The 110,985-nt window shown below is 68.9% G+C and carries 107 protein-coding genes and 1 pseudogene (2 of these 108 cut by a window edge); 47 read left to right on the top strand and 61 right to left on the bottom strand.

All coding sequences use genetic code 11. From position 1 onward, the window contains the following. From AC07Q9_RS28570 to AC07Q9_RS28530, 9 genes are all read right to left on the bottom strand, one after another. Window positions 1-516, bottom strand: partial view of a hypothetical protein gene (locus AC07Q9_RS28570; RefSeq protein WP_495312621.1) — the 5' portion only. It extends 147 nt beyond the left edge of the window; the window shows 516 of its 663 coding nt (coding positions 1-516); its start codon is at window positions 514-516; its stop codon lies off the left edge, out of view. Between the two features lie 166 nt (window positions 517-682). Continuing rightward, window positions 683-1,264 carry a DUF4303 domain-containing protein gene (locus AC07Q9_RS28565; protein ID WP_495312620.1) on the bottom strand — a complete coding sequence of 194 codons (582 nt, stop codon included), beginning with the start codon at window positions 1,262-1,264 and terminating at the stop codon, window positions 683-685. Window positions 1,265-1,430: 166 nt separating this feature from the next. Beyond that, complete coding sequence (locus tag AC07Q9_RS28560) at window positions 1,431-1,877, bottom strand: DUF6386 family protein (protein WP_495312619.1); 447 nt, start codon at window positions 1,875-1,877, stop codon at window positions 1,431-1,433. Window positions 1,878-1,910: 33 nt separating this feature from the next. After that, window positions 1,911-2,252, bottom strand: a complete 342-nt coding sequence (locus AC07Q9_RS28555; RefSeq protein ID WP_495312618.1) for a hypothetical protein — start codon at window positions 2,250-2,252, stop codon at window positions 1,911-1,913. 41 nt (window positions 2,253-2,293) lie between these two features. Then, complete coding sequence (locus AC07Q9_RS28550; RefSeq protein WP_495312617.1) at window positions 2,294-2,626, bottom strand: peptidyl-tRNA hydrolase; 333 nt, start codon at window positions 2,624-2,626, stop codon at window positions 2,294-2,296. Window positions 2,627-3,158: 532 nt separating this feature from the next. Continuing rightward, on the bottom strand, window positions 3,159-3,443 hold the full coding sequence (locus AC07Q9_RS28545) for a hypothetical protein (protein ID WP_495312616.1): 285 nt from the start codon (window positions 3,441-3,443) through the stop codon (window positions 3,159-3,161). Between the two features lie 90 nt (window positions 3,444-3,533). Then, entirely contained in the window at window positions 3,534-4,010 is a 477-nt protein-coding gene (locus tag AC07Q9_RS28540) for an Imm30 family immunity protein (RefSeq protein WP_495312615.1), read from the bottom strand. A 388-nt stretch (window positions 4,011-4,398) separates the two neighbouring features. Continuing rightward, complete coding sequence (locus tag AC07Q9_RS28535; RefSeq protein WP_007836623.1) at window positions 4,399-4,986, bottom strand: suppressor of fused domain protein; 588 nt, start codon at window positions 4,984-4,986, stop codon at window positions 4,399-4,401. 63 nt (window positions 4,987-5,049) lie between these two features. Beyond that, window positions 5,050-5,313, bottom strand: a complete 264-nt coding sequence (locus AC07Q9_RS28530) for a hypothetical protein (protein WP_495312614.1) — start codon at window positions 5,311-5,313, stop codon at window positions 5,050-5,052. 1,134 nt (window positions 5,314-6,447) lie between these two features. On the opposite strand from AC07Q9_RS28530, the gene AC07Q9_RS28525 reads away from it, so the two are divergent. From AC07Q9_RS28525 to AC07Q9_RS28480, 10 genes are all read left to right on the top strand, one after another. After that, window positions 6,448-7,467: a LacI family DNA-binding transcriptional regulator gene (locus tag AC07Q9_RS28525; RefSeq protein ID WP_495312613.1), complete on the top strand. Its 1,020-nt coding sequence runs from the start codon at window positions 6,448-6,450 to the stop codon at window positions 7,465-7,467. Window positions 7,468-7,495: 28 nt separating this feature from the next. Continuing rightward, window positions 7,496-8,509: an ABC transporter substrate-binding protein gene (locus tag AC07Q9_RS28520; RefSeq protein WP_495312612.1), complete on the top strand. Its 1,014-nt coding sequence runs from the start codon at window positions 7,496-7,498 to the stop codon at window positions 8,507-8,509. A gap of 16 nt (window positions 8,510-8,525) precedes the next feature. Then, complete coding sequence (locus tag AC07Q9_RS28515) at window positions 8,526-9,359, top strand: ABC transporter permease (RefSeq protein WP_495312611.1); 834 nt, start codon at window positions 8,526-8,528, stop codon at window positions 9,357-9,359. Further along, complete coding sequence (locus AC07Q9_RS28510) at window positions 9,359-10,159, top strand: ABC transporter permease (RefSeq protein WP_062480906.1); 801 nt, start codon at window positions 9,359-9,361, stop codon at window positions 10,157-10,159. Before AC07Q9_RS28515 ends, AC07Q9_RS28510 begins: the two co-directional genes overlap by 1 nt. Then, complete coding sequence (locus AC07Q9_RS28505; RefSeq protein ID WP_139703304.1) at window positions 10,149-11,222, top strand: ABC transporter ATP-binding protein; 1,074 nt, start codon at window positions 10,149-10,151, stop codon at window positions 11,220-11,222. The genes AC07Q9_RS28510 and AC07Q9_RS28505 overlap by 11 nt, the downstream gene beginning before the upstream one ends. Further along, the gene (locus AC07Q9_RS28500) at window positions 11,219-12,076 is read left to right on the top strand and encodes a phosphodiesterase (protein WP_495312610.1); all 858 of its coding nucleotides are present in this window, start codon (window positions 11,219-11,221) and stop codon (window positions 12,074-12,076) included. The genes AC07Q9_RS28505 and AC07Q9_RS28500 overlap by 4 nt, the downstream gene beginning before the upstream one ends. Before the next feature lie 73 nt (window positions 12,077-12,149). Next, a complete protein-coding gene (locus AC07Q9_RS28495; RefSeq protein ID WP_489057835.1) occupies window positions 12,150-13,811 on the top strand; it encodes a Na/Pi cotransporter family protein in 1,662 nt (553 codons plus the stop codon). A 349-nt stretch (window positions 13,812-14,160) separates the two neighbouring features. Then, window positions 14,161-14,817: a nuclease-related domain-containing protein gene (locus AC07Q9_RS28490; RefSeq protein ID WP_495312609.1), complete on the top strand. Its 657-nt coding sequence runs from the start codon at window positions 14,161-14,163 to the stop codon at window positions 14,815-14,817. Window positions 14,818-14,892: 75 nt separating this feature from the next. Next, complete coding sequence (bamA, locus tag AC07Q9_RS28485) at window positions 14,893-17,298, top strand: outer membrane protein assembly factor BamA (protein WP_495312608.1); 2,406 nt, start codon at window positions 14,893-14,895, stop codon at window positions 17,296-17,298. Window positions 17,299-17,315: 17 nt separating this feature from the next. Then, on the top strand, window positions 17,316-17,999 hold the full coding sequence (locus AC07Q9_RS28480) for a response regulator (protein ID WP_495312607.1): 684 nt from the start codon (window positions 17,316-17,318) through the stop codon (window positions 17,997-17,999). Here the strand turns inward: AC07Q9_RS28480 and AC07Q9_RS28475 are convergent. From AC07Q9_RS28475 to AC07Q9_RS28465, 3 genes are read right to left on the bottom strand one after another with little or no spacing between them, the layout of a single operon-like run. Then, entirely contained in the window at window positions 17,974-18,249 is a 276-nt protein-coding gene (locus AC07Q9_RS28475) for a hypothetical protein (protein WP_495312606.1), read from the bottom strand. The genes AC07Q9_RS28480 and AC07Q9_RS28475 overlap by 26 nt on opposite strands. Window positions 18,250-18,261: 12 nt before the next feature. After that, complete coding sequence (locus tag AC07Q9_RS28470) at window positions 18,262-19,062, bottom strand: dioxygenase family protein (RefSeq protein WP_495312605.1); 801 nt, start codon at window positions 19,060-19,062, stop codon at window positions 18,262-18,264. Further along, window positions 19,052-19,312, bottom strand: a complete 261-nt coding sequence (locus AC07Q9_RS28465; protein ID WP_495312604.1) for a hypothetical protein — start codon at window positions 19,310-19,312, stop codon at window positions 19,052-19,054. Before AC07Q9_RS28465 ends, AC07Q9_RS28470 begins: the two co-directional genes overlap by 11 nt. A 166-nt stretch (window positions 19,313-19,478) precedes the next feature. On the opposite strand from AC07Q9_RS28465, the gene AC07Q9_RS28460 reads away from it, so the two are divergent. Next, window positions 19,479-21,068, top strand: coding sequence for an ATP-binding protein (locus AC07Q9_RS28460; protein ID WP_495312603.1), 1,590 nt, complete (start codon window positions 19,479-19,481; stop codon window positions 21,066-21,068). Next, window positions 21,065-21,760 carry a response regulator gene (locus AC07Q9_RS28455; RefSeq protein WP_495312602.1) on the top strand — a complete coding sequence of 232 codons (696 nt, stop codon included), beginning with the start codon at window positions 21,065-21,067 and terminating at the stop codon, window positions 21,758-21,760. Before AC07Q9_RS28460 ends, AC07Q9_RS28455 begins: the two co-directional genes overlap by 4 nt. A gap of 28 nt (window positions 21,761-21,788) precedes the next feature. On the opposite strand, the gene AC07Q9_RS28450 is transcribed toward AC07Q9_RS28455, so the two are convergent. Together AC07Q9_RS28450 and AC07Q9_RS28445 are read right to left on the bottom strand one after the other, a co-directional pair. Next, window positions 21,789-22,469, bottom strand: coding sequence for a TetR family transcriptional regulator C-terminal domain-containing protein (locus AC07Q9_RS28450; protein WP_489057824.1), 681 nt, complete (start codon window positions 22,467-22,469; stop codon window positions 21,789-21,791). Between the two features lie 2 nt (window positions 22,470-22,471). Beyond that, window positions 22,472-23,914: an aminotransferase-like domain-containing protein gene (locus AC07Q9_RS28445; RefSeq protein ID WP_495312601.1), complete on the bottom strand. Its 1,443-nt coding sequence runs from the start codon at window positions 23,912-23,914 to the stop codon at window positions 22,472-22,474. 252 nt (window positions 23,915-24,166) lie between these two features. Here AC07Q9_RS28445 and AC07Q9_RS28440 point away from each other — a divergent pair, with 252 nt between their 5' ends. The 5 genes from AC07Q9_RS28440 (at window position 24,167) to AC07Q9_RS28420 (ending at window position 31,265) form a co-directional block, all read left to right on the top strand. Further along, the gene (locus AC07Q9_RS28440) at window positions 24,167-25,537 is read left to right on the top strand and encodes an NAD(P)-dependent oxidoreductase (RefSeq protein ID WP_495312600.1); all 1,371 of its coding nucleotides are present in this window, start codon (window positions 24,167-24,169) and stop codon (window positions 25,535-25,537) included. A 70-nt stretch (window positions 25,538-25,607) separates the two neighbouring features. Then, window positions 25,608-26,918, top strand: coding sequence for an NAD-dependent dihydropyrimidine dehydrogenase subunit PreA (gene preA / locus AC07Q9_RS28435; RefSeq protein WP_495312599.1), 1,311 nt, complete (start codon window positions 25,608-25,610; stop codon window positions 26,916-26,918). 100 nt (window positions 26,919-27,018) lie between these two features. Further along, window positions 27,019-28,524, top strand: coding sequence for an NCS1 family nucleobase:cation symporter-1 (locus AC07Q9_RS28430; RefSeq protein WP_495312598.1), 1,506 nt, complete (start codon window positions 27,019-27,021; stop codon window positions 28,522-28,524). A gap of 26 nt (window positions 28,525-28,550) precedes the next feature. Further along, on the top strand, window positions 28,551-29,990 hold the full coding sequence (gene hydA, locus AC07Q9_RS28425; protein WP_495312597.1) for a dihydropyrimidinase: 1,440 nt from the start codon (window positions 28,551-28,553) through the stop codon (window positions 29,988-29,990). Window positions 29,991-30,008: 18 nt separating this feature from the next. After that, the gene (locus AC07Q9_RS28420) at window positions 30,009-31,265 is read left to right on the top strand and encodes a Zn-dependent hydrolase (RefSeq protein ID WP_495312596.1); all 1,257 of its coding nucleotides are present in this window, start codon (window positions 30,009-30,011) and stop codon (window positions 31,263-31,265) included. A 22-nt stretch (window positions 31,266-31,287) separates the two neighbouring features. Here the strand turns inward: AC07Q9_RS28420 and AC07Q9_RS28415 are convergent, their stop codons facing one another. The 4 genes from AC07Q9_RS28415 to ycaC all read right to left on the bottom strand — a co-directional run bounded on the left by AC07Q9_RS28415 (window position 31,288) and on the right by ycaC (window position 34,616). After that, the gene (locus AC07Q9_RS28415) at window positions 31,288-32,505 is read right to left on the bottom strand and encodes an acyl-CoA dehydrogenase family protein (RefSeq protein WP_492681784.1); all 1,218 of its coding nucleotides are present in this window, start codon (window positions 32,503-32,505) and stop codon (window positions 31,288-31,290) included. 97 nt (window positions 32,506-32,602) lie between these two features. Further along, a complete protein-coding gene (locus AC07Q9_RS28410; protein WP_492681786.1) occupies window positions 32,603-33,199 on the bottom strand; it encodes an NADPH-dependent FMN reductase in 597 nt (198 codons plus the stop codon). Window positions 33,200-33,292: 93 nt separating this feature from the next. Beyond that, entirely contained in the window at window positions 33,293-33,982 is a 690-nt protein-coding gene (locus tag AC07Q9_RS28405; RefSeq protein ID WP_492681788.1) for an isochorismatase family protein, read from the bottom strand. Between the two features lie 7 nt (window positions 33,983-33,989). Continuing rightward, window positions 33,990-34,616, bottom strand: a complete 627-nt coding sequence (gene ycaC, locus AC07Q9_RS28400; protein WP_062479957.1) for an isochorismate family cysteine hydrolase YcaC — start codon at window positions 34,614-34,616, stop codon at window positions 33,990-33,992. A 244-nt stretch (window positions 34,617-34,860) separates the two neighbouring features. Between ycaC and AC07Q9_RS28395 the strand changes: the two genes are divergently transcribed. The 4 genes from AC07Q9_RS28395 (at window position 34,861) to AC07Q9_RS28380 (ending at window position 37,204) form a co-directional block, all read left to right on the top strand. Continuing rightward, complete coding sequence (locus AC07Q9_RS28395) at window positions 34,861-35,196, top strand: hypothetical protein (protein WP_492681790.1); 336 nt, start codon at window positions 34,861-34,863, stop codon at window positions 35,194-35,196. Between the two features lie 178 nt (window positions 35,197-35,374). Beyond that, entirely contained in the window at window positions 35,375-36,073 is a 699-nt protein-coding gene (locus AC07Q9_RS28390) for a Bax inhibitor-1/YccA family protein (RefSeq protein ID WP_492681792.1), read from the top strand. 37 nt (window positions 36,074-36,110) lie between these two features. Next, the gene (locus tag AC07Q9_RS28385; RefSeq protein ID WP_492681794.1) at window positions 36,111-36,656 is read left to right on the top strand and encodes an Rrf2 family transcriptional regulator; all 546 of its coding nucleotides are present in this window, start codon (window positions 36,111-36,113) and stop codon (window positions 36,654-36,656) included. A 101-nt stretch (window positions 36,657-36,757) separates the two neighbouring features. Continuing rightward, window positions 36,758-37,204, top strand: coding sequence for a universal stress protein (locus AC07Q9_RS28380; protein WP_062479963.1), 447 nt, complete (start codon window positions 36,758-36,760; stop codon window positions 37,202-37,204). Between the two features lie 38 nt (window positions 37,205-37,242). Here the strand turns inward: AC07Q9_RS28380 and AC07Q9_RS28375 are convergent, their stop codons facing one another. From AC07Q9_RS28375 to AC07Q9_RS28360, 4 genes and pseudogenes are all read right to left on the bottom strand, one after another. Continuing rightward, window positions 37,243-37,671: a hypothetical protein gene (locus AC07Q9_RS28375; RefSeq protein ID WP_492681796.1), complete on the bottom strand. Its 429-nt coding sequence runs from the start codon at window positions 37,669-37,671 to the stop codon at window positions 37,243-37,245. A gap of 42 nt (window positions 37,672-37,713) precedes the next feature. Beyond that, entirely contained in the window at window positions 37,714-38,211 is a 498-nt protein-coding gene (locus tag AC07Q9_RS28370) for a GNAT family N-acetyltransferase (protein WP_495312624.1), read from the bottom strand. A gap of 24 nt (window positions 38,212-38,235) precedes the next feature. Then, a pseudogene (locus AC07Q9_RS28365) lies at window positions 38,236-38,799 on the bottom strand (HD domain-containing protein); the annotation flags it as partial. 64 nt (window positions 38,800-38,863) lie between these two features. After that, on the bottom strand, window positions 38,864-39,451 hold the full coding sequence (locus AC07Q9_RS28360) for a hemerythrin domain-containing protein (RefSeq protein WP_495312595.1): 588 nt from the start codon (window positions 39,449-39,451) through the stop codon (window positions 38,864-38,866). Window positions 39,452-39,601: 150 nt separating this feature from the next. Between AC07Q9_RS28360 and AC07Q9_RS28355 the strand changes: the two genes are divergently transcribed. Next, window positions 39,602-40,114 carry a universal stress protein gene (locus tag AC07Q9_RS28355; protein ID WP_495312594.1) on the top strand — a complete coding sequence of 171 codons (513 nt, stop codon included), beginning with the start codon at window positions 39,602-39,604 and terminating at the stop codon, window positions 40,112-40,114. Window positions 40,115-40,181: 67 nt separating this feature from the next. On the opposite strand, the gene AC07Q9_RS28350 is transcribed toward AC07Q9_RS28355, so the two are convergent. Next, window positions 40,182-41,366, bottom strand: a complete 1,185-nt coding sequence (locus tag AC07Q9_RS28350; RefSeq protein ID WP_489057813.1) for a DesA family fatty acid desaturase — start codon at window positions 41,364-41,366, stop codon at window positions 40,182-40,184. A 181-nt stretch (window positions 41,367-41,547) separates the two neighbouring features. Between AC07Q9_RS28350 and AC07Q9_RS28345 the strand changes: the two genes are divergently transcribed. After that, window positions 41,548-42,273 (top strand): winged helix-turn-helix domain-containing protein, encoded by a 726-nt coding sequence (locus AC07Q9_RS28345; protein WP_070062099.1) that lies wholly within the window; start codon window positions 41,548-41,550, stop codon window positions 42,271-42,273. Then, the gene (locus AC07Q9_RS28340) at window positions 42,266-44,377 is read left to right on the top strand and encodes a PAS domain S-box protein (protein ID WP_495312593.1); all 2,112 of its coding nucleotides are present in this window, start codon (window positions 42,266-42,268) and stop codon (window positions 44,375-44,377) included. The genes AC07Q9_RS28345 and AC07Q9_RS28340 overlap by 8 nt, the downstream gene beginning before the upstream one ends. A gap of 13 nt (window positions 44,378-44,390) precedes the next feature. On the opposite strand, the gene AC07Q9_RS28335 is transcribed toward AC07Q9_RS28340, so the two are convergent. Next, window positions 44,391-45,149, bottom strand: a complete 759-nt coding sequence (locus AC07Q9_RS28335) for a Crp/Fnr family transcriptional regulator (RefSeq protein ID WP_495312592.1) — start codon at window positions 45,147-45,149, stop codon at window positions 44,391-44,393. Window positions 45,150-45,375: 226 nt separating this feature from the next. Between AC07Q9_RS28335 and AC07Q9_RS28330 the strand changes: the two genes are divergently transcribed. Beyond that, window positions 45,376-45,858 (top strand): Rossmann-fold NAD(P)-binding domain-containing protein, encoded by a 483-nt coding sequence (locus AC07Q9_RS28330; protein ID WP_495261143.1) that lies wholly within the window; start codon window positions 45,376-45,378, stop codon window positions 45,856-45,858. A gap of 12 nt (window positions 45,859-45,870) precedes the next feature. Here the strand turns inward: AC07Q9_RS28330 and AC07Q9_RS28325 are convergent, their stop codons facing one another. From AC07Q9_RS28325 to AC07Q9_RS28265, 13 genes are all read right to left on the bottom strand, one after another. Then, window positions 45,871-46,572: a sulfite exporter TauE/SafE family protein gene (locus tag AC07Q9_RS28325; protein WP_495312591.1), complete on the bottom strand. Its 702-nt coding sequence runs from the start codon at window positions 46,570-46,572 to the stop codon at window positions 45,871-45,873. Window positions 46,573-46,576: 4 nt separating this feature from the next. After that, complete coding sequence (gene hemN, locus AC07Q9_RS28320; RefSeq protein WP_492681808.1) at window positions 46,577-47,983, bottom strand: oxygen-independent coproporphyrinogen III oxidase; 1,407 nt, start codon at window positions 47,981-47,983, stop codon at window positions 46,577-46,579. Beyond that, complete coding sequence (locus AC07Q9_RS28315) at window positions 47,980-48,222, bottom strand: hypothetical protein (RefSeq protein ID WP_062481687.1); 243 nt, start codon at window positions 48,220-48,222, stop codon at window positions 47,980-47,982. Before AC07Q9_RS28315 ends, hemN begins: the two co-directional genes overlap by 4 nt. Continuing rightward, the gene (locus tag AC07Q9_RS28310) at window positions 48,219-48,509 is read right to left on the bottom strand and encodes a FixH family protein (protein ID WP_492681810.1); all 291 of its coding nucleotides are present in this window, start codon (window positions 48,507-48,509) and stop codon (window positions 48,219-48,221) included. The genes AC07Q9_RS28315 and AC07Q9_RS28310 overlap by 4 nt, the downstream gene beginning before the upstream one ends. Window positions 48,510-48,520: 11 nt before the next feature. Beyond that, window positions 48,521-49,948 (bottom strand): cytochrome c oxidase accessory protein CcoG, encoded by a 1,428-nt coding sequence (gene ccoG, locus AC07Q9_RS28305; protein WP_495273894.1) that lies wholly within the window; start codon window positions 49,946-49,948, stop codon window positions 48,521-48,523. After that, a complete protein-coding gene (gene ccoP / locus AC07Q9_RS28300) occupies window positions 49,945-50,859 on the bottom strand; it encodes a cytochrome-c oxidase, cbb3-type subunit III (protein ID WP_495312590.1) in 915 nt (304 codons plus the stop codon). The genes ccoG and ccoP overlap by 4 nt, the downstream gene beginning before the upstream one ends. A 13-nt stretch (window positions 50,860-50,872) precedes the next feature. Further along, the gene (locus AC07Q9_RS28295) at window positions 50,873-51,013 is read right to left on the bottom strand and encodes a cbb3-type cytochrome oxidase subunit 3 (protein ID WP_062481697.1); all 141 of its coding nucleotides are present in this window, start codon (window positions 51,011-51,013) and stop codon (window positions 50,873-50,875) included. Between the two features lie 23 nt (window positions 51,014-51,036). Beyond that, on the bottom strand, window positions 51,037-51,681 hold the full coding sequence (ccoO, locus tag AC07Q9_RS28290; protein WP_062481700.1) for a cytochrome-c oxidase, cbb3-type subunit II: 645 nt from the start codon (window positions 51,679-51,681) through the stop codon (window positions 51,037-51,039). Window positions 51,682-51,699: 18 nt separating this feature from the next. Further along, window positions 51,700-53,142 (bottom strand): cytochrome-c oxidase, cbb3-type subunit I, encoded by a 1,443-nt coding sequence (gene ccoN / locus AC07Q9_RS28285; RefSeq protein WP_495312589.1) that lies wholly within the window; start codon window positions 53,140-53,142, stop codon window positions 51,700-51,702. An 87-nt stretch (window positions 53,143-53,229) separates the two neighbouring features. Next, entirely contained in the window at window positions 53,230-53,367 is a 138-nt protein-coding gene (gene ccoS / locus AC07Q9_RS28280; RefSeq protein ID WP_062481719.1) for a cbb3-type cytochrome oxidase assembly protein CcoS, read from the bottom strand. Further along, window positions 53,367-55,697 (bottom strand): heavy metal translocating P-type ATPase, encoded by a 2,331-nt coding sequence (locus AC07Q9_RS28275; RefSeq protein WP_495312588.1) that lies wholly within the window; start codon window positions 55,695-55,697, stop codon window positions 53,367-53,369. Before AC07Q9_RS28275 ends, ccoS begins: the two co-directional genes overlap by 1 nt. Window positions 55,698-55,779: 82 nt before the next feature. Further along, window positions 55,780-56,001: a DUF1059 domain-containing protein gene (locus AC07Q9_RS28270; protein ID WP_495275143.1), complete on the bottom strand. Its 222-nt coding sequence runs from the start codon at window positions 55,999-56,001 to the stop codon at window positions 55,780-55,782. Between the two features lie 20 nt (window positions 56,002-56,021). Continuing rightward, window positions 56,022-57,083, bottom strand: coding sequence for a class I SAM-dependent methyltransferase (locus tag AC07Q9_RS28265; RefSeq protein ID WP_495312587.1), 1,062 nt, complete (start codon window positions 57,081-57,083; stop codon window positions 56,022-56,024). Between the two features lie 143 nt (window positions 57,084-57,226). Here AC07Q9_RS28265 and AC07Q9_RS28260 point away from each other — a divergent pair, with 143 nt between their 5' ends. Further along, a complete protein-coding gene (locus AC07Q9_RS28260) occupies window positions 57,227-57,694 on the top strand; it encodes a response regulator transcription factor (protein WP_495312586.1) in 468 nt (155 codons plus the stop codon). Between the two features lie 24 nt (window positions 57,695-57,718). On the opposite strand, the gene AC07Q9_RS28255 is transcribed toward AC07Q9_RS28260, so the two are convergent. The 11 genes from AC07Q9_RS28255 to AC07Q9_RS28205 form a co-directional block, all read right to left on the bottom strand. Next, entirely contained in the window at window positions 57,719-58,375 is a 657-nt protein-coding gene (locus tag AC07Q9_RS28255) for an energy transducer TonB (protein ID WP_495312585.1), read from the bottom strand. After that, window positions 58,372-58,809: an ExbD/TolR family protein gene (locus tag AC07Q9_RS28250; protein WP_495312584.1), complete on the bottom strand. Its 438-nt coding sequence runs from the start codon at window positions 58,807-58,809 to the stop codon at window positions 58,372-58,374. The genes AC07Q9_RS28255 and AC07Q9_RS28250 overlap by 4 nt, the downstream gene beginning before the upstream one ends. A 17-nt stretch (window positions 58,810-58,826) precedes the next feature. Further along, window positions 58,827-59,255 (bottom strand): ExbD/TolR family protein, encoded by a 429-nt coding sequence (locus AC07Q9_RS28245; RefSeq protein WP_495312583.1) that lies wholly within the window; start codon window positions 59,253-59,255, stop codon window positions 58,827-58,829. A 28-nt stretch (window positions 59,256-59,283) separates the two neighbouring features. After that, window positions 59,284-60,150: a MotA/TolQ/ExbB proton channel family protein gene (locus AC07Q9_RS28240; RefSeq protein WP_495312582.1), complete on the bottom strand. Its 867-nt coding sequence runs from the start codon at window positions 60,148-60,150 to the stop codon at window positions 59,284-59,286. A gap of 43 nt (window positions 60,151-60,193) precedes the next feature. Then, window positions 60,194-61,345: an alanine racemase gene (locus AC07Q9_RS28235; protein WP_495312581.1), complete on the bottom strand. Its 1,152-nt coding sequence runs from the start codon at window positions 61,343-61,345 to the stop codon at window positions 60,194-60,196. After that, window positions 61,342-63,708, bottom strand: a complete 2,367-nt coding sequence (locus AC07Q9_RS28230) for an alpha/beta fold hydrolase (protein WP_495312580.1) — start codon at window positions 63,706-63,708, stop codon at window positions 61,342-61,344. The genes AC07Q9_RS28235 and AC07Q9_RS28230 overlap by 4 nt, the downstream gene beginning before the upstream one ends. Then, entirely contained in the window at window positions 63,705-65,378 is a 1,674-nt protein-coding gene (locus AC07Q9_RS28225; RefSeq protein ID WP_495312579.1) for a serine hydrolase domain-containing protein, read from the bottom strand. Before AC07Q9_RS28225 ends, AC07Q9_RS28230 begins: the two co-directional genes overlap by 4 nt. Window positions 65,379-65,428: 50 nt before the next feature. After that, window positions 65,429-66,820: an MFS transporter gene (locus AC07Q9_RS28220; protein ID WP_495312578.1), complete on the bottom strand. Its 1,392-nt coding sequence runs from the start codon at window positions 66,818-66,820 to the stop codon at window positions 65,429-65,431. A gap of 1 nt (window position 66,821) precedes the next feature. Beyond that, entirely contained in the window at window positions 66,822-69,317 is a 2,496-nt protein-coding gene (locus AC07Q9_RS28215; protein ID WP_495312577.1) for a TonB-dependent receptor, read from the bottom strand. A 71-nt stretch (window positions 69,318-69,388) separates the two neighbouring features. Continuing rightward, a complete protein-coding gene (locus AC07Q9_RS28210; protein ID WP_495312576.1) occupies window positions 69,389-70,387 on the bottom strand; it encodes a FecR family protein in 999 nt (332 codons plus the stop codon). After that, window positions 70,384-70,956 (bottom strand): RNA polymerase sigma factor, encoded by a 573-nt coding sequence (locus AC07Q9_RS28205; RefSeq protein WP_495312575.1) that lies wholly within the window; start codon window positions 70,954-70,956, stop codon window positions 70,384-70,386. Before AC07Q9_RS28205 ends, AC07Q9_RS28210 begins: the two co-directional genes overlap by 4 nt. A 271-nt stretch (window positions 70,957-71,227) precedes the next feature. On the opposite strand from AC07Q9_RS28205, the gene AC07Q9_RS28200 reads away from it, so the two are divergent. The 3 genes from AC07Q9_RS28200 to AC07Q9_RS28190 all read left to right on the top strand — a co-directional run bounded on the left by AC07Q9_RS28200 (window position 71,228) and on the right by AC07Q9_RS28190 (window position 76,485). Next, window positions 71,228-71,620 (top strand): STN domain-containing protein, encoded by a 393-nt coding sequence (locus AC07Q9_RS28200; RefSeq protein ID WP_495312574.1) that lies wholly within the window; start codon window positions 71,228-71,230, stop codon window positions 71,618-71,620. 194 nt (window positions 71,621-71,814) lie between these two features. After that, window positions 71,815-74,538 carry a sensor domain-containing diguanylate cyclase gene (locus AC07Q9_RS28195; RefSeq protein ID WP_495312573.1) on the top strand — a complete coding sequence of 908 codons (2,724 nt, stop codon included), beginning with the start codon at window positions 71,815-71,817 and terminating at the stop codon, window positions 74,536-74,538. 48 nt (window positions 74,539-74,586) lie between these two features. Then, window positions 74,587-76,485 carry a GspE/PulE family protein gene (locus AC07Q9_RS28190; RefSeq protein ID WP_495312572.1) on the top strand — a complete coding sequence of 633 codons (1,899 nt, stop codon included), beginning with the start codon at window positions 74,587-74,589 and terminating at the stop codon, window positions 76,483-76,485. 13 nt (window positions 76,486-76,498) lie between these two features. On the opposite strand, the gene AC07Q9_RS28185 is transcribed toward AC07Q9_RS28190, so the two are convergent. Next, window positions 76,499-77,188 (bottom strand): EAL domain-containing protein, encoded by a 690-nt coding sequence (locus AC07Q9_RS28185; protein WP_489057786.1) that lies wholly within the window; start codon window positions 77,186-77,188, stop codon window positions 76,499-76,501. 396 nt (window positions 77,189-77,584) lie between these two features. Here AC07Q9_RS28185 and AC07Q9_RS28180 point away from each other — a divergent pair, with 396 nt between their 5' ends. From AC07Q9_RS28180 to AC07Q9_RS28165, 4 genes are read left to right on the top strand one after another with little or no spacing between them, the layout of a single operon-like run. Then, window positions 77,585-78,109: a Csu type fimbrial protein gene (locus AC07Q9_RS28180; protein ID WP_495312571.1), complete on the top strand. Its 525-nt coding sequence runs from the start codon at window positions 77,585-77,587 to the stop codon at window positions 78,107-78,109. Between the two features lie 5 nt (window positions 78,110-78,114). Then, the gene (locus tag AC07Q9_RS28175) at window positions 78,115-78,891 is read left to right on the top strand and encodes a fimbrial biogenesis chaperone (protein ID WP_495312570.1); all 777 of its coding nucleotides are present in this window, start codon (window positions 78,115-78,117) and stop codon (window positions 78,889-78,891) included. Next, window positions 78,869-81,214 carry a fimbria/pilus outer membrane usher protein gene (locus AC07Q9_RS28170; protein ID WP_495312569.1) on the top strand — a complete coding sequence of 782 codons (2,346 nt, stop codon included), beginning with the start codon at window positions 78,869-78,871 and terminating at the stop codon, window positions 81,212-81,214. The genes AC07Q9_RS28175 and AC07Q9_RS28170 overlap by 23 nt, the downstream gene beginning before the upstream one ends. Continuing rightward, a complete protein-coding gene (locus tag AC07Q9_RS28165; RefSeq protein WP_495312568.1) occupies window positions 81,184-81,705 on the top strand; it encodes a Csu type fimbrial protein in 522 nt (173 codons plus the stop codon). Before AC07Q9_RS28170 ends, AC07Q9_RS28165 begins: the two co-directional genes overlap by 31 nt. A gap of 4 nt (window positions 81,706-81,709) precedes the next feature. Here the strand turns inward: AC07Q9_RS28165 and AC07Q9_RS28160 are convergent, their stop codons facing one another. The 4 genes from AC07Q9_RS28160 to AC07Q9_RS28145 form a co-directional block, all read right to left on the bottom strand. After that, the gene (locus AC07Q9_RS28160; protein ID WP_495301969.1) at window positions 81,710-82,687 is read right to left on the bottom strand and encodes an NAD(P)H-dependent flavin oxidoreductase; all 978 of its coding nucleotides are present in this window, start codon (window positions 82,685-82,687) and stop codon (window positions 81,710-81,712) included. 43 nt (window positions 82,688-82,730) lie between these two features. Further along, the gene (locus AC07Q9_RS28155; RefSeq protein WP_095948777.1) at window positions 82,731-83,336 is read right to left on the bottom strand and encodes a TetR/AcrR family transcriptional regulator; all 606 of its coding nucleotides are present in this window, start codon (window positions 83,334-83,336) and stop codon (window positions 82,731-82,733) included. Window positions 83,337-83,465: 129 nt separating this feature from the next. Next, the gene (locus tag AC07Q9_RS28150) at window positions 83,466-84,620 is read right to left on the bottom strand and encodes an aromatic ring-hydroxylating oxygenase subunit alpha (protein ID WP_495312567.1); all 1,155 of its coding nucleotides are present in this window, start codon (window positions 84,618-84,620) and stop codon (window positions 83,466-83,468) included. A 105-nt stretch (window positions 84,621-84,725) separates the two neighbouring features. Beyond that, complete coding sequence (locus AC07Q9_RS28145; RefSeq protein WP_495312566.1) at window positions 84,726-85,784, bottom strand: beta-keto acid cleavage family enzyme; 1,059 nt, start codon at window positions 85,782-85,784, stop codon at window positions 84,726-84,728. Between the two features lie 238 nt (window positions 85,785-86,022). On the opposite strand from AC07Q9_RS28145, the gene AC07Q9_RS28140 reads away from it, so the two are divergent. Both AC07Q9_RS28140 and AC07Q9_RS28135 read left to right on the top strand, forming a co-directional pair. Continuing rightward, a complete protein-coding gene (locus tag AC07Q9_RS28140; RefSeq protein WP_495312565.1) occupies window positions 86,023-87,003 on the top strand; it encodes a Bug family tripartite tricarboxylate transporter substrate binding protein in 981 nt (326 codons plus the stop codon). Between the two features lie 25 nt (window positions 87,004-87,028). Continuing rightward, the gene (locus AC07Q9_RS28135; protein ID WP_062477242.1) at window positions 87,029-88,069 is read left to right on the top strand and encodes an AraC family transcriptional regulator; all 1,041 of its coding nucleotides are present in this window, start codon (window positions 87,029-87,031) and stop codon (window positions 88,067-88,069) included. 80 nt (window positions 88,070-88,149) lie between these two features. On the opposite strand, the gene AC07Q9_RS28130 is transcribed toward AC07Q9_RS28135, so the two are convergent. The 3 genes from AC07Q9_RS28130 to AC07Q9_RS28120 are packed head-to-tail and all read right to left on the bottom strand — an operon-like array spanning window position 88,150 to window position 91,090. After that, window positions 88,150-89,208, bottom strand: coding sequence for a beta-keto acid cleavage family enzyme (locus AC07Q9_RS28130; protein WP_495312564.1), 1,059 nt, complete (start codon window positions 89,206-89,208; stop codon window positions 88,150-88,152). 36 nt (window positions 89,209-89,244) lie between these two features. Further along, window positions 89,245-90,087, bottom strand: a complete 843-nt coding sequence (locus AC07Q9_RS28125) for a TauD/TfdA dioxygenase family protein (protein WP_495312563.1) — start codon at window positions 90,085-90,087, stop codon at window positions 89,245-89,247. A 31-nt stretch (window positions 90,088-90,118) separates the two neighbouring features. After that, window positions 90,119-91,090: a Bug family tripartite tricarboxylate transporter substrate binding protein gene (locus AC07Q9_RS28120; RefSeq protein WP_495312562.1), complete on the bottom strand. Its 972-nt coding sequence runs from the start codon at window positions 91,088-91,090 to the stop codon at window positions 90,119-90,121. 197 nt (window positions 91,091-91,287) lie between these two features. Here AC07Q9_RS28120 and AC07Q9_RS28115 point away from each other — a divergent pair, with 197 nt between their 5' ends. The 12 genes from AC07Q9_RS28115 (at window position 91,288) to AC07Q9_RS28060 (ending at window position 104,994) form a co-directional block, all read left to right on the top strand. Then, window positions 91,288-92,259: a quinone oxidoreductase family protein gene (locus tag AC07Q9_RS28115; protein WP_159275478.1), complete on the top strand. Its 972-nt coding sequence runs from the start codon at window positions 91,288-91,290 to the stop codon at window positions 92,257-92,259. Between the two features lie 23 nt (window positions 92,260-92,282). After that, window positions 92,283-93,314, top strand: coding sequence for an AraC family transcriptional regulator (locus AC07Q9_RS28110; RefSeq protein ID WP_495312561.1), 1,032 nt, complete (start codon window positions 92,283-92,285; stop codon window positions 93,312-93,314). A 46-nt stretch (window positions 93,315-93,360) separates the two neighbouring features. Continuing rightward, window positions 93,361-96,063: a winged helix-turn-helix domain-containing protein gene (locus AC07Q9_RS28105; RefSeq protein WP_495312560.1), complete on the top strand. Its 2,703-nt coding sequence runs from the start codon at window positions 93,361-93,363 to the stop codon at window positions 96,061-96,063. Between the two features lie 159 nt (window positions 96,064-96,222). Further along, on the top strand, window positions 96,223-97,131 hold the full coding sequence (locus AC07Q9_RS28100) for a TauD/TfdA dioxygenase family protein (RefSeq protein WP_159273045.1): 909 nt from the start codon (window positions 96,223-96,225) through the stop codon (window positions 97,129-97,131). 58 nt (window positions 97,132-97,189) lie between these two features. Further along, entirely contained in the window at window positions 97,190-98,248 is a 1,059-nt protein-coding gene (locus AC07Q9_RS28095) for a beta-keto acid cleavage family enzyme (protein WP_062482971.1), read from the top strand. 41 nt (window positions 98,249-98,289) lie between these two features. Then, entirely contained in the window at window positions 98,290-99,273 is a 984-nt protein-coding gene (locus AC07Q9_RS28090; protein WP_495312559.1) for a tripartite tricarboxylate transporter substrate binding protein, read from the top strand. Window positions 99,274-99,287: 14 nt separating this feature from the next. Next, the gene (locus AC07Q9_RS28085) at window positions 99,288-99,845 is read left to right on the top strand and encodes an RBBP9/YdeN family alpha/beta hydrolase (protein ID WP_495312558.1); all 558 of its coding nucleotides are present in this window, start codon (window positions 99,288-99,290) and stop codon (window positions 99,843-99,845) included. Window positions 99,846-99,888: 43 nt separating this feature from the next. Continuing rightward, complete coding sequence (locus AC07Q9_RS28080; protein WP_495312557.1) at window positions 99,889-100,860, top strand: quinone oxidoreductase family protein; 972 nt, start codon at window positions 99,889-99,891, stop codon at window positions 100,858-100,860. 7 nt (window positions 100,861-100,867) lie between these two features. Next, entirely contained in the window at window positions 100,868-101,878 is a 1,011-nt protein-coding gene (locus AC07Q9_RS28075; RefSeq protein WP_495312556.1) for a YeiH family protein, read from the top strand. Between the two features lie 58 nt (window positions 101,879-101,936). Continuing rightward, a complete protein-coding gene (locus AC07Q9_RS28070; protein ID WP_495312555.1) occupies window positions 101,937-103,178 on the top strand; it encodes a porin in 1,242 nt (413 codons plus the stop codon). A gap of 59 nt (window positions 103,179-103,237) precedes the next feature. Continuing rightward, complete coding sequence (locus AC07Q9_RS28065) at window positions 103,238-103,798, top strand: hypothetical protein (RefSeq protein WP_095746625.1); 561 nt, start codon at window positions 103,238-103,240, stop codon at window positions 103,796-103,798. Further along, window positions 103,795-104,994 (top strand): PrsW family intramembrane metalloprotease, encoded by a 1,200-nt coding sequence (locus AC07Q9_RS28060; protein ID WP_495312554.1) that lies wholly within the window; start codon window positions 103,795-103,797, stop codon window positions 104,992-104,994. Before AC07Q9_RS28065 ends, AC07Q9_RS28060 begins: the two co-directional genes overlap by 4 nt. A 13-nt stretch (window positions 104,995-105,007) precedes the next feature. Here AC07Q9_RS28060 and AC07Q9_RS28055 read toward each other — a convergent pair whose 3' ends face one another. The 5 genes from AC07Q9_RS28055 to AC07Q9_RS28035 all read right to left on the bottom strand — a co-directional run. Further along, on the bottom strand, window positions 105,008-105,685 hold the full coding sequence (locus AC07Q9_RS28055; RefSeq protein WP_495312553.1) for a peptidoglycan DD-metalloendopeptidase family protein: 678 nt from the start codon (window positions 105,683-105,685) through the stop codon (window positions 105,008-105,010). Between the two features lie 175 nt (window positions 105,686-105,860). Further along, entirely contained in the window at window positions 105,861-106,310 is a 450-nt protein-coding gene (phaP, locus tag AC07Q9_RS28050) for a TIGR01841 family phasin (protein WP_495301988.1), read from the bottom strand. A 45-nt stretch (window positions 106,311-106,355) separates the two neighbouring features. Next, window positions 106,356-107,696: an MFS transporter gene (locus AC07Q9_RS28045; protein ID WP_495312552.1), complete on the bottom strand. Its 1,341-nt coding sequence runs from the start codon at window positions 107,694-107,696 to the stop codon at window positions 106,356-106,358. A 48-nt stretch (window positions 107,697-107,744) separates the two neighbouring features. Beyond that, complete coding sequence (locus AC07Q9_RS28040) at window positions 107,745-109,361, bottom strand: wax ester/triacylglycerol synthase family O-acyltransferase (protein WP_495312551.1); 1,617 nt, start codon at window positions 109,359-109,361, stop codon at window positions 107,745-107,747. Window positions 109,362-109,413: 52 nt separating this feature from the next. Beyond that, window positions 109,414-110,985, bottom strand: partial view of a long-chain-fatty-acid--CoA ligase gene (locus tag AC07Q9_RS28035; protein ID WP_495312550.1) — the 3' portion only. 141 nt of this gene lie beyond the right edge of the window; only the last 1,572 of its 1,713 coding nucleotides appear in the window; its start codon lies off the right edge, out of view; its stop codon occupies window positions 109,414-109,416.

Below are 110,985 nucleotides of genomic sequence, written 5' to 3'. Positions count from 1 at the left end.
GACTGGCGACATATTTGTTGGAGTGCTCTGGGTTGCTAGATTGATAAGTGCTGAATCATCCGGCATCGCCTTTTCACCGGGAGGTGAAGGAGGTACTCTAACTTTACTTACGCTTCTTAATGCCTCATCGAAGGTCAGGCCACGATCCAAGGACTGGGGTGGTTGCAGATAGTAGTAGAGGCGCGGCTGTTCCTCCGTGTTGCTCGGAATCCAGAGTCCTCCAATATATACGCGAAACCTACCATCTGCCTCGGCCAATACTGAAGGCACTTTGCCTCCATAAAAAGAGCCGACAGAATTTCTCTTCTCCAGGTAGTAGCTACCAGCAAGCAGAGCCGTATCTCTTTGGATCCCAAATCCAGGGGAGTATTTATAGGGTATGGGTGTTCTTATGATGAACGCGACTTTTTCATCATCGATGTTTTCGAGATCATTAAGTATGTGCCCTGCACAACCCGAAAGAAGTGCGATAGACGTCAAAGCTAGCATGCGGAGCGTGGTGATTTTATTTTTCATTTCACACTTACTCTTGAAAACGAGGTTCTGCAGTTCGGGTGAACTTTTAGTTGTCGTGGGATTGAACGTTCACCTAGGGATGTGGGCGCAAAGGATCCATGAGTCGGTCGACCTCACCGAAAAGCGTTCACGACGCCGCAGCCTCGGTTACAGGGATGCCGCCCTCTTATATATCTATGTATTTCCTACCCATTAAATTAAAAGCCTTTAACGCCTCTTTGTGCCATTCCGGCGAATTAACTAGTTCAGAAACGCTTTCCATCATCCGCAGTTCATTTGGACTTGGGTCGCCAAATTGAAGGCCAAAAAATGGATCTCCTATAAATTTTTTGCTCGAAAAATCCGAATCAGATTTCAATTTGAAAAAGGCATCGGATATCGAGTCAATCAAGCAATCCGTGGATATTTTTGTTAGATCTGCTGTCTTGGCATTGGGGTCGATAACCACGTCTTCAAAAACACCTTCGTACAAGGTGTTGTAAAAATCATCAACCAAATTGTTGGAATCTTTGAACAACTCGAACCCATAGTTGACGAACGGCCATTCTGTTGCGCTCAGCTTGCTAATAATTTTTTTCGCATCCGAGGTTGCCAAATTTTCGTTCTTCTTGTTTAGCGCCTCGAGGGTTGAAAAAGCCACGCCAAAGCTCGTACAGCCCGATGCACAATAAAGAGAGAATGAATAAATTGATGCATCGCAAATGCTGGCGGGAAGGCTGGCGATGACTTCTTTGCAGGAGCGGATCAAGCTTGTAGCGAGGCTCCTCTTGAATTCACATATGTACATGGGCGCGACTCCGTTGGATGTTTCGATCTACGTGCGAACGAACGCCTCATCGCGCTCTACCAGCCTGACCAGATCGAAAATTTCTGTTCGTTCCTCGATGACCGGCTTTGGCCGTCTGCCGTCGCGCTCACGTGCCCAGCCGAACTAGGTCGCCGAAAGAATTTGAGGCATCAAGGTCCGTCGCCGTCAATGAAACGGTGACCGCGCTACCTCGCTGCCGTGCACGGACCAAGTACGAGCCCGGCTCGGCATCGAAGAACACGTTTCCATATTCCGCTTCCGGCTCCAGACCAGCGGAGCTCATCATTTCGCCGGCGCCAAAAAAGAACCGCCCGCTGGTGTTCCGCACGACCAACTCCACGTCTGCGTCCGCTAGTTCTTCGTATGGCGCGACCTCGAGCTCATAGCACCCGTCGGCGCTGACGTTCATGAACGCAGCGTTCGCCCGGTTGACCTCAAGGAGTTCTTCCTGAGGCAATGACCACCAATCGGCATCTTCGTTGAGCCGGTGCCGCATGCACTCCGGGTCGAAAAGGACGATGGTGGCGGTGTTGGTTGTTACGGTTGTGAGCATCGCTCAATGTCTGGTGTTGGCCGAATGAAGACTTCATGCTTCTCGCGTCACGCCAGCAGTCGTAAATCCCCAGCGGAGCAAACCGCCCGGATGCTCGCACGCAAAGCTGACTTTGATCTTGTCATGGACAGGTTTTGCGTCGAATCCGCTAGCGCGGCACTGATCTCGAGGAAGAAGTTCAAGGCGATCTGACCATCGCTGGGCATGGTCTTCCCAAAGCACAGCCCACGGATGACTCACCGCCTCAAAAGACAACGCGGGAATCCTCTGGCTTGCTTCGGCTTCGACTGGAATTATGGAGAGCTGTCCATCCCGCCAATGAAGGCTGAGATCACATCCGTTGAAGTTCAAATTCAGCAATTCTTCAAGCGTCATCTACTCTCCTTCATCCAAGGACCGCTCTTGGCCGCCCCCTGTCATTCAGGCACAGCCGGAGGCAATGGGGCCTCCTTGTAGAGCCGAAGGAATTTGAACATCTTTGGCCATTCATCCCGAGGCTTGAAGACAATCGCCACCTCCCGATTCTCAAGTGCAGATTCAGTCAAGACCAGATGATCTGCGACCTGTTTGGCATTTTCAAACTCTTTGGCATTCGCCTTACAGACAGCCTTGAAAAAAGGGCCTGAAAGCCATTTCTGTATTTCCGGCTCGTTCTGAAACTTGAGATAGCCTGCCAAGGATGCATGAGCCACGGCGACCATAGCGAAGCCTAGCGGGATGTCGTCTCGGACAAGGATGTACATCTTCATCTGTCTATTCACGCTGCAAGCGTAGCGCTCCTCAGGCTGGGGTTAGAACTCCGTTGCAATCAGCCGCGACACTTCATGACCGGTTCTGGCCGACTGAAGCCGCAAAGGTGCTCAGAGCGTTGGACCAGACGCGGCGAGAAACGACACCAGAAAGCAGTGGCTCAGCTACGGTTGATCTCAACGGCAATGGCATTCGCGAGGGCCATCCTTAGAGCCTGTCATTGTCCTTGGATACACAAGAGCCATCACACCCTCCTTGCCTTGAGTAGCACAAGAATCATGGCATCGCTGCGCAGGTGAGCCGAACCACTTGTCCCCATAGAGGGTGAAAAGTACGCCAGCTAAGCCAAATGTGACGACGACGAGAGCCGCAACCAAATCACGTGGCATGCCGCGCTTCTTTCTCTGGTGCTTTTGCAATCAACTGCTCCAGTATCAGTGCCACCGCCTTCAACGACTGTTCCTGGCCGAATTTTGCCCGACGCGGTGAACGCCCGGTTCTGGCCGCGTCCTGCCTTTGAGAGAAAAAAAGCTAACGCAGTTTTCGGAAGTCTGAGTTGTAGATCGCCCATGCAGTCGCACGGCCCTCGGATTTCTCGCCACTCTCAAATGCTTCGTACATGCGCTGCAAATTTCCGTTGACTTCTTCTGCCAGCTCCCGGTCCCGCGTCAATCGCGGGTAAATGTATGACCATAGCTCTTTGAGGTCTGTCATATTGGTTTCGTATGTCCACCCGCACGACTCATCGTATTTGTCCGGCGCACGGCTTGCCGCCAGAGCAATAGCTCCTGCGAAGTCTTTCAGCTTTTCACTCAATGACATCAGATCCTCTTCGATCTTTCAGAAACTGAAAACTTGATACCACGCTGGCGCAGTGGAAGACCGCTTTTGGCCGACAACCGTCTGTCATGCAGTTTGCGCCGCGAGCATGACAGCAGTGGTTTGGGCCAAAAACGTTGGGCTTCGTTCGTTGATGCGCTCGCACAACCACAACGAAGCTTGCTTCGTCGGCGAATCGGCCTCACGAAGCTTTCGAACAAGCGCAGTTCGGGCAGACGCACTGTTCAGAACACGCATTAGCACTATCGAAGCCCACTTGGGAGCTCTCGCTCTCATGTCAGACAGGACCTGAAGAAGCTCTGCGACGTATTCAGCGTCGGTGAACGCCTCTGCCACATGGATGAGCGAGAACATGGCCTCGTCATAGTCGGCCTCGTCATCCAGTAATAGAAGCAGCGGACCAATATAGGCAGCAGTGGGACGGGCAACGAGGTCTGCCAGCGCTCGGTCAAGCGCTTGAACCGCGCCGGCACCGCGCATTGCAGCAGCACTCCGAACCTCGCGAATCGTGGCGTCAACTTCAGCAGCGCCAGTCATGTTCATTGCGCTCGATCATGGATATGAGTCCTCGATTTTGGATGGGTCCGCTGAAACCAAATGGTCGCGTCGGGGCGAATTCTGCCTCGCCGTCGACTGTCCGGTCTTGGCCGACGGCGGCTGCTCAGCCGGGGCCTTCCAGCTTGGCCGGAGACCTTGGGCCGCTTCCTCGCGAACCCGTGCGAGGGACGATTCCGAACTCATCTCCGCCTCGATTTCACCGATGCAGCCCCAGCAGTCCCCGCCGCAATCCAAGGACAGCGGGTCATCCTCTCGACCGAGCTCACGACCACAAATCCGGCAGTTCATTTGATGAATCGTGACACAAGGTTAAGCGACTGGTTTTGGCCGGCTTGTGCCGGCGGTCACACTCCTCTGGTGGGGCGCCCCTAGTTCAAGCCTCGATTCTTCCATCTCTGTTCCAGTCCAGCACGTCCGTTTGGCTGTCCTCCCACACGGTCTGCAGTCTTTCGTAGCCATAGCTTGAAACAATGCGGCGTTCGGATTCGGAAATTGGGACCGCCAGCAGAGGATGGATGAGGAACTCGCCGACTGTAGCCTTGGTCATACGTGAGTCAGTCCACTGATACGGCGGGATGAAAAGCACATGGGGCAACGTCGTCTCTGGTAGGTAGAAGGTCACCATCTCCTCAAACACGACACCCGGCGACGGCCGCCACTTGTTCTTGAGAACATAGAAGGCGATGGTCGCCAACACGTTTGCGTCGTGCTGAGCGCGACCACGATGGTCCAACAATATCTCTGTACGCAGCTCCTTGTCAGCAATCGCGCTGATATTTACATCCATCAGCCCAACGGTCGACAGCAGCGTTCCTTCTGTGTCGGTGCTGTTGAAGATGAGAATTGAGTGACCCTTGGTGTCGTCGTGATAGTTCGTCACGGACCACTGTCCAGCGGTCGAATCCTGCAGATGGGAGACCCATGCTTTGTAGCGGGATGGTGGGGCAACGTCATTGGTCAAGCTAACTGCTCCAGCGGTTGAATGACGAGAGTGAAAGACCGGTTGTGGCCGATAGAGGTCTACTCAACGAGACTCGAGAATCGCCGCGAGCCTGCGAAGCTCCGCGACAAGATATGGAACGTCTTGGCGTGCGCTGGCGATGAATGCGATGTCGTGATCTGATGCGCCACCCAGGTCCATTGAGCCATCGGCAGTAATGATGCAGCTTGAACCGCTGGTGTGATTTTCACCTTCGATTGATGCGACCCAAGGTCCTCGAGAGGTGGCCTCTACCCGCATCGCGATGAGATCGACTCGTCGTTCGTCTAACCATTGCCGGTTGCTCATTTTCTATGTCCTCGTAGCACCCGATTGCTGGCACATTCGCCTTGGCGAGGGGTTGAATTTCCGCAACCGGGTGATTTTCACTTGCAGAACCAATGTCCGGTCCTGGCCGACTGTAGCCGGTCGCGCCGCCGTCGTGAACGGGCCCACAGCAGTTGTTGAGGCCGGTTCCGCCTGACGGTCGAGGCTCCGCCCTGCACAGTCTTGCAAACGGTCAGGCGTAAACCTGTCGCAACGGCGGCTCTGACCGGCGCATTGAAGCGCTCGGCGCACTAGGCAATCGTTGCAAAGCGAGCAGCCGCTGTTCGGATGCCCGCAGTTAGGCGCGAGCGGCCTCCGTCTGAAAGCAAGTAATCACCCGGTTGTGATGCGTCTCGCAATATCCCAGATATTGCCCGCACGACTATGCGTGGTACGGATCTGCCGGAGATTGCCTCGCAGCCTCCGCGTCGACACCATCAGGTCCAGCCCGAGCCTAGCCGCGATAGGGAGCGAAGCGGACTGCTAGGTGTAGCTTGCTCACCTAGCCGGGGCACGTTGTAGAGGCATGCCGCTGCGCATATTTGTGGCCATAGCGCGTGCGCTCGCAAGAGCCTCTACGTCCGATTGAACAGCACGGTCGAACGACTTGGCGATGAACTCGCGGCGGGCACGGGAATCCCCAGCCCAGCGTTGAGCTGGGGTGGTGGGGCGCATTCTTGTAGCCATCCCAGTATTTTCCCCTTGTTTGTACGCGCAGATCTTCCTAGCTTGAGTTTTATCGGTCAGCGATCATCACTTCCGCCTGGCGTCGAAGAGCGGCGGCACCAGATGGCTCGGGATCTGAAGATCAAGATTCACACCTACGACTATCTGGTTGAGTCGGTGATCAGGTGCGCGTCGAGCAAGCCAGTAGCACGCCAGCTTGAATGGTCTGAGGCGCTCCCCGTCGCGCTGGCTCGACCAATCGGTAACGATATTCAGTCTTTTAAGCTGTTGATTCCATTGGCTTTTTGCATCAGCTAGACGAGTCCGTTGGGCCGCGTGCTGCGCCCGCGGCCCCGGGGTTCTCCCCACTTCCCTGCCCTGTCATCGCGAAGTCATACTGCGCCGGTCCAATGTAATCGATTACATGAACCCCACCACGGACCCCGCACGATGAGCATCCAAGCAGTAGCCGCCCAGGCCGGGGTCTCCGTGGCCACGGTCTCGCGCGCCTTCAATTTCCCCGACAAGGTGACCCCGGCCACGCGCGAACTGGTGGAGCGCGTGGCGCGCGAACTCAACTACCTGCCCAACGCCAGCGCCCGCACCCTGCGCACCCAGCGCAGCCGCACGCTCGGCGTGGTGCTGCCCACGCTGCTGAACCCAACGTTTGCCGAATGCCTGCAGGGCATCGCGCGCGCGGCCGTCGCGGGCGGCTACGCGATCCTGCCGGTCACCACCGGCTACCGGCTCGACGAGGAAGAGCGCGCCGTCCAGCTGCTGCTGGCGGGCAACGTCGACGGGCTGATCCTCGTGGTGTCGAACCCGTCCACCTCGGCCGCGCTGCAGCGCCTGCGGGCCGCCGCCGTGCCCTACGTGCTGGCCTACAACCGGCATGCCGACCACCCCTGCGTGTCGGTCGACAGCGAAGGCGCGGTGGCCGATGCGGTCACGCGCCTCGTGCTGCTGGGCCACCGGCGCATCGCGATGGTCAGCGGCACGCTGGCCGCCTCGGACCGCGCGCAGCAGCGCTACCGCGGCTACCAGCGCGGCATGGCCGAAGCCGGCCTTGCGGCGCCGCCGCTGGTCGAAGTGCCCTTCGTGGAAACCGCCGTCGATGCGCTGTGCGCGGAGCTGCGCCCGCGCAGCCGCCCCACGGCGCTGGTCTGCTCGAACGACCTGCTCGCCATCCGCAGCATCCGCGCCGCGCACTTGAGTGGCCTGGCCGTGCCCGACGACCTCAGCGTGGTCGGCTTCGACGGCATTGCGCTCGGCGAAGACCTCACGCCCGCGCTCACCACCATCGCGCAGCCCAACAGCGACATCGGCCGCCACAGCGTCGAGCTGCTGGCGCAGGCGATCGCCGGCGGCCGCGCGCTGCAGGCCGACGCGAGCCTGCTGCTGCCCCATGCCTTCCGAGACGGCGAGTCGTGCGCAAGTGCGCGCGAAGACAACGACGCCGCACTGTCCTGACCTCACCACCCCTCCCAGGAGTTTTTCCATGTCCCTGCGCTTTCACCGCCTCGCCCGCCTCGGCGTGCTGGCCGCCGCCCTCGTCGCCGCCAGCGGCGCCATGGCCCAGACCGCCATTTGCTACAACTGCCCGACCGAATGGGCCGACTGGGGCACCCAGCTCAAGGCCATCAAGGCCAGGACCGGCATCACCGTGCCGGCCGACAACAAGAACTCGGGCCAGTCGCTCGCGCAGCTGGTCGCCGAAAAGGCCAGCCCCGTGGCCGACGTCACCTACCTCGGCGTGACCTTCGCCGTGCAGGCCGCCAAAGACGGCGTGGTCGAGCCCTACAAGCCGGCCGCCTGGAAAGACATTCCCGACGGCCTGAAGGACCCGGCCGGCAACTGGTTCACCATCCACTCGGGCACGCTCGGCTTCATGGTCAACGTCGACGCGCTCAAGGGCAAGCCGGTGCCCAAGTCGTGGGCCGACCTGCTCAAGCCCGAGTACAAGGGCCTCATCGGCTATCTCGACCCCGCCTCGGCCTTCGTGGGCTACGTGGGCGCCGTGGCCGTGAACCAGGCGCGCGGCGGCACGCTCGACAACTTCAAGCCGGCCATCGACTACTTCAAGGCGCTGCAGAAGAACGAGCCCATCGTGCCCAAGCAGACCTCGTACGCGCGCGTGCTGTCGGGCGAGATCGCGATCCTGCTCGACTACGACTTCAACGCCTACCGCGCCAAGTACAAGGACAAGGCCAACGTCGCCTTCGTCATCCCCAGCGAAGGCACGCTGGCCGTGCCCTACGTGATGAGCCTGGTCGCCAAGGCGCCGCACGCGGCCGATGCCAAGAAGGTGCTCGACTTCACGCTGTCCGACGAAGGCCAGGCGATCTGGGCCAAGGCCTACCTGCGCCCGGTGCGCGCCAGCGCCATGCCCAAGGAGATCGAGGCGCAGTTCCTGCCCGCCAGCGACTACGCGCGCGCCAAGACCGTCGACTACGCCCGCATGGCCGACGCGCAGCGTGGCTTCTCCGACCAGTACCTGAAGGAAGTGCGCTGACCCGGCGCCGCGCGCGATGACACGCAGCACCACATCCTCCAACGCCTGGAACCCGCGCTGGCGACTGCTGGCCTGCGTCGCGCCGGCGGCCGTCTTCTTCGCGGCCTTCTGGCTGCTGCCGGTGGTGCGCCTGCTCGCGCTGCCGGCCGACAAGGGCGCCGCCACCTACTTCGCGGTGCTGACCGATGCGCGCTACCTGCACAGCATGGCCAACACCGTCGCGCTGTCGGTGGCGGTGACGCTGGCCACGCTGGTGCTGGGCGCGGCGGTGGGCATCTACCTCGCGCGCCATGCCTTTCCCGGCAAGCGCATGCTGCTGTCGCTGCTCACGCTGCCGCTGTCGTTCCCGGGCGTGATCATCGGCTTCTTCGTGATCCTGCTCGGCGGGCGCCAGGGCGTGGTGGCCGACCTGAGCGACGCGCTGGTCGGCGAGCGCATCACCTTCGCCTACGGCCTGCTCGGCCTCTTTTTGGCGTACCTGTATTTCTCGCTGCCGCGCGCCATCGCCACCTACGCCGCGGCGGCCGAGTCGATGAACACGCAGCTCGAAGAAGCGGCGCGTTCGCTCGGCGCCTCCAGGCTGCGCGTGGCGCGCGACGTGTGGATGCCCGAGCTCGCGCCCACCACGCTGGCCTGCGGCGCCATCCTGTTCGCCACCTCGATGGGCGCCTTCGGCACGGCCTTCACGCTGGCCAGCAAGTTCGAGGTGATCCCCATCACCATCTACAACGAGTTCACCAACTACGCCAACTTCGCGCTCGCCGCGTCGCTGTCGATCTCGCTGGGTGTCGTGACCTGGCTGGTGCTCTTCGTGGCGCGCCGCTTCGGCGCCAACCCGGTCGCCCGATGATGAAGACCCCTTCGCAACCCCGCGCCCCTTTCCTGCTCGCCATCACGGTGATCGTGAGCCTCTTCATGATCGCGCCGATGCTGCTGTCGGTGATGGCCGGCCTCGTCAACAACTACAGCGCGGGCCTCAAGAGCGGCCTCACGCTGCGCTGGCTCGGCGAGGTGTGGGAGAACTACGGCGGCACCGTCGGCTGGTCGCTCGCGCTGGCCGTGGCCTGCGTCGTGTGCACCGTGCTGATCGGCGTGCCCTGCGCCTACACGCTGGCGCGCAGCCGCTCGCGCGCGGCGCGCATCTTCGAAGAACTGCTGACCTTGCCGGTCGCGGTGCCGGGCCTGGCGACGGCGCTCGCGCTCATCCTCGCCTACGGCCAGCTCACGGCCTTCCGCCAGAGCTTCGCCTTCATCCTCGTGGGCCACATCGTCTTCACGCTGCCCTTCATGGTGCGCACCGTGAGCTCGGCCTTCCAGCGCGACGACCTGCTCGCGCTCGAAGAGGCCGCGCGCTCGCTGGGCGCGAACTTCCGCCAGCGCTTCATGGGCATCCTCGTGCCGGCGGTGTTCCCGGCCATCGTGGCCGGCAGCCTGATGGTGTTCACGCTGTCGGTGGGCGAGTTCAACCTCACCTGGATGCTGCACACGCCGCTCACGCGCACGCTGCCCGTGGGCCTGGCCGACAGCTACGCCTCGATGCGCATCGAGATCGGATCGGCCTACACGCTGGTCTTTTTCGCAGTGATCCTTCCCGTGCTGTGGGGCCTGCAGTACCTTGCCAACCTGATGCAGAAACGCCATGGAACTTGAACGCATCCCCGTCGATATCTCGAACTGCGCAAAGACGTACGCCGACGGCACGCGCGGCCTGCAGCCCACCAACCTCAAGGTGGAAGCCGGCGAAGTGCTCGCGCTGCTCGGCCCCTCGGGCTGCGGCAAGACCACGCTGCTGCGCCTCATCGCGGGACTCGAAGCGCCCGACGACGGCAGCCGCATCGTCTTCGGCGACCAGGACGTCACGCAGCGCCCGGTCGAGCACCGCGGCGTGGGCATGGTGTTCCAGAGCTACGCGCTCTTTCCGCAGATGACGGTGGCGGCCAACATCGGCTACGGCCTGCGCATCCGCGGCGTGTCGCCCGAGGAAGAGAAACGTGCCGTGGGCGAGCTGGTCGACCTCGTGCGCCTGGGCGGCCTGGAGAACAAGCGCCCCGCCGAACTCTCGGGCGGCCAGCGCCAGCGCGTGGCCCTGGCGCGCGCCGTGGCCGTGCGCCCGCGCGTGCTGCTGCTCGACGAGCCGCTGGCCGCGCTCGACGCCAAGCTCAAGGAATCGCTGCGCGACGAACTCGCCGAGCTGCTGCGCCGCCTGCACATCACGGCCATCCACGTCACGCACGACCAGCAGGAAGCACTGGCCATCGCCGACCGGCTCGCGGTGATGCGCGCCGGGCGCATCGTGCAGGTCGGGCGCGGCGAAGACCTGTACCGCGCGCCCGCGCACCCCTTCGTGGCCGAGTTCCTGGGCCGGGTCAACCGGCTGGAGCGCGCGCCCGACGCCATCGCGCAGGGCGTTGTCCGACTCGGAGGATCGTCGCTGCCCTGCCCCGCGCCCTGGCAGCAGCATGCGACGCTGCTGGTGCGGCCCGAAGACATCGAGGTCGGCGCGCCCCCGCCCGGCGAGGCGCCCGGCTGGGGCCGCGCCACGGTCGAACGCCGCACCTTCCTCGGCGACCGCGTGCAGCTGCACCTGCGCCTGCAGGACCAGCCCGTGCTGGTGGCTGACGTGGGGCGCGACAACCCCTTCGGACCGGGCGACGCGGTGGGCCTGCGCATCCCGGCCGACCGCCTGATGACCTCGCAGGAAACCCGCGCATGACCACGACCACGACCCCCAACACCTTCCTGGTCCAGCTGACCGACCTGCACATCCGCGAGCCCGGCCGGCTGGCCTACGGCCGCATCGACACCGCGCCGTACCTCGCGCGCGCCGTGCAGTCGGTGCTCGCGCTGCGCCAGCCGCCCGACGCGGTGGTGATCACCGGCGACCTGACCGACTTCGGCCGCGCCGCCGAGTACGACCACCTGGCCGCCCTGCTCGCGCCGCTGACGATGCCCGTCTACCTGCTGCCCGGCAACCACGACGACCGCGACCAGCTGCGCCGCAGCTTTCCGGGCCACGCCTACCTGGGCACGGGCGCCGACACGCACGGCTTCGTGCAGTACTCGGTACGCGTGGGCGACCTGCGGCTGCTCACGCTCGACACCTGCGTGCCCGGCGCCAGCCACGGCACGCTGTGCGACAAGCGCCTGGCCTGGCTCGAAGCCCAGCTCGACGCCTGCCGCCACGAGCCCGTGGTGGTCGCCATGCACCACCCGCCCTTCGAGACGCTGATCGGCCACATGGACGAGATCGGCCTGCTCGAGGGCGCCGACGCGCTCGAAGCCCTGCTGCGCCGCTACACGAACGTGGAGCGCGTGATCTGCGGCCACCTGCACCGCGCCATCGACGTGCGCTTCGGCGGCACCATCGCCTCGACCTCGCCAGCGCAGGCGCACCAGGTCTGCCTCGACCTGGCGCCCGACGCCGCCTCGGCCTGGACGCTGGAGCCGCCCGCCTTCCGCGTGCACGCCTGGTCCGCGGCCGGGCGCCGGCTCGTCACCCACCTGGCGGCCTCTGGCAGCTTCGAAGGCCCTTATCCTTTCCACGACAACGGAGCCCTGATCGACTGAAGCGTCTACTTGTGGAAAATGGGGCTGAAACGAATCAAAACGAAAACAAGAGAAAGGTCAGACCCCGCCTTCCATGAAGCACCTTCTGAATCTGCTTGCGGCCGTCGCCCTGCTGGTGTGGGGCACGCACCTCGTGCGCACCGGCGTGCTGCGCGTCTTCGGCGCCAACCTGCGCAAGATCCTCGTGCAGAGCATGCGCAACCGCTTCACGGCCGCGCTCTCGGGCATCGGCGTCACGGCGCTCGTGCAGTCGAGCACGGCCACCTCGCTCATGACCTCCTCCTTCGTGGGGCAGGGCCTGGTCACGCTGCCGGCCGCGCTGGCGGTGATGCGGGGCGCCGACGTGGGCACGGCGCTGATCTCGGTGCTGTTCTCGGCCGACCTCTCGTGGCTCTCGCCGATGTTCATCTTCGTGGGCGTGGTGCTGTTCATCACGCGCTCGGCCACCGTGGCGGGGCGCGTGGGGCGGGTGCTGATCGGGCTGGGGCTGATGCTGCTGGCGCTGCAGCTGGTGGTGGCGGCCACCGAGCCGCTGTTCTCGTCGCCGGCCGTGCGGGCGCTGCTGGCGTCCATCACCAGCGATGTGCTGCTGGAGATCACCCTCGGTGCCGCGCTTGCCATCGTGGCGTACTCGAGCCTGGCGGTGGTGCTGCTGGTGGCGGCCATGGCGAGCTCGAACGTGGTGCCGCTCGACGTGGCGCTGGGCCTGGTGCTCGGCGCCAACCTGGGCAGCGGCCTGCTGGCCGTGCTGACCACCGCGCGCTCGGCCGTGTCGGTGCGGCAGGTGACGGTGGGCAACCTGCTGTTCAAGGCGCTGGGCGTGGCGCTGGTCACACCGTTCGTGGGGCTGTGGGTGCGCTACGTGCAGCCGCAGCTGCCGAACCAGACGCACGGCGTGGTGCTGTTCCACCTGGCGTTCAACATCGTGATCAGCGTCGGCTTCATCGGTCTCACGCAGTGGGTCGCCAAGCTGGTGACGCGCATGCTGCCCGTGCCGCCGCAGCCCGTGGGCACGAGCCGGCCGCACCACCTCGATCCTTCGGCGCTGTCGACGCCTTCTCTCGCTATTTCTAACGCGGCGCGCGAGGCGCTGCACCAGGCGGACATCGTGGAGACGATGCTGATCGGCACGCTCGATGTGATCCGCAACAACGACCTGCGGCTGGCGCAGGAGCTGCGGCAACTCGATGACACGGTGGACGAGCTGTACTCGGCGATCAAGTACTACATGACGCGCATCTCGCGCGAGGCGCTGGGCGAAGAGGAAAGCCGGCGCTGGACGGACATCATCAGCTTCACGATCAACATGGAGCAGATCGGGGACATCATCGAGCGGGTGATCATTGATATCGAGGACAAGAAGATCAAGCCGCAGCGCAACTTTTCAGCGGCGGGGATGGCGGAGATTGTGGAGCTGCATGAGCGGTTGATTGCGAATCTGCGGTTGAGCATGAGTGTGTTCTTGAACGGCAATGTTCGTGACGCGCAGAAGCTGCTTGAAGAGAAGGCGCGGTTTCGGGATCTGGAGCGGGCCTACGCCACTACCCATCTGGATCGGTTGTCGGATCGGACTACTTTGAGCATCGAGACGAGTTCTCTGCACATTGATCTGATCAGTGATTTGAAGCGGATCAATTCGCATATCTGTTCGATTGCTTATCCGATTCTTGAATCTGCCGGGGCCTTGGCGCCGAGCCGGCTTCGTGAATCTCGGCTCGGGAAAATCGAAGGCTGATCGTTTTGTTTCCCGAGGCCGGGTCTCGCCCCGGCGGGCGACTCACTTTCTTTTGCTTCGCCAAAAGAAAGTAAGCAAAGAAAAGGCGACCCTGCTGTCTGCGTCCCTCCGCTTCGCTGCGGGCAACCTGCGGTGCTCACGTTTCGCGGGGTCTCGCCCAAACTCGCTTCGCTCAAACAAGGGCGAGCCCTGATCCGCGAAACGCTGCGCTCCTCAGCGCATACAGAAGGGCTTTGGATACCGGGCGGGCCATCGCTTCGCTCGGCCTGTGAAGGCAGACGGGCTCTGCCTTGTTTACCAGAAGTCTCCTAAAAGGCCGGCAATGCTCGGGGCTCCGAAGGAGTTCGACATGACCATTGTTCTGCCGCAAAGCGCGGTCGCCGCGTCGCTCGGGGTGCAGCAGCTCGCCACCGCGTTCAGTCCGGCGTTTTCGCATCTGCGCATTCTTCGCAACCTCATCATTCCGATGCCCTCCGGTTACGCGGTGCCCACGGCGCGCATCGATGCGGTGATCGTGTGCGAGACGGGCGTCTACCTGTTCGAGATCAAGGCTTGGCGCAATGCGTTCGTCTACCGCAAGAAATCCGACGAGGCGCCGCCGCGCTGGTTTCTGCGGCTGCATGGCTGCACGCGAGCACGTGAGGTGAAGGACCCGGCCTGGCAAGGCGGGCGCAAGACGACGCAGTTGCGCAGCCTGCTGCCGGACGACCTGCGGCTGCAGTACTTCGTGCTGCTGCCGTGCGAAGGCGTGGAGCTGGAGGGCGTGATGCCGGCTGCGGTGATCACGCAGCAGGACCTGCCGTACATCGCACGCCTGGTGCGCAACAACGGGCGCACGGCGCGCACGTACCCGCTGCTGGACGCACAGGCGGTCGATCGGACGGTGCAGCGGCTGCTGGAGATCCAGGGCGATCTGTCGCTGGAGACGCATGCGCAGAACTGCCGCGAACGCATCGAACGGCCCGCGGTGGCGTGGCCGGCGGTGAACGCGATGGGGTTGCAGTAACGACTGCTCACCAACCGGCCCTGCGCGCGGGAGGGCGTCCCACATTCCTCCGACATTGGTGAAGACCATGCGGTGATGACGATTCCTCCCAAGTCTCTCGCGGCCCTTGCCGCGCTGTGCCTCGCGATGGCGGCCTGCCCGGCACAGGCCGCCGACCCGTTCACCGTGCAGGACATCCGCCTCGAAGGCCTGCAGCGCGTCGAAGCGGGCACGGTGTTCGCAACCCTCGGCCTGAAGGCCGGCGACACGTACAGCGACGACCGCGGCAGTGCGGCGATCCGCGCGCTGTTCGAACTGGGGCTCTTCAAGGACGTCCGCATCGACGTGAACGGCCAGGTGCTCGTGGTCATCGTCGAGGAGCGCCCCACCGTGGCCGATGTCGACTTCGCGGGCACCAAGGAGTTCGACAAGGCGGCGCTGCAGAAGGCGCTGCGCGACATCGGGCTGGCCGAAGGGCGGCCGTACGACAAGGCGCTGACCGACCGCGCGGAGCAGGAGCTCAAGCGCCAGTACATCGGCCGCAGCCTCTACAACGCGCAGGTGGTCACCACGGTCACGCCGCTGGAGCGCAACCGCGTCAACCTCACGTTCAGCGTGACGGAGGGCGAGCCGGCGCGCATCACGCGGGTGCGCGTGGTGGGCCAGCAGGCTTTCGACGAACGCACGCTGCTCGACCTGTTCGACCAGGACAGCGGCGGCTGGCTGGCCTGGTACACGAAGTCGAACCAGTACGCGCGCGCCAAGTTCGACGCCGACCTGGAAACGCTGCGTTCGTTCTACCTGACGCGCGGCTACCTCGAGTTCCGCATCGAGTCGACGCAGGTCGCGATCTCGCCCGACCGGCAGACGCTGGAGCTCACGGTGAACATCAGCGAGGGCGAGAAGTTCGCGGTGGCCGGCGTGAAGCTGGCGGGCAACTACCTGGGGCGCGAGGACGAGTTCAAGTCGCTCGTCACCGTGCGCCCCGGCGCGCCCTACAACGGCGAGGACGTGGCGGCCACCACCAAGGCCTTCGCCGACCACTTCGGCACCTTCGGCTACGCCTTCGCGCGTGTGAAGGCCGAGCCCGAGATCGACCGCGCCCGGCGCCGCGTGGTGATGGTGCTGAACGCCGAGCCGGGGCGGCGCGCCTATGTGCGGCGGCTGAACATCGGTGGCAATGCGCGCACGCGCGACGAGGTGATCCGGCGCGAGTTCCGCCAGTACGAAGGCGCCTGGTACGACGGCACGAAGATCAAGCTGTCGCGCGACCGCGTCGACCGGCTGGGCTTCTTCACCGACGTGAACGTCGAGACCACCGAAGTGCCGGGCAGCAACGACCAGGTCGACCTGAACGTCACCGTGGCCGAGAAGCCCACGGGCTCACTGCAGCTGGGCGCGGGCTACTCGTCGACCGACAAGATCTCGCTGAGCTTCGGCATCACGCAGGAGAACGTGTTCGGCTCGGGCAACTACCTGGGGCTGCAGGTCAACACCAGCTCGTACAACCGCTCGGTGTCGCTCACGGCCACCGACCCGTACTTCACGAAGGACGGCATCTCGCGCACCTTCAACCTGTTCCACACCACCACGCGGCCCTACTACGAGGCCGACGGCAACTACAAGCTGGCGAGCGACGGCGGCTCGGTGCGCTTCGGGCTGCCGGTGAACGAGCTGGACACGGTGTACCTGGGCATCGGCGTGGAGCGTTACTCGTTCACGCCGGGCACCAACGGTTCGTACACGCTGGTCAACGGCTCGTATGTCTACACGGCCACGCCGCAGGCCTACCTCGACTACTTCCAGTGCACCGGCACCGCGCCGAGCGTGGTGTGCGCGGGCAGGAACGTGGTGGGCATCCCGGCCACCGTGGGCTGGTCGCGCGACGACCGCGACAGCGCGCTGGTGCCCACGCGCGGGCGCCTGCAAAGCGCCAACCTCGAGCTGGGCGTGGGCAGCGCGCTGCGCTACCTGAAGACCAACTACCAGTACCAGCAGTACGTGCCGCTGTCCAGGCAGTACACGCTGGCCTTCAACGGCCAGCTCGGCTATGCGAAGGCGCTGGGCGGCAGCAGCTTCCCGATCTTCAAGAACTTCTATGCGGGCGGGCTGGGCTCGATCCGCGGCTTCGAGCAGAACTCGCTGGGCCCGACCGACGCGGTCACCGGCGGTTCGCTGGGCGGCACGCGCAAGGCGATCTTCAACATGGAGCTGACCACGCCCTTCCCCGGCGCGGGCAACGACAAGTCGCTGCGGCTTTACACCTTCTTCGATGCGGGCAATGTGTTCGCCGAACGCACGGCCAGCATGACCGACGCGCAATGGAAGGCGCAGAACCGCCTGCGCGCGTCGGCCGGCCTGGGCATCAGCTGGATCTCGCCGCTGGGGCCGCTGCGCCTAGCGTACGCGGTGCCGATCGTCTACCAGAAGGAGGACACGGCCAACGGCATCGCGGCCGACCGCACGCAGCGCTTCCAGTTCCAGATCGGCACGTCCTTCTGAACCGGCCCGCACGCGCCATGAGCCGCATCCTGCTGGTGGAAGACGGACGCGACATCGCGTCGCTGCTGCTGGGCCCGCTGCAACGCGCGGGCCACGAGGTGGAGCAGCTGGGCGATGGCGCCGCCGCGCTCGATCGCATCCTGCACGCGCCACCGGCGCTCACGCTGCTCGACGTGGTGCTGCCGCGCATCGACGGGCTGCAGGTGATCGCGCAGGTGCGCGCACGCAGCGACCACCCGATCATCGTGCTGACGGCGCGTGTGCACGAGGCCGACCGGCTGCGCGGCTTCGACCTGGGCGCCGACGACTATGTCTGCAAGCCCTTCTCGCCGCGCGAGGTGGTGGCGCGCGTGCACACGGTGCTGCGCCGGCGCGCGCCGCCCGCCCCGAACGTGGGCATGGCCTCGCCGGCCGTGGCCTTCGACAGCGCGCTGGGCCATGCCTGGCTGGAGGGGCGGGCCCTGGCGCTCACGCGCCGCGAGCTGCTGTTGCTGCGCGCGCTGTCGCGCGAACCGGGGCGTGTGTTCACGCGCGCCAGGCTGCTCGAAGCGGCCTTTCCCGAGGCGCTCGACGTGAACGAGCGCGCGGTCGACGGGCACATCAAGAACCTGCGGCGCAAGCTCGCGGCCGTGTCGCCTTCGCACGGCTGGATTCGCTCGGTCTACGGCGTGGGGTTCAGCTTCGCGCAGCGGCCGGGCTGAGGGCGGGCCCGGCCTTGCACGGGCCGTGGCCGCGCGATGTGCGGCTTTCACTGCGCCTTTGCATGATCGGCGCCAGCGTCGACAGGCTGGCATTGCGCACTGCCGCCTGCCGCGCCTCCATGCAGGCGCCGCGTGCCGCGACGCTGATGCCCAGCGCCAGGCTGCACAAGGCCAGGCCGCCCGCGCAGGTGTGGGCCAGTGCGCGCAACGTGGCGCGCCCATCGGCTGGCGCAACGAACGGGAGCGGCATGCGCAGCACCGATCAGCCTTCGGTGCGCGGCGGCACCAGCGCGCGGATGCGGGCGATGCCTTCGAGCGTGCGCGGCCGCATCGGCCGCAAGCCGCCCGCTGGCATGGGCCCCTTGCCGGGCGGCGGCGGGCGCTCGGACACCGGGCGCGCGGCGGGATCGACCACCAGCGTGAGCAGCGCGACGTAGCGCCGGCCCTCCTCGCGCACCGCGCCCAGCACCGTGTCGCCGGCCCGCAGCGCGATGCCGTCGGCGCTGTTGAGCGTGTCGCGCAACCGCGCGCGCTGGTAGCTGGAGACCTGCGTGTAGAGGAACTCGCTGAGCGCATCGGGCAGGAAGAACTGCGTCGTGAGCACGGCGCGCTCGCGGTGGTGCACCTTGACGTGGATGTGCGTGGTGCGCCCCGCGTACCAGCCCGGGTAGAGCGTGGCGAACACGGCCTGGCCGTCGCGGTCGGTGCGCTGGCTGCCGCGCAGGAAGGCCTGGCCTTCGAAGCCGCGCGCGCGGTCGTCGCCCTGCCCGCCGAAGCCCGAGTAGTTGCCCTGCGCGTCGCAGTGCCAAAGGTCGGTGCGCAGGCCGCGCAGCGGCCGCCCGGCGGCATCAAGCACGCGCAGGCGCACGTCGAGCGGCACGCCCTCGCGGCCGTCGGTCAGGTCGGTGCGGAAGTTCGCGAGGTCCAGGTAGTACGGGCCCTCGGTGGTCTGGGCGGTCAGCGGGAGCTTCTGCGCTGCTGCAGCCTCGGGGGCGGATGCGGCCAGGCCCGCCGCGCCGATCACGGCCAGCAGGCCCCGGCGCCCGATCGCTTCACCGGCCATGGGCAGCCTCCTTCCTGGCAGGCGCTCGCACGCCCGAGGCCCGCGCCTCGGCCCAGACCACGAGCAGCGTCCACGCATGCGCGACGACCCAGAACAACGCGGCCAGCAGGAACAGCAGCAGGTCGGTGTCGGCGTCGCCCGGGGGCGTGGAGGGCGGCGCGGCATGCCCCGGCGAGGCCCAGGCGAGCGCGGCGGCGGCCAGTGCGCGGAAGGCGAAAGGGGGAGAGGCGCGGTGCGTGTCCGATGTCATGCCGGGCATCGTGCGATCCGAATCGGGAGAAATGTGGGAGAGGCACGCAAGGACGCGTCTCCCAGATTCCTCCCCAATCGGGCGCCATGATCGGCGGCTTGCCCATGCCATCCCCGCCCCCGAAACGCATGCCGCAGAATGCGGCCATGCCCCCGCCGCCGAGCCCATGCCGCGCCTGACCCTCTCCCGCAAGATCTTCCTGGCCCTGGCCGCCCTGCTGATCGTGCTGCTGCTGAGCTTCGTGGGCTTCTCGATCGTCGCGCTGCAGCGGGGCCTGGGCGCCTACGTGGCCGAGATCGAGATCCGCCGCATGGACTGGCTCTCGCAGCTCCTGCTGAAGCACTACACCGCCAACGGCGACTGGAAGAAACTGCGCGACAACGACGACGCCTGGCACCGCCTGCAGCTGGGCCAGTCGGCGATGGTGATCGACGGCGCCGCCACGCCCGACGACCGGCGGCTGCCGCCCTGGTACGAGCGCCGCATGCCTGGCACGCCCGGTGACGGCACGCCGCAGGCAGAGTCCTCCTCCGGCATCTCGCCCACCGCCTCGCCCCCACCCACGCCGCCGCAGCTCGACCTGCTGCCCCGCCGCTTCCTGATGCCGCCCCCGGGCTTCTTTCCCGGCCTGGCCGGCCCGCCCGACTCGATCTTCCGCCGCCTCGCCGTGCTCGACGCGCACGGCGCGCTCGTGGTCGGCGCGACCATCGACCCGGAGAACGCCGCGCGCCGACCGATCCGCCACGGGCGCACCGTCGTCGGCTACCTCGCACTCGCGCCGATGCAGGGCCTGGAGAGCGAGGCCGACCGCGCCTTTCTCGCGCGGCAGTCCGGCGTGATCGCGCTCACCGGGCTGTGCGGCCTGGCCTTTGCGCTCGTGCTGTCGTGGCTATTGGCGCGCCGCTGGTTCCAGCCGATCGACGCGCTCACGCAGGCCGCACAAGATGTGGCGCGCGGGCGGCTCTCGACGCGCGTGGCGGTCCACGGCTCGGACGAGCTTGCGCTGCTGGGCAAGACCTTCAACGACATGGCGCAGCGCCTGGACACGGCCGAGGCCTCGCGCCGCGCCTGGCTGGCCGATGCGGCGCACGAACTGCGCACGCCGCTGGCCGCCATGCGCGCGGAGATCGAGGCGCTGCAGGACGGCGTGCGCAGCTTCGACGAACGCACCGCGCTGCGCATGCACCGGCAGGTGATCCGCCTCGGCCAGCTGGTCGACGACCTGCGCAGCAGCATGCGCGAGCCCCAGAGCGACCTGCTGAAGGCGCCGGTGTACCCGCTGTCGCTGCTGAAGGAGGCGCTCGACCACACGCGCGACCGCTTCGCGCAGCGCGGCATCGCGCTCGACCGCGACGCCCTCGACCGCATCGCCGCCTCGGCCCAGCCGGTGATCGATGGCGACGCGCACCGGCTGCACCAGGTCTTCATGAACCTGCTGGAGAACACGCTGGCCTACACCGACGCCGGCGGCCAGCTGCGCATCGGCGTGAGCGTCGAAGGCGCATGGACCGGCCATTGCCTCACGCTGGTGTTCGACGACAGCGCACCGGGCGTGCCCGAGGAAGAGATTCCGCGCCTCTTCGACCGCCTGTTCCGCGGCGAGACCTCGCGCAGCCGCGCGCTGGGCGGCTCCGGCCTGGGCCTGTCGATCTGCCGCGCGACCATCGAGGCGCACGGCGGCAGCATCGAGGCAGCGCCCTCGCCACTGGGCGGCCTGCGCATGACGATCACCCTTCCGCTGGCGGCTTCCGCATGACACGCATCGTGATCGTCGAAGACGAACTCGACATCGCCTCCGTGGTGCAAGACTACCTGCGCCACGCCGGCTACGACACCGAGCATTTCGCCGACGGGCAGAGCGCGCTCGAACGCATCGTCGCCGCGCCGCCCGACCTCACGCTGCTCGACATCATGCTGCCGCGCCTCGATGGCATCGAGGTGCTGCGCCGCGCGCGCGAGCACACGGCGCACCCGATCATCATGCTCACCGCGCGCATCGAGGAGGTCGACCGCCTGCTCGGCCTGGAGCTGGGCGCCGACGACTACGTGTGCAAGCCCTTCTCGCCGCGCGAGCTGGTGGCGCGCGTGCGCGCCGTGCTGCGCCGCACCGCGCCGGCCGTGGCCGTGGCGGCACCGGGCGATGCCCCGGGCCTCGTGCTCGACGACGTGCACTGGCGCGCCTCGCTCGACGGCACGCCGCTGAACCTCACGCGCCGCGAGTTCGGGCTGCTGCAGGTGCTGTCACGGCACCCGGGCCGCATCTTCTCGCGCGCCCGTCTGCTGGAGCTGGCCTACGACGACACGGTGGACGTGACCGAGCGCGCCATCGACAGCCACGTGAAGAACCTGCGCCGCAAGCTCGGCGCGGTGACGCCCGCGCACGACTGGATCCGCTCGGTGTACGGCGTCGGCTTCGCGTGGGAAGCGCCGGCCGACGCGGCGCATTGAACGCCCTGGCCGTTGGTGGAAGCGGCGCTCAGCCGTTCCACGGCGGGCTCGCCACCACCGCCGACGTCGCGGGCCGCGACAGGCCCAGCGCCCCTTCCAGCATCCGCATGATCGTCTCGCGCGCCTGGTCGAAGTCTTCCGGCTCCAGCGCCTGCTTGCCGAGCAGCATCCGCATCTGCCAGGCGAAGTCGGCGTAGGTCTGGGTCATGGCCCAGAGCGTGAAGAGCAGGTGCGGCACCGGCAGCGGGTCGATGTCGCCGCCCGCCATCCAGCGTTGCAGCACGGCCGCCTCGGCGCGAAAGGCGGGCACCAGCTTGGCCTGGATGTCGTCGGCGCACTGCGGGGCCTGCGAAATGATTTCCTGCGCGAACAGGCGCGAGCCCGAAGGGTGGTCGTAGGAAAACTTGAGCTTCTGCGTGACGTAGCGCTCCAGCGCCGCGTGCGGATCGAGGTCCGCATCGGCGAGGCTGTTCAGGTTCGACAGCCACGAATCGAGCACGTCGTTGAAGACGCGCCGGTACAGCGCCTTCTTCGAGGGGAAGTAATACAGCAGGCTCTGCTTGGACACGCCCGCATCGGCCGCGATGTCATCGACTGACACGCCGCCATAGCCGTGCAGCGCAAAGCGCTCCTGTGCGACGGCGAGGATGGCGCTCTCGAGGTTCTGGCGGCGCGCCTGGCGCTTCACCGCGGGGGGACGTGGCGCCATGCTCATGGGTGCCTGATCCGCGCCAGGAAGCGCACCAGCCGCTCGTCGCCACACTGCGTGACGTTGAACCGGAACCACGCGAAGGGCTGCGGCGTGGTGCAGAAGTCGGCGGCGGCGGTGAGCGGCAGGCCCTGCTTGCGGGCCTCCTGCAGCACCGCATCGCTCGACGGCCGCGGCTCGCTGCCGACCGGCCAGCCGGCGCAGAGAAACGGCCCGCCATCGGGCACGCACAGTGCCTGCAGGCCCGCGCCGGTCAGCAGCGACAGGGTGCGCTCGCCAGCGATCTTCAAGGACGTGTTGAGCCGCTGCAGGAAGCGCGCGTGGCCGGCATCGGCCAGCACTTCGCAGGCCACGCGTTCTTCGAACTCGCTCGGCCCGAGCGTGGTGTGCAGGCAGCGCAGCGTGGGGTCGTCGGTCCAGCGTTGCGGCAGCAGCACATGCGCGAGCCGCAGGCGGGCCGAGAGCGTCGCCGAGACGCTGCCGACCTGGGCCACGCGCTGCAGGCCGTCCATGGCCGCCAGGCTGGGCGCCTGCAGCGGCGAGAGCCCGCGCCAGGCGTCCAGTTCGATGACGCGCAGGTCGTGCCGCTCGGCGGCCTGCAGCGCCTGGTGCGCGCCCTGCGGCGTCATGCACACGCCCAGCGGATTGGACACGGCCGTCGACACGAACAGCAGCCGGCGCCGGCCCTCCACGGGCAGCAAGGCGGCCTGCTCGTCGAGTGCGGCGATGTCGAGGCAGCCGCCGCGCCGCGGCACTTCCAGCGTGCGCCGGCCCAGCGTGTGGATCAGCCGGCGCAGCTGGCGCGACGCGGGCGACTCGATCAGCACCGCATCGCCGGGCGCGGTCCACGCCTGCAACAGGCACATCGCGGCGCCGAGGCTGCCGGCGGCGGTCATCACCTGCTGGGCACCGAGTGCGGGCAGCTCGGTGCGATGGCGTGCGGCGATGCGTTCGCGCAGCCGCGCCAGCCCGAGCCCGGGCCGGGCGCCGTCGTCCCATTCGGGGGTCGCCCGGGCCACGCGGCGCATGGCCTCGCGCACCAGTTCGTCGCCACGGTACTCGGCCGGTGGCGGCCTGTCGGGGTCCGCATGCGCCTCGGCCGTGGGCGCTGCCGCAACGTCCGGCGCGGGCGCCGGACGGTGCAGCACGTAGTAGCCGCTGCCCGGCCGCGAGGCCAGCACCGAGCGCGCGCGCAAGGCGCTGTACGACTCGGTGACGGTGAAGGTGCTGATGCCCAGCTTGCCGGCCAGCGCGCGCACCGAAGGCATCTTGGTGCCGGGCGCCAGGCGCCCGTCGATGACGCGCAACTCGACCCCCACCACGAGGCGCTGCGCCAGCCCGAGGCCGGGCGCGGCTTCGTCCATGTCGCCCATCAGGCCCTGCATCCAACCGGCACCGGCCTGCGCCGGCTGGCGCAGCGCCGATGCGTTGCTTGAACTCTGCATCACCGGGTCTCCTTCGACACACATGGGGCCCGCCTGGACAGGGTTTGCCCTTGGGAACTGTGCTGGGCAGTGCACCAAACAGCATGGTCGGCAGCGGCAAACACTTTCTCGTGCGCCGCGCCAACTGTGTATGGGCGGCACCCCTCGTTTGCTGAATCATCGCGACATTCGACCACTTGGTCAAACTTCATGAGGGCTCGATCTCTCATGTCGCACACGGTTACCCCACCACGACCTGGAGCTTGAAAGCCCATGAGCAGCACGATGAATCCCGTCGCGCCCAGCGCGCACATTGCCTCCGATGTGCGCGCCGGCCGTCTCGACCCCGCGCAGTACGCCAAGAACTTCTGCGACGCCCACCCACCGCTGAACGTGGTGCAGGCCAACATCGAAGCCGAGCGTTGCTACTACTGCTTCGACGCGCCCTGCCAGACGGCCTGCCCCACGGGCATCGACATCCCGACCTTCATCCGCCGCATCGCCGACGGCAACCTGCGCGGCGCCGCGCGCACCATCCTCGAAGAGAACCCGCTGGGCGGCATGTGCGCCCGCGTGTGCCCGACCGAGGTGCTGTGCGAGCAGGCCTGCGTGCGCAACAGCAACGAGAGCAAGCCGGTCGAGATTGGCCTGCTGCAGCGCCACGCGACCGATGCCTTCTTCGACGCGCCCGGCGCACCGCTGTTCGTGCGCGCCGCCGACACCGGCAAGCGCGTGGCCGTCGTCGGCGCGGGCCCGGCCGGCCTGGCCTGCGCGCACCGCCTCGCGGTGCTGGGCCACCAGGTGACGCTGTTCGATGCGCGCCCCAAGCTCGGCGGCCTGAACGAATACGGACTGGCCAGCTACAAGACAGTGAACGACTTCGCCCAACGCGAGATCGAGTGGCTGCTGTCGGTGGGCGGCATCGAGGTGCGCAACAACCAGGCGCTGGGCCGCGAGCTGCACCTCGATGCACTCGCCAGCGAATACGACGCGGTGTTCCTCGGCCTGGGCCTGGCGGGCGTGAACACGCTGGGTCTGGGCGAACAGACCGGCGTGCGCGATGCGGTGGACTTCATCGCCGAACTGCGCCAGGCCGCCTCGCCGGCCGACGTGGCCATCGGCCGCCACGTGGTGGTGATCGGCGGCGGCATGACCGCCGTGGATGCGGCCGTGCAGTCGCGCAAGCTCGGCGCGGAAGACGTGAGCATCGTCTACCGGCGCGGCGCCGAGGCCATGGGCGCCTCGGTCGACGAGCAGAGCTGGGCCAAGGAGAACGGCGTGCGCATCATCCACTGGGCCGCGCCCAAGGCCCTGCGCGCCAAGGGCGGCGTGCTGCGCGGCATCGACTTCGCGCGCACCGCGCTGGTCGACGGCAAGCTGGTCGAGACCGGCGAAGCGCTCGCACTGCAGGCCGACATGGTGCTGTGCGCCATCGGCCAGAGCTTTGTCGCGACGGCGCTGGAAGACAGCGGCGTGCAGCTGCAGGGCGGGCGCATCAGCACCGATGCCGAGTGCCGCAGCTCGCGCCCGAAGGTCTGGGCCGGCGGCGACGCGCGCTTCGGCGGGCGCGACCTCACGGTCGAAGCGGTGGAAGACGGCAAGCAGGCCGCGCTGTCCATCGACCGCCACCTGCGCGCCGCGTGAAGCGACCGCACAGACGTTCCTCTCCCCTCATTCCATCCGTGCGCGCCTTGCCGCGACAGGAGCAATTCACATGGCAGACCTGAGCACCGACTTCGTGGGCATCCGCAGCCCCAACCCTTTCTGGCTGGCCTCGGCACCGCCGACCGACAAGGAGATCAACGTGGTCCGCGCCTTCGAGGCCGGCTGGGGCGGCGTGGTCTGGAAGACTGTGGGCGAAGACCCGAACGTGGTCAACGTGCACGGCCCGCGCTATGCCGTGTCGTACGCAGCCGACCGCCGCGTGACGGGCTTCAACAACATCGAGCTGATCTCCGACCGGCCGCTGCGCACCAACCTGGAAGAGATGACGCGCGTCAAGCGCAACTGGCCCGACCGTGCGCTGGTGGCCTCGATCATGGTGCCGTGCACCGAAGAGGCCTGGAAGAACATCCTGCCCATGGTCGAAGACACGGGCTGCGACGGCATCGAGCTGAACTTCGGCTGCCCGCACGGCATGAGCGAGCGCGGCATGGGCGCGGCCGTGGGCCAGGTGCCCGAGTACATCCAGATGGTGGCCGAGTGGTGCAAGCACTACTCGAAGCTGCCGGTGATCGTGAAACTCACGCCCAACGTGGCCGACATCCGGCCCGCCGCGCGCGCCGCCAAGAAAGGCGGCGCCGATGCGGTGAGCCTCATCAACACCATCAACTCGATCATGGGCGTGGACCTGGACGCGATGGCGATGTTTCCGCACACCGACGGCAAGGGCTCGCACGGCGGCTACTGCGGCCCCGGCGCCAAGCCGATCGCGCTGCACATGGTGGCCGAGATCGCGCGCGACCCGCAGACCGCCGGCCTGCCGATCTCGGGCATCGGCGGTGTCTCGACCTGGCGCGATGCGGCCGAGTTCATCGCGCTGGGCAGCGGCTCGGTGCAGGTGTGCACCGCCGCCATGGTCTACGGCTTCAAGATCGTGCAGGACCTGTGCGACGGCCTCTCCAACTTCATGGACCAGAAGGGCTACGCCAACCTGGAACAGCTGCGCGGCCGTGCGGTCGGCAGCATCACCGACTGGCAGCAGCTCAACCTGAACCACGTCGACAAGGCCGTGATCCACCAGGACCTGTGCATCCAGTGCGGCCGCTGTCACGTGGTGTGCGAAGACACCTCGCACCAGGCCATCAGCGCCACCAAGGACGGCATGCGCTTCTTCGAGGTGAAGGAAGAAGAGTGCGTCGGCTGCAACCTGTGCGTGTCGATCTGCCCGGTGCCCGGCGCGCTGTCGATGCGCACGCTGAAGGCCGGCGAGACGGACGCGCGCACCGGCCACCCGGTGGTCGGCCACTACGCCAACTGGACCACGCACCCCAACAACCCGATGCGCACCGGCAGCCCTGCCTGAGCGCATGCATGAATGACGAAGCCCGGCGCAGACCGGGCGGCGGCAGGAGGGGAACGACAACACGGCAAAAAACACGACACACGTGCAGGAGACAACCCACATGACGACCCCACAGCACAGCGGCGCACCCGCCGCAAACCTCTGGAACGAGGACCTGGCGCCCACCACGCTGGCACAGCGAACGTGGCGCTGGTACCACTTCGCCGCGCTCTGGGTGGGCATGGTGATGTGCATCCCCGCCTACATGCTGGCGGCCAGCCTGATCGAAGGCGGCATGTCGTGGGGGCAGGCGGTGCTGACCGTGTTCCTGGGCAACGCCATCGTGCTGGTGCCGATGCTGCTCATCGGCCACGCCGGCGCAAAGTACGGCATTCCCTACGCGGTGATGGCGCGTGCCTCGTTCGGCACGCGCGGAGCGCGGCTGCCTGCCCTGCTGCGCGCCATCGTGGCCTGCGGCTGGTACGGCATCCAGACCTGGTTCGGCGGCCAGATGATCTACACGCTGGTCGGCGTGCTCATGGGCCAGCCGCTGGGCGGTGACAAGCTGCCGATGCTCGGCATCAACGGCGCGCAGCTCGTGTGCTTCCTGATCTTCTGGGCCATTCAGCTGTACTTCGTGGTGCACGGCATCGAGTCGATCCGCCGGCTCGAAACCTACACCGCGCCGCTGAAGATCATCGTGTGCGTCGCCCTGCTCTACTGGGCCGTGCAGCGCGCGGGCGGCCTGGGCCCGATCTTCGACCAGCCGTCGCAGTTCGAGGCCGGCGGCAAGAAGGCCGGCATGTTCTGGGCCGTGTTCTGGCCTTCGCTCACGGCCATGGTGGGCTTCTGGGCCACGCTGGCGCTGAACATTCCCGACTTCACGCGCTTCTCGCGCTCGCAGCGCGACCAGGTGGTGGGCCAGGTGATCGGCCTGCCCGCGCCGATGGGCCTGCTCGCGATGATGGCCGTGATGGTCACCTCGGCCACCGTCGTCATCTACGGCAAGGCGCTGTGGGACCCGGTGGACCTGGCCAGCCGCATGACCGGCGCCGCGGTGCTCATTGCGCTCATCATCCTGCTGATCGACACGGTGAGCGTGAACCTGGCGGCCAACCTGGTGGGCCCGGCCTACGACTTCTCTGCCCTCAACCCGAAGAAGATCTCGTACCGCACGGGCGGCTACATCACGGCCGGCATCGCCATCGTGATGATGCCGTGGAAGGTGCTGGAGACCACGCAGGGCTACATCTTCACCTGGCTCATCGGCTACTCGGCGCTGCTCGGGCCGGTGGCCGGCATCCTGATTGCCGACTACTACCTGATTCGCCGCAAGGAGCTGGACGTCGATGCGCTCTACCGCGAGACCGGCGCCTACAGCTACGGCAACGGCTGGAACATGGCGGCCATCGTCGCCTTCATCGTCGGCGTGCTGCCGAACATCCCCGGCTTCCTCAACGCCGCCTTTCCGTCGGCCGTGCCGTCGATGCCCGAGTTCTTCAAGACGATCTACACCTACGCCTGGTTCGTCGGCGTGGTGCTGTCGGCCGTCGTCTACATGGGGCTGATGAAGGCGCGCGCGCCGCAGCTTCAGGGCCTGGCCCCGCCCCTCAAGAACCCCAGCTGAAGCAAGAAAGAAAAGGAACCCACGCCATGACCGTTCTCATTCGCGGTGGCACGGTGGTCAACGCCGATGCCGAGCACCGTGCCGACGTGCTCTGCCAGGGGGACAAGATCCTCCAGGTCGGCACCGACCTGCAGGTGCCGGCTGGCGCCGAGGTGATCGATGCCGGCGGCGCCTACGTGATGCCCGGCGGCATCGACCCGCACACCCACATGCAGCTGCCCTTCATGGGCACGGTGGCGGCCGACGACTTCTTCAGCGGCACGGCGGCGAGCCTGGCCGGCGGCACCACCAGCATCATCGACTTCGTGATTCCCGACCCGCAGCAATCGCTGATGGACGCCTTTCGCATGTGGCGCGGCTGGGCCGAAAAGTCCGCCGGCGACTACAGCTTTCACGTGGCCGTGACCTGGTGGAACGACAGCGTGCACAAGGACATGGGCACGCTGGTGCACGAGCACGGCGTGAACAGCTTCAAGCACTTCATGGCCTACAAGAACGCGATCATGGCCGACGACGAGATCCTGGTGAAGAGCTTCCAGCGTTCGCTGGAACTCGGCGCCATGCCGACGGTGCACGCGGAAAACGGCGAGCTGGTCGCGATGCTGCAGCAGCAACTGCTGGCACAGGGCATTCGCGGCCCCGAAGGCCATCCACTGTCGCGTCCGCCGATGGTCGAGGCCGAGGCGGCCAACCGCGCCATCGCCATCGCCGACGTGCTGGGCGTGCCGATCTACGTGGTGCACGTGTCGTGCGGCGAAGCGCTGGAGGCCATCACCCGTGCCCGCGCGCGCGGCCAGCGCGTGTACGGCGAAGTGCTGGCCGGCCACCTCGTGGTCGACGAGAGCGCCTACCGCGACCCCGACTTCGCGCGCGCCGCCGCCCACGTGATGAGCCCGCCCTTCCGCTCGCGCGAGAACCAGGCCATGCTGTGGCGCGGCCTGCAGGGCGGCAACCTGCACACCACGGCCACCGACCACTGCACCTTCTGCGCCGAGCAGAAGGCGGCCGGCCGCGACGACTTCACGAAGATTCCCAACGGCTGCGGTGGCGTCGAAGAGCGCATGGCCGTGCTGTGGGATGCGGGCGTCAACGCGGGCCGCCTCACGCCCTCGGAGTTCGTGCGCGTCACCTCGACCAACGCGGCGCAGCTGTTCAACCTGTACCCGCGCAAGGGCGTGATCCAGGCCGGTGCCGACGCCGACATCGTGGTGTGGGACCCGAAGGCGACCAAGACGCTGTCGGTGAAGACGCAGCATTCGAAGAGCGACTTCAACATCTTCGAGGGCCGCGAAGTGACGGGCGTGCCGAAGCACACGGTGAGCGCCGGCCGCTGGGTCTGGCGCGACGGCGACCTTCGCGCCGAGCCGGGCACTGGCCGCTACCTCAAGCGCCCGCCCTTCGCGCCGATGTTCACCGCGCTCGAACGTTTCAAGCAGCAGCACGCGCCCACGGCCGTGGCGCGCTGAACCCCCAAGGAGTCATACATGAATGCAGCAGTGGACACGCAGGTGCTGACGATCAACGGCGAGCGTCTGTGGAACTCGCTGATGGAACTGGCACGCATCGGCGCCACCCCCAAGGGCGGCGTCAAGCGGCTGGCGCTGACCGACCTCGACAAGCAGGGCCGCGACCTCGTGGTGTCGTGGGGCAAGGCGGCGGGCCTGAGCATCACGGTCGACAAGATCGGCAACGTCTTCATGCGCCGCGAAGGCCGCAACCCCGCGCTGCCGCCCATCGTGTCGGGCAGCCACATCGACACCCAGCCCACCGGCGGCAAGTTCGATGGCAACTACGGCGTGCTGTCGGCACTGGAAGTGGTGCGCACGCTGAACGACCAGGGCATTCGCACCGAGGCGCCCATCGAAGTCGCGTTCTGGACCAACGAGGAAGGCTCGCGCTTCGTGCCGGTGATGATGGGCTCGGGCGTGTTCTGCGGCGCCTTCAGCCTGGAACACGCCTATGCGGCCAAGGACACCGAAGGCAAGACGGTGCAAGAGGAGCTGGAACGCATCGGCTACATCGGCGACCAGGCGCCGGGCGACCACCCCATCGGGGCCTACTTCGAAGCGCACATCGAGCAGGGGCCTGTGCTGGAAGATGCGGACAAGGTCATCGGCGTGGTGCCGGCGGTGCTCGGCCTCTCGTGGTACGACTGCGTCGTCACCGGCATGGAGGCGCATGCGGGCCCTACGCCGATGCACCTGCGTCGCGACGCGCTGCAGGTGGCGACGCGGATCATGCAGGAGGTGGTGGCCATCGGGCTGCGCTACCCGCCCTACGGGCGCGGCACGGTCGGCATGGTGCAGGTGCACCCGAACAGCCGCAACGTGATTCCGGGCGAGGTGAAGTTCTCGGTCGACCTGCGCAACGTGAGCGGCGAATTGCTCGACCGCATGCACGGCGAGATCCTCGCCTGCGTCGATCGCACGGGGCGCGAAACCGGGTTGGGCGTGACGATCGAGCGCGTGTCGTACTTTCCGCCCTGCCCGTTTCACCCCGATTGCGTGGACGCGGTGCGCCGCGCGACCGAAAGGCTTGGCTACTCGACCATGGATGTGGTCTCGGGCGCGGGCCACGACGCGATCTATGCCGCGCGGCTCGCACCGGCCGGCATGATCTTCGTGCCCTGCAAGGACGGCATCAGCCACAACGAGATCGAGGACGCGCAGCCCGACCACCTGACGGCCGGCTGCAACGTGCTGCTGCATGCCATGCTGGAGCGCGCGAAACGCGTCGACTGACGCGCTCGCGGCGGCGTTGCCGCTACTGGTACGCCGCCAGCTCCTGCTTCGCGATCGCGTTGCGGTGCACTTCGTCGGGGCCGTCGGCCACGCGCAGGTGGCGTTCGTAGGCGTAGAAGTGCGTGAGCAGCGTGTCCTGGCTCAGGCCCATGGCGCCGAAGGCCTGCATGGCCCAGTCGATCACCTTCACGCAGTTGTTCGGCGTGAGCACCTTGATCATCGCGATCTCTTTCGCCGCGACCTTGTTGCCCACGGTGTCCATGCGGTAGGCGGCGTTGAGCACCATCCAGCGCGACTGCTCGATCAGCATACGCGACTCGGCAATGCGCTCGCGCCACACGCCCTGTTCCGACAGCGGCTTGTGGAAGGCCACGCGCGACACGAGGCGCTGGCACATCAGCTCCAGCGCGGCCTCGGCCATGCCGATGGCGCGCATGCAGTGGTGGATGCGTCCGGGGCCGAGGCGGCCTTGCGCGATCTCGAAGCCGCGGCCCTCGCCCAGCAGGATGTTCTCGACCGGCACGCGCACGTTGTCGAACACGATCTCGGGGTGGCCGAAGGGCGGGTCGTACATGCCCAGCAGCTGCATGTCGCGCACGATGGTGATGCCGGGCGTGTTCTTGGGCACGAGCACCATCGACTGCTGCTTGTGGCGGTCGGCGTTGTCGGGGTCGGTCTTGCCCATCAGCACGAAGATCTCGCAGCGCTCGTTCATGGCGCCGGTGATGTACCACTTGCGCCCGTTGATGACGTACTCGTCACCTTCGCGGCGAATGCTGCAGCGGATGTTGGTGGCGTCGCTGGAGGCCACCTCGGGCTCGGTCATCGCGAACGACGAGCGGATCTCGCCGGCCAGCAGCGGCGTGAGCCAGCGTTCCTGCTGCGCCTTCGTGCCGTAGCGCGCCAGCACTTCCATGTTGCCGGTGTCGGGCGCGGAGCAGTTGAAGATCTCGGCGCACCAGTAGCGCCGGCCCATGATCTCGCACAGCGGCGCGTACTCGACATTGCTCAGGCCCGGGCCGTGTTCCGACTCGGGCAGGAACAGGTTCCACAGGCCGCGCTCGCGCGCCTTGGCCTTCAGGCCGGCCATCATCGGCAGCTCGGCATACGGGCGGCCGGCGCGGGCGTTGGCGGCCAGCTCTTCCTCGCGGCGCTTCTCGTTCGGGTAGACGTGCTCGTCCATGAACTTGAGCAGCTCGGCGCGCAGCGCGAGCACCCGGGGCGTGAATTCGAATTGCATGTCGTCTCGTCCTTCTTCCAATGTGCGGTCGAAGATACGTCGCGATGCGGATCGGGACGGTCGTTCGCGCGACAGCACGAACGCCGCCCTGGGCAGGTCAGCGTGGCGTGGGCAGCGCGGTCGCCAGCGCGGCCAGCGCCGCCACCACCTTCTGCACCGACTGCGCGGCGCGCGCGTCCTTCAACGTGCCGTCGGCCTCGAAGGCCTCGTTCGCGCGCCCGAGTGCGAACTGCTGCGGCGCCACCAGCATGGCGAAGGCCATCTGCAGGTACTGGCGCAGGAAGTTCATCGAGCGCAGCGCGCCCAGCGGCCCGGGCGAGGCCGACAGCAGCGCAGCCGGCTTGTTGGCCGTGGCGGCCAGGCCGCCCGCGTGGCCGTCGCCCGGCGGAATGCGCGAGAGCCAGCTGAAGGCGTTGATGACCAGCGGCGTGGGAAAGCCGTTGTACTCGGGCGTGACGATCAGCACGCCGTCGTTCGCCGCGATGGTGCTGCGCAGTTCGTGCGCGCCGGCCGGCACGCCCGAGGCGGCCTCGAGGTCGCCGTCGTACACGGGCAGCGCCAGCGCGCGCAGGTCCATCTCCGTCACCTGCAGGCCCGCCGCGCGCGCGGTGGCCGCGGCCACGGCCGCCAGCCGGCGGTTGAGCGAACCGTCGCGGGCGCTGCCGGGAATGATCAGGATGCGGGGACTGTCCATGCGGGGCTCCTTGCCGTGCGTTGAAAGAAGAAGGAAAGCCGCGCCGCACGTTTCGCGTGCGGCGCGGCTTTCGTCAGTGTCGCACCCGGAAGATCAGGCGCGCTGCGAATCCAGCTGCTCGCTGTTCGTCACGACCTCCTGCGCCTTCATGTAGCTCTCGATCAGCAGCTGGTAGGGCGGGAACACGGCGCTGTAGGCCTCGGCCCATTGCGCGGCGTCGTCGCGGTGCCAGGTCTTCTGCACTTCGGAGCACACGCCCGCGGTGTCGATCGGCACCACGCCGGCCTGCACCACGCGCGCCAGCGTGATCTCCTGCGCCATCTTCGAGTACGTGCCCGAGGCGTCGATCACCGCGAACACGCGGTAGCCCTCGTGCACCGCCGCGATGCTCGGGAAGGCCATGCACACGCTGGTGATGGTGCCGGCAATGATCAGCGTGCCGCGCCCCGTGGCCTTCACGGCGGCCACGAACTCGGGGTTGTCCCAGGCGTTGATCTCGCCCTTGCGCGCCACGTACTGCGCATGCGGCGCGTACTTGTGCACTTCGGGAATCAGCGGGCCGTTCGGTCCTTGCGGCACCGAGGCGGTGGTGATGACCGGGATCTTCGCCAGCGTCGCGACCTTGGCCAGCGTGGTGACGTTGGAACGCAGCTCGGTCATCGGCATGTCCTTCACGGTCTGGAACAGGCCGCTCTGGTGGTCGATGAGCAGCATCACGGCATCGTCGGGGTCGATGACGGGCTTGGCGCCGTTGAAGTTGGCAACGTTGTTGGGAATGGTCATGGCGTGCTCACTTTCCCTGGGTCAGCTGCGTGTAGCTGGTGATGAGGTTGCGGTAGTCGGGGATGTGGTTGGAGAACAGCGTGCCCAGCCCCTCGATGTCGTTGCGCCAGTCGCGGTGTAGCTCGCAGGCCACGCCGAACCACGACATCAGCTGCGCGCCGGCGGCCGACATGCGGTCCCACGCGGCCTGGCGCGTCACATCGTTGAAGGTGCCCGACGCATCGGTGACGACGAAAACGTCGAAGCCCTCGGCCAGCGCCGACAGCGCCGGGAAGGCCACGCAGACCTCGGTGACCACGCCGGCGATCAGGAGCTGCTTCTTGCCCGTGGCCTTCACGGCCTTGACGAAGTCCTCGTTGTCCCAGGCGTTGATCTGGCCGGGGCGGGGAATGTAGGGCGCGTCGGGGAACTGGGCCTTCAGCTCGGGCACGAGCGGGCCGTTGGGGCCGTTCTCGAAGCTGGTGGTCAGCACCGTGGGCAGCTTGAAGTAGCTGGCGATATCGGCCAGGGCCAGCACGTTGTTCTTGAACTTGTCGGGGTCGATGTCGCGCACCAGCGAGAGCAGGCCGGTCTGGTGGTCGACCAGCAGCACGGCGACATCGTTCTTGTCGAGACGGGTGTAGGGCTTGGACATGGAAGGCTTCCTTTGTGAGGTTGAATGCCGGGGAAAAATGGCCCCCGATGCATGTCCGTCAGCGTAAAAGCGCCCCCGAAAGTCCGGTAGTCGGCGAAATTTGCCTGCAGCGTTCCACCCGATGGACGATGGCAACACCCGTGCGCGCAGGTCGGATGAATTCGCGCCCGCCGGAGCCGATCCCTCGCGGCGGGTAAAATACCCCTACATGTCCCGCTGGTTTGCCGCTACCGTCCTCGCTTTCATGCTGTCGTGCTACGGCTTCGCCGTGCTCGCGCACGGGCTCGTCGGCGGCAACCATGTGACGTCGACGGGTGACCGCCAGACCGTCGCGACGCTCGCCGTCGCACTGGCCGATGGCGGCAACAGCGAGTCCGGCAACACGTCTTCTTCCGAAGACCCGTCCGCCATGGACGAAGCCGGCTCCGAGCACGCCGAACTGCTCGACGCCCGCCCCCACGCACGCAACCTGCTGGTGCTCTCCGCGCAACCGCCGCGGCTGGGCTCCACCTCGGTGCTCTCGCCGCTGCTCGACCGGCCCAAGCGGCCACCCCGGCCCCACGCCCTCCTCGCCGCCTGAGGCCGCGCGGCGGCGAGCGAACGCCTGAGGACCGATCCGGTCCGGGCGTTTGCGCTCACCCATCCGGCCCGTCGCCTGTTTCGCGCGACGCACCTGCCCCTTCTTTTTCAGCCGTCTGACGGCCCCGCCGCACGTGTCATGCGACCCGTCCGGCCCTCTCTCTTTTCAGGATTTTTTGATGAACTCCAGCCCATCGGCCTACCCCTCCAGCTTCGGCGCACCGTTGGCCTCGGTCCAGGAACGCAACCGCGTTCTGCGCAACACCTACTGGCTGCTCGCACTGTCGATGGTGCCCACCGTGCTGGGCGCCTGGCTCGGCGTGGCCACCGGCCTCACGCGCGCCCTGTCGCCGGGCATCGGCCTCATGGTGTTCCTCGGCGGCGCCTTCGGCTTCATGTACGCCATCGAGAAGACCAAGAACTCCGCCGCCGGCGTGCCCGTGCTGCTGGCCTTCACCTTCTTCATGGGCCTGATGCTGTCGCGCCTGGTCGGCAGCGTGCTCGGCCTGTCCAACGGCGCCAGCCTGGTGATGACCGCCTTCGCCGGCACCGGCGGCATCTTCCTGGGCATGGCCATGCTCTCGACGGTCATCAAGCGCGACATCTCGGCCATGGGCAAGTGGCTCTTCGTGGGCGCCATCGGCCTGCTGGTGGTGGGCATCGCCAACGTCTTCATCCAGTCGAGCGCGCTGATGATGACGCTGTCGGTCGCTGCCATCGGCATCTTCTCGGCCTTCATCCTGCACGACCTGAAGCGCGTGAAGGACGGCCTGGAAACCAACTACATCTCGGCCACGCTGGGCGTGTACCTGAGCCTCTACAACGTGTTCCAGTCGCTGCTGGCCCTGCTGGGCATCGCCGGCGGCCGGGACGAGTAAGCGCACACAGAACGACAAGACAAGGAAGGAAAGCACCATGCGCCTCACCACCAAGGGCCGCTTCGCGGTCACCGCGATGATCGACATCGCCCTGCACGGCCGCTCGGGCCCCGTCACGCTGGCCTCGATCAGCCTGCGCCAGCAGGTCTCGCTCTCGTACCTGGAACTGCTGTTCGCCAAGCTGCGCCGCAACGGGCTGGTCGAATCCACCCGCGGCCCCGGCGGCGGCTACTCGCTCAGCCGCAAGGCCACGGAGATCACGGTGGCCGACATCGTGCTCACCATCGAAGACCTGGGCGCCAGCAAGATCCGCCCGCGCGCCGCCGGCTCGGCCGACGAACCCGGCCGCTGCGAGATCGACGACCTGTGGGCCTCCGTGAACCTGCGCGCCGTCGAGTTCCTGCGCTCGATCTCGCTTCAGAGCCTGGTCGATGAACAGAAGGCCAAGGGCGTGCAGCCCGCCACCAGCGCGGCCGCCCGCCGCACGACATCCGTCGTCGGCTCGCCGGTGCGCAAGCCCTTCGTGGTCGACGCGCCGAACTCGGTGTTCGCACTGGGACGGCGCCATAGCACGAGCAGCTGATACCCGGCACGCGCGGGCGGCACGGCCTTGAATGTGCCCCCCGCGCGGACTAGACTGCAATGGCAAGGGCACCCGCGGTGCCGGGGGCCAAGGAGCCTGCCATGTACAAGCGTGTTCTCGTCGCCACCGACGGCTCTTCGCTGTCGGACAAGGCGGTGGCCGCGGCCATCGACCTCGCGTTGCTGACCGGCGCCGAGCTGGTGAGCGTCAACGTCGCGCACATCCAGCCCTATGGCTATTTCGAAGGCTCGATGCTGCTGAACCAGACGGACTTCGAAGCCAACCAGAAACACGTCGAGCAGGCGGCCCAGCGCGTGGCCGATGCGGTGCGCGACACCGCCCTGGCCAAGGGCGTGCGCCGCGCCGACGCGGTGGTCATGAAGTCAAACCAGGTGGCCGAGGCCATCATCCACGCCGCCAAGAACCAGGACTGCGACCTGATCGTGATGGCCTCGCACGGGCGCCGCAGCCTCGCACGGCTGCTGCTGGGCAGCGAGACGCTGCACGTGCTGACGCACTCGCACATCCCGGTGCTGGTGCTGCGCTGAACTGAACGAACGAGGCCCCGCGCACGCGGTGCGCGGGGTTATCTCGTCGCTGCGGACTCGACGGTCTCGACGACCGTGCGACCGGCCGGCGGGCACGACGGCCCGGCATCGCGGCCGAAGCAGCGCGCGGCCTGCGTGCGCGCCTGCGCCTCCTGCGCGTGGCGCGCCTGCGCGGCATCGACCTGGTAGTCGAGCAGCCACTTCATGAGCAACAACATCGCGATCACCAGGCCGAGCGCCACACCCAGCAGGGTCGTGCGCCAGTTGCGAGGTCGCACCGCAGACGGCGCGCGGGCCGGTGCGCTGCTTTCCATCGCGGTGAAGCCCGCAAGGCTGCGGGAGGCGCCGCCGTCATGGATGCGACGGCGGGGGGGTTCGGGGGTCGCGGAACGCGCGGACACCGAGGTCTGCGCGCGCTTCACGCGCGGCGCATGGGCAGTGTCCGAAGGCAGGTGGCGGGCAGGCATGACGGGGGCGATTATGAACGCCTTGCGCCCCCGGTCCGTGCGTCAGGCACCGACGCCGAACGCCGCGTGGTACCGCACCTCGCCGACCGGCCAGGCACCGTGGAACGACACGGCCTGAAAGTATTCCGGCGGCACGCCCGGCAACACCAGCCCGGGCCGCACGACGAAGCCGAAGCGGCCATAGAAAGCCGGGTCGCCCAGCAGCGCGCAGCCTTGCGCGCCGGCGTCGCGCAGGCCCGCCAGCGCCGCGTCCATCAGCAGCCGGCCGATGCCCTGCCCCTGGCGCGCGGGCGCCACCGAGATCGGCCCCAGGCCATGCCAGCCGGTCGTGCCGTCGGAGATTGCCACGGGCGACAGCGCCACATGGCCGACGATCTCGCCACCGTCTTCGACCACGAGCGACAGCGTGAGCTGGCCGGCCGCGCGCAAGGCGTCGACGATGAGGTGTTCGGTGCCGTCGGCATGCGGTGCCTCGGCAAACGCCGCCACCGTCAATTGCCGGATGGCGGCCTCGTCGCCCGGTTGCTCGGGGCGAACCACCGGCCCCGCCTCCGTCCGCCGCGCGGCCTCCACCTTCTTCTGCGTGTCGGCATCCACCAACGCCCGCATCGCGCGGAACAGTGGTCGGCTGCCAGTGTGCTTCTGGCCGTAGCCGAGGTTGAATTCGTAGTCGAAGTCCGGTGGGTTCGCGCCCTGGTTGTGCTGCAGCAGGGTCTCGAGCTTGTCGAGCGCCTTCACCGCCTGCGCTTCGGGCGTCTCGGCCTTTTCGTACTCGTCCCACAGCGCCAGGATGCCCGCGCGCAGCGGCGCGTCGAGCGTGCGCGTGAGCACCTGCAGGTCTTCGCGCTCCTGCGCGCTCTTGTCGGGATGCGCGCCTTGCACGATGGCGGGAATGTCGCCATGGATCGCCTCGCCCAGGTCGTGCACCACGCACATCTTCAGCACCTTGAGCAGGTCCAGGTCGGCCAGCTCGTCCTCGAAGGCCATGGCCATGAGGCACAGGCGCCAGCTGTGCTCGGCCGTGCTCTCGGTGCGGCCCGAGGCGGTGTGCGCGCTGCGCAGCACGCTCTTGAGGCGCTCGGCCTCGCGAAGGAAGTCCAGCCTTCCCTTGATCTGATCGATGTCCATCTCGCGGTCTCGTTCGTCCTGAATGTGTCAGGCCGAGCCTAAGCGATCCGCAGGCACACCGTTGTTACAGCGCCGGCCCCAGCCCGATCGGTGCGGGCACCACGTTGACGATGCGCGTGAAGAGCGACGCATACACCTCGTCGGGCGCGGGGTGGTTGGAGAACAGGTCGCGGTTCTCGCCAAAGGCCGCATCGAGTTCGCGCCAGTCGTCGGCGCTGAGCACGCGCTCGGCCAGCGGAAGAATCTCGCGCTCCTCGTGCGCCATGTGGTCCAGGTAGAAGCTCACGTACTCGTTCATCGCCTGCTCGAAGGCCAGGCGGCGCGGCTCGCCGAGCATCTCGAAAGCGAGCAGCGCGTGCTCGACATGGCGGATCTTGCGCTCGCCCCAGGCGTGGTCGTTGTCCAGCTTGTCCATCAGGTCGCGCGAGATCGGCGTGCACGCGCGCAGCCGGGGAAAGAGCAGCTCGGTCTCCTTCGGGTGGTGGCGCTTCTCGGGAAACTCGTCCACATAGAACAGCATCGCGCGCAGCGTCGCGAAGTCGGGCATCGTGCGCTTGCGGCGGTGCTGGTCGAGCAGCATCACGATGGAACGCAGCATGGCCGCCAGCGCGGCGTGCTCCTGGCGAATGATCCGGACGGCGGCATGAGTCATGGAGGGTCTCCTTCTTTCGAAGGCCCCAAGGGTCGCAAGTCTGACGCGGCCCAGGCTTGTTCCAGATCAAGGCCCGTGCATGCAGCCGGGCACAGACTGGCATGGCATCTCCTGTCTTTTTCTTCAACGCACTCCTGGAGGCTCCACACCATGTACCAACGCATCCTGGTTCCCGTCGACGGCAGTTCCACCTCCGCCGAAGGCCTGGCCGAAGCCATCCGCCTGGCCCGGCTCACCGGTGGCCGCCTGCGCATCGTCCACATCCTCGACGAACTCTCGTTCGCGCTCGGCATGGACGCCTACGCAGCCCATTCGGGCGACTGGCTCAAGGTGCTGCGCACCAACGCCGTGACGCTGCTCGAGAAGGCCCGCGCGCAGGCGCTGGACGCGGGCGTCGAGGCCGAGGTCGTGCTGCGCGACGGCTTCAAGGCCGGCGCGGTCCACGACCAGGTGGTGACCGAGGCCATCGCCTCGAAGGCCGACCTGATCGTGCTCGGCACACACGGCCGGCGCGGCCTGAGCCGCTGGGCCATGGGCAGCAGCGCGGAGCACATCCTGCGGGTGGCGCCCGTGCCGGTGCTGCTGATCCGCGCGCCCGAAGCCGCGGCCAAGGTGGAGTCCGAGCGCTTCAGCCTGCCGGACGGGCTGGTCGCGAACCAGTAGGCCTACCGGCGCGCGAAAAAGAAAAAAGCGCCGGCCGGCGCTTTTTTCTTTTCTCCTGCGAAGCCTCTCAGGCGTAGGAACGCAGCCGCACCGCAAAGGCCGCCAGCGGCGCGATGCCGCTGGCTTCGGCGCGCTCGCACCAATCCTGCAGCCGCTTCACGAGCTGTTCGCCGGTGGCGCCCGAGCGGCTCCACAGCGCGGTCAGCTCACGCCGCATGGCGTACATCGTTTCCAGTGCCTGCGAAGCCACCAGCGCTTGCGTGAGCTGCGCATGGCGCGTGGCGTCGAGCGCCTTTTCTTCCTTGCCGAGCCAGGGCCGCGCGGCGCGCAAGGCACGTGCCTTGTTCGGCGCGAGCGCATGCACCCGCGCCAGCTCCTCGGTGCAGGCCTGCTTCAGCGAGCGCGAGTAGTTCGACAGCACGTCGTAGTGGTGCCGGATCACCGCCTGCACCGTGAGCAGGTCGACAGTGGCGCGCGGCGTGGTGAGGCGCGGCTTCGGCGCCAGGTGCTTCACCTTCGCCAGCCCCACCGCCTGCAGCGCGCGGATGTAGACCCACCCGATGTCGAACTCGAACCACTTGTTCGACAGCTTCGCCGAGGTCGGGAACGCATGGTGGTTGTTGTGCAGCTCCTCGCCGCCGATCAGCAGGCCGATGGGAAAGATGTTCGTGCTCGCGTCCGACGCCGGCCAGTTGCGGTAGCCCCAGAAGTGGCCGATGCCGTTGACCACGCCGGCGGCCCAGAACGGAATCCATGCGATCTGCACGAGCAGCACCAGCGCGCCCGGCAGCACGCCGAACAGCGCCATGTCGATCAGGCCCATGCAGGTGATGCCCAGCGTCTGGTAGCGCGTGTACAGCCGGCGCTCGAGCCAGTCGTCGGGCGTGCCGTGGCCGTAGCGGCTCAGCGTCTCGGGGTTGCGCGCCTCGGCCACGTACAGCAGCACGCCGCCCCACAGCACGCGCTTCAGGCCCACCACCTGCGGGCTGTGCGGGTCGTCGGGCGTGTCGCACTTGGCGTGGTGCTTGCGGTGCACCGCGGCCCATTGCTTGGTGACCATGCCCGTGGTCATCCAGAGCCAGAAGCGGAAGAAGTGGCTGGCAATGGGGTGCAGGTCGAGCGCGCGGTGCGCCTGGTGGCGGTGCAGGAAGATGGTGACCGAGGCGATGGTGACGTGCGTCAGCGCCAGCGCGGCCAGCAGCACGCCCCACCACGGGAGATCGAGCGCGCCCGAGAAAAGAAAAGATGCCATTCGTTCGTACCTTCTGGACCCTGTGGACAACGGGCGCGATTCTCGGAAGCGCCCCGCCCGCGGGCCTTGCGCCAGATCAACAGCGGGCGCTGCCGCTGCCAGCGCCGCGCCTTGCGTGCTACGCTTCCCGGCTCCCAGCGCCCTTCCCCGTGGCGCCGGCGTTTTTTCTCCCAGCCCCCGCATGACTTCTGCCCCCCACATCGCGGTGCTCGACGACGAGGTCGACATCACGCTGCTGCTGGCCAACTACCTCCAGGGCCACGGCTACCGCGTCACCCAGATCCACGACGGCGCGGCGCTGCGCTCGCTCATGGCCGCCGACCCGGCCGACCTCGTGCTGCTGGACCTGGGCCTGCCCGGCGAAGACGGCTTTTCCATCGCCCGCCACATGCGCGAGAACTGGCGCTGCGGCCTCGTGATCGTCACCGGCCGCGGCGACCCGGTGGACAAGGTGGTGGGCCTCGAAGTGGGCGCCGACGACTACGTGACCAAGCCCTTCGACCTGCGCGAGCTGGCGGCGCGCGTCAAGGCCGTGCTGCGGCGCCTGACGCCCGACGCGTCGGCGGCCGCTGCCGCCCCCACGCCGCCCGAGCGCCTGCGCTTCGCCGGCTGGCGCCTGGACACCGCCGCGCGCAGCCTCAGCAACGCGCAGGGCGAGGCCGTGGCGCTGACCACCGGCGAGTTCGACCTGCTGTGCGCCTTCGCGCGGCACCCGGGCCGCGTGCTCTCGCGCGACTTCCTGCTCGAGCAGACGCGCGGGCGCGAGGCCGCCCCCTTCGACCGCACGATCGACGTGCAGGTCGGCCGGCTGCGCAAGAAAATCGAGGCCAACGCCGACGATCCGCAGCTCATCAAGTCGGTGCGCGGCGCGGGCTACATCCTGGTGCCGCCGGTCACCCATGGCTGACGGCAGCGCACCCTCGATTCCCGGCCTGCCCTCGGGCGTCGAGGAAGGCAGCGTGTTCCGCTCGCTGTTCGCCGCGTATCCCGATTCGCTGCTGGTGGTGGACCAGTCGGGCCGCATCGTGCTGGCCAACCCCTCGGCCGCCGCCATGCTCGGCTACGCGGCCGACGAGCTCGTGGGCCTGAGCGTGGAAGCGCTGGTGCCCGACAGCATCCGCCCGCGCCACGCGGCGTTTCGCGAAGCCTACGGCCGCGCGCCGCGCCCGCGCCCGATGGGCACCGACATGGAGCTGGTCGCCAAGCGCAAGGACGGCAGCGAGGTGATGGTCGAGATCGCGCTGAGCCCGCTGCAGAACCAGGGCCTGCCCTTCGTGGTGGCCGCCATCCGCGACATCGGCGCCTACCCGCGCGTGAAGCAGGCGCTGCAGCGCGCGCGCTACAGCGAACACCTGGCGCAGTTGGGCCGCCTGGCGGTCGACACGCGCGACCTGCAGGTGGTGCTGGCGCAGGTGCCCGACATCGTCGCGACCGCATTGCAGGTCGAGGTGGCGATGGTGTGGCTGCTCGACGGCAGCCAGCGCGAGTTCCGCCTGGCCAGCGGCGTGGGCCTGGTCGCCGACGAGAGCGTGGGCCTGCGCATCGCCAACCGGCCCGACACGCAACCCGGCTACGTGCTCTCGCAAGGCTGCCCCGTCGTGGTCACGGACTACCGCGAAGAGCGCCGCTTCACCGTGCCGCCCGCCTACCTCGAGGCCGGGCTGGTCAGCGCGCTGGCCGTGCCGCTGTCCGACCGGGGCCGCGTGACCGGCATGCTGTCGGTGCGCGCCACCGCCGCGCGGCGCTTCGGCGACGAGGAGATCCGCTTTCTCGAATCGGTGGCGAGCCTGCTGGCCACCAGCCTGCAGCGCGTGCAGACCGAAGAAGCGCTGAACCACGCGCAGCGCCTGGAGAGCGTGGGCCAGCTCACCGGCGGCATCGCGCACGACTTCAACAACCTGCTGACCATCATCCAGGGCAACCTGCAGGTGCTCGAAGAGCTGCCGCAGCTCGCAGCCGACGGCTATGCGCAGCAGCTCGTGGCCGCCGCTGCGCGCGCCAGCCGGCGCGGCGCCGAGCTCACAGGCAAGCTGCTGGCCTTCTCGCGGCGCCAGATGCTGCAGCCCGACGCGGTCGACGTGCGGCAGATGCTGCACTCGCTCACCGACATGCTGCGCCGCACGCTCGACCAGCGCATCCAGATCGAGATCGACGCCGACGACCCCTGCCCCGCCGTGCGCGCCGACCCGGGCCAGCTCGAATCGGCGCTGCTGAACATCGCCATCAACGCGCGCGACGCCATGCCCGAGGGCGGGCGCCTGCACTTTCGCGCCGAGGCCTGCGACGCCCTGCCGGCCACCGTGCGCCAGGAACTGAGCGACGCCGACGCCGGTCGCCGCTTCGTCGCGCTCTCCATCGCCGACAGCGGCACCGGCATGACCGACGCGGTCATGGAGCACCTCTTCGAGCCCTTCTTCACCACCAAGGAGGCCGGGCGCGGCACCGGCCTGGGCCTGAGCACGGTGTACGGCTTCGTGAAGCAGTCGCGCGGCGCCATCGCCATCGACAGCAAGCTCAACGCCGGCACCACCGTGACGCTCTACCTGCCGCAGGTCGAGGCCGATGTGGCAAGCGCTGCGGCACCTGCCGACGAAGAGCCGATGGAGATCGAAGCCGAAGCCACGCTGGCCCCGGGCCTGCGCGTGATGCTGGTCGAAGACGACGCCGAGGTGCGCCAGGTGGTCCACACCTTCCTGACCACGCTGGGCTGCGAGGTCGCGACCGCCGCCAATGCCGAACAAGCGTTGCCCGCCATGGCGGCCGAGGCCACGCCCTTCGACCTGCTGCTGAGCGACATCGCGCTCGGCCCCGGCATGCGCGGCACGCGGCTGGCCGCAGAGGCGGTGCAACGCCAACCGCGACTCGCGGTGCTGCTGATGTCGGGGTTCTCGGCGGAGCTGCTCGACGCCGACCGCGAAGCGCCCCCGGGCTGGGAGCTGCTGCGCAAGCCGTATTCGCGCAGCGAGCTCGCACGCGCGATGGCGCGGGCGCTGTTGGCTGCGCGCGAGTGAACGAAGTCTCTTCCTACTGAAGCATCGCGGGCGCCGGCGCCAGGCAGCGCTGCACGAAGGCCGAGAGCGCGCCCACGTCGGGAATCTGCACCTCGCGCCGGCCCTTGGTGGCAAAGCCAATGACCTTGTCGCGCGCCAGCCGCGAGAGCGCGCGGCTCACGCTTTCGAGCGTCATGCCCAGGTAGTTGCCGATCTCGGCGCGCGTCATGCGCAGCGTGATCTCGTCGGTGCGCATGCCGCGGTCGGCCAGCGACTCGGCCCAGTAGCGCAGGAAGTCGGCCACGCGCGCGTCGGCCGGCAAGGTGCACACCGACATCAGCGAATCGCGGTCGTGCGCGATCTCGCGGCTCATCGCGGCGTGCAGCATCTGCAGCAGCGCGGGGTGCGTGGCGCAGGCGGCCAGCAGCGATTCGTAGGGCACGACCCAGACCTCGCCGGTGTCCATGGCCACCGCGTCGCACACGTAGCGCTGGCCCGCGATGCCGTCGAAGCCCAGCCAGTCGCCGCGGAACTTCAGGCCCACCACCTGCTCGCGGCCGTCGGCCGAGAGATTCACGATCTTGAAGAAGCCCGAGTTCAGGATGTAGAGGTTGCCGAAGCGTTCGCCGGCCTGGTAGATCACGTCGCCCGTGTGCACCATGCGGCGCTGCGGTTGCAGCTGCTCGGCCAGCAGGCGCAGGCGCTCGGCCGTGCGGCGGCCCGCGTCTTCCTTCTGCACCGTCGGAAGGGGCCGAAGCGGGAGGATGGGGTTGGGGCGGGCACTCGTGAGCATGGGGATTCCTCGGCGTTCTGTCTGTCTTGTGTGGCGTTGCCTGCGATCAGGCGATGTCTCGATGCTAGGAAGCGCGAGGCCCCGCAGTGACAACGGCCCGCATCGGTGCGTAACGTCGGGTGAATGCTCTGTGTCCGGCGTGTAACAGCGGCGCGCTCCTTGATGTGCGTCAAGGCCGGCGCGGCACGGGTGGCTAGCCTCCGCGAGACACATGTCGAACCTTGCCATGCACCCTTCCACCGCCGCGCTGTCGCCCCAGAGAGAGGCCAGCCTGCTGGGCCGCGCCCGGCTGCTCCAGCGCGCCGCGCTCGACGGCGCCGCGCCGCCGCGGCTGCTGCGCGGCAAGAACCTCGGCCTGCTCAGCGAGACCGGCGACAGCGCCGCGCTGGCCCTGCTGCGCCAGGCCGCCGAGGAACTGGGCGCACAGGTCGCGACCATGCGCTCCAGCCTGTCGACCGACACGCCGGTGCAGGAGCTGCAGCACACGGCGCGCATGCTCGGCCGGCTCTACGATGCCGTCGCCTGCGAGGGCATCGACGCCGCGCTGGTGCGCCAGATCGGCCAGCACGCGGGCATTCCGGTGCACGACGGCGCCGCAGCCGACAGCCACCCCACGGCCGCGCTCGTGGGGCTGCTCGGCGAGCGCACGGCGGCGGCGGACAACCGGAGGTTCGTGCTACAGGCGTTGCTGATCGAGAGCATCGCCTGAGGAGCTAGCGCTTCAGCCGCACCAGTCGGCGATGCGGTGGCTCAGGTCCATCCACAGCGCCTGCAGCGCCACCGCCGCCAGCAACACCCCCGCCAGCCGCGCGCCCCAGGCCTGGCGCGTGCCGCTGTCGCCCCACCCGCGCAGGCGCTGCCACAGCCACGGCGCAGCGAGGAGCGAGACGCTGCTGCCCAGCGCGAACAGCGCCATCGTCGAGGCGCCCTGCAGCGGCCCGTTGCCCAGCGCGGCCAGCATGAGCGCCGAATAGAGCAAGCCGCAGGGCATGGCGACCCAGAGCGTGCCCGTGGCGAGCACGCCCAGCAGCGAACCGCCGGCCATGGGCCGCAGGCGCGCTTCGAGTGCGCGCCCGGCGCGCTGCGCCCACAGCGGCTGGCGGCCCGCGACGGCGAGCACCACGCCCCAGGCGAGCACGAACACATGCAGCATCACCCACAGCGGGCGCCATGCCGCGACCTGCGCGCTCGCTGCGCCCAGGCCGTGCAGGCTCGCGGCGGCGATGGCGCCGGCGGCTGCGTAGCTCGCCATGCGGCCGAGGTGGAAGGCGACCGGTGCGACGGGATGCACGGCCTGCGCGGGCTTGCCCACCGGCACGATGCGGATCACCGCGGCCGACACCGCGCCGCACATCGCCACGCAATGCGGCCCGCCGGCGAGCCCCATCAGCAATGCGGCGCCTGCGAGTGCGGGGGAATCCATCGAATCAAACCACGCGCGAAAAGCGCGTGCGCGTCGCTGCGCAATAGCGATCGAACACCATCGCCACCGCACGCACGAGGAACCAGCCGGCCTCGGTGACCTCGATGGTGCGCGGCGACAGGCGCACCAGCCCTTGCTCGGCCATCGGCGCCAGCGCGGCACGCTCGGGGGCGAAGTAGTCCGCGAAGGCGATGCCGTGCGCGGCTTCGACCGCGTCGAAGTCCACGCGCCCCCGGCACATCAGCGCCATGATGACCTCGCGGCGCAGCAGGTCGTCGTCCGACAGCGCGAGCCCCTTGACCACGGGCAGGCGGCCCTGGTCGAGCAACGCGTAGTAGTCCTCCAGCGTCTTCGCGTTCTGGCTGTAGGTTGCGCCCACGCGGCCGATGGCCGACACGCCGAGGGCGACGAGGTCGCCGTCGGGCTGCGTGCTGTAGCCCTGGAAATCGCGGTGCAGCCGGCCCTCCCGCTTGGCCACGGCCAGCGGGTCGTCGGGCAGCGCGAAGTGGTCCATGCCGATGTAGACATAGCCGGCTTCGGTGAGCGCCGCAATCGCGCGCCCGAGCATGCGCACGCGCGTGGGCGCGTCGGGCAGTTCATCGGCCGCGATGCGCCGCTGCGGCTTGAAGCGCTCCGGCAGGTGGGCGTAGGCATACAGCGCGATGCGGTCAGGGCGCAGTTCGCGGATCTGCGCGAGCGTGCGCTCGAACGAGGCATCGTTCTGACGCGGCAGGCCGTAGATCAGGTCGACGTTGATCGATTTGAAACCCAGCGTGCGCGCCGTGTCCATGAGCGCGAAGACCTGCGCCGCCGGCTGGATGCGGTGCACGGCCTGCTGCACGGCGGGGTCGAAGTCCTGCACGCCGAAGCTCAGGCGGTTGAAGCCGAGCGCGGCCAGCGCCGCGAGGCGCTTGGCATCGACGGTGCGCGGATCGATCTCGATCGACTGCTCGCCGCCCGGCACGAAGGCGAACGCGCGGCGCAGCAGGATCACCAGTTCGCCCAGTTCTTCGTCGTCCAGGAAGGTCGGCGTGCCGCCGCCCAGGTGCAGCTGGCCGACGGGCGCACCAGGCCCGAGCTGCGCGACCTGCAGCGCCACTTCGCGCGCAAGGTAATCGAGGTACTGCCGCCCGCGCTCGCGGTGCTTCGTCACGACCTTGTTGCAGGCGCAGTAGTAGCACAGCGATTCGCAGAACGGGATGTGCACGTAGAGCGACAGCGGTTCGCCGGCCGTGTCCGCATCGCGCCGCAAGTGCAGCGCCTGCGCGTAGTCGCCGGTGCCGAAGGTCTCGACGAAGCGATCGGCCGTGGGGTACGAGGTGTAGCGCGGGCCGGGCACGTCGAAGCGACGCAGCAGCTCGACGGGCAGCACGGACGGGGTCTCGGGAACGCAGGCCAGGGGCAAGCTCATGACGCAGTCTCTTTCTCGGACGGCAGCGCCAGCAGCGTGGTGCACGCGCTCGAGGCCGCCGCCATCAGCCAGAACACGAAGAAGGACACGGTGTAGATGCCCTGGCGCGACATGCGCAGCGCATCGGCGCCGCAGTACGAGTGGATCGGATCGATCATCGCGAACACCAGCACCTCCATGCCGCAGGCCACGAGGAACGACGGCCACAGGATGCCGGCGATGCGGCGCATGGCACTCATGGGGCCGCCCTCTTGGGCACCGGCACATCGTCCTCCGGCGTGGCCGCGTGATTGCGCCCGGCCTGCGCCGGCATGCGCTTCTTGTCGGCCAGCGTGCGGTTGATCTCGATGCCTTCGCGGTAGTAGTCCTCCGACACCAGCACCTCGGGCGTGCGCAGCGCCAGCCACACGGTCACGATGCTCGCCAGCACCACGGCGGCAGGCCCCGCGATCACCAGCCAGACCAGCGGGTAGCGCCACCAGGGGCCGCAGGTCGCGGGTGCGTTCATCGGCAGGGCATCGTTCATGGAAAGACCTTTCAGCGCGGCACCAGGAAGACCGCTTTTTCGGAAACCTGCGCCGCGCCATCCGCCTGCCGGATGTCGAAGTGCACCGTGTGCGAACCGGCCGGCGCGGCGCCATAAGGCACCTGCAGCCGCACCGCGACCCAGCGCGCCTGCGCGGGCTCGACCTCGATGGCCTCGTCGGGCGAGGCCACGCTCAACCCGTCGATGCCGCGCGCGGCGATGCGGTAGTGCTGCGTGCGCTCGGTCGCGTTCATGATCTGCAGCCGGTAGACGTTCTCCAGCCGCCCGCCCTCGACGATCCGCGCCAGCGAGGCGCGGTCGCGCACCACGTCGACCTTCAGCGGCGTGCGCACGACCAGGCTGGCGAGCAGGCCCGCCACCAGCAGCGCGAGCAGCGCCGTGTAGACCAGCACGCGCGGGCGCAGCACGCGGCGCCACAGCTGGCGGCGCGACCAGCCGGCCTCCATGCCGTTCTGCGTGTCGTAGCGGATCAGGCGCGGCGCGTAGCCCATCTTGTCCATCACGCTGTCGCAGGCGTCCACGCACAGGCCGCAGCCGATGCACTCGTACTGCAGGCCCTGGCGGATGTCGATGCCCGTGGGGCACACCTGCACGCACAGGCTGCAGTCGATGCAGTCGCCCAGTGCGGCGCTGCGCGGGTCGACGTTCTTGCGGCGCGGCGCGCGCGGCTCGCCGCGCCGCGGGTCATAGCTGACGATGAGCGTGTCGCGGTCGAACATCGCGCTCTGGAAGCGCGCGTAGGGGCACATGTACTTGCACACCTGTTCGCGCATGAAGCCGGCGTTGCCGTACGTGGCGAAGCCGTAGAAGAACACCCAGAACACCTCCCACGAGCCCATCTGCGTCTGCAGGAAGGCCATGCCCAGCTCGCGGATGGGCGTGAAGTAGCCCACGAAGGTGAAGCCGGTCCACAGCGCGATGCCGATCCAGACGAGGTGCTTGAAGGCCTTCTTCACCAGCTTCTCGAGCGAGAACGCGCCGGCGTCGAGCCGGATGCGCGCGCTGCGGTTGCCTTCGATGCGCTGCTCCACCCACAGGAACATCTCGGTGTAGACGGTCTGCGGGCAGGCATAGCCGCACCACAGGCGCCCGGCCACGGCCGTGAAGAGAAAGAGGGAGAGCGCGCTGATCACCAGCAGGCCCGACAGGTAGATCAGGTCCTGCGGGTACAGCACCAGACCGAAGATGTAGAAGCGCCGCGCGGCCAGGTCGAACAGCACCATCTGCCGCTCGCCCCACTCCACCCAGGGCATGCCGTAGAACACCAGCTGCGTGAGAAAGACCATGGCCCAGCGCCAGCGCGCGAACAGGCCCTGCACGCTGCGCGGGTAGATCTTCTTCGTCGCCTCGTACAGGCCGACCTCCGGCGCGGCGGCGGGCGGCGCGCTGGCGATCGGGATGACGGTCTTTCGCGTCATGGCGTCCCGGTCGCAGGGTTGGACATGCCCCACACGTAGGAGGCCAGCAGCTTGATCTGCGCTTCGGTCAGGCGCCCTTCCTGCGCGGGCATGGCGCTGTGCTTGCCCTCGTTGATGATCTGCACGATGGCGGCCTCGCCGTAGCCGTGCAGCCAGATGCGGTCGTTCAGGCGCGGGGCGCCCAGCGCCGGGTTGCCCACGCCGCCGATGCCGTGGCAGGCCGCGCAGGCGGCGAACTTGGGCTTGCCCAGGCCCGCGCGCAGCGAATCGTGCGGCTCGCCCGACAGGCTCAGCACGTAGTGGGCGACGTTCTTCACGTCGTCGGGCGTGCCGACCATCGCGGCGGCCGGCGGCATGGTGCCGATGCGGCCCTTGGTGATCGACTCGACGATCTTGTCGGGCGTGCCGCCGTGCAGCCAGTCGGCGTCGGTGAGGTTGGGAAAGCCCTTGCTGCCGCGCGCGTCGGAGCCGTGGCACTGCGCGCAGTTGTTCATGAACAGGCGCTCGCCGATGGCGCGGGCCTGCGGGTCGCGGGCGACCTCCTCCAGGGGCATGGGCGCGTAGCGCGCGTACACCGGTTCCAATGCCTGCGTGGCCTTGGCCATGTCCTGCTGGTACTCGGCGCGCGAGCTCCAGTCGTTCGTGCCACGGAAGCTGCCCAGGCCCGGGAACACGGCCAGGTAGCCCAGCGAGAAGACGATGGTCAGCACGAACAGGCCCACCCACCACAGCGGCAGCGGATTGTTGGCTTCGCGCAGGTCTTCGTCCCACACATGGCCGGTGGTGTTGTCGGCGTCGGAGGGCACGCGCTTGCGCGCCGTGAGCCACAGGAGCAGCACGCAGCCCAGGATGCTCAGCAGCGAGGCCACGGCCACGTAGCTGGACCAGAAGTTATCAATGAAGTCGCTCATCGTGTGTGTCCCTTCAGTCCTGCTCGAACGGCAACCGGGCCGCTTCGGCGAAGCGCTGCGTGTTGCGGCGCGAGCAGGCCCAGGCCACGATGCCGATGAAGACGACGAAGCAGGCGATGGTGGCGGCGATGCGCAGGGTGGTGATGTCGGTCATGGGGCGTTGCCTGTTCTTTCTTCTTACTTGAGCGCCAGGCCCAGCGACTGCAGGTAGGCCACGGTGGCGTCCATGTCGGTCTTGCCGGCGACCTCGTCGGCGGCCTTGGCAATCTCTTCGTCGGTGTAGGGCACGCCCACCGTGCGCAGCGCGCGCATGCGGGTGGCGATGCTGCCGGCGTCGACCAGCCCCTTCTCCAGCCACGGGTAGGCCGGCATGTTCGACTCGGGCACGAGGTCGCGCGGGTTGTTCAGATGGATGCGGTGCCACTCGTCGCTGTACTTGCCGCCCACGCGGTGCAGGTCGGGGCCGGTGCGCTTGCTGCCCCATTGAAAGGGGTGGTCGTACACGAACTCGCCGGCCACCGAGTAGTGGCCGTAGCGCAGCGTCTCCGAGCGGAAGGGGCGGATCATCTGCGAGTGGCAGTTGTAGCAACCCTCGCGCAGGTACACGTCGCGGCCGGCCAGCTGCAGCGGCGTGAGCGGCTTCACGCCCTCCACGGCCTCGGTGGTCGACTTCTGGAAGAACAGCGGCACGATCTCCACGAGGCCGCCGATGGCCACCACCAGCAGGATCAGCACGATCATCAGCAGGTTGTTGGTCTCGACCTTCTCGTGCGTGAAGCCGGTGGCGGCGGGCGCGGAGTTCTGGTTGTCAGGTGCGTTCATCGTGCGTCCTCAGTGGCTTCAGGCGTGGGCGGCGGCAACGGCCGGGATCTCGGCGCGCACCGAGCGCCCGGTGATCACGGTCATCCAGACGTTCCAGGCCATGACCAGCATGCCGCCCAGGTAGAGCACGCCGCCGATCACGCGCACCAGGTAGTAGGGGAAGGTGGCCTTCACGCTTTCGACGAAGGTGTAGGTCAGCGTGCCGTCGGCATTGATCTCGCGCCACATGAGGCCCTGCATCACGCCGGCGATCCACATCGCGGCGATGTACAGCACGATGCCGATGGTGGCCATCCAGAAGTGCACGTCGATGGCGCGCACGCTGTACATGGCGAGGCGGCCGTACATGCGCGGGATCAGGTAGTACAGCGACCCCATGGTGATGAAGCCCACCCAGCCCAGCGCGCCGGAGTGCACGTGGCCCACGGTCCAGTCGGTGTAGTGGCTCAGGGCGTTGACGGTCTTGATCGACATCAGCGGGCCCTCGAAGGTCGACATGCCGTAGAACGACAGCGCGACGATCAAAAAGCGCAGGATGGGGTCGGTGCGCAGCTTGTGCCAGGCGCCCGAGAGCGTCATCACGCCGTTGATCATGCCGCCCCAGCTGGGCGCCAGCAGGATCAGCGAGAACACCATGCCCAGCGACTGCGTCCAGTCGGGCAGCGCGGTGTAGTGCAGGTGGTGCGGGCCGGCCCACATGTAGGTGAAGATCAGCGCCCAGAAGTGCACGATCGACAGCCGGTACGAGTACACCGGGCGCCCCGCCTGCTTGGGGATGTAGTAGTACATCATTCCCAGGAAGCCGGCCGTGAGGAAGAAGCCCACGGCGTTGTGGCCGTACCACCACTGCACCATCGCGTCCTGCACGCCGGCGTAGGCCGAGTAGCTCTTCATCCAGCCGGCCGGAATGGCCGCGCTGTTGACGATGTGCAGCAATGCCACCGCGATGATGAAGGCGCCGTAGAACCAGTTGGCCACGTAGATGTGGCGCACCTTGCGCAGGCCGATGGTGCCGAAGAACACGATGGCGTAGGCCACCCAGACCACGGCGATCAGGATGTCGATGGGCCACTCGAGTTCGGCGTATTCCTTGCCGCTGGTGTAGCCCAGCGGCAGGCTGATGGCGGCGGCGACGATCACCAGCTGCCAGCCCCAGAACACGAACGAGGCCAGTGCCGGCGCAAAAAGCCGCACCTGGCAGGTGCGCTGCACGACGTGGAAGCTCGTGGCCATGAGTGCGCAGCCGCCGAAGGCGAAGATCACCGCGTTGGTGTGCAGCGGGCGCAGGCGGCCGTAGCTGAGCCAGGGAACGCCGAGGTTGAGTTCGGGCCAGGTCAGCTGCGAGGCGATGATCACGCCGACCAGCATGCCGACCACCCCCCAGACCACCGACATGAGTGCGAACTGCCGCACGACGGTGTCGTCGTAGATGGCCGCGGGAGGGTGCGTGGTCTGCTGCATCGTGGTGCCCGTAGATGTGGTTTGCGGGCAGTGTCTGCCCGCGTCGCCCGGGCAGGCTTGATGCAGATCAAGCCATCCATCGCTGTGTCAGTCGTTGTTCAGGATGCGGTCGCCTTCGACCTCGATGTCTTCGAACTGGCCGCGCTCGATGGCCCACCAGAGGCCCCCGAGGATCGCCAGAACGAGCACCACCGACAGCGGCACGAGCAGGAACAGCACGTCCATCAGGTCACCACCGCTTTCCCCGGCGCGGCCAGGCGCGCCGCGTTGAGCACCACCAGCAGCGAGCTCGCCGCCATGCCCAGCCCGGCGAGCCACGGCGGCAGCCAGCCGGCCACGGCCAGCGGCACGCACACGGCGTTGTAGGCCGCGGCCCAGAACAGGTTCTGGCGCACCACGCGCAGCGTGCGGCGCGCCTGCGCCACGGCCGCGGGAATGGCCTGCAACGCATCGCCGAGCACCACGAAGTCGGCCCGCGCACGTGACAGCGGCACGGCGTGGCCGAAGGCGAAGGAGGCGTTGGCGCGCGCCAGGCTCGGGCCGTCGTTCAGGCCGTCGCCGACCATCGCCACCTCGCGCCCGGCCGCCTGCAGCTGCCACAGCACCTCGAGCTTGTCTTCGGGTGCGCAGTCGCCCTGCACCGCCGCGATGCCGGCCTGCGCGCCGATGGCACGCGCCGCGTTCTCGCGGTCGCCCGAGAGCAGGCGCACCGACAGCCCCTGCGCCTGCAATGCCGCCACGGCCTGCGTGGCGTCGGGGCGCAGCTCCTCGGCGAGCACGAAGCTGGCGATCCAGCCGTCGGCGTCGCTCAGGTGGATCTGCGCCGCTTCGACCTGCAGCGGCGGCACCTCGCAGAAGGCCGCCGAGCCCAGGCGCACGGGGCGCGCATCGTGGTCGTCCACCGCATCGCGCCGGTGCAGCGAGGCCGCCACGCCTTGCCCCACCGTCTCGCGCAGCTGCGTCGCCGACCAGGCCGGCGGCGCGCGGAACTGCGCCTGCCAGGCGTTCACGAGCGCGCGCGCGGCCGGGTGCAGCGACAGCGCCGCGAGCGCCGCACCGATCTCCAGCGCATCGCCGGGGCGCAGGCCCTGGCGGCAGTACACGCGTTCCAGGCGCGGCGTGTCGCCCGTGAGCGTGCCGGTCTTGTCGAACACCACGGTGTCGACGCCGGCCAATGCCTCGAGCGCCTGCAGGTTCGACGTGAGCACGCCGCCGCGCGCCAGCGCGCCCGCGCTCGCGAGCATCGCGGCGGGCGTGGCCAGCGACAACGCGCAGGGGCAGGTGACGATCAGCACCGCCACCGCGACCATCAGCGCCTTGCCGGGATCGACCGCCCACCACAGTGCGCCCGCACCGAACGCGCAGGCCAGCACCGCGATGAGAAAGGGCCGCGCCACGCGGTCGGCGAGGCGGGCCAGGCGCGGCTTGTCGAGCGCGGCGTTTTCCATGAGCCGCACGATCTGCGCGAAGCGCGTGCCCTCGCCCACCGAGGCGATGCGCACCTGCACCACGGCCGAGAGGTTGTGGCTGCCCGCGAGCACGCGGTCGCCGCAGGGGCGCGGCACGGCGCGCGACTCGCCGGTGAGCAGTGCCTCGTCGGCGGTGGTGTCGCCGTCGATCACCGTGCCGTCGGCCGGAAAGGCTTCGCCGGGGCGCACGCGCACCACGTCGCCCGCGCCGAGCCGGCGCACCGCCACGCGCGTCCATGCGCCGTCGGGCCCGAGGCGCTCCACGCTGTCGGGCAGCCGGTGCATCAGCGCTTCGAGCGCGCCGGCCGTGCGGTCGCGCAGCCGCGCCTCGAGCCAGCGGCCGGTGAGCAGGAAGAAGACGAACATCGTCAGCGAGTCGAAGTAGACCTCGTGCCCCAGCGGCCCCGTGGGGTCGAAGGTGGCGGCGGTGCTCACCACGAAGGTGATGACCACGCCGAAGGTCACGGGCAGGTCCATGCCGACGCGCCCGATGCGCAGGTCGCGCCAGGCGCTGCGAAAGAAAGGCCCGCACGAGAACAGCACCACGGGCAGGCTGAGCACCCACGAGGCCCAGCGCAGCAGCTGCGCCGCATCGGCCGTCATGTCGCCGGGGCGCGCGACGTAGGCCGGGTAGGCGTACATCATCACCTGCATCATGCAAAAGCCCGCGACCAGCCAGCGCCACAGCGCCATGCGCAGTTCGCGCGTGCGCGTCTCGCGGGCGCTGCGGCTGCCGGCGGGCAGCAAGGGGTAGCCCGCGCGCGCGCTGGCCTCGAACCAGCGCGAAGGCCGCGTGGCCGTGGCCGACCACACGACGCGCGCGCGCCGGCTGGCGGCATTCACCTGCACCTCGGCCACGCCGGGCACCTGCGCCAGCGCGGCCTCGACGGTGAAGGCGCAGCCCGCGCAGTGCATGCCCTCGACCGCCACCTGCGATTCCCAACGACCCGTACCGGCCTCCAGCGGGCGGCCGAACGCGGCCCACTCGGCGGGGTCGTCGAGCAGCTGCCAGGCGTCGGCGCGGGCGTCAGCCCCCGTGGACGATGGAACGGACGGAAACGGCGCGAGCGCGGCGGAAGCTTGCATCGGGGCAGGCTAAGGGCCTTGCCGATGCAAGCGTTTGATCTGCATCAAGGTTCGTGACTGCGGCCGGGGCCGCGCAGAACCTTCAGGCGGGTGTCTTCGCAGCCTCCAGCTGCACCGGCGGCGTGCCGGCCTTGAACATGCTCGCCAGCTGCTTGCGCAGTTCGGGCGTGTCGGTGTGGCCGTGAACGGCCACGGCGTGCTGGACGGCGGCATCGAGCAGTTCGCTCTCGCTGTCGGCACAGAGCGCGACGCTGCAGTTCATCGTGCTCGGATACTCGCGGCAATCGATGTATTGGCGTGACATGGCGCCTCCTGGATACGTCCCTACGGACGAGCTTCGAAGATCAGGTTGAAGGGGGTTTCGCTGGCGCGGCGGAAGTGCGAGAAGCCGCCCTGCGAAACGACGTCGCGCAGGCGCGCTTCACCGGCCTGCGCCCCCAGGCACAGGCCCACTTCCTGCGAACGCGAGGCCGGCGTGCAGATGAAGCTGGAGGCCGAATAGAACACGCGGCCCACCGGGTTGATGTTGTCCTCCAGCCGGTCGTTGGCGAAGGGCTCGACGATCATCCATGTGCCCTGCGGCTTGAGGGTACGCCGCACGTGCGCCGCCGCGCCGACCGGATCGCCCATGTCGTGCAGGCAGTCGAAGACGGCGACCAGGTCGTAGTCTTCGCCGGGGAAATCCTTGGCGCTCGCCACTTCGAAGCGCAGGCGCTTTTCATCGTCGACGCCGGCCTTGCGCGCGGTTTCGCGCGCACGCTCGATCGACGGCGCGTGGTAGTCGAAGCCGACGAAGCTGGACTCGGGATAGGCCTGCGCCATCAGCAGCGTTGAGGCCCCGTGCCCGCAGCCCACGTCGGCCACGCGCGCGCCGCTTTTCAGCAAGGGCTCGATGCCTTCGAGCGCCGGGATCCACTGACTCACCAGGTTGGCCGCGTAGCCGGGCCGGAAGAAGCGCTCGGTGCCGTGGAACAAGGCCACATCGTGCTCGTGCCACCCGATGCCCAGGCCCGTGCGCATGGCCTGGACCATCTTGGGAATGATCTTGAACTGCGCCACGGCGATCTGGAACGCGCCGGGCACGAAGGCCGGGCTGCCTTCCTCGGCCAGCGCGAAAGCCTGTTCCTCCGTCAGCGAGAACAGCTCGCCTTTCGGGTCGTACTCGACGTAGCCGCTGGCGGCCTGGGCCGAGAGCCATTCGCGCAGGTAGCGCGGGTCGGTCTCGGTGCGGCGGGCGAGCTGCTCCGCGGTGGCGGGGCCTTCGGCCAGCGCCTTGTACAGGCCGAGCTGGTCGCCGACGACGATGGTGGCCGCATGCATCACGGCCCCGATGTCGTGGACGAAGTTACCCATGAACGCGTTAAGCCGTGTTTCGTCGATGGCCATGTGTATCCCCTTCGTCGACAGGCGACAGACGCGGCCCCTGCCTGCCTATACTGAATTCGCGGCAAGGGGCCTGCGAGCATCCTGTCTCTCGATGCGTGCAGGCGCCATACGCAGCAATGCGTATGCGCCGTGAAAGGCATGCCATGACGCACCTGTCGCGCCACGATTGGGCGAACGCGCTTCGCCTGCTGGACAAGCTGGAGTCCGGGCATCTGCCCGTGCGGCACCGTGGCGCCGACGATCATCCCCTGCACACCCCGCGCCGCGTCGCCAAGGCACCGGGCCGGCGCGAACTGCGCCGCGCGGCGCAGCAGGCCGACTACTGCCGGCGCGTGGGGCTGGAGCATGCGATGGCGGTGGCCTTCCTGTACCGGCTGGCCTGCCGCACCGCCGTGCCGTTGCCCGATGCGCAACCCGCCGGCCTCACGCCGCGCGAGGGCGATGTCATGCACTGGCTCTCGCAGGGCAAGACCGATGCCGAGATCGCCGCCCTGCTCACGATCAGCCCCCGCACCGTGCACAAGCACCTGGAGCATGTCTACGTGAAGCTGGGCGTGGAGACGCGCACGGCCGCCGTGATGCGCGCGCTCGCCATGGGCCGACCTGTCTGAAGAAGAGAGATCGGCGCCTTCCTCCTATTCGATGCGGAAAACGAACTCCTGCGTCGCCAGCACCTCCGCATCGCCCGTGGTCTGGCATTCGTAGCGCATCACCGCGGCACGCACGGCCGAGTGGTACACGCGCGGCCCCGACAGGAAGCGCACCTCCTGCACATGGCCGCCCTTGATGCGCACCTCGGCCTTGACCACGCCGCCGATGCCTTCGTCCAGCGCCTTGCGCGGCATCTCGGGCTTGACCTGCCGAGGGCAGGCCACCGCGATGTCGGTGGAGGTCGCCTTCGGCGGGGCCGGCGGCGCGGGGGGCGCCGGCGGAGCGGCCGGCGGCGGTGGCGTGGGCTCGGTGTTCTGCACGGCGGTGATCGCGGGCGCCGAGGTGGCCGGCGGTGTCACGGCCGGCGGCGGCACGTAGGCCGGCCGCGGCGGCGGCGGGGCCTTGGGCGTTTCCTGGCGCACGATCTTCTTCGGCGGCGGGGGCGGCGGGGGTGGGGGCGGCGGCGGCTTGATCTCGCTGATGATGGTCGCGTCCATCGGCTTCTTGATCAGCTCGACCGTCTGGCGCGCCAGCCCCGACACGAGCGCATAGCCCACGCCGACGTGGAACAGCACCATCACGGCGATGCCCACGGGGCCGAAGCGCGACTTGGGGTTGAAATCCTTGCGGGAGCGCTTCATGGGATGAACTGCTCCGCGCCGACGATGCCCAGCTTGCTCACGCCCGTGCGCTGCGCCGAAGCCATCACGCCGGCCACCACTTCGTACTTGGCGCGCCGGTCGGGCCGCAGGTGCACCTCGGGCTGCACGGCCTGTGCGGCGACCTGCTCGAAGCGCCGTTCCATTTCCGTACGGTCGGTCAACGGCTCGCCGTTCCATTGCACGACGCTGAGCGCGTCGATGTCGATGCGCAGCACCTCGGGCTTGAGCTCGCTGGGCGGCGGGTTGCCCGTGGACATGTTCAGGTTCACCGAATGCAGCTGGATCGGGATGGTGATGATCAGCATGATCAGCAGCACCAGCATCACGTCGATGAGCGGCGTGGTGTTGATGTCCATCATCGGCTCGTCGGAAGGCGTGCTGCTGCGCCGCCCCTGCTTCTGTTTTCTTGACATGGCTTGCTTGTCTCGTCTCAGTTGCGCGCGGGCGGCTCGGTGATGAAGCCCACCTTGGCGATCCCGGCCGCCTGGCAGGCGTAGATGATCCGGCCCACCGGCTCGTAGTCGGAATGCCAGTCGCCGCGGATGTGCACCTCGGGCTGCGGGTTCATCGCCGCCACCTTGGTGAGCCGCGCCACCAGCGCGGGCGTGTCACGCACCGGCGTGTCGTACCAGTAGGTGCGACCGCTGGCGTCCACCGAGATCACGACGGTCTCGGGCTTGCTCTCGCGCACCTCGTTGCGCTCCTTCGGCACCGCGACGGGCACCGAGTAATTGACCACCGGGATGGTGATGAGGAAGATGATCAGCAGCACCAGCATCACGTCGACCAGCGGCGTGGTGTTGATGGCCGCGATGGCCTGTTCCTCGTCTCCCCCGGAAGCCGGGATGTTCATCGCCATGGCGCAGTCCGCTTGTGTGCGCGGGGCGTCAGGCGGCGGCGCTGCCGGCCAGGATCACGGAGTGCAGCTCGCCGCTGAACTCGCGCACGTCGTCCATCACGGTGATGTTGCGGCGCAGGAGCCAGTTGTAGCCCAGCACCGCGGGCACGGCCACGGCCAGGCCGATGGCGGTCATGATGAGCGCCTCGCCCACCGGGCCCGCCACCTTGTCGATCGACGCCTGCCCGGCCACGCCGATGGCGGTGAGCGCGTGGTAGATGCCCCAGACCGTGCCGAACAGGCCCACGAAAGGCGCGGTCGAGCCCACGGTGGCCAGCAGCGACATGCCGTTGCCCAGGCGCCGCTGCACGCGCTCGGTGGCGCGGTGGATGCACAGGTCGACGAAGTCGGCGAAGTCGACCTTGCCGCGCAGGCCGTCGTGCTTCTGCGTGGCCTGCATGCCGGCGTCGGCGATGAAGCGGAACGGGCTGCCCTCGGCCAGCCGCGCGGTGCCGGCCTGCACGGTGCCCGCGTTCCAGAACTCGTTGTCGACCGCGCGGGCCTGGCGGCCCATGCGCATCTGCTCCAGCAGCTTGGTGACGATCACGTACCAGCTGCCCATCGACATGATCGCCAGAATGGCGAGCACGGCCTTGGCGACGGCATCGCTCTGCGACCAGAGCGCGCCCACGCCGTAGGGGTTGTCGACCTTGGCGGTGGCGGCATGTGCGACAGCGGGTGCGGCGGGCTTCTCGGGCACCGCCACGGGCGCCGGTGCGGTGGCAGCAGCACTCGCTGCAGCCTGCGGTGCCGGCGGCGTCTGGGCGCTCGCGAGTTGCGGCGCGCTGCCCAGGCCCAGGGCCAGAACGAAAGGCGCGGCCACGGCCGTCAGCCGCGCAAGGAATGTCTTCGTCATCGTTGTCTTCTCCGGAAAAAATAGGTTCTCTTCAGGCCGCGGCTTACCAGCCGCGCGCCTTGTCCCAGACCGCCTGCACGCCGCTGCCGGCGCCTTCCACCACGTGGTAGCGGTCGTAGGGCGCGGCCGTCATGCAGGCGTGGTGCGGCAGCACGCGCACGCGGGCGCCCAGGGGCAGCGCACGGAACATGGCTTGTGCCTCTTCATCACCCTCGCAGGCGATGAGGCCGTGCTCCTGGTGCAGCTCCGCCACGCACAGCCCGGGCAGCGGCACCGTGCCCTCGGCCTGGCACACCAGCCCGAAGCCCAGGCCGCTGCGGAACTCGGCCGCCGACTGGTCCTTCGACAGCGCGAGCCCGCCGGCGTCGATGAGCACGCGGCGCGAGCGCGGGTTGTGGCCGATCACGGTGGCCAGCACCGACAGCGCGATGTCCTCCACGCCGCAGATGCCGCGCGCCACCTGGTCGAGGTCGCAGAAGGTGTAAACGCCGGGGCGCATCTCGGTGACGCCTTCGAGCGTCTGCGCGCACACGGCCGTGGGCGTGGAGCCCACGCTCACCACCTCGACCGGGATGCCGACCGCGCGAAGCCGTTCGGCCGCATGCACGGCGCCGGCACGCTCGGCCTCGGCGATGGCGCGGATCGCCGTGCCGCCCTGCACGTGGTAGCTGTGGCCCGCATGCGTGAGCACGCCGGCCAGCGTCAGCGATTCGCTGCGCTGCACCTCGCGCGCGAGCGACAGCAGGCCGTCGTCGCGCGGACCGACGCCGCCGCGGCCGCCGCCCGTGTCGATCTCCAGCAGGACGCGAAAGCTCGCGCCCAGCGCCCGCGCGCGGGCGCCGGCCGCCTGCACGGCCTCGACGGAATCGGCCAGCAGCGTCACGCGCGCGCCGCTCGTGCGCTGGATGTCGTGCAGCGCCTCGATCTTGTTCGCGTCGATGCCGACGGCATAGGTCAGGTCGGTGAAGCCGTGGCGCGCGAAGTAAGCCACCTCGGCCACGGTCGACACCGTGAGCCCGCCGACCTGCCCGCGCGTGGCGCGCCGCGCCACCTCCGCCGACTTGGCGGTCTTCAGGTGCGGGCGCAGCGCCACGCCGTGGCGCGCCGCGCGCTGCGCCATCGCTTCGCAGTTGCGTTCGAGCACGCCGACGTCGAGCAGCAGCGCGGGCGTGGTGAGTTCGGCCAGGGGCGTCATCGGCCGGTTCCGGACGCGACCTGCGCCATCACGCCGTCGATCTCCTCGGCCACGCGCTGCACCAGCGGCGGCAGCAGCACCAGCGTCATGTGCGCCGCGCCTTCGATGCACGCCAGGCGGCGTTGCGTCGACAGCGCCGCATGCGCTTCCTGGAACTCGGGCCAGCGCTGCTGCACCGCGGCAATGGCCGGGTCGGCACCGGCCGGCAGCGGCTGCTGCTTCGCCCACAGCACGGCCAGCGGACGCGAGCCGAAGTCGGGCGACGCGGCCGCCTGGCGCGCGACGTGCGGCAGGCCGCGCACCTCGGCCACCATGGTGTCGAGCGCTTCGGGCGTGTAGGTCGCCTTCATCTGCCGCAGCACCTGCGGCATGTCGGCGAACAGGGCCTCGATGGGCGCCTGCTCCGGCGGCGGCGGGCCGCCGGCCTGGAATTCCGCGCGCTTGACGCGCTCGGCCGCGAACTGCGATTCGGGCGGGTGCTCGTACATCGCGAACTGGTCGGGGTGGCTGGCGTCGAGCATCACCACGCCGGCCACCTGCTGCGGGTACAGGCCCGCGTAGACCCGGTTCAGAAGACCGCCGAGCGAATGGCCGACGAGCACGATCGGGCCCGTCACGCCGGCGGCTGCGAGCAGCGCATGCAGGCGGTGCGCGGTGCGCTCGCCGTCGAAGGGCGCGTCGTCGGCTTCGCTCCAGCCCATGCCGGCGCGGTCGTAGCTGATCACGGGGTGCTTCGCCGCCAGCGCCTGCTGCAGCCGCGCGTAGGTCGTCGAGGCACAGCCGCCGCCGGCTTCGATCACGAGCGTGGGCTGCGCGGCGCTGGCCGCCACGGGGCCGCTGCGCTGCAGGTGCATGGCGCGGCCGTCGACGGTGTAGAGCTCGCCGGGCGCAGCCATGTGGTACGGGCGACCGGGCTGTTCCACGCGCGGCCAGTAGTCCAGGTCGCGCACGCGGTACGGCAGGTTGGCGAAGTCGGTGCTCAGCGAGGCCGGCGTCGACACGTACAGCACCGACTTGGCCAGGGGCCCGAACTCCGCATGGAAGTGCTGCGCCGACTTCACGATGACCAGCTTCTTGGCCGCCAGGTCGATGCCCAGGCCCGTGAAGAGGTCGGCGCCGATGACCTGGTTGCGCTTGCTGATGAGCACGATGTCCACGCCGTCGGCGGCCTGCACCCACACGCACGGGCCCATGGGCGTGCGCACGCCCGACAGGCCGCCCTGCGAATGCGCCTCCACCACGTTCATCACGGTCACGTGCAGGTCGATCGGATCGCCCGAGGCCGGGCCGCACTTGCCGCCCAGGCGAAGCTCGAAGCTCGCACCCACGCCCGCGTCGCGGCACAGCTGCACCGCGCCCAGGTCCCACACGCCGCCGAAGGCCACGTCGCCGATGCCGCGCTCGACCACGGCGCGCAGCATGAAGGTGCTGTCGCTGGTGGCGCCACCGCCGGGGTTGTCGGCGGTGTCGGCGATGACCACCGGACCATCCGGCGTGGCCATGGCTTTGGCGAGCGTCTCTTCGATCGAGAGCGAGGGCACGCCGGTTTCGTGGCGCAGGTCCCAGAAGCCGCGGCCGAGTTCTTCGGCGAGCTTGGCGGCCAGCGCGGGGTCGTTGTCGGTCACCACCCACAGCTTGGCGCCCGACTCGGGCACGTCGGCCCAGGGGAAGCCATGGCCCAGCGACACCGAGAGCACGCCCGGCAGCTTTTCGGCGTCCTGCATGCGGCGCACGAAACCGGCCATCGGTTCGCGCGTGGTGTGCCACTTGCCGACCATGCGGCAGTCGTGCACGGCCGTCACGGGCTTCACGCGGCCCTGCGCGGTGTCGACCACGATGCGGATCAGTTCGGTCAGGCGCTCGAACGCATCGGTGTGCGGATATTCCTTGTAGCAAATGATGGCGTCGGCCGTCTCCAGCATCTTCTGCGTGAAGTGGCAGTGCAGGTCGAGCGAGACGCCGATGGGCACGTTCGGCCCGACGATCTCGCGCACGCGCGAGATCACGTCGCCTTCGCAATCGTCGTAGCCGTCGGCCACCATCGCGCCGTGCAGCACGAGGATCACGCCGTCGACCGGGCCGGCCTTGCGCAGGTCGTCCAGGATCTCGTCGCGCAGGCGCTCGTACACGCTGCGCACGGTGCGCCCCAGCGGCTGCGCGAAGGCCAGCAGGCTCTCGACCGTTTCATGGCCTTCGGCGGCCAGCTGCCGGCGCACTTCCACGGCGTACAGGCCGTAGCCGGTCGCGTCGCGCGTGCTGGCGTCGCCGCGGAAGATGCCGTATTCCTCGTAGCTGCCCAGGCCGGTGGGGGCCGAGACGAAGGTGTTGGTTTCGGTGGCGAACAGGGTGGTGAAGAACTTCATGCGCGGGGCTCCTGGCGGGCAAGGTGGATGTTTCGCGAACGCGTCGTGGCGAACCGCAGTCCCACGACCCGGCCGCCCTGGCGCTCCACGGTGAGCACCGATTTGCCCAGCTGGGCCAGCACCGGGTCGACCGAGGCGAGCGTGGCCACGTCGGCCGACAGCGGCGTCAGCACGCACACGTGCTGGCCGTGGCGGCCCTGCACCGTGAGCTGCAACCGGCCGTCGACCAGCACCATCTGTGCGGTGGCGTCGAGGTCGGCGCTGGTGTAGTCGCCGCACAGCGCGTCGGCGAGCGACGCGGCATCGGGCGCGGTCTCGGGCAGGCGCTCGAAGCGGCGCGGCTGGCCGCCTTCATGCAGCACGAAGGCATCGGGTGCGCGCTGCGGGTCGATGTCGACGGTGTCGATCACGAGGTCGTTCGTCGGCAGGTCCTGCAGGCCCAGCCACAGCGTGCCATCGCCCTGGTTCAGGGGCCTGGCCTCGCCGGCCTGCCACGACATCGCCAGCTTGCCGGCCACGTCCGCAAAGCCCAGCAGGCCGCCCGTGGCGGGTGCGTGGTAGCGCTGGCCGGGCAACGCGGGGAAGGCGCTGGCCAGCGGGCGCACCTCGGGCGGCGCGAGCGCGTCGCCCAGCAGCAGCTCGATCACCTTGAGGGCCAACGCCGACGGCGACACGGGCGCGCCGTTCACCATGGCGATGATGTCCAGCCCGTGGCGGGGCACGCTGATCATCTGCGACTGCGCGCCGAGCACGGCGCCCGCGTGGTGCACGATCTCGACGCCGCGGTACGGGTGGCGCGCCAGGCCGAAGCCGTAGTTCACCTTCGAACCCGACGACAGCGTGGTGGGCGCCGACAGCAGCGCCCAGCTCTTCGCGCTGCCCACGATCTTCTCGCTGCCGTGCATGTGGGCGAGCCAGCGCAGCATGTCGTCCGCCGTCGACACCAGCGAGCCGCCGCCGTCGAGTTCGCACGGGTACAGCCCGCGGCGCCAGCCGCCGCCGGGCGCGGGCATGTACAGGCCGGCCATGCCGGGGACCACGTCCAGGTCGGTCACCACCGACGAGGTGTCGGCCATGCCCAGCGGGCCGAACAGGCGCGCCTTCAGGAAGTCGTTGAAGCTGCGGCCACTCACGCGCTCGACGATCTTGGCCAGCAGGAAGTAGCCGCCGTTGCTGTAGACCATGTGCGTGCCGGGCTCGAAGTTCAGCTCGCTCTGGCGCGCCATGGCCGGCAGGCCCGGGCCGGGCAGCGTGAACGTGAGGCCGTGCGCAATGGCCCACAGCTCGTCGTGGCCGCGCCAGCCGCTGGTGTGCGTGAGCAGGTGGCGCAGCGTGGGGCCGTTGGCGCTCAGCTGCGGCAGCTCGGGCAGGTATTTCTGCACTGGGTCTTCCACGTCGAGCAGGCCGTCTTCGGCCAGCAGCAGCACGGCCATGGCCGTGAAGTGCTTGCTGGTGGAGGCGATGCGCATGCGCGTGGTCGGCGTGAGCGCCACGCCCATCTCCAGGCTGGCCATGCCGACGGCGCGGCGGTACAGCAGGCGGCCATGCTGCGCGATGGCCAGCACCAGGCCGGGCGCATCGCTGCGGTTCAGGGGCGCCACCAGCGCGTCGATGGCGGCCAGTGCGGAAGCGGTGTCAGGAAGAGGAGCTGAAGGGTGTGGTTGTGACATGGAGGAACAACGAACGATGAAGGGGGGAGCGGAATCTCGACGCGGCAGGCTCAGTTCGGCTTCGCTTCGCGCATCAGGCGAACGAACGGGCCTTCGGCGGCACGCAGCACCATGGCGCCCAGGCTGCCGCCGACCAGCGTGGTCACGACGATGGACACCGCCAGCCCGTTGGGCATCGACTTGAGGGCGTCCGACAACATGCCCACCACCAGCGGCCCCACCACGCCGAAGGGCAGGCTGGCCAGCGTGAGCATGGCGATGGTGCGGGCGCGCAGGTGCGGCGGCGCCGCGTCCTGCAGCACGTTGGGCAGCAGCACCGCGCTGCCGATCAGCGGCACCACCAGCAGGCCCAGCAGCGCGAAGTTGTGGTTGGCCGAACTCGTGAACAGCAGCAGCGTCGACATCAGCGCCGCCGAGAGATTGCCCAGCATGATCAGGCGCAGCGCCGCGGCCGGCCCCATGCGCGGCTGCACGTAGCGCATCGACAGCACGCCCAGCAGGCCGCCGGCCACCGTGCCGCACAGGAAGGCCAGGCCCATGCCCTGCCCCATCTGCACCGGCGTGACGCCGTAGGTGCGCGCCGTGAGGATCGGCAGCCAGGTGCCCAGCGAGCTCAGGCCCACGCTGGTCAGGCCCACGCCGACCACCAGGCCCGCGAAGGTGCGCCAGTGCTGGCGCAGGTGCTGGCGCAGGGTCGTGGCGCCCGGCGCGTCGGCGGCCGCTGCCCCCGGCGTTGCCTTGGCTTCCTGTGCGCCGCCGCGCGGCGTGCGCCGGATCGACAGCACCAGCAGCGTCACCGGAATGCCGGCGCTGGCCAGCACGAAGAAGGTCAGGCGCCAGGCTTCGAGCTGCTGCATCGCGACCGGCAGCCAGGGCCGCAGGTCGTCGGTGAGGTGCACGATGGTGCCGCCCAGCAGCGCGCCCAGCGCACTGCCGAAGATGGCCGACAGCGCGAACACCGCATTCGCCAGCACCCGCTGCGCCCGCGGGAACAGGTCGGGGATCATGCTGTTGGTGATGGGCGTGAGGCCCGCCTCGCCCACGCCCAGGCCGACGGAGGCGACGAACAGCACGCCGTAGTCCATGGCCGTGCCGCGCATGGCGGTGGCGGCGCTCCACAGCACCACGCAGGCCGCGAGCACCACGCGCCGGTCGTAGCGGTCGCTGAGCCAGCCCAGCGGCAAGGTGGCGATGCCGGTGAACAGCACGATGCCCGCGCCCTGCAGCAGCCCGAGCTGCGTGTCGGACAGCGACAGCGTCTGGCGGATCGGCTCCGTCAGCAGCGTGAGGATGACCTTGTCGATCGAGCCCAGCACCGTCGCGATGATGAGCACCGCCAGCGCATACCAGGCGCTGGTGGGCGCCTTGCGGGTCGTTTCCAGGGCCGCAGGGGCGGCCGCATCCAGCGGCATCGGTGCCGCGAACGGTGGGAGGCCCGACATGTCAGAACGGAACGTTGACGTTCACGCCGATGGTGCGTGCCGGCACGAGCGCCGCGGTCACCAGGTTCGGGTTCGCGTTGAGTCCGGTTTCGATCGACACGATGCCGCGCTTGTTCGTCAGGTTGCGCACGTAGGCCGAGACGCTGAAGCGCTTGAAGTCGATTCCCGCCTGCAGGTCGACCAGCGTGTAGGCCGGCATGTTGATGCTCGGGATGGCCGTGCTGCCGCGGTAGCCCGCATCGCGCTTGCCGGTGTAGCGCGCGCTGATGCCGACATAGGCCGGGTGGTCGGCCAGGCTGAAGTTGCGCGTCACGCCCAGCGTGGCGGCAAAGCGCGGCGTGTGCGGCAGGCGCGCGCCGGCCTTGGCGCCCAGGCCCTTGGCATCCTCGGTCAGGCGCGCATCGACGGCCGCGGCATTGGCGGTGAAGCGCCATTCCTTGCTGGGCTTCCAGTTGAGCGTGAGCTCGCTGCCCTTGATGCGGGCCGCGCCCGCGTTGGTGACGAACACGAAGGCGCCGCTGCGCGTGGGCTGCTGCACGCCGGTCCACTCGATGTCGTACAGCGCCGCCTCCAGCGACAGCGTGCGGTCCAGCAGGTCGGCCTTGTAGCCCAGCTCGTAGCTCCACAGCGAGTCGGAGTTGTACATCGGCTGCACCACGTTGCGGTCGGTGTCGGCCTTGAGCACATTGGGACCGCCGGGGCGGTAGCCGCTGGCCGCGCGGAAGTACATGGTGCTCGTGTCCGACAGCGTGTACTTGGCCGCGGCCAGGTAGGTGGTCGGGCTTTCCGACGAGGTGCCGGCGGCACTGGCGGCGACCGACCCGACGAGCTGACCGGTCTGGCGGCTGGCGTACTTCTGGTTGTTGCGCGCCAGGCGCACGCCGCCGGTGAGCGAGAACCTGGGCGTCACGTTCCAGGTGACGTCGCCGTAGGCCGCCTCCTCGCGGTAGCGCGAGGACTGCGTCGAGGTCAGCAGGCCGAGGCTGCGGCCCCCGATCAGGTTGGCGTCCATGACGCCGTTGTTGCTGCCGCGTTCGCGGTTCAGGTACAGGCCCGCCAGCCACTCGATGGTGGTGCCCGAACGCGAGGTCAGGCGGAACTCCTGGCTGACGCGGTGCTGCTCCACGGCGCTGTTCACCGGCACCGAGGCCACCGGCACGCGCAGCGCACTCAGCATCGGCCCGTAGCGGCCGGTGACGTCGACGACGTTGTTGATCTTCACGTCCTGCGCGGAGGTGATCGAGTTCAGGCGGGCCCAGCCGAAGTCGTACTCCACGTCCAGCCCGAACAGCTGCGTGAGGTTGCTGTACGACTCGTTGGCCGACAGCTGGCGCGTGCGCTCCCGCGTCCAGGGGCGCAGCGTGCGCTGGTCCATGTCCTCGAAGCCCAGGCCCTTGCGATGCACGTCCTGCACCGTGCCCGTGAGGCGCACCGTGAGTTCGCGCGTGGGCGTGAGCAGCAGCGAGACCCGGCCGCCGTCGGTGTGGCCGCGGTCGATGTTGCGCCCGCGCGCCAGGCCCGTGGCGTCGTAGCTGCCGCCGAACTGGTCGGTGAAGGCTGCGAAGCGCACGGCCGCCACGTCTTCCTTGAGCGGCACGTTGAGCACCGCGCCGGTCGTGAAGCCCGGACCGCCGCCCTGCGTCCACGAGGTGCCCAGCTTCACCGATCCCGCGAACTCCATGGTGTCGGGCTGGTTGGTCACGTACTTGAGCACGCCGCTCATGGCGCCCGCGCCGTACAGCGTGCCCTGCGGGCCGCGCAGCACCTCGATGTGGCTGAGGTCGAGCATGCCCATGTCCAGCGGCGTGTTGCCACCGCTCGCGCCGGCCGAGCTCATGCCGGTGGCCACGTCGTCCACGTACACGCCCACGGTCGCGATGCCCTGCACCGGGCCGGTGGTCAGCCCGCGCATGGTGAGCGTGCCGCCCACGCTGCCGCTGCTGGTGAGGTTCACGCCCGGCTGCTCGGCCACGTAGTCGGCCAGGTTCTTCGCGCCCGCGCGCTCCAGCGTCTGCGCCTTCATCACGTTGACCTGCATCGGGATCTCGCGCACCGGCTCGCGGCGGCGCGTGGCCGAGATGGTGACGCTGTCGAGCGACTGCGGCGCTTCTTCGGTCAGCGGCTTCGCAGCGGCCGCCGTGTAGATCACGATGGCGCCGTCGTCACCGCGGCGCGTGCGCAGCGGCGTGCCTTCGAGCAGCCGCGCCAGCGCGTCCTGCGGCGAGAGCGCGCCCTTCACGCCACGCGTGGCCACGCCCTTCACGTCGTCGACCTTGTAGAGCAGCTGCACGCCGCCCTGCGCAATGTAGGCGTCGAGTGCGGTCTTGAGATCGCCACCGCTCACATCGAAGCCCTGCGCCGGGGTCTGTGTCTGCGCGTGCGCGGCCATGCCGCTCGCCAGTGCCCACGCGCCACCGATGACCCAGGGCCGAAGCCCTGCCCAATAGGTTCTCTTCTTCAAGGACGGCAGGCCGGGGCGGGGCGCGGTGCGATTCATTGTGTGTGTCTCCAGCGTGGTTATTTGTTTGGGTACCCACTGAGACGAATGCCCCGTCACATTCCGGTAATTTACGGATTCGAAATTCTTATTTCGTTGCCGCTCTCATGCGCAGCAAGCCCGAAGCCCTGCTTGAGAAGGCCCACGAAGCCGCTCATGTTGTTCGCATCGAAGCTGCCGCCGATGCGCACCTGCGCGATGACCGGGTCGGCGATCACGAGCTTGCGCAGGTTGTAGCGGTTGAACTGCGCGGCCGCGTCGCCCAGCGTGGTCTGGTCGAACACGAGCTTGCCTTCGCGCCAGCTCAGTTCGTCGTCGACCTGCTTGGGTGCCTTGGACATCACGAGCACGTTGTCGGCATGCGTGACCGCCGCCTGGTTGCGCGTGAGCACGGTGGGCTCGGTGCCTCGGGCATCGGGCTTGGCCGCGGCGATCTGCACACGCCCTTCTTCCACCGTCACGTTCACCTGGTCGCCCTGGCGCCGCACGAGGAAGCGCGTGCCCAGCACGGTGATGCGGCGGTCGCCGGCAATGACGACGAAGGGGTGCGCCTTGTCGTGCGCGATGTCGAAGTAGGCCTCGCCCGCGTCGAGCCACACCTTGCGCCCGCTGTCGTTCACGGCCGTGCGCACCTGCGTGGCGGTGTTCAGCGTGAGCTTCGAACCGTCGGACAGCGCCACCGACTGGCGCGCGCCCACGGCCGTGGCGTAGTGCTGGCCGCGTTCTTCCTGCGTGTACTGCCAGCCGAGCCAGGCGGTGCCCGCGGCGGCCACCAGGACGCCGGCGGCGATGCGTTGCAGCGAGAAGCGCGACAGGCGTGGCGCCGGCCGTGCCGCCTGCGGCTGCGGTGCAGGCGCCGGCGTAGGGAGGGGAATCGTCGGTGTGCGCAGCGCGCCCAGCCGGTCGCCGCGCTCCCAGGCGCTGGACAGCCGCAGCCAGGCCACGCGGTGGGCGATGGAGGCGGCGATCCAGGCGTCCAGCTGCAGCTGGTCGGTGTCGGTCCAGTCGCCGCTGTCGCGGCGGGCCAGCCAGTCGGCGGCCAACGATTCGATGCGCTGGGCGTCGCTCATGTCGATAGCCTCCGCTCGTTCTGCGCTCGCCCGAAGGCCTTGGTGTCCAGCTGCACGCCGCCCGACAGCAGGGCGTCGGCCAGCGCGCGCACGCCGCGCGAGACCTGCCGCTCGACCGTGTCCTCGGTGATGCCCAGCTGCGTGGCGACCTCGCGCTGCGAGAGCCCGTCGATCTTGCGCATCTCGACCACGCGGCGGCACTTGGAGGGCAGCGCGTCGAGCGCCGCCTGCAGCAGCCGCAGCTCGCCGCGGCCGGCGGCGTGGCGTTCGGGCGTGAGCTCGTCGGCGGAGAAATCGAGCGCGTCGAGGTCGGCAATGATCTCGATGGAAACGATCTGCGCGCGCCGGGCGCGGTCGATCAGCAGGTTGCGCGCGGTGGCAAAAACGAAAGGCTTGACCTGGTCGGGCATGGATCTGGAGGCGGACTCGTAAATGCGCACGTAGACGTCCTGCCGCAGGTCGGGCACTTCGGCGTCGTCGCGCCAGTTGCGGCGAAGGAAGCGCGTGAGCGCGGCTTCCATCGGCAGCACCTCGCTGACGAACCAGGCGTCCAAGTCACTGAGAACCACAAAGCGCTCCTGGAAATTGAAGGGCCGAAAGGAGAACGGCAGGCCGCCGGGATTGGCGACAGACAGTGAGACGAACGGCCCGAAGATTTCCGGTAACGCGCAAAGGCCCGCCGGCGAAATTTCTTCCAATTTCCGTGTCCGGCGGTGGCTCCCCAAATTCTAGAAGGCACGGCCCAAGGGCTTTTCCCCCTTGCCCCGTTACCGGAAAGTGCCCGCGAACTCGTCTCACCGGGGGCAGAAGAAAAACCAATTCGCGGAAACACAGACCGACATGATTCGAATCCGGAGGCAGCCCCCCACCCTCCTTGCCCTCTTCATCACCCGCCCCCGCCTCGCCCTCATCGCCGCCGCCGGCCTGCTGGCGACGGGGCTGGCCTTCGCCCACGCGCGGGAGTTCGACGTGAAGAGCGGCGAGCTGCGGCCCGCGCTCGACGCCTACATCGCCCAGTCGGGCGTGCAGCTCATCTACAAGATGGAAGACGTCAAGGACCTCTCGACCCGGGGCATCAGGGGAAAGATCGCCACCGACGCGGCGCTGGACCGCCTGCTCGACGGCACCCGCCTGCGCGTGCGGCGCGGACAGGACGGCGCGATGGTGCTCATTGCGCCGGCCCGCTCGCCCGCGGCCGCGCGTTCGGAGCCGCCGCCGCGCACGGTCGAGTAATACGATCGACTTCACCCGTCGTGCGCGGGACAACGCCGTCGCCGTTCGGCCCCGCGAGATGCACCGGAATGGCGCGCATTTCTCGCACTTTCTGACACACTAGCTGCGCAACGCGCGAAGGGTGTGTGCCGTGCCCCCCTGGCCGGCCCGGCCGGTGGTCCCCGCCGCTTCGCTGCACCGCCCGCACGACGCCCATGAAACTCTTCGCGACCGCGAAACGCCGCATCAGCCTGAACACGCGCCTCAGCGTCGGCGTTGCGGCCGTCGTGCTGGCCACCACCTTCATCATCGCCACGGTGGCGCTGCACCTGGTCAAGAACCGCATGCAGGCCTCGATCGCCAACGAGGAGTTCGCGCGGCTGTCGGCCATCGCGAGCGCGGTGGAGCAGAAGTTCGCCAGCCGGCGCATCCTGCTGAAGACGGTCGCCGAAAGCGTGAGCTCGCACGGCATCACGAACGCCGCGCCGCTACAGCCCTTTCTCGAAAAGCACCAGTCCCTGCGGGCGGCGTTCGACAACGTCGCCTTCCTCGACACGGACGGCGAGCTGGTCGCCAACCTGAACGGCGCGCAGCAGATCGGCAAGGTGAACGTGAAGGACCGCGCGTACTTCAAGGACACGGTCGCCGCGCGCACCGGCCTGATCTCGCAGCCCTACCGCAACCGGCTCAACGGCCTGGCGCAGGTCGCCATCACCGAGCCCGTGCTCGATGCGGCCGGCCGGGTGCTGTTCGTGATCTCCGGCTCCATCAACCTGAAGGAGCGCAACATCCTGGGCGAGCTGGCCGACGTGCGCTTCGGCCAGACGGGCTACGTGTTCATCACCACCGCCGACGGCGTCGTGATCGACCACCCGCTGGCCGACCGCGTGCTCAAGCAGGCCAACATGGCCATGGCCGACGACGCGCCCGACCTCGACCGCGCGATCGGCGGCTTCGAAGGCACCATCGAAGGCGTCAACCATGCGGGCGTGCCCGGCCTGTACGCCTTCAAGCGCATCCGCCAGACCGACTGGATCATGGGCTCGATGTACCCGCGCCACGAGGCCTTTGCCCGCATCGACGCCATCGAGCGCAGCGCGTGGATCGGCGCCATCGTGCTGGCGGTGCTGGCCGGCGCGCTCGCGCTGGCCGTGGTGCGCCAGCAGCTGCGCCCGCTCACCGGGCTGCACCGCCACATGCTCGACGCCCACGCGGCGCCCACGCAGGCGGCCGTGGCGCGCACCTACCCGGACGACGAGATCGGCGACCTCTCGCGCACCTTCGACCGGCTCATGCAGCAGCACCAGGCCAGCGAGAAGTTCCTGCGCGACATCACCGACAACCTGCCGGCCATGATCTCGCACGCCGATGCGCAGGGCCGCTACACCTTCGTGAATGCGCGGCTGTGCGAAGAGCTGGGCTACAGCGCCGAAGAACTGGTGGGCCAGCCCGTGCAAAGCATGAGCGGCCTGCACGACGACCCGACGCTGGAGAACAGCCTGCGCCGCGTGCTGTCCGGCGAGGCCGTGTCCTTCGAGCGGCGCGGCGCCGCGCACCGCGACGAGGAAGAGCACTTCTTCCAGACCGACCTCATCCCCGAGCTCGACGCGCAGGGGCAGGTGTGCGGCTACTACGCGATGACCTTCGACATCACGCAGCGCAAGCGCATCGAGCTCGAGCTGGCGCACAGCGAGGCGCAGATCCGCACCATCGCCGACAACATTCCCGCGCTGGTCTCGCACGTCGACGCCGCGCTGTACTACACCTTCGTCAACGCCAAGGTGCGCACGCTGCACCGCGGCGACCCGCTGGTCGGCCGGTGGATGCCGGCGGTGCGGGGCGAGGCCGATTTCGCGGTGGTGCGCCCCTACATGGAGCGCGCGCTGGCGGGCGAAACGGTCATCATCGAGAAGGCCGGCGATGTCGCGCTGGGCATCGGCGACCGCACCTTCAAGGCCCACTACATCCCCGACCAGGACGCCGAGGGCATGGTGCACGGCGTGTTCGCGATGACCTTCGACATCACCGACGAAGTGAACATCCGCCGCGCCCTCACGCAGCAGGAAAAGCGCCTGCGCGACGTGACCGACAACATCCCCGCGCTGGTGGCCTACTTCGACCGCGACGAGAACTGCCTGTACGGCAACAGCCGCGCGCGGCGCATGGCGGGCCTGGACGACCGCGCGCCGCTCAAGGGCGTAACACTGCGCTCGGCCGTGGGCGAGACGGTGTACATGCAGCACACGCCCCACCTGCCCACGGTGCTCGCCGGCAAGGCCACGCAGTACGCGGTGCAGGTGCCGGTGAACGACCGCGAAGCGCACTTCCAGGTCAACCTGATTCCCGACAAGGACCTGGCGGGCCGCGTGCCGGGCTTCTACCTCATGACCTTCAACGTCACGGCGCTGAAGGAGGCCGAGCGCAAGCTCATCGAGCTGGCGCGCATGGACGTGCTGACCGGCCTGCCGAACCGGCTGGCCTTCAACGAGCAGTTGCCCGCGGCGATGTCGCGCGTGCGCCGCGCCGAAGGCGGCATGGCGCTGATGTTCCTGGACATCGACCACTTCAAGGCCATCAACGACACCCTCGGCCATTCCACCGGCGACGGCGTGCTGGCCGAATATGCGCGCCGCCTGCGCGCCAGCGTGCGCGAGACCGACACCGTGGTGCGCCTGGCCGGCGACGAGTTCGTGATCGTGCTGGAGAACGTGCACTCGCAGGACGCGGTGGCGGGCGTGGCGCACAAGATCGTCACGCAGATCGCGGCACCGGCATTCCCCGTGGAAGGCCGGCGGCTGGACGTCACGACCAGCATCGGCATCGTGTTCGTCGAGACGGTCGATGCCAGCGTCGGTGCCGGCGAACTGCTCGCGCGGGCGGACACGGCGCTCTACGCGGCCAAGTCGCAGGGCCGCAACCGTTTCGCGTTTTACCGTTAGCGTCGGCACACCCGCCGCGCCCCCTCACCCCCACCAGGAGACCCATCCATGGCAGCCACCGAAGTCGTCATGCCCGAACAGCTCGTGCAGGAGCTCGACCTGCAAAGCCGCATGCCGATCGCGCGCATCGGCCAGGCGCTGATGTCGCTGGGCATGATCACGCAGGCGCAACTCGATGCGGCGCTCCAGCAGCAGCAGCGCGAGCCCACGGTGCCGCTGGGCGAGACGCTGGTGCGCATGGGCGTCGTGAGCCGCGGCCAGCTGCAGACCGCGCTGGTGCGCAAGATGGGCTACCCGCTGGTGAACCTGCATGTGTTCCCGGCCGCGGCCGACGCGCTGCGCAAGGTGGGCCACGAGGCCGCGCGGCGCCTGCAGGTGATGCCGCTCATGCTGCACGGCGGGCGCCTGGTGGTGGCGCTCGACGACCCGGTCAACCGGCACGCGGTGATCGACGAGGTGGAGTTCATCGCGCAGACGAAGATCATTCCCGTGCTGGGCCAGTGCCTGGATCTGGACGGCGTGCTGCACAAGGCCTACGAGAAGGTCGGCCAGGTGGCAGCCGACCGGCCGGTGATCGACATGAACGACCCGATGCGCCCGCTCGAGTTCGACATGACAGGCACCAGCACGCTGTTGAAGACGCTCGAGAAGGAAGAGTCGACCGCCGCGCCCGCCGCCGGCGAGGCGCCCGTCGAGCAGTCGGACAACTCGCTGGTGCGCATGATCAACAGCATGATCCTGGAGGCGCACCGCGAGGGCGCCTCCGACATCCACATCGAGAGCGACCCCGGGCAGGAAAAAACGCGCATCCGCTTTCGCCGCGACGGCCGGCTCTACACCTACCTGGAGCTGCCGCCCAGCTACCGCAACGCGGTGGTCGCGCGCGTGAAGATCATGTGCGACCTGGACATCAGCGAAAAGCGCAAGCCGCAGGACGGCAAGATCAACTTCTCGAAGTACTCGCCGCAGCACCGCATCGAGCTGCGCGTGGCCACCATCCCGACCAACAACGGCCTGGAAGACGTGGTGATGCGCATCCTGGCCTCGGCCAAGCCCATCGCGCTCGATGCGCTGGGCTTGTCGGAGCGCAACCTGGCGCAGCTGTCGCAGGCGGTCGACCGGCCCTACGGCATGGTGCTGTGCGTGGGCCCTACAGGCTCGGGCAAGACCACCACGCTGCACTCGGCGCTCATGCGCATCAACACGCCCGAGCGCAAGATCTGGACCGCCGAGGACCCGATCGAGATCACGCAGCCGGGCCTGCGCCAGGTGCAGGTCAACCCGCGCATCGACTGGACCTTTGCCAAGGCGCTGCGCGCCTTCGTGCGCGCCGATCCCGACGTGATCATGGTCGGCGAAATCCGCGACGCCGAGACCGCGAAGACTGCCATCGAGGCCTCCCTCACCGGCCACCTCGTGCTGTCGACGCTGCACACCAACAGCGCGCCCGAAACCGTGACGCGCCTGCTCGACATGGGCATGGACCCGTTCAACTTCGCCGACTCGCTGCTGGCGGTGCTGGCGCAGCGGCTGGTGCGCTGCCTGTGCCCGCAGTGCGTGCAAAGCCGCCCTGCGACCAGCGAGGCGGTCGAGGAGCTGCTGGCCGACTACATGCATGCCTTCGGCGCGCAGGACACGCCGGCCGCACGCGACGCCGTGCGCGCCGACTGGCTGCAGCGCTACGGGCGCGACGGGCACATCCAGACCTACACGAGCACCGGCTGCAAACACTGCAACGACACCGGCTTCAAGGGCCGCTTGGGCATCCATGAACTCATGGTGATGTCGAAGGGCCTGCGCCGGCTGGTGCAGGGCGGCGCGCGCGCCGAGGAACTGCAGGACGCGGCCATGCGCGAAGGCATGCGCACGCTGCGTCAGGACGGCATCGAAAAAGTGCTGGCGGGCCGGACCACGCTCGAGGAAGTGCGCGCGACGAGCAACGTCTGACGCGGGAGAAGTCTCAGGCGGCGGCGTCCCACGCCACCGCCGGCAGCGTGGCGATGGCCGGCCGCGCGAACAGGTAGCCCTGGAACAGTTCCACGCCGATCTCGCGCAGGGCGCGCACCTCTTCGGCCGCCTCGACGCCTTCGGCGATCACGCGGATGCGCAGCTCGTCGCAGGTCGCGACGAAGCCCCGCACGATGGTGAGTCGCACCGGGTCGGCATGGATGCCGCGGATCAGGCTCAGGTCGATCTTCACCACGTCGGGCTGGAATGCGGCCAGCAGCTCGAAACCCGCGTAGGCGGCGCCGAAGTCGTCGATGGCCGAGGTGAAGCCGTGGCGCTTGAAGGCGCGGAAGGTGTCGGCCAGGCCGTGCAGGTCGCGCACGCGCTCGCCCTCGGTGATCTCGAACATCAGCTGGCGCACCGGAAACTTGCAGCGCTTGGCGGCAGCCATGGCGGTGCGGAAGCACTCGGCCTGCCCCGCGACGTCGTTGGGCATGACGTTGAGGCTCAGGCGCGACTTCATGCCCAGGCGCGAGGCGATCTCGATGGCCTTGACGCGGCAGGCTTCGTGGAAGGCGAAGCGGTCGACCGGATCGACGCGCCCCAGCACCTCGGCGGCGCCTTCGCCCGACAGGCCGCGCACCAGCGCCTCGTGCGCATAGATCTCGTGCCGGCCCAGGTCCACGATGGGCTGGAATGCCATGGTGAACCCCGAGGCGAGGCCAGCAGGCGCGGCATCAGCATGTATTTCGGCGATCACGGATCGAAGACCTCGCAGGCAAGGTTGCAATGGCGTCGGGTGGCGCCTCCCAGGGCGTAAATGTAAACGGTTCTATACACCGCACGCACACCCGTCGGCAGACAACCGACCCGTCGCGTGCCGGCAGGCGGCCTGCGTCCGCGGGGGTTGTAGGCCGAAATTACTCGTGGGTTTTCCCGTTATCAGAAAAATCTGTAGCCGCTTTGGGACAGTGGATGTATGCCCCCTGTCCCACAGGGGGGAGATTGGTTAGAAAGGGATCGCCCGCTACCGAAACCGGTGGGTGGATTTTCACTGTCGTTCCTGGGTTTCCAGTCCACCGATGAAAGGTCCCATCCGATGCGCCACCTGCTCCGCCCCGTCCTTCGCACCCTGGCCCGTGCCGTGCTGCCCGTCGGCGCCTTGTTGACATTGGCACCGTCCGCGCATGCGGCCGCCGCGACCACGACCTTCCAGGTCACGGCCACGGTGCTCAAGGCCTGCCTGATGAGCACGCCGGCCACGCTGGCGTTCGGACCGTACGACCCGGCGGCGGCCACCGCGCTGGCCGCCACCACCAGCCTCAACGTCACCTGCACCTTCGGCACGGCCTACTCGCTCGGCCTGAGTGCAGGCGGCGGGACGGTGGCGAACCGCCTGATGACCAGCACCTCGGCCGCCGCGGGCAACAACACGCTGAACTATGGCCTGTTCAAGGACAGCGGCCACCTGACCAACTGGGACAACAGCGTCTCGGGCACCGGCTACACCGGCAGCGGGTTGCCCCAGACGCAGACGATCTACGGCCAGATTCCCACAGGGCAGTACGCCGCGGCGCCGGCCACCGACTACGTCGACACGATCACGGTCACGCTGACCTACTGACCGGCTTGACGCTCAGCCTGCACGGCATGCGCCGCACCTTCCTGCTGGGGTCCGCCCTGTGGGCCGGCCTGCTGCTGGCGCCCCTTCCCGCTGCCGCCGCCAGCCTCAGCGTGGCGCCGCTGCGCATCGTGCTCACGCCGCAGCGCCCGGTCGCCTCGCTCACCATGGGCAACGCCGAAGACACCGAGGTCGCGGTGCAGGCCGAGGTGGTGGCGTGGTCGCAGCAGGACGGACGCGATGCCTATGAACCCACGCGCGACGTGCTGGTCAACCCGGCCATCTTCCGGCTGCCGCCGGGCGGGCGGCAGATCGTGCGCCTCGGGCTGCAGGTGCCGGCCGACGCCGCGGAGCGCAGCTACCGCATCTTTCTTCGCCAGCTGCCGCGCGACCAGGCCTTGCCGGCGGACGGCGCCGAGGGCGCGAAGGTGCAGACGCTGCTGCGCATCGGCGTGCCGGTGTTCGTGCCGCCGCTGCAGCCGCACCGCGCGCTGCAATGGTCGCTGCAGGCCGAGCGCGGCGGACGCTACAAGCTGGTGTTCGACAACCAGGGCAGCGAGCACATCCAGGTCACGCAGCTCGTGGTGCGCCGCGAGGACGGCACCGAGCTGCTGCGCAAGAGCCTGTCGCAGTACGCGCTGGCCGGGCAGTCGGCCGGCATCGACATCGAGCTGCCCGCGCTGCCGCCCGACACCCGCCTGCAGATCGAGGCCGCCACCGATGCACCCGAGGCGTCGTCCAGCGCCACCGTGCGCGTGCCCCGTGCGCCTGCCACGCCACGCTAGCCTCTGGGTCTGCTGCGGCTGGCTGGGCTTGCGCGTGGCCTGCGCACAGACGGGAGCCCCCGATGCGGGCGGCGAGGTGCAGCCGGCGATCCTCGACGTGCGCATCAACGGCCTGAGCCAGCCAGCGCCGCGCCCGCTGCTGCGGCGCGGTGCGCAGCTGCTGGCGGCGGAATCCGACTTCGCGGCCTGGCGCCTGGTGCGGCCCGCCACCGCCGCGCTGCGGCGCGAGGGCACCGACTACTACGACCTGCGCGCGCTGCCCGGCGCACAGCTGCAGCTCGACGAAGGTGCGCAGAGCGTGGACCTCAGCGTGCCCGCCGAAGCGTTCACGCTGGGCACCGTGCAGGCGTACACCGGCGACCGCCCGCCGCTGTCGGCCTCGGCCTTCGGCGCTTTTCTCAACTACGACCTGGCCCTGCAGCACGACCGCGAAGGCACGCGCGCCTCGGGCTACTTCGATGCGGCGGCGTCGGCCGACTGGGGCCTGGTGGGCACGAGCGTCGTTGCCGGGCAGTCCGCGTTCGGCGGGCGCGGCACGACGCGGCTGGACAGCTACTTCCGCCGCGACGACCCCGCGCGGCTCACGCGCCTCACGGTGGGCGATTCGGTCACGCAGGCCTCTGCGTGGTCCACGCCCTTCCGCTTCGGCGGCGTGCAGTTCGGCACGCGCTTCGGGCTGCAGCCCGGTTTCATCAGCTACCCGATGCCCAGCCTGCGCGGCGGTGCGGCCGTGCCCTCGGCGGTGGAGGTGTATGTGAACGACACGCTGCGCTACCAGCGCCGCGTCGACGCTGGCCCCTTCGCGCTCAGCGACGTGCCCGTGCTCACCGGCGCGGGCGAGATGCGCTTTGCCGTCACCGACGCGATGGGCGTGCAGCGCACCGTGACCACGCCCTACTACGTGAGCTCGAACCTGCTGCGCGCCGGCCTCTCCGACTACTCGCTCGAAGCCGGCTGGACGCGCCTGCGCTACGGCGAGCGCAGCTTCGACTACGGCCCGCCCTTCGTCGCAGGCACGTGGCGGCACGGCGTGAACGACAGCCTGACCGTCGAAACACGCGGCGAAGCCAGCGCGCGCAGCCAGACCGCGGGCGCCGGCGTGACCTGGGTCTGGGGCACGCTCGGCGAACTCTCGCTGCACGGCGCCGCGAGCCGCAACCGCGACGGCGACAGCGGCCGGCTCTGGCGCGCGGCCTACACGCGCACCAGCGACGAATGGAACTTCTCGGCGAGCCGGCAGGTGGCCAGTCGCGGCTTCACGCAGATCGCCTGGCAGGACAGCCCCGTGCACACCGACGCGCAGACGCAACTCTTCGCAGGCCGTTCGCTCGGCCGCTTCGGCACGCTGGGCGCGAGCCACACGCGGCTGCGCTACAACACCGGCGAGCACATTGGCGTGACCACCGCCAGCTGGTCGATCGGCATCGGCGGCAACGCCTGGCTCGGCACCTCGGTGGCCCACACGCGCCAGGACGGCAAGCCGTCCATCACCTCGGTGAGCGTGAGCCTCACCTTCTCGCTCGGCGAGCGCCGGCACGCCACGCTCTCGGTGCAGCAGCAGAAACCGGGCGGCCACTCGGCCGTGGCCGAGTGGGTGCAGCAGCCGCCCAGCGACGAGGGCTGGGGCTACCGGCTGCGCGCCGCCGACGGCGAGAACGCGCGCAGCGAGGCCGGCGTCGATTGGCGCGGTCGCTACGGCACGCTCGCAGTCGAAGCGGCGCGTGCGCAGGGCCAGACCGCGGTGCGCCTGCGCGCCAGCGGCGCCGTGGGTCTTGCGGGCGGCGTGGGCTTTGCCACGCGCCAATCGGACGACGCCTTCGCGCTCGTGACCGTGCCCGGCGCCGCGGGCGTGAAGGTCTACCGCGAGAACCAGCCCTGGACCACCACCGACAGCGAAGGCCGCGCCGTCGTCTCGGGCCTGCGCGCCTACGAGCCGAACCACATCAGCATCGACAACGGCGACCTGCCGATCGAGGCCCAGGTGCGCAGCGACGTGCTGCGCGTGGTGCCACGCTACAAGGGCGTCGCGCAGGCCAGCTTCGACATCGCGCGCGACACGGTGGCGAACGTCACCGTGCTGCTGCCCGACGGCAGCCCGCTGCCGCCGGGCATCGACGTGATGCGACCGGCGCGCGGCACCTCGCTGCTGTCGGGTTTCCATGGCCTCGTGTCGGTCGACGACCCGCAACCGAACGAGCGCTTCGAGGCGCGATGGAAGAACGGCCATTGCCGCTTCACGCTGGGCGAGCCCGATCGCGCCGCCGGCGCACTGCCTTCGATGGGACCTTACCGATGCGAACCCGTGTCGTCGTCCCCGCGCTGACCGCCGCGTTGGCGCTGGCGGGGCTGCTGGCCCCGCGTGCGTCGCTGGCTGCGTGCACGGGCGTGGGCGCATTCAGCTGCAGCGCCACCGTCAGTGCGACAACGCTGGCCTTCGGCAACTACGACCCCGCCGTCGCGACCCCCAAGGACAACACCTCGACCGTGACCGTCGCCAGCACGGTCACTGGCCTGGGCATCCTGGTGACGCTGTCGTACACGATCAGCCTCAATGTGGGCTCGGCCGGCGCCATCGCCAACCGGCAGATGGTGGGCCCGGTCAGCACCACACCGCTGGGCTACAACCTCTACACCACCGACACACACGGCATCGTCTGGGGCCTCAACACTGTCACCCACAGCTACAGCGCGCTGGCTTCGCTGGGTGGCAACACCACAACGATCCCGTACACCGTCTACGGCCGCATTCCACCCGGCCAGTACGTGGCGCCGGGCCCCTACAGCAGCACGATCACCGTGACGGTGACCTACTGAAAGCTCAGCCGCGCAGCATGCCCGCCAGGCGCTTGGCGATGAGCTCATCGGCCTGCGCCATGATGCGGTCGATGAGCTCCGCGCAGCTGGGCACGTCGTGGATCAGCCCGGCCACCATGCCGCAGCTCCAGGCGCCGGCGTCCATGTGGCCCTCGGTCATCACCTTCGGGTAGATGCCGGCGACCTGGTCCATGATGTCGTCGATCTTCAGCGCGTCGCCCTTGGCGCGCTCGATCTCGATGAGGCGCTCGACGCCCGCGTTGTTGATCACGCGCTCGGTGTTGCGCAGCGACCGCATGATCAGGCGCGTGTCGAGTTCCGAGGCGTTGACGATGGCCTGCTTCACGTTGGCGTGCACCGGCGCCTCTTTGGTCGCGATGAAGCGCGTGCCCATGTTCATGCCCTCGGCGCCCAGCGCGAGCGCGGCCACGAGGCTGCGGCCGTCGGCCATGCCGCCCGAGGCGACGAACGGGATCTTCAGTTCTTCGGCCGCGCGCGGCAGCAGGATCATGTTGGGCACGTCGTCCTCGCCGGGATGGCCGCCGCACTCGAAGCCGTCGACGCTCACGGCGTCGCAGCCGATGCGCTCGGCCTTGAGCGCGTGGCGCACCGAGGTGCACTTGTGGATCACCTTGATGCCCGCGGCCTTCAGCGCCGGCATGTAGGCCTCGGGGCTGCGGCCCGCGGTTTCCACGGCCTTGATGCCGCCTTCGACGATGGCCGCGATGTACTCGGGGTACGGCGGCGAGGCAAAGGTCGGCAGGAAGGTGAGGTTCACGCCGAAGGGCTTGTCGGTCATCTCGTGGCAGCGCGCGATCTCGCGGGCCAGCAGCTCGGGCGTCTTCTGCGTGAGGCCCGTGATGATGCCCAGGCCGCCGGCGTTGGAGACGGCCGCGGCCAGCTCGGCGAAGCCGACGTAGTGCATGCCGCCCTGGATGATGGGGTGGCGGATGCCGAAGAGTTCGGTGATGCGGGTTTTCAAGGGAACGTCCTTTGGTCGGGGTTGCTGGAAGGGAAAGAAAAAATCAGGGTGGCGAGATGACGCGCAGCACGTCGCGCGCCATCGCCTTCATCCAGGCCGTGTCGCTCTTCAGCGCAGGCTCTGCGAAGGTCTTCGCAAAGGTGGGCCGCGCCATCTTGGCGTAGTTGAGCGTGCCGAAGATGAGCGTGAGCACCACCACGGCCGACAGGTCGTCGCGCACGAGGCCGGCCGCCTGCGCTGCGGCCACCAGGCCCAGGCTGGCTTGCAGGAAGCCTTCGAGCGGCCGGGTCTGCGCATGCTGGATGCGCTCGGCGTTGTCGAGCAGTTCGCGCGTGACGAGCTTGAAGCCCGTGGGCCGCGCGTGCATCCACTCGACCTGCAGCGCGACGAAGGCCTGCAGCCGCGCAGGCAGGTCGGGCGCCGCCTCGACGCGCTTGCAGATGCGCGCCGTCAGGTCCTCGGCCTGCTTCTCGAGCACGGCGCGGTACAGCACCTCCTTGCTCGGGAAGTGATGCAGCAGCCCCGGGTTGCCGACCTCGCAGTCGCGCGCGATGGCCGACAGCGATGCGCCCTGGAAGCCGTGGTCGGCAAAGTGCTGCTCCGCGCGCGCGAGGATCGTTTCTTTACGGGAAGGGGCAAGGGTGGCCATCGGCGGTTCTGGAAAGCGTCACGCGCAAGAGCGCATGTCGCGAAGACGCGACCGGCGATCAGACGCGATGCGCGCCATTCTTTCTTGTGTCTTGTGGTCTGGTTGTTGCACGCGCGACACCCTCGCGCGTCAGCGTGCGGCCGGCATCGCCGCCACCTGCTGCGCGAGCTGCGCGTGGAAGCGCGGCGCGCTGTACTCGAAGGTGCCGAAGCTGAGCGCGTCGTTCGCGCCCGACGCCAGCCCGGCCTGGATCGACTCGGCCAGTGCGTAGTCTTCCGCGAGCGTGCGCCGGTACAGCGCCACGTTCGCGTCCCAGTGCGCGGTCGCCTTCTCCGAGGCCGGCGCCTCGGGAATCAGCGTGAGCTCGTGCACGCGCGTGCGCGTGGCGCCCAGCGGCTCCAGCATGCTGAGCTGCGCGTGGTCGGGCTGCACGAGGATGGTCGTGTTGGGAAAGAAGAAGTAGGTCAGGTTGCCGTAGCGGCGCGGATCGAAACCGGCGGCGTCGGGCCGGTGTTCCTGGAACTTCGACTTGAGCAGGTACAGGCGCCGGTTCAGGTCGAACTCGTCGATGACCTGCAGGTTGTGCAGGAACATGTGGGCGATGGTCTCGCGGTGCGCCACCTTGAAGTGGTAGGCCTCGAAGGAACCGTCGACCAGCAGCTTCCAGTTGGCCTCGACCTCGTAGGTGCGCGGCGCATAGGCCACGGGCGCGCGCAGCCCGGCCAGCGACTCGAGGTTGTCCATGAGCGCGCCCAGGTGCGCGCCGGGGTCGCTGTCCGCCTGCGACGGATCGCACACGACCCAGACCACGCCCGCGCGCTCGACCGTGGCCAGCCGGCGCAGGCCCGACGCGTCCTGCTTCAGGCAGGGAAAGCCGAAGGACTCGGGCACGCCGCGCAGGGCGCCGTCGGGCTTGTAGGTCCATGCGTGGTACGGGCAGACGAAGGCGCGCGCCTCGCTGCCGCTGCCCTCGGGCACCACGCGCGCGCCGCGGTGGCGGCACACGTTCAAAAACGCCTGCACCTGCCCGCTCTCCTGGCGCACCAGCAACAGCGGCACACCGGTGTGCGTGAGCGACAGCCACGCGCCCGGCGAGGCGAGCGAGGCGCTGGCGGCCACCGGCTGCGGATGCCGCTGCAGCAGCCGCCGCTCGTCGCGTGCGATGGCCTCGTCGGTGTACTGGCCGACCGGCACGCGGTCGCCCTCCCCTTGCGCGTCGGCGCGCCCGGCCTGCAGGGCCGTGGTCGCTCGGCGATGGAGTTCGGCTGCGAAGTTCTCGCTCATCGGGGGCTTTCTGTGCGATGCGATGCAGCCCGGTGAGCTGCGCGATCGGCCCAGTCTACCGACTGACCAGTCGGTACGTCAACCGCCCCCGAGACAGCGGTGGTATCAGGCTGGCTTGCGCAGGAAGCCCTGCTGGGCGCCGTTGCGGTTGGGCGCGAAGCCGTTGGCCTGCAGCGTCTCTTCGGTGGTCTCGTAGAACACGCCGATCTTCATGATCTCGCGCGCCTGCTGCGCGGTGGCGATGGGGCGGCCGAACTCGGTCGCGATGCGCACGAGCTGCTTGATCTGCTCGACCGAGCTCATCTTGCCGGTGCGGGTCTGGTTCCACAGTACGTCCTCGATGCCGCAGCGCACGTGCAGGCCCAGGGCGATGCCGATCATGTTCACGGGCAGCACGTTGAGCACCGAGCTCTCGACCGTGACCACCGCGCCGTCGGGTGCGGCGCGCAAAAAGTTGGCCAGGTTGTAGATGTTGGCCTGGTCCATGCCGCCGCTGATGGCCACCCAGTTCATCACCAGCGGGCCCTTGTAGACGCCGCGGCGGATCATGCGTTCGATGGTCTCGAAGCTGTTGATGTTGTAGCACTGGAACTCGCTCTGGATGCCCGCAGCCGTGAGGCGGCGGATGTGCTCTTCCACCCAGCTGGGGTTCGAGGGAACGATCATGTCCCTGTACGTCGAATACAGCCGCGGGTCGCCGCGCGACAGGCCCTTGAAGTCGTCCAGGCCGGCGTGCTCGGTCACGTTCATCTGCGTGGTGTTGACGGTCACGGTGACCTGGTCGGGCCGGGGCGTGAGCTCGGCCAGCATGTGGCGCGTGTCGTCGCTGAGCCACTTGGCGGCGGCGCCGTCGTCCTCGGGCGCGAAGCTGATGGAGCCGCCCACCTGGATGATCATCTCGGGCACGCGCGCGCGCACGCCGGCGATCAGCTCGTTGAACATCGACAGCCGCTTGCTGCCCTTGCCGTTGGCCTCGCGCACATGCAGGTGCAGCACGGTGGCGCCGGCTTCGTAGCAGTCGACCGCCTTCTGGATCTGCTCTTCCATCGTGACCGGAATGTCTTCCGGGAAATCGGCGGAAATCCAGCCCGGCGCATAGGGCGCGGCCGTGATGATCAGGGGCTGCTGGTTCTCGGGATAGAGGTGGCCATCGAGGAAGTTCATGGGGTTGTCTCCGGTGAAAAAAGTTGCGCTTGCAGCCAAAGTTTCTGGCGCAGCTGCGAAAACTTCTTGCTCATCGGGGGCTCGGTTTTGTCTTTTTGGGGCATTGGAACGGCGCGTGCAAAGACAGGTGTCGCTGTCGCGATCGGGTAAGTGGCCGACGCGTGGCGCCAAGCATCAAGAAGAGGTGGCGCCACAGAATCCGCACGCCCTTCTTGTCTCTTCCACCTGAGGACGAACCATGTGTCTGCATCTGCTGCGAGCCTCCCTCCTCTTCCTGGCCGCGCTGTGCTGCGGCACGGCCTCGGCCCAGGCCTGGCCCGACAAGCCCATTCGGCTGATCGTTCCCGCGCCGCCGGGCGGCATCTCCGACGCGGCGGCGCGGCTGCTCGCCGAACAGCTGCGCACGAACCTCGGCCAGACCGTGCTGGTGGACAACAAGCCGGGCGGCTCCGCCGTCATCGCCGAGCGCCTGCTGATGGCCGCGCCGGCCGACGGCTACACGCTGATGGTCGGGCCGTCGAGCGTGCTGTCCGACATTCCGCTCACGGTGAAGACGCCCTTCGACCCGCTCAAGACCTTCACCTACGTCGGCGAGGTGACGGGCATGTTCCATGTGCTGGTGGCCAACGCCGGCTTCCCGCCGAACACGGTGAACGACCTGCTCGCGCATGCCAAGGCGCACCCGCGCTCGGTCAGCGTGGCCAACCTGAGCACGGGCACGCGCTCCAACCTGCTGGGCGAGATGCTGCGCGCGCGCAGCGGCAACGACATCCTCGTGGTGCCGTACAAGGGCTCGGCGCCGGCGCTGGTCGACCTCATGGGCAACCAGGTGCAGCTGACCTTCGAGGTGGTGAGCAACGTCACTTCGCTGATCCGCAGCGGCAAGATCAAGGCGCTGGCCGTGGCCTCATCGAAGCGCTCGCGCTTCCTGCCCGACGTGCCCACCTTCGGCGAGTTGGGCCTGCCCGACTTCGTGATGCCCGACGCGAGCGTGGGCGTGTTCGTGCTCAGCAGCATGCCGCCGGCACTGCAGGAGAAAATCCGCGCCGAGGTGGCCCGGGCCGTGCAGGCGCCGAAGTTCCGCGAGGCGCTGCTCGCGCAGAATTACGATCCGCCCCGCGAGATGTCGCTGCAGCAGCTGCGCCAGACGCTGGACGCCACGACCGCCCACAATCGGGCCATCATCGAGAAACTGCAACTCAAGATCAGCCCCGAGTGAACACGGGGCCCTTCCCACCGCCACCATGAAGCACCTCGGTCGACTGATGCGCAGCGCGAGCCTCAGCGGCTACGTGGAGCTGGTGCAGTCGCTCGGCCGCGACCCGCATGCCTTCATGCGCACCGTGGGGCTGAAGGCGCAACTGCTCGAGCACCCCGAGACGCTGATCCCCGGCGACGCCGTGCGCGAGCTGCTCGAGATCACCGCGCGCGCCACGCGCACCGAAGATTTCGCGTTGCGGCTGGCGGCGCAGCGCAAGCTGTCGGCGCTGGGGCCCATCAGCGTCGTGCTCAAGGAAGAGCCCACGCCGCGCGACGCGCTCGACACGCTGGGCCGCTACCTGAAGCTGGTGAACGCCTCGCTGAGCTTTCGCCTGGAGGACACGGGCGACATGGTCATCATCCAGGAAGACCTGCTGCCCAGCCCCGGGCTGCCGATGCGCCAGTCGATGGAGCTGGCCGTGGGCATCATGTTCCGCATCCTCGGCGAGCTCATCGATCCGCAGTGGCGCCCGCAGCAGGTGTGCTTCACGCACCGCCCGCCGGCGGACATGGCGGCGCATCGCGCCTTCTTCGGTCGCAACGTCAAGTTCAACCAGGATTTCAACGGCCTCGTGTGCCTGGCGGCCGACCTGCGCAAGCCGCGCGAATCGGGCGACCAGGGCGTGGCGCGTTTCGCGCGCGAGTACCTGGAGGCCGCGCTGAAAGACCGCGGCGAGAGCACGCGCGAAGCCTGCCGCGAACTCATCCTGGCGCTGATGCCCGGCGGCGGCTGCACGGCGCAGGAAGTGGCGCGGCACCTGCGCGTGGACCGCCGCACGCTGCACCGCCGGCTCGAGGCCGAAGGCCTCACCTTCAGCCGCCTGCTCGACGATGTGCGCTCCGACCTCGTGAAGCGCCATCTGCGCGACAGCGACCTGCCGCTGAGCGAGGTGGCCGAGCTGCTGGGGTTTTCGGGGCCCAGCAGCTTCAGCCACTGGTTTCGCCACCACTTCGGCTGCAGCGCCTCGCAGTGGAGCAAGCAGACGGCCGGCGCGGTGGCTCAGGGCGCGGTGCGCGCGTTCTGAACCAGGTCTTCGTGGCGCAGGGCATGCGAGAGGCCCTCCAGCAGGCGCCAGGCCGCATGCGCGAAGCGGGCCCTCATCTCTCAGGCCGCCTTGCGCAGGAAGCCCTGGTTGCCTCCGTTGCGGTTCGGCGCGAAGCCGTTGGCCGCGAGCGACTCCTCGGCCGTCTCGTAGAACACGCCGATCTTCGAAATCTCGCGCGCCTGCTGCGCCGTGGCGATGGGACGGCCGAACTGGCGCGAGATGGCCACCAGCTGCTCGATCTGCGCCACGGTGCCGATCTTGGCGGTGCGCGTCTGGTTCCACAGCACGTCCTCGGTGCCGCAGCGCACATGCAGGCCCATGGCGATGCCCATCATGTTCACGGGCAGCACGTTGCGCACCGAGCTTTCGACGGTGAGCACGGCGCCGTCGGGCACGGCGCGCAAGAAGTTGGCCAGGTTGTAGATGTTCGGCGCGTCCATGCCGCCGCTGATCGCCACCCAGTTCATCACCAGCGGGCCCTTGTAGACACCGCGCCGCATGAGCCGTTCGACCGACTCGAAGCTGTTGATGTTGTAGCACTGGAAGGCGCTCTGGATGCCGGCCTTGGTGAGGCGGCGGATGTGCTCCTCGACCCAGCCCGGCTGCGCCGGCACCGTCATCTCCTTGTAGGCCTCGAAGATGGCCGGGATCTCTCGCGAGGTGCCCTTGAAGTCGGCCAGCTCGGCGTGTTCGGTGACGTTCATCTGCGAGGTGTTGACCGTCACCGTCACCTGGTCGGGCGTGGGCTCCAGCTCGGCCAGCATGTGGCGCGTGTCGTCGCTGAGCCACTTGGCGGCGGCGCCTTCGCTCTCGGGCGCGAAGCTGATCGAGCCGCCCACCTGGATGATCATTTCGGGCACGCGCGCACGCACGCCGGCGATCAGCTCGTTGAACTTCGACAGCCGCTTGCTGCCCTTGCCGTCGAGCTCGCGCACATGCAGATGCAGCACCGTGGCGCCTGCGTTGTAGCAATCGACCGCCTTCTGGATCTGCTCTTCCATCGTGACCGGGATCTCGCCCGGGAAGTCGGAAGGAAGCCAGCCCGGTGCATAGGGCGCGGCGGTGATGATCAGCGGCTGCTGGTTTTCGGGAAAGAGGTGGCCGTCGAGGAAGTTCATGGCGTGCGTCTGTCAGGTTGCGAGGGGGGGCGATGCTCAGTACGGCACGTCGCCGACGATGCCGGCGCGTTCCATCTTTCGTGGCGCAGGCCAGTAGTCGTTCAGCGCGTAGTGCTGCGTGCTGCGGTTGTCCCAGACGACCACGTCGCCCGGCTGCCACGACCAGCGCACCTGGTACTCGGGAATGGTCGCGCGGCTGAGCAGGTAGTTCAGCAGCAGCGCCGCGCCCGGTGTCTTGTCGATGCCGTGGCGCACGTTCTCGGGGGTGCTGTAGTTCACGAAGTGGGTGGTGAAGCTGCCCACGTAGAGCACCTTCTCGCCGGTCTCGGGGTGCGTGCGCACCACGGGGTGCTCCACGGGCGGATGGTCCTGGCCCAGCTTGAGGCGCGCTTCCATCGGCATCACGGCGCCGAACGAATGCTCGATGCTGGCCTTGGCGCGCAGCTTGCCGATCTTGTGCTTGATCTCGTCGGGCAGCTCGTCGTGCGCCTGCACCATGTTCACCCAGATGGTGTCGCCGCCGACCTCGGGGCACTCGATGCAGCGCAGCACCGCGCCCATGGCGGGGCTCTGGCGCCACAGGCCGTCGCAGTGGTAGGTGTTCTCGTAGCTGTGCTTGTTGTCGCTGCGGTAGATGCGCACGAGGCCCGGGTGCTCGGGGTCGCTGCCGACCACGGGATGGTCTTCCAGTTCGCCGAAGCAGCGTGCAAAAGCGACGTGCTCGGCGCGCTCGATGTCCTGCCCGCGGAAGAAAAGCACCTTGTGCCTGAGCAGCGCGGCGCGGATCGACGCAAAGCACTCGGGGTCGCGCGAGGCCTCGCCCAGGTGGACGTCCGAGATTTCGGCGCCGATGGACGGCGTGAGGGGTCTGATCTTCATGAGAGGTCTCCGATGGAATGGCGCGTGCCGCTCAGTTCGCCTGGATGCGGTACTTCTTGACGATGGCGGCGTTGCGCTCCGACAGCGCCTTCGTCTCGGCGATGAGCGCGGGCGTGTCGACGCTGAGCTCGGGCTCCAGGCCCACGTCGAGCAGCTTCTGCTGCACGGCGGGCGCCTGGCCGGCCTTCTCGATCGCGGCATGGAGCTTGGCCATCACGTCGGCCGGCAGCTTGGCCGAGCCGATGAAGCCGACCCAGCCGCGGAACTGCAGGTCGGGGTAGCCGAGTTCGGTGGTGGTGGGCAGGTCGGGCAGGAAGCGCGAGCGGGTCTTGCCGGTGAAGGCATAGGGGCGCAGCTTGCCGGCCTTGATGAGCGGCATCGAGGTGAGCATGCCGTCGAACATCAGGTCGACCTGGCCGCCCAAGAGGTCCTGCAGCGCGGGCGGCGAGCCGGGGTAGCCGATGTGCTGCAGGTCGAGCCCCGCGCGGTCGCTGAGGATGAGGCCCGCGTACTGCGACACGGTGCCGGGGCTGTAGCTGGCGAAGCTGGCCTTGCCCTTGCGCGTCTTCAGCTCGGCGAGCAGGCCCTGGAAGTCCTTGGCCGAGAAGTTCGCGGCCGTGACGAGCACCACGCCCGAGCGCGCCACCGAGCCGATGGGCACCACGTCCTTCAGCGGATCGAAGGGCATCTTCACGACCTGCGGCGTCTCGGCCAGCACGTTGCTGGCGGCCATCACGATGGTGTTGCCATCGGCCGGCGCCTGCAGCATGGCCTGCAGGCCGATGGAGCCGCCCGCGCCGGGGCGGTTCTCGACGATCACGGGGCGGCCGATGTCCAGCGCCATCTGCTGCCCGACGACGCGGGCCACGATGTCCATCGTGCCGCCCGGCGGCGCGGGAACGATGAGCTTGACGGGCTTGTCGCCCAGCGCCCAGGCCCCGAGGGCCATCGAGCATCCGACCAGCGCCACGGCGGCGGCGCGTCCAAATTGCAGCAGTTTCATGGGGTGTCTCCGGTTGTTGTCTTGCAGGCCTCGGTGGGCCGATGCCGTCAGTATCCGGCGCACCCCGTCCGTATTTCTTGCTTTATTGGGGCATCGATTTGCCAATTTGGGACATCGCCAAGACCACGCTTCCCGCCGCCGCCACGCGCCGCAAGAATCCGTTCCATCCAGCCCCCACACACCCCAGGAGATGCACCATGAACCAGGCCATCCGCTTCCACGAGACCGGCAGCGCCGACGTGCTCAAGCTCGAACACGTCGAGGTCGGCGAGCCCGGCCCGGGCCAGGCGCGCGTGCGCCACAGCCTCATCGCCGTCAACTTCATCGACATCTACTTTCGCACCGGGCGCTATCCGCTGGCGCTGCCCAACGGGCTCGGTTCCGACGCCGTGGGCGTGGTCGAGGCCGTGGGGCCGGGCGTGACCGACATCCGCGTCGGTGATCGCGTGGGCTACCTCATCGGGCCGCAGGGGGCGTACTCGCAAGTGCGTGTGATGCCAGCCGATGTGTTGATCCCGCTGCCCGACGGCATCTCCGATCGCACCGCCGCCACATTGATGATGAAGGGCATGACGGCGCAGTACCTGTTCCGCCAGGTCTATCCATTGAAGGGCGGCGAGACGATCCTGTACCACGCAGCGGCCGGCGGCGTGGGCCTCATCGCCTGCCAGTGGGCACGCGCGATGGGCGTGACGATGATCGGCACCGTCAGCACCGACGAAAAGGCAGCTGTCGCAAAAGCCAACGGCTGCACCCACACCATCGTGACCTCGCGCGAGAACATCGCCCAGCGCGTGCGCGAGATCACCGACGGGAAAGGCGTGCCGGTCGTTTACGACTCGGTGGGCAAGGACACGCTGGAGGCTTCGCTTGATTGCCTGCAGCCGCGCGGCACGCTCGTGAGCAACGGCACGTCTTCTGGCGCCGTGGTTCTCGACACCAAGCTGTTGGCGGCCAAGGGCTCGATCTGGCTCACGCGACCCGCGATGGTTCACTACATCCACCCGCGCCCGCACATGCTGTCCATGGCCGACGAACTCTTCGACCACGTGCTGGCCGGCCGCATCGTGAGTGAACCCCAGCAGAGCTTCGCACTGGCCGACGCGGCCGAAGCCCACCGCGCCCTCGAAGGCCGCAAGACCACCGGCGCCACCGTGCTCGTGCCCTGAGAACTGCCACGTGCGGACTTGCGATGTCCTCCCTGGTCCGCGCGGCAAGCCTCACCCACTACAGCGAGGTCGCCCGCGCCAGCGGCCTCGACCCGGCGCGCATGCTCCTGGACGCCGGCCTGAGCCCCCGCGTGCTGGACGAGCCCGACCTGATGATTCCGGTCGACCGCGTCGCCGCGCTGCTGCAGGCCTCGGCCGAGCGTTCGGGCAACGACGGCTTCGGGCTGTGCATGGCCGAGGGGCGGCGGCTGTCGAACCTCGGGGCCGTCGGCCTGCTGGTGCGCGAGCAGCCGACGCTGCGCGATTCGCTCGACGTGCTGATGCGCTACCAGCCGCTGCTCAACGGCTCGCTGTCGCTGATGGTCGAGGCCTTCGGGCAGGTGGTGGTCATCCGCGAGGAAGTGCAGCCCGGCAAGGCGCACCGCGCCACGCGCCAGCGCATCGAACTCGCGCTGGGCGTGATGCTGCGCCTGCTGCGGCAGTTTCTCGGCGCCGGCTGGCAGCCCCGGCGCGTGTGCCTGGCGCACCCCGCGCCGCGCGACCTGCGCACGCACCATCGCGTGCTGGGCGCGGCCGTCGCCTTCGACCAGGACTTCCACGGCATCGTCTGCGCGCGCGACGACCTGGACGCGCCCAACCCCGCGGCCGACCCGGCCATGGCGCGCTATGCACGGCAGCTGCTCGACGCGGCGGCGCCTGCGCCCGGCGATGCGCTGCCGGGCGACGTGCGGCGCGCGGTGCTGCTGCTCCTGCCCAGCGGGCGCTGCAGCATCGCGCAGGTGTCGGCGCACGTGGGCGTGGAATGCCGCACGATCCAGCGCCGGCTCGCGGACGACGGGCAGAGCTTCTCGGCCATCGTCAACGACGTGCGCAAGGAACTCGCCGCGCGCCACGTGCTGGAGGGCGACCGCCCGCTGGCCGAGGTCGCGGGCCTGCTCGGCTTCTGCGCGCCCAGCGGGCTGTCGCGCTGGTTCCATGCGCAGTACGGCTGCAGCGCGAAGGCCAGCCGCGCGCGGCGGGGGGCGCCGCGCCGCGCTTCGGCCTCGTGCGATTGACGTGGAGAATCGGGCCCGTTCTTCCCTCCACGAGCACGAACGAGCCTTGGCTACTTTCCCGCCCCCCGATGCGAGCGGCGCCCCGCGCGACCTGCTGCTCAAGGTGACGCCGCCCCGTGTCCCGCGTCACCTGGTCTCGCGCGCGCGGCTCCTGTCGAGCGCCGACGCGCTGCGCGACCACGCCGTGTGCGTGGTGCAGGCGCCCTCGGGCTTCGGCAAGACCTCCCTGCTCGCGCAGTGGCGCCTGGAGTACCTGGGCCAGGGCGTGCCGGTCGGCTGGGTCTCGGCGCAGAGCCAGGACGATCCGGGCCGGCTGGTGCAGAGCCTGGCGCTGGCGCTGCGCGTCGCCATGGGCCGCCCCGCGTTCGGGCGCAGCCTGTTCCAGGACGACCGGCCCGGCACGCTCGGCAGCGTCACGGCGCTGCTGGCCGAGCTGGCGCAGGCGGCCTTGAACGTGGTGCTGGTCATCGACGAGGCCGACCGCCTGCCGCCGGCCTCGCGCGAGGCGCTGGCCTACCTGCTGCGCAACGCGCCGCCCAACGTGCGCACGCTCATTGCCACGCGCCCCGACGGCCGGCTCGACATCGAGGACCTCGTGGCCTACGGGCAGTGCGTGGAGATCGGCCCGGCGCTGCTGAAGTTCAGCCTCGACGAGACGCTGCAGCTGGTGCAGGCGCGCTTCGGCGCGCGCGTCGACCGCAACACCGCCGCCCGGCTGCACGAGCTGACCGAAGGCTGGCCGCTGGGCCTGCAGCTGGCCACGACCATCATCGCGCGCGGGGCCGACGCGCACGCCGCGCACACGGTGCTGGGCGACATGACGGCCGCCGCCGGCGAGCTGCAGGGCGAGCTGGTGCGGCTGCTGCTGGTGAACCTCGACCCCCCCGATCGCGACTTCCTGGCCCGCATCGCCGTGCTCGACCTGCTGCACCCCGAGCTGTGCCGCGCGGTCTCCGGCGTCGACGACGCCGCGGCGCGGCTGGCGCGGCTGAGCAACGACACGCCGGTGTTCGCCGCCGCCGAAGGGGGCGAGTGGCTGCGCATGCATGCGCTGGCGCGCGACGTGCTGCGCCAGCGTTTTGCCGCGCTCGACGCCGCCGAGCAGGTGGCGGCGCATGCGCGCGCGGCGCAGTGGCTGGCCGCGCACGAGCTGCTCGACGAGGCCGCCCACCACGCGCTGAGCGCGGGCCAGCACCAGACCGCCTACGAGCTCGCGGAGCGCAGCCTCTACGAATCGCTCATGCGGCGCGGCCGGCAGGCCACGGTGCTCGAATGGATGGCGCAGATGCCGGCCGACGAACTCGACCGCCGCCCGCGCCTGCTGCTGGCCGCGGCATGGACGCTCGCATCGAGCGAGCGGCATGAAGAAGCCGGCCGCTTCGTGGCGCGCATCCTGGCGCAACCCGATGTGAGCGACGCGCTGCGCTGCGAATGCGCGCTGATCCTCGGCGGCGCGGCCGTGTTCGCGGACGACCCCGACCGCTTCGTCGAACTGCACGCGCCCTGGACCGAGGCCGTGCCGCTGACCGACCCGCTGCTGCTGCAGTCGCATGCCAACCGCATGGCCTACCGCGCGCTGCTCGAGGGCGAGCCCGCCCTTGCGCGCCTGCGCCAGCAGCAGGCCCTGCGCGGGCACCCGGGCCACGGCGTCGACTACATCCGGCGCTGGAGCGAACTGGTCATCGGCCTGAGCTATGCGTGGGAAGGCCAGGTGCTGCTGGCCGAGCAGCTGCTGCGCCCCGCCGTGGCCGGCGCCGAGGCCGAGATGGGCCGGCGCCACCGCTTCAGCTGCAACCTGGCCGCGCTGCTCGCGTCGGTGGCCTGGGAGCGCGACCTGCCGGGCGACGCCGCCACGCTGCTGGCCGACCGCCTCGACGTGCTGGAGCACAGTGGCCTGCCCGAATCGCTGCTGCAGGCCTACCGCACGGCGGCGCGCATCGCGGCGGCCGAGGGCGCCGAGCACCGCGCGCTGGAACTGCTGGACGCGCTGGACGCGGCAGGCGCCGCGCGGCGCCTGCCGCGGCTGCGCATCGCCAGCCTGGCCGAGCAGGTGCGCCTGCATGCGCAGCGCCACCGCGCCCAGACCTGCCGCGAGCTGTGCGAGCGCATCGACGCGCAACTGGCCGACCCCACGTTGCCGCAGGGCCCGCTGTGGCGGCGCAGCGTGGAGGCATTGCGCGACGTGGCGCGCGCGCACGCGGCCATCGCCGCGCGCGACTGGCCCGACGCGCTCGCGAAGCTGGCGCGTGCCGACGAACAGGCGCGCCAGCGCAAGCAGGGCGGCCTGCACATCGAGCTGCTGGGGCTGCGCGCGCTGGCGCTGGAGCGCTGCGGCCAGCCGGCGCAGGCGCTGCTGCGCGAGGCCATGGACCTGGCGCGCGCCTACGGGTTGCAGCGCGTGTTCTCCGACGCGCACCCCGAGCTGGGCGCCTGGGTCGGCACGCTCGCGGCCGAGGGCGCGCAGGCCGAGATCGCGGTCGCCCCGCTCGTGCCCGCCGCGCCGCCGGCGCCCGCGCCCGCGCCTGCGGCACCGGCATCGCCCGGCGCCGTGCTCACGCCCAAGGAGGGCGAGGTGCTGGTGCTGCTGGCGCGCAACCTGTCGAACAAGGAAATCGGGCGCGCAATGCAGGTGGGCGAAACCACCGTCAAGTGGCACGTGAAGAACCTGTTCGCCAAGCTCGACGCCGGCACGCGCACGCAGGTGGTGCAGCGCGCGCGCATCCTGGGGCTGCTCGCCGCGGGGCACTGAGGGCTCGCCGCCAGGCACTGAGGGTTTCTCCCTCCCCTCCAGGGCCGTCTCCCCCTCCTGCGAGGAGGGGGCGCGCGCAGGGGCCCCGACCTATTCTTGCTTCCAGCACGGTCACCGCCGCACAGCGGCACTCCCCGACCGGCACAGGAGACAAGACACATGGGTTCCACGATCCAGCCAGGCCTCTCGAACGGGGCCCCCGCCGTGCACACGCGCGGCCTCCAGGTCCACCCCGTGACCTGCGCCATCGGCGCCGAGCTGCGCCACGTGTCGCTGGCCGAAGCCTCGCGCGACGCCGGCCTGGCGGCCGAGATCCGCGCGCTGCTGGTGCAGCACAAGGTGCTGTTCTTCCGCCAGCAGGAACTCACGCGCGCCGAGCACGTCGCCTTCGCCCGCCACTTCGGCGAGCTGGAAGACCACCCCGTGGTCGGCAGCGACCCCGAGCACCCGGGCCTGGTGCGCATCTACAAGAACCCCGAGACGCCGGTCGACCGCTACGAGAACAGCTGGCACACCGACGCCACCTGGCGCGAGAAGCCGCCCTTCGGCTGCGTGCTGCGCTGCGTCGAGTGCCCGCCGGTGGGCGGCGACACCATGTGGGCCAACATGGCGCTGGCCTTCGAGAAGCTGCCCGCGCACATCCAGCAGCAGATTGCCGGGCTGCGCGCGCGCCACAGCATCGAGGCCACCTTCGGCGCCGCGATGCCGATCGAGAAGCGCCTGGCGCTGAAGGCCCAGTTTCCCGACGCCGAGCACCCGGTGGTGCGCACGCACCCCGACACGGGCGAGAAGATTTTGTTCGTCAACGGCTTCACGACCCACTTCACCAACTTCCACACGCCGGCCAACGTGCGCTACGGGCAGGACTACCAGCCCGGCGCCGCCCTGCTGCTGGCCTACCTCGTGAGCCAGGTGCAGATCCCCGAGTACCAGGTGCGCTGGCGCTGGCAACCGGGCGACGTGGCCATGTGGGACAACCGTTCGACCCAGCACTACGCGGTCATGGACTACCCGCCCTGCCATCGAAAGATGGAACGCGCCGGCATCGTCGGCGACGCGGTCTTCTGAGCGGGCGCCGCGCCGCCCCCTCCGCTTTCTTTCTTCCCTTTCCACCGAGGTTCCTGCCATGAATTTTCTCGACGGCCATCTGTTCCCCGAAAACCAGCAGCCGCTGGTCATCACCGCCGCGCCCTACGCACCGTCGTGGGTGCCCGCCGACTTTCCGGAAGACATTCCCGTCACCATGGAGCAGCAGATCCAGAAGGCGGTCGACTGCTACAACGCCGGCGCCACCGTGCTGCATTTGCATGTGCGCGAACTCGACGGCAAGGGCAGCAAGCGGCTGTCCAAGTTCAACGAGCTGATCGCCGGCGTGCGCAAGGCCGTGCCCGAAATGATCATCCAGGTGGGCGGCTCGATCAGCTTCGCGCCCGAGAGCGAAGGCGCCGCCGCCAAGTGGCTGAGCGACGACACGCGCCACATGCTGGCCGAGCTGGAGCCCACGCCCGACCAGGTGACGGTGACCATCAACACCTCGCAGATGAACGTGGTCGAGCACTGGGACGACGCCGACACCCGGGGCACCTCGATGGAAGACCCCGAGGTCTACCGCGCCTACAAGGAAATGACCGTGCCCGCGCAGCCGGGCTGGGCCGAGGAGCACATCCGCCGCCTCACCAAGGCGGGCATCCAGAGCGCCTTCCAGTGCTACAACATCAACAGCTTCGACTCGGTCGAGCGGCTGATGCGCCGCGGCGTCTACAAGGGCCCGCTGGTCATGAACTGGGTGGCCATCGGCGGCGGCATGGACGTGCCCAACATCTACAGCCTGGCCAACTTCGTGCGCGCCGTGCCCGACGGCGCGGTGCTCACGGTGGAAAGCTCCATGCGCAACGTGCTGCCCGTGAACATGATGGGCATCGCCATGGGCCTGCACGTGCGCTGCGGCATCGAGGACAACCTCTGGAACCAGTCGCGCTCCGCCAAGATGGGCACGGTGGCGCAGGTCGAGCAGCTGGTGGCCATCTCGCGCCAGTTCGGCCGCCCCATCGCCACCGCCAAGCAGGCGCGCGAGATTTCGAAGATCGGCGTGTTCTACGACACCGTCGAGGAATCGCTGGCGGCCAACGGCTTCGCGCCGAACCGCAACGGCGCGCAGCAGGGCTTCCTGCGCAAGGCGGCCTGAGCACCCCCACCCCCGGCACCAGAACACCTGGAGACATCGCGATGAAAAAAACCCACAACATCCTTCGCCGCCTGAAGCCCTGGGCAGCCGCCCTGGCCGCCGCGCCCCTGCTCGCCCATGCCTGGACCACCAAGCCGGTGCGGATCGTGGTGCCGGCGCCCGCGGGCGGCACCATGGACGTCGTGGCCCGCGTGTTGTCCGACGCGATCTCGGCCGAGATCGGGCAGCCGGTGATCGTCGACAACAAGCCGGGCGCCGGTGGCGCCATCGGGGTGCAGGCGCTCAACAGCGCGCCGCCCGACGGGCAGACCATCATGTTCATGGTCAGCAACATCCTGACCGAGATTCCCCTGGTGATGAAGACCAGCTTCGACCCGGTCAAGGACGTGAAGCCGGTGACCATGGTGGCCCGCTCGGCGATGGTGCTCGTGAGCGCGCCGTCCGTGCCGGCCCACGACCTGAAAGGCCTCATCGCCTACCTGAAGACCGGCAAGGGCAGCCCGGGCAGCTACGCCTCGTACTCCGCGGGCACCAGCTCGCACTACGCCGGCGCCATCTTTGCCCGCAAGGCGGGGCTGGACCTGCAGCACGTGCCGTTCCCGGGCTCGCCGCCGGCGCTGCAGAACCTGATGGGCAGCCAGGTCGACATCCTGTTCGACGGCATCGTCACGTCGCTGCCGCTGATCAAGGCCGGCAAGGTGAAGGTCTTCGGGGTCGGGGCCAAGACCCGGCTGGCGCAGCTGCCGGACGTGCCCACGATGGCCGAGCAGGGCTTCGACGAGATCGACTTCTCGAACTGGGCCGGCGCCATCGTGTCGGCAAAGATGCCCGACGACCTCGTCAAGCGGATCAATGCGGTCCTCACGAAGGCCGCCTCCTCGCCGAAGGTGCGGGAGCGGCTCATCGCGCAGAACTTCGTGCCGATGACCAGCGAGAGCCCCGAGCAGCTCGCGAAGATCACGCACGACGAGTACGAGCGCAACGCGCGGATCGTCAAGACCTACAACATCCAGCTCAACCAGTGAGGGCGCAGGCCGACATGACCGCTCCCACCGTCCTCATCGTTCCCGGCCTGCGCGACGCCGTCGCCAGCCACTGGCAGACCCTGCTCGCCGCACGCCTGCCGCGCGTGCGCGCGGTGCCGCCCATGGGCCGCGACGACCTCGACTGCGCCACGCGCGTGGCGGCCATCGAGCGCGAGGCGCAGGCGGTCGAGGGGCCGCTGGTCATCGTGGCGCACAGCGGCGGCGTCGTGATGCTGGCGCACTGGGCGCAGCGCACGCGCCGGCCGGTGCGCGGCGCCCTGCTGGCCACGCCGCCCGACTTCGAGCGGCCGATGCCCGAGGGCTACCCCAGCGTGGAAGCCCTGCGCGCCGGCGGCTGGCTGCCGGTGCCGACCGGGCCGCTGCCGTTCCCGAGCATCGTGGCGGCCAGCCGCAACGACCCGCTCGCGCCGTTCGATCGCGTGGTGCAGATGGCGCAGGGCTGGGGCAGCCGCCTGGTCGACCTCGGCGAGGTCGGCCACCTCAACCCCGCCTCGGGCTACGGCGAATGGCCGGGCGCGCAGGCCTTCATCGACGAACTCTCGGCGGGCTGAAGCCTTTCTGCCCGCCTGCCCTTCCTACCGAAAGAAACTCCCCATGGTCCAAGCCATCCGCTTTCACGAGACCGGCAGCGCCGACGTGCTCCAGCTCGAACACGTCGAGGTCGGCGAGCCCGGCCCCGGCCAGGCGCGCGTGCGCCACAGCCTCATCGCCGTCAACTTCATCGACATCTATTTCCGCACCGGGCGCTATCCGCTGGCGCTGCCCAACGGCCTCGGTTCCGATGCCGTGGGCGTGGTCGAGGCCGTGGGGCCGGGCGTGACCGACATCCGCGTGGGAGATCGCGTGGGCTACCTCATCGGGCCGCAGGGGGCGTACTCGCAGGTGCGCGTGATGCCCGCTGATGTGCTCATTCCGCTGCCCGACGGCATCTCGGACCGCACGGCAGCCACGCTGATGATGAAGGGCATGACGGCGCAGTACCTGTTCCGCCAGGTCTATCCGCTGAAGGGTGGCGAGACCATCCTGTACCACGCAGCGGCCGGTGGCGTGGGCCTCATCGCCTGCCAGTGGGCGCGTGCGATGGGCGTGACGATGATCGGCACCGTCAGCACCGACGAGAAGGCCGCGGTCGCCAAGGCCAACGGCTGCACCCACACCATCGTGACCTCGCGCGAGAACATCGCCCAGCGTGTGCGCGAGATCACCGACGGCAAGGGCGTGCCCGTGGTGTACGACTCGGTGGGGAAAGACACGCTGGAGGCCTCGCTCGATTGCCTGCAGCCCCGAGGCACGCTGGTGAGCAACGGCACCTCGTCTGGCGCCGTGGTCCTCGACACCAAGCTGCTGGCCGCGAAGGGCTCGATCTGGCTCACGCGGCCCGCGATGGTTCACTACATCCACCCACGCCCGCACATGCTGTCGATGGCCGACGAACTCTTCGACCACGTGCTGGCCGGCCGCATCGTGAGCGAGCCCCAGCAGAGCTTCGCACTGGCCGACGCCGCCGAAGCACACCGCGCGCTCGAAGGCCGCAAGACCACCGGCGCCACCGTGCTCGTGCCCTGAGGTTTTCATGACCGCCTTGTCTGTCGCCGCATGGCCGGCGCGCGGCCGCCTGCTCTTTCCGGGCGTGCTCGCCTGCGCGGTGGTCGCCGCCGCGTCCACCTTCCTGTCGCAGCACTACGGTGCGCCGGTGATGCTGTTCGCGCTCATCCTCGGGATGGCGATGAACTTTCTTTCGGCCGAGGGCCCGTGCAAGCCCGGCATCGAGTTCACCGCGCGCCACGTGCTGCGCTGGGGCGTGGCGCTGCTCGGTCTGCGCATCACGGCCGCGCAGGTGGTGGCGCTGGGCTGGCACCCGGTGCTGCTGGTGGCGGTGTCACTGGTGCTGACCATCGGCGTGTCGATGGTCGTGGCGCGGCTGATGGGCTTCAACGTGCTGTTCGGCCTGCTCAGCGGCGGCGCCACCGCGATCTGCGGCGCCTCGGCCGCGCTGGCGCTGGCCGCGGCGCTGCCGCCGCATCCGCTGAAGGAACGCGCCACGCTGTTCACGGTGGTGGGCGTGTCGGCGCTGTCGACGCTCACGATGATCGCCTACCCCCTGATCGCGCGCGCCCTGGGCATGGACGCGCACACGGCCGGCGTGTTCCTGGGCGCCACCATCCACGACGTGGCGCAGGTGGTGGGCGCGGGCTACGGCATGTCGCAGGCCACGGGCGACACGGCCACGCTGGTCAAGCTGATGCGCGTGGCGGCGCTGCTGCCGGTGATCCTGTTCGCCGTGATGTTCACGCGCGCCACGGGCAAGGCCGTGGGCGGCCAGCGCCCGCCGCTGCTGCCGTGGTTCGCGGTGGCCTTCGCCGCGCTGGTGGCGCTCAACAGCACGGGCTGGCTGCCGCCCCCGCTCGCCACCGCGGGAAGCGACCTGTCGCGCTGGTTCCTGGTGGCGGCCATGGCCGGCATCGGCATGAAGACACAACTGCGCGAGCTGGTCGACGTGGGCCTCAAGCCGGTGGTGCTGATGGTCGGCGAGACCGTCTTCATCGCCACGCTGGTGCTCGCGCTGCTGCGCTGGGCGCCCTGACACGCAGCCCCTACGACGACAGAGACGACCACACACACAACAACCAGGAGACAAGACCATGAAGAAGAAGACCCTCATCGCCGCAGCAGCCACGACCCTCGCGGCCGGTGCTTCCCTCGCCCAGTCCTCGCTCACGCTGTTCGGCGTGATGGACGCGGGCGTGAGCCACTACCGCACCACCAGCAGTTCGTACAACCCGCTGCGTCCGGCCGAGCTGCGCCAGAGCCAGACCGTGCTGTCGCCCTCGGGCAATGCGTCCAGCCGCATCGGCTTTCGCGGCACCGAGGACCTGGGCGGCGGGCTGGCTGCGAGCTTCTGGCTGGAGGCGCCGCTGAGCAACGACACGGGCAGCGGCATCACGAACTTCGGACGCCGCTCCACGCTCAGCCTCAGCGGGCCTTTCGGCGAAGTGCGCCTGGGCCGCGACTACACGGCCTCGTTCTGGAACGACGCGGTGTTCGACCCCTTCAGCGTCAACGGCGTGGGCACCAACCTGATCGCGGTGGTCAACAGCAACATCGCGGCCTCGCGCGCGCTGGCCACGGGCGGCCTGCTGGGCGGCGGGCTCTCGGCCGGCACCGACAGCTACCTGCGCACCAGCAACGCCATCAGCTACTTCCTGCCGCCGAACCTGGGCGGCTTCTACGGCCAGGTGCAGTACGCGCTGCACGAGAACACGAAGGTCAGCAACACGCCCGACAGCCCGTCGCAGCGCGGGCGCTACGTGGGCGGGCGCATCGGCTGGGCCAGCGGCCCGGCCGACGTGGCGCTGGGCTACGGCGAGAGCACGCTGGCCAGCGCCGCCGCGCAGAGCGAGAAGATCAAGAGCCTGAACCTGGGCGCCTCGTACGACTTCGGCGTGGTCAAGGTGTTCGGCGAATGGTCGCGCGTGCGTGACGTTCGCCACAGCGCCACGCCCTTCGCCAACGGCGCGCTGCATCTGAGCGACCGCTACGACGGCCTCATGGCCGGCGTGAACGTGCCGCTGGGCGCGGGCGTGGTGCGCGCCTCGTATGCGCGCGTGCGCTTCGTCAACGGGCTGGACCTGCCGGACGGCAATTCGTCGGTGAACAAGCTGGCGCTGGGCTACGTGCACAACCTGTCGAAGCGCACGGCGCTGTATGCCTCGGTGGCGCGCATCCACATCGCCAACGGCCGCAACAACCCGACGGTGATGGGCGTGACGCCGCTGGTGCTGAGCCTGCCGGCCATCTTCCCGCAGCCGGCCTACGCGACCACCAACGGCATGCAGCCGCACCGTGCGCTGGGCTACGACGTTGGCATTCGCATGGCCTTCTGACGGCCTGAAAACAGCGGCGGCGCCCCCGCGCCGTCGCCTCGGTGTGGCACGATCCACGGATGCTCCAACCGTCCCGCCGCATCCCGTACCGCACCTGGCCGGGCGCGCTCGCGATCCTCCTGGCCATTGCCGCGTACGTCGGCGGCCTGACCTTCTGGAACAACCACACGCCCGGCAGCCGGCCGCTGCCCGCGGGCGAGACGGTGTCGGTCGCCCACGCGCGCTTCGAGCCCGCACCGGGCTGGCAGATGGACGTGTCGCGCTCCAAGGCCGGCCAGTCGCTCATGCTCTTCAAGGGCGGCCACAAGTTCCTCGTGACCACGCGCCTGTGGATGGGCGGACCCGACGGCCCCATGGTGCGCCAGCAGCGGCTCATGGAGCGCGGCCAGGGCCTGACCGTCGAAGGCGACGTGTCCGACTTCGTCACCGGCTGGGGCCTGCAGGGCAAGACCTTTGCCTACTACGGCGCCAAGCTCGCCGGCCGCTTCTGGCAGGTGGTCGACACGCCGCGCCGCTCGCTGGTGCAGATCGACGTGTACGGCCCCACCGACGGCTTCAACGAAGCGCTGGCCGATGCCCGCAAGATGCTCGACTCGATGGACCTGGAGGCACCGCTGTGAGCACCACCACCGAAGCCACTGTGGCCAAGCAGGAAGACGCCGACTGGCCGATCGGCACCGACTCGTTCTTCCAGCCGCAGCGCGCCGCGTTCTGGCTGCTCGCGGCGCTGATCCTCAACGGCCTGTTCTACACAGTCTCGATGTTCTCGCTGGGCTTTCGCGTGGTGCCCGTCACCGCGCTGCTGGGCCTGCTGGTGTGGGGCGGCTACACGGCGGCCTTCGTGCTGTTCTTCCGCACGCTCGACCTGCTGGAGCAGCACCCGCCCGAGGCCTACGTGCTGGCCTTTGCATGGGGCGGGCTGGGCGCGGTGTACTTCGCGGCGCCGGCCAACATCGCCATCCAGAGCCTGTGCGCCAAGCTGGTGTCGCCGGAGTTCGTGGCGGCGTGGGGGCCGGCCATCGCAGGGCCGATCACCGAAGAATTCTTGAAGCTCGCGGGCGTGATCCTGCTGGTGCTGATCGCGCGCAACCAGTTCGAAACCTATCTGTCGGTGCTGATCGTCGGCGCCATGGCCGGGCTGGGCTTCCAGGTGATCGAGAACCTGAGCTACACGGTGAACAGCGCCGTGAACTTCCCGCTCGAGAACCAGGTGTACCCGGTGCTCTACCACCTGCTGATGCGCGGGCTGCTCAGCGGGCTGTGGAGCCACGCGGCCTACACGACCATCGCCTCGTTCGGCGTGGCGTGGTTCCTGCTCAACCCGCAGCGCCCGATGGCCGCGCGCATCGGCTGCGCCCTCTTCTACTTCGCGCTGGCCTGGGCGATGCACTTCATCTGGAACTCGCCGCTGCTCGAAGACCGCTTCGACGACGGCTTCGTCGGCATCGCGCTGCTGCTGATCGTCAAGGGCATTCCGGTGGTGATCGCCGCGGCCTTCGTCTGGCGCGCCGCCGCGCGCGAGAACGACACCTACCTGCATGCGCTGGCGGCCTACTTCGTGCCCGAGCGCGAGCTGATCCGCGACGACGAATGGGTGCGCCTGGGCGCGCCGCTGCTGCGCTACCGCGTGCGCCGCGACATGGGCAAGGAATTCGGAAAACGCGCCCGACGCCTGAAGGCACAGCTGCAGCGCGAGCAGCTGCGGCTCATCCTGAAGGCCGGCACGCACGGGCGCGGGCCGCAGACGCGGCGCCATGAAGTGGCGGTGCGGCGCCTGCGGGCCGAGCTCGACCTGCTCACCCGGCCGCAAGGCTGAGGGCCCGTTCCGCTTACTTCGCCGGCAAGTACAGGCGCGGATCGACGGCCTTGCCGCGGTAGCGGATCTCGAAGTGCAGCTTGGCGCGGCCGCCCTCCGCCGGGCCGATCTCGGCGATCTTCTGGCCGCGCTGCACGCGCTGGCCCTGCTTCACGCCCACGGTGCCCACGTTGGTGTAGATCGACATGTAGGAGCCGCCGTGGTCGACCATGATCACGCTGCCGTAGCCACGCATCGTTTCGGTCGCGGCCACCGAGCCGGCACCGATCGCGTGCACGGGCTCGCCGCTGCTGCCGCCGATGTCCAGGCCCTTGTTGCTGTTGCCGTTGAAGCCGGCGATGACCGCGCCCTGCGTCGGCCAGCCCCAGTCGCTGCGCCGCGAGGCGGGCGGCACCACGGGGTCGCGCTCGCGGGGTGCGGGCGCGGGCTTGGCTTTTTCGGCACTGCTGCTGCCGCCGCTGCTGCGCGGCGGGGGCGTGGCCGCCCCTGTCGTGGCGCCGCCGGGCGGCACCACGCGCAGCACCTGCCCGGCTTCGAGCTGGTCGGGGTCCTTGATCTGGTTCCAGCGGGCGATCTCGGCCGTCGTCCGGCCGTGCCGCTGCGCGATGCGGTAGAGCGTGTCGCCCGCCTGCACGACGTACTCGCCGGGGCCCGCCACCGGCGTGCTGGGCGTGGTGGTGCATGCGCCCACCAGCAATGCCGCCGTCAACGCGGCGCACGCGCCCCATCTTCTCCCTGTCACAACCACGCGCTGAGTCCTTTCTGATTCATCCGGATCGCGCGACCTCGCGGGGCGAGGCGCGCCTGAACAATCCGGCAAGGCTACCAGCAGTCGTTGCGCGGACATTGCGCCCGCGGGAGCGTCCCTATTTCTTCGGCTGCAGCAGCTGCTGCAGATTCGCCATGTTCTCGTTCAGGCGGTCCTGCACCACCTTCCAGCTGTTGTTGCGCGCCTGCGCCTCCAGCTGCGCCAGTTCGCGGAAGTTGTCGACCGCCTGTTGCACGCCGCGCTGCGCGACCTCGGCCTGCTTGGAGAGGGCGTCCTTGCCGGTGGCGTCCTTCAGCGCGTCCTGCCACTGGGCCAGCGTGTCGCGCAGGATCTCGCCGCGCCGCTGCGCCAGCGACTGGATGCCTTCGTAGGCCTGGCGGTTGGCTTCGGCCAGCGCCTCCATGTCCTTGCGCTGCCACTCCACGAGCGCGCCGACGTCCACGCCGGGCAGCTTGAGCTGCTCGATCAGCTTGCTGAAATCTTCCATCGACGGCAGCGCCGTGGGGAAGAGCGGGTTGGCGTTGGCTGCGGTCTTGCTGGTTGCCATGAATCGAATCTCCTTGTTGGAATGGAAGAACGGGGAACGAAAAAATCAGGCCGGCGCGAACTGCGTGCGCCCGGCGGCGGCGGGCCGCATCACGCGCAGCAGCACCACGCCGGACAGCAGCCACAGCCCGATCGCCAGGAACATGCTGTTGTCCGAACTGCCGGTGGCGGTGGTGATCCACGCGGTGATCACCGGCATCACGGCGGGCCCGAGATTGCCCAGGCTGCTGATCAGCGCGATGCCGCCGGCCGCCGACTTGCGCGGCAGGTACTCGCTGATGGCCGCGAAGAAGATCGGTGTGTTGGCGGACTGGCCGATGCTCATCACCGCGAGACCCGCCAGTGCCAGCACCAGATTGCCGCCGCTGAAGACGGCCACCAGCAGGCCCGCCGAGGCCAGCGCCACGCAGAAGAAGAAGTGTTTGCGCCGCTCCAGGTGCTTGTCGGAACTGCGCCCGACGAACACCATGCCCACGGCGCCGAAGACCGCCGGGATGGCCGACAGCAGGCCGACCATGAACACATCGCCCACGCCCCAGTTCTTGATGAGCGTGGGCACCAGGAACACCAGCGTGTAGTTGGCGCCCAGGAACAGGAAGTACACGAAGGCCATCGTGAACACCTTGGGGTCGCGCAGCAGCGCCCAGAACGAGCCGTGCGACGCGGTCTCCACTGCATGCGGCTCGTTGTCCAGGTGGTTGCGCAGCGCGAGCTTCTCGGAAGGCGTGAGCCAGTTGGCCTGCTCGGGCTTGTCCTTCAGGTAGAAGAACGCGACGATGCCCAGCACCGAGGCCGGCAGCCCCTGCACCACGAACAGCCACTGCCAGCCGTGGTGGCCGCCCAGGCCGTTCATGTACTTCATGATCCAGCCCGACAGCGGGCCGGCCAGCAGATAGCCGATGGCCGTGGCCGTCATGAAGATCGAGATCACCTTGCAGCGCCGCGCCGAGGGGTACCAGTAGGTGAGATACAGGATGATCCCCGGGAAGAAGCCCGCCTCGAACGCGCCCAGCAGGAAGCGCAGCACGTAGAACTGCGTGGTGGTCTCCACGAACATCATGGCCGAGGCCACGAGCCCCCAGCAGAACATGATGCGCAGCAGCGTCTTGCGCGCGCCGATCTTCTCGAGCATCAGGTTGCTGGGCACCTCGAAGAGGAAGTAGCCGATGAAGAAGATGCCCGCACCCAGCGCATAGGCCTCGTTGCTGAAGGCCAGCGTCTGCTTCATCTGCAGCTGCGCGAAGCCGATGTTGATGCGGTCGATGAAGGCGACGATGTAGCAGGCGATCAGCAGCGGCAGCAGGTGCCAGCTGACTTTCGAAAACAATGCCTCGTCCGCCGCGTTGTACGGCGCGCGGGCGGGGGCCTGCGCAGAAGTGGGGGTCATGGTCTTGCTTTCCTTTGGGGTCGGTCGGTGAAGGAATCGGCGGGAAGGCTAGGCAGCGGCCGCGGCGCGCTTGCCCTTGGCAGGAGCGGCCGGCTTGCGCGGCGCGCGGGGCTTCTTGCTGGCGGGCGCGGCAGCAGTGGCAGCCGCACGCGGCTTGGCGGCGGCCGGCGCCTTCGCGCGGCGCGGAGCCTTGACGGGCACGACCTCGGCCTCGACCTCCTTCGCGACCACTGGCTTGGCCACGCTCTCGACGCTGGGCAGCCGTTCGATCTGCCGCAGCGCCGCGCGCAGGTGGCCGATCAGCTCGTACGACTCTTCCTGCGACAGGATGCGGCGGCAGGCCGTGAGGCCGAAGTCGAGCGAGCCCGCGTAGCTCTGCACCGTGATGTTCAGCGCGCTGCCGTGGTACGGGATCGACACCGGGTAAAAGTGCATCATCCGCGCGCCCGCCACGTAGAGCGTGGCGCCCGGCCCCGGCACGTTCGAGATCAGCACGTTGGCCGCGGGCGGCACGCGGCGCGCCAGGTTGGAGCGGCCGTACAGCGAGGCCAGGCTGGTCATGAGCCAGGGCGAGCCGGTGATCGGCATGTCCACGCCGAGCACCGGCTTGAGCTCGCGCACCACGGCCTTGGCCGCCTCCGACGACGCATGGATCGCCTTGAAGCGCTCGGTCACATCGCCGATGTCGGTCGCCAGGTCGACGCGCACCATCGACACCTGGTTGTTCATCGCGTCGTCGCCCTCCGCGCGCAGGCTCACGGGCACGCCGGCGATCAGCGCCTCTTTCGGCAGCAGGTTGCGATCCTTCAGGAAGCGGGCCAGCGCCTCGCTGCACATCGCCATCACGATGGTGTTGACGGTGCCGCCCACGCGCTTGCCCAGGGCCTTCAGTTCGTCGAAGGGCAACGACATCGTGCTGTACGAGCGCTGGTTGGTGATGGCGTCGTTGAACATGCTCTTGGGCGCCATGCCCAGGCTCAGGCGGCGCTGACCCTTGCCGGTCTGCTGGCTGGCGAGCACGCTGCCGGCCGCCGTGAGGGCGCGTGCAGCGGCCGGCAGCAGCTCGGCGAGCTTGCGGTACTGGCGCGCCGAGTTGGACACCGCCGCCTGCAGCAGCTCGGCCACGCCGAGCTGGTAGTGGCTGCCGCCGCCGCGCTTGCGGCGCGCGGGCCGCACCTCGCGCATCTGCGCCGTGGTGTCGTAGAGCACCTTGGCCAGCTCGGTGCCGGCCTTGCCGTCGACGCCGCTGTGGTGGGCCTTGGTGTAGAAGGCCACCTGTCCGTTCTCGAGGCCCTCGATGACGTACATCTCCCACAGCGGACGGCTGCGGTCGAGCAGGCTCGAGTGCAGCCGCGCGACCAGGTGGTGCAGCTGCTCCATGGTGCCGGGGCGGCGCAGCGTGAGGCTGCGCACGTGGTAGTCCAGGTCGATGTCGTCGTCGTCGATCCACACCGGCTCGGCCAGCTCGAAGGGCATCTGCGCGAGCTTGCGCGTGAGCACCGACGCCAGGTGCAGCCGCTTGCCCAGCATGCCCTTCACGTCTTCGTAGTAGTCGCCCCGGTAGCCCTCGGGCAGGTCCAGGAGCATGAGGCTGCCGACGTGCATCGGCGTCTCGGGGGTTTCAAGGTGCAGGAACGACGCGTCCATGCTGCTCAGGTGGTCCATGGCGTGGCCTCTTTCGTCGGTGGGATTGGTGGGAATTGGGGAATGCGCGCGCTCAGGCGGTGGCCGCGGCGACGGCCTGCTTGCGCAGCTCTTCGTCCACGAGGTCTTTCTTGGAGAGCTTGCCCACCGCCGTCTTGGGCAGCGCGGCGCGGATCTCCAGGGCCTGCACCATCTCGTGCTTGCCCACGCGCTCCTTGAGAAAGCTTTGCAGGGCCTTGATGTCGAAGGCCTCGGCGCCGGGTTTGAGCGTGATGAAGGCCTTGGGCGACTGGCCGCGGTATTCGTCGGGCACGCCGATCACCGCCACCTCATGCACGGCCGGGTGCTGGTAGATGGCCTCTTCGAGCACGCGCGGATAGACGTTGTAGCCGCTGCACAGCAGCATGTCCTTGCAGCGGTCGACGATGAAGACGAAGCCGTCCTCGTCCATGTAGCCCACGTCGCCGGTGCGAAAGAAGCCGTCGAAGGTGGTGCTGTCGGCCGTGGCCTCGGGCTTGTTCCAGTAGCCCTTCATCACGTTGGGGCCCTGGATGCACATCTCGCCCTTCTCGCCCAGCGGCACGTAGCGCGTGGGGTCTTCGAGGTCGAGCATCTTGATGACCACACCCGGGTGCGGAATGCCGCACGAGCCCGCCTTGCGCTGGCCGTGCGCGGGCGAGAAGGTGCCGGTGGGCGAGGTTTCGGTCATGCCCCAGCCTTCGGCCAGCCAGGTGCCGGTGATGGCGCGGAAGCGCTCGCCGACCTCCATCGGCAGCGGCGCGCCACCCGAGTTGCACAGCTTGAGCGAGTGCAGGTCGTACTGCGGCGTGTCGGGGTCGCCGATCACCGCGGTGAACATGGTGGGCACGCCGCAGAAGGTGGTGAGCTTCTTCTCGGCGATGTCGCGCAGCGCGGCCTTGGGGTCGAAGCGCAGGTGCTGCACGATCTCGGCCGCCAGGCGCACGCCCAGCAGCAGGTTGACCGTGAGCGCGTAGATGTGAAACGGCGGCAGCACCGCGAGCAGCCGCTCGGTGCCCATCTGCAGCACCGGCGGCGTGCCCGACTGCGTGATCACCACCTGCTCGCAGGCCGACGACAGGTTGGCGTGCGTGAGCATCGCGCCCTTGGGCAGGCCGGTGGTGCCGCCCGTGTACTGCAGGATGGCCAGCGCCTCGCGCGGATCGCCGAGGGGGTGCGGCGTGTAGCGGCCGTCGTTGTCGAGCAGGTCGGAAAAACGCAGGTGGTGCTCGTCGCCCGAGATCTCGACCGTTTCGTTCTTCGCCTTCATCTGCGCGGCCACCTGCTCGGGCGCGCCCGTCATCTCGGCGAGGTTGCCGACGATGAGCTTCTTCAGCCGCGTCTTGCCGAGCATGGCGGCCATCTGCGGGTACAGCGCGGCCAGGTCGAGCGTGATGAGGACATCGGTCTGGCTGTCCTCGATCTTGTGCTCGAGCACCTTCGCCGCATCGAGCGGCGAGTAGTTGACCACCGTGCCGCCTGCCTGCAGCACACCGAACAGCGCGACCAGGTAGTGCGGCGTGTTGGGCAGGAACAGGCCCACGTGCACGCCGGGGCGCACGCCCAGGGCCTGCAAGCCCTTGGCGGCGCGATCGACCAGCGCGCCGAGCTCGCGGTAGTTCAGCCG

It is taken from the genome of Variovorax sp. GW821-FHT09A10 (genome assembly GCF_059418385.1).
The sequence above is the reverse complement of the archived record's forward strand: the minus strand, read 5'-3'. Positions and strand labels throughout refer to the sequence as shown.

Excerpts from the sequence above, each read along its gene's own strand:
- ccoG (WP_495273894.1), bottom strand. The coding sequence starts at position 49,948 with ATGACGCGAAAGACCGTCATCCCGATCGCCAGCGCGCCGCCCGCCGCC.
- AC07Q9_RS28210 (WP_495312576.1), bottom strand. The coding sequence starts at position 70,387 with ATGAGCGACGCCCAGCGCATCGAATCGTTGGCCGCCGACTGGCTGGCC.
- AC07Q9_RS28360 (WP_495312595.1), bottom strand. The coding sequence starts at position 39,451 with ATGACTCATGCCGCCGTCCGGATCATTCGCCAGGAGCACGCCGCGCTG.
- AC07Q9_RS28375 (WP_492681796.1), bottom strand. The coding sequence starts at position 37,671 with ATGCCTGCCCGCCACCTGCCTTCGGACACTGCCCATGCGCCGCGCGTG.
- AC07Q9_RS28340 (WP_495312593.1), top strand. The coding sequence starts at position 42,266 with ATGGCTGACGGCAGCGCACCCTCGATTCCCGGCCTGCCCTCGGGCGTC.
- AC07Q9_RS28380 (WP_062479963.1), top strand. The coding sequence starts at position 36,758 with ATGTACAAGCGTGTTCTCGTCGCCACCGACGGCTCTTCGCTGTCGGAC.
- AC07Q9_RS28450 (WP_489057824.1), bottom strand. The coding sequence starts at position 22,469 with ATGGCGCCACGTCCCCCCGCGGTGAAGCGCCAGGCGCGCCGCCAGAAC.
- AC07Q9_RS28155 (WP_095948777.1), bottom strand. The coding sequence starts at position 83,336 with ATGGCCACCCTTGCCCCTTCCCGTAAAGAAACGATCCTCGCGCGCGCG.
- AC07Q9_RS28505 (WP_139703304.1), top strand. The coding sequence starts at position 10,149 with ATGGAACTTGAACGCATCCCCGTCGATATCTCGAACTGCGCAAAGACG.
- hydA (WP_495312597.1), top strand. The coding sequence starts at position 28,551 with ATGACCGTTCTCATTCGCGGTGGCACGGTGGTCAACGCCGATGCCGAG.
- preA (WP_495312599.1), top strand. The coding sequence starts at position 25,608 with ATGGCAGACCTGAGCACCGACTTCGTGGGCATCCGCAGCCCCAACCCT.
- AC07Q9_RS28095 (WP_062482971.1), top strand. The coding sequence starts at position 97,190 with ATGAATTTTCTCGACGGCCATCTGTTCCCCGAAAACCAGCAGCCGCTG.
- AC07Q9_RS28405 (WP_492681788.1), bottom strand. The coding sequence starts at position 33,982 with ATGACCATTCCCAACAACGTTGCCAACTTCAACGGCGCCAAGCCCGTC.
- AC07Q9_RS28490 (WP_495312609.1), top strand. The coding sequence starts at position 14,161 with ATGACCATTGTTCTGCCGCAAAGCGCGGTCGCCGCGTCGCTCGGGGTG.
- AC07Q9_RS28555 (WP_495312618.1), bottom strand. The coding sequence starts at position 2,252 with ATGACGCTTGAAGAATTGCTGAATTTGAACTTCAACGGATGTGATCTC.
- AC07Q9_RS28085 (WP_495312558.1), top strand. The coding sequence starts at position 99,288 with ATGACCGCTCCCACCGTCCTCATCGTTCCCGGCCTGCGCGACGCCGTC.
- AC07Q9_RS28310 (WP_492681810.1), bottom strand. The coding sequence starts at position 48,509 with ATGAACGATGCCCTGCCGATGAACGCACCCGCGACCTGCGGCCCCTGG.
- phaP (WP_495301988.1), bottom strand. The coding sequence starts at position 106,310 with ATGGCAACCAGCAAGACCGCAGCCAACGCCAACCCGCTCTTCCCCACG.
- AC07Q9_RS28500 (WP_495312610.1), top strand. The coding sequence starts at position 11,219 with ATGACCACGACCACGACCCCCAACACCTTCCTGGTCCAGCTGACCGAC.
- AC07Q9_RS28445 (WP_495312601.1), bottom strand. The coding sequence starts at position 23,914 with ATGCAGAGTTCAAGCAACGCATCGGCGCTGCGCCAGCCGGCGCAGGCC.
- AC07Q9_RS28125 (WP_495312563.1), bottom strand. The coding sequence starts at position 90,087 with ATGAAGATCAGACCCCTCACGCCGTCCATCGGCGCCGAAATCTCGGAC.
- AC07Q9_RS28150 (WP_495312567.1), bottom strand. The coding sequence starts at position 84,620 with ATGAGCGAGAACTTCGCAGCCGAACTCCATCGCCGAGCGACCACGGCC.
- AC07Q9_RS28460 (WP_495312603.1), top strand. The coding sequence starts at position 19,479 with ATGCCGCGCCTGACCCTCTCCCGCAAGATCTTCCTGGCCCTGGCCGCC.
- AC07Q9_RS28270 (WP_495275143.1), bottom strand. The coding sequence starts at position 56,001 with ATGTCACGCCAATACATCGATTGCCGCGAGTATCCGAGCACGATGAAC.
- AC07Q9_RS28120 (WP_495312562.1), bottom strand. The coding sequence starts at position 91,090 with ATGAAACTGCTGCAATTTGGACGCGCCGCCGCCGTGGCGCTGGTCGGA.
- ccoP (WP_495312590.1), bottom strand. The coding sequence starts at position 50,859 with ATGAGCGACTTCATTGATAACTTCTGGTCCAGCTACGTGGCCGTGGCC.
- AC07Q9_RS28345 (WP_070062099.1), top strand. The coding sequence starts at position 41,548 with ATGACTTCTGCCCCCCACATCGCGGTGCTCGACGACGAGGTCGACATC.
- AC07Q9_RS28525 (WP_495312613.1), top strand. The coding sequence starts at position 6,448 with ATGAGCATCCAAGCAGTAGCCGCCCAGGCCGGGGTCTCCGTGGCCACG.
- AC07Q9_RS28075 (WP_495312556.1), top strand. The coding sequence starts at position 100,868 with ATGACCGCCTTGTCTGTCGCCGCATGGCCGGCGCGCGGCCGCCTGCTC.
- AC07Q9_RS28070 (WP_495312555.1), top strand. The coding sequence starts at position 101,937 with ATGAAGAAGAAGACCCTCATCGCCGCAGCAGCCACGACCCTCGCGGCC.
- AC07Q9_RS28110 (WP_495312561.1), top strand. The coding sequence starts at position 92,283 with ATGTCCTCCCTGGTCCGCGCGGCAAGCCTCACCCACTACAGCGAGGTC.
- AC07Q9_RS28295 (WP_062481697.1), bottom strand. The coding sequence starts at position 51,013 with ATGACCGACATCACCACCCTGCGCATCGCCGCCACCATCGCCTGCTTC.
- hemN (WP_492681808.1), bottom strand. The coding sequence starts at position 47,983 with ATGAGCTTGCCCCTGGCCTGCGTTCCCGAGACCCCGTCCGTGCTGCCC.
- AC07Q9_RS28115 (WP_159275478.1), top strand. The coding sequence starts at position 91,288 with ATGAACCAGGCCATCCGCTTCCACGAGACCGGCAGCGCCGACGTGCTC.
- AC07Q9_RS28540 (WP_495312615.1), bottom strand. The coding sequence starts at position 4,010 with ATGAACATGACTGGCGCTGCTGAAGTTGACGCCACGATTCGCGAGGTT.
- AC07Q9_RS28530 (WP_495312614.1), bottom strand. The coding sequence starts at position 5,313 with ATGAGCAACCGGCAATGGTTAGACGAACGACGAGTCGATCTCATCGCG.
- AC07Q9_RS28045 (WP_495312552.1), bottom strand. The coding sequence starts at position 107,696 with ATGACCCCCACTTCTGCGCAGGCCCCCGCCCGCGCGCCGTACAACGCG.
- AC07Q9_RS28145 (WP_495312566.1), bottom strand. The coding sequence starts at position 85,784 with ATGAACTTCCTCGATGGCCACCTCTATCCCGAGAACCAGCAGCCCCTG.
- AC07Q9_RS28225 (WP_495312579.1), bottom strand. The coding sequence starts at position 65,378 with ATGTCACAACCACACCCTTCAGCTCCTCTTCCTGACACCGCTTCCGCA.
- AC07Q9_RS28245 (WP_495312583.1), bottom strand. The coding sequence starts at position 59,255 with ATGGCGATGAACATCCCGGCTTCCGGGGGAGACGAGGAACAGGCCATC.
- AC07Q9_RS28455 (WP_495312602.1), top strand. The coding sequence starts at position 21,065 with ATGACACGCATCGTGATCGTCGAAGACGAACTCGACATCGCCTCCGTG.
- AC07Q9_RS28465 (WP_495312604.1), bottom strand. The coding sequence starts at position 19,312 with ATGACATCGGACACGCACCGCGCCTCTCCCCCTTTCGCCTTCCGCGCA.
- AC07Q9_RS28550 (WP_495312617.1), bottom strand. The coding sequence starts at position 2,626 with ATGAAGATGTACATCCTTGTCCGAGACGACATCCCGCTAGGCTTCGCT.
- AC07Q9_RS28220 (WP_495312578.1), bottom strand. The coding sequence starts at position 66,820 with ATGTCGGGCCTCCCACCGTTCGCGGCACCGATGCCGCTGGATGCGGCC.
- ccoS (WP_062481719.1), bottom strand. The coding sequence starts at position 53,367 with ATGGACGTGCTGTTCCTGCTCGTGCCGCTGTCGGTGGTGCTCGTTCTG.
- AC07Q9_RS28330 (WP_495261143.1), top strand. The coding sequence starts at position 45,376 with ATGCACCCTTCCACCGCCGCGCTGTCGCCCCAGAGAGAGGCCAGCCTG.
- AC07Q9_RS28240 (WP_495312582.1), bottom strand. The coding sequence starts at position 60,150 with ATGACGAAGACATTCCTTGCGCGGCTGACGGCCGTGGCCGCGCCTTTC.
- AC07Q9_RS28065 (WP_095746625.1), top strand. The coding sequence starts at position 103,238 with ATGCTCCAACCGTCCCGCCGCATCCCGTACCGCACCTGGCCGGGCGCG.
- AC07Q9_RS28165 (WP_495312568.1), top strand. The coding sequence starts at position 81,184 with ATGCGAACCCGTGTCGTCGTCCCCGCGCTGACCGCCGCGTTGGCGCTG.
- AC07Q9_RS28355 (WP_495312594.1), top strand. The coding sequence starts at position 39,602 with ATGTACCAACGCATCCTGGTTCCCGTCGACGGCAGTTCCACCTCCGCC.
- AC07Q9_RS28440 (WP_495312600.1), top strand. The coding sequence starts at position 24,167 with ATGAGCAGCACGATGAATCCCGTCGCGCCCAGCGCGCACATTGCCTCC.
- AC07Q9_RS28265 (WP_495312587.1), bottom strand. The coding sequence starts at position 57,083 with ATGGCCATCGACGAAACACGGCTTAACGCGTTCATGGGTAACTTCGTC.
- ccoO (WP_062481700.1), bottom strand. The coding sequence starts at position 51,681 with ATGAACGCACCTGACAACCAGAACTCCGCGCCCGCCGCCACCGGCTTC.
- ycaC (WP_062479957.1), bottom strand. The coding sequence starts at position 34,616 with ATGTCCAAGCCCTACACCCGTCTCGACAAGAACGATGTCGCCGTGCTG.
- AC07Q9_RS28385 (WP_492681794.1), top strand. The coding sequence starts at position 36,111 with ATGCGCCTCACCACCAAGGGCCGCTTCGCGGTCACCGCGATGATCGAC.
- AC07Q9_RS28350 (WP_489057813.1), bottom strand. The coding sequence starts at position 41,366 with ATGGCATCTTTTCTTTTCTCGGGCGCGCTCGATCTCCCGTGGTGGGGC.
- AC07Q9_RS28090 (WP_495312559.1), top strand. The coding sequence starts at position 98,290 with ATGAAAAAAACCCACAACATCCTTCGCCGCCTGAAGCCCTGGGCAGCC.
- AC07Q9_RS28140 (WP_495312565.1), top strand. The coding sequence starts at position 86,023 with ATGTGTCTGCATCTGCTGCGAGCCTCCCTCCTCTTCCTGGCCGCGCTG.
- AC07Q9_RS28185 (WP_489057786.1), bottom strand. The coding sequence starts at position 77,188 with ATGGCATTCCAGCCCATCGTGGACCTGGGCCGGCACGAGATCTATGCG.
- AC07Q9_RS28335 (WP_495312592.1), bottom strand. The coding sequence starts at position 45,149 with ATGCTCACGAGTGCCCGCCCCAACCCCATCCTCCCGCTTCGGCCCCTT.
- AC07Q9_RS28250 (WP_495312584.1), bottom strand. The coding sequence starts at position 58,809 with ATGTCAAGAAAACAGAAGCAGGGGCGGCGCAGCAGCACGCCTTCCGAC.
- AC07Q9_RS28200 (WP_495312574.1), top strand. The coding sequence starts at position 71,228 with ATGATTCGAATCCGGAGGCAGCCCCCCACCCTCCTTGCCCTCTTCATC.
- AC07Q9_RS28275 (WP_495312588.1), bottom strand. The coding sequence starts at position 55,697 with ATGCAAGCTTCCGCCGCGCTCGCGCCGTTTCCGTCCGTTCCATCGTCC.
- AC07Q9_RS28475 (WP_495312606.1), bottom strand. The coding sequence starts at position 18,249 with ATGCCGCTCCCGTTCGTTGCGCCAGCCGATGGGCGCGCCACGTTGCGC.
- AC07Q9_RS28215 (WP_495312577.1), bottom strand. The coding sequence starts at position 69,317 with ATGAATCGCACCGCGCCCCGCCCCGGCCTGCCGTCCTTGAAGAAGAGA.
- AC07Q9_RS28395 (WP_492681790.1), top strand. The coding sequence starts at position 34,861 with ATGCTGTCGTGCTACGGCTTCGCCGTGCTCGCGCACGGGCTCGTCGGC.
- AC07Q9_RS28130 (WP_495312564.1), bottom strand. The coding sequence starts at position 89,208 with ATGAACTTCCTCGACGGCCACCTCTTTCCCGAAAACCAGCAGCCGCTG.
- AC07Q9_RS28510 (WP_062480906.1), top strand. The coding sequence starts at position 9,359 with ATGAAGACCCCTTCGCAACCCCGCGCCCCTTTCCTGCTCGCCATCACG.
- AC07Q9_RS28315 (WP_062481687.1), bottom strand. The coding sequence starts at position 48,222 with ATGAGTGCCATGCGCCGCATCGCCGGCATCCTGTGGCCGTCGTTCCTC.
- AC07Q9_RS28515 (WP_495312611.1), top strand. The coding sequence starts at position 8,526 with ATGACACGCAGCACCACATCCTCCAACGCCTGGAACCCGCGCTGGCGA.
- AC07Q9_RS28235 (WP_495312581.1), bottom strand. The coding sequence starts at position 61,345 with ATGACGCCCCTGGCCGAACTCACCACGCCCGCGCTGCTGCTCGACGTC.
- AC07Q9_RS28040 (WP_495312551.1), bottom strand. The coding sequence starts at position 109,361 with ATGGACCACCTGAGCAGCATGGACGCGTCGTTCCTGCACCTTGAAACC.
- AC07Q9_RS28410 (WP_492681786.1), bottom strand. The coding sequence starts at position 33,199 with ATGGACAGTCCCCGCATCCTGATCATTCCCGGCAGCGCCCGCGACGGT.
- AC07Q9_RS28190 (WP_495312572.1), top strand. The coding sequence starts at position 74,587 with ATGGCAGCCACCGAAGTCGTCATGCCCGAACAGCTCGTGCAGGAGCTC.
- AC07Q9_RS28195 (WP_495312573.1), top strand. The coding sequence starts at position 71,815 with ATGAAACTCTTCGCGACCGCGAAACGCCGCATCAGCCTGAACACGCGC.
- bamA (WP_495312608.1), top strand. The coding sequence starts at position 14,893 with ATGACGATTCCTCCCAAGTCTCTCGCGGCCCTTGCCGCGCTGTGCCTC.
- AC07Q9_RS28135 (WP_062477242.1), top strand. The coding sequence starts at position 87,029 with ATGAAGCACCTCGGTCGACTGATGCGCAGCGCGAGCCTCAGCGGCTAC.
- AC07Q9_RS28180 (WP_495312571.1), top strand. The coding sequence starts at position 77,585 with ATGCGCCACCTGCTCCGCCCCGTCCTTCGCACCCTGGCCCGTGCCGTG.
- AC07Q9_RS28430 (WP_495312598.1), top strand. The coding sequence starts at position 27,019 with ATGACGACCCCACAGCACAGCGGCGCACCCGCCGCAAACCTCTGGAAC.
- AC07Q9_RS28255 (WP_495312585.1), bottom strand. The coding sequence starts at position 58,375 with ATGAAGCGCTCCCGCAAGGATTTCAACCCCAAGTCGCGCTTCGGCCCC.
- AC07Q9_RS28420 (WP_495312596.1), top strand. The coding sequence starts at position 30,009 with ATGAATGCAGCAGTGGACACGCAGGTGCTGACGATCAACGGCGAGCGT.
- AC07Q9_RS28230 (WP_495312580.1), bottom strand. The coding sequence starts at position 63,708 with ATGAAGTTCTTCACCACCCTGTTCGCCACCGAAACCAACACCTTCGTC.
- AC07Q9_RS28470 (WP_495312605.1), bottom strand. The coding sequence starts at position 19,062 with ATGGCCGGTGAAGCGATCGGGCGCCGGGGCCTGCTGGCCGTGATCGGC.
- AC07Q9_RS28080 (WP_495312557.1), top strand. The coding sequence starts at position 99,889 with ATGGTCCAAGCCATCCGCTTTCACGAGACCGGCAGCGCCGACGTGCTC.
- AC07Q9_RS28260 (WP_495312586.1), top strand. The coding sequence starts at position 57,227 with ATGACGCACCTGTCGCGCCACGATTGGGCGAACGCGCTTCGCCTGCTG.
- AC07Q9_RS28415 (WP_492681784.1), bottom strand. The coding sequence starts at position 32,505 with ATGCAATTCGAATTCACGCCCCGGGTGCTCGCGCTGCGCGCCGAGCTG.
- AC07Q9_RS28560 (WP_495312619.1), bottom strand. The coding sequence starts at position 1,877 with ATGCTCACAACCGTAACAACCAACACCGCCACCATCGTCCTTTTCGAC.
- AC07Q9_RS28390 (WP_492681792.1), top strand. The coding sequence starts at position 35,375 with ATGAACTCCAGCCCATCGGCCTACCCCTCCAGCTTCGGCGCACCGTTG.
- ccoN (WP_495312589.1), bottom strand. The coding sequence starts at position 53,142 with ATGCAGCAGACCACGCACCCTCCCGCGGCCATCTACGACGACACCGTC.
- AC07Q9_RS28100 (WP_159273045.1), top strand. The coding sequence starts at position 96,223 with ATGGGTTCCACGATCCAGCCAGGCCTCTCGAACGGGGCCCCCGCCGTG.
- AC07Q9_RS28325 (WP_495312591.1), bottom strand. The coding sequence starts at position 46,572 with ATGGATTCCCCCGCACTCGCAGGCGCCGCATTGCTGATGGGGCTCGCC.
- AC07Q9_RS28480 (WP_495312607.1), top strand. The coding sequence starts at position 17,316 with ATGAGCCGCATCCTGCTGGTGGAAGACGGACGCGACATCGCGTCGCTG.
- AC07Q9_RS28495 (WP_489057835.1), top strand. The coding sequence starts at position 12,150 with ATGAAGCACCTTCTGAATCTGCTTGCGGCCGTCGCCCTGCTGGTGTGG.
- AC07Q9_RS28520 (WP_495312612.1), top strand. The coding sequence starts at position 7,496 with ATGTCCCTGCGCTTTCACCGCCTCGCCCGCCTCGGCGTGCTGGCCGCC.